General features: G+C 61.4%; 93 protein-coding genes (2 of these 93 cut by a window edge). 39 read left to right on the forward strand and 54 right to left on the reverse strand.

Annotation, left to right across the window (positions count from 1 at the left end):
• From urtC to urtA, 3 genes are all read right to left on the reverse strand, one after another.
• Nucleotides 1–765, reverse strand: partial view of an urea ABC transporter permease subunit UrtC gene (gene urtC / locus ASG55_RS14365; protein ID WP_056787639.1) — the 5' portion only. The gene continues 315 nt to the left of window position 1, outside the view; only the first 765 of its 1,080 coding nucleotides appear in the window; the start codon lies at nt 763–765; its stop codon lies beyond the left edge, outside the window.
• Nucleotides 765–2,267: an urea ABC transporter permease subunit UrtB gene (gene urtB / locus ASG55_RS14370; RefSeq protein ID WP_056787641.1), complete on the reverse strand. Its 1,503-nt coding sequence runs from the start codon at nt 2,265–2,267 to the stop codon at nt 765–767. The genes urtC and urtB overlap by 1 nt, the downstream gene beginning before the upstream one ends.
• 215 nt (nt 2,268–2,482) lie before the next feature.
• A complete protein-coding gene (gene urtA, locus ASG55_RS14375; RefSeq protein WP_056787644.1) occupies nt 2,483–3,748 on the reverse strand; it encodes an urea ABC transporter substrate-binding protein in 1,266 nt (421 codons plus the stop codon).
• Between the two features lie 300 nt (nt 3,749–4,048).
• On the opposite strand from urtA, the gene ASG55_RS14380 reads away from it, so the two are divergent.
• Nucleotides 4,049–8,917 (forward strand): DUF4329 domain-containing protein, encoded by a 4,869-nt coding sequence (locus tag ASG55_RS14380; protein ID WP_162245416.1) that lies wholly within the window; start codon nt 4,049–4,051, stop codon nt 8,915–8,917.
• A 51-nt stretch (nt 8,918–8,968) separates the two neighbouring features.
• Here ASG55_RS14380 and ASG55_RS14385 read toward each other — a convergent pair whose 3' ends face one another.
• From ASG55_RS14385 to ASG55_RS14420, 8 genes are all read right to left on the reverse strand, one after another.
• Complete coding sequence (locus ASG55_RS14385) at nt 8,969–10,342, reverse strand: PepSY-associated TM helix domain-containing protein (protein ID WP_056787649.1); 1,374 nt, start codon at nt 10,340–10,342, stop codon at nt 8,969–8,971.
• Between the two features lie 144 nt (nt 10,343–10,486).
• A complete protein-coding gene (locus tag ASG55_RS14390; protein WP_056787652.1) occupies nt 10,487–12,607 on the reverse strand; it encodes a TonB-dependent copper receptor in 2,121 nt (706 codons plus the stop codon).
• A gap of 84 nt (nt 12,608–12,691) precedes the next feature.
• Nucleotides 12,692–13,138, reverse strand: a complete 447-nt coding sequence (locus tag ASG55_RS14395; RefSeq protein WP_056787655.1) for a DUF2946 domain-containing protein — start codon at nt 13,136–13,138, stop codon at nt 12,692–12,694.
• Nucleotides 13,139–13,159: 21 nt separating this feature from the next.
• Nucleotides 13,160–13,639, reverse strand: a complete 480-nt coding sequence (locus tag ASG55_RS14400; RefSeq protein ID WP_056787657.1) for a copper chaperone PCu(A)C — start codon at nt 13,637–13,639, stop codon at nt 13,160–13,162.
• Nucleotides 13,640–13,687: 48 nt separating this feature from the next.
• Complete coding sequence (locus ASG55_RS14405; RefSeq protein ID WP_024011410.1) at nt 13,688–14,086, reverse strand: DUF2946 domain-containing protein; 399 nt, start codon at nt 14,084–14,086, stop codon at nt 13,688–13,690.
• A 317-nt stretch (nt 14,087–14,403) separates the two neighbouring features.
• Entirely contained in the window at nt 14,404–15,120 is a 717-nt protein-coding gene (locus ASG55_RS14410) for a cobalt-precorrin-6A reductase (RefSeq protein WP_056787660.1), read from the reverse strand.
• Nucleotides 15,117–16,214 (reverse strand): cobalt-precorrin-5B (C(1))-methyltransferase, encoded by a 1,098-nt coding sequence (locus ASG55_RS14415; protein WP_056787664.1) that lies wholly within the window; start codon nt 16,212–16,214, stop codon nt 15,117–15,119. The genes ASG55_RS14410 and ASG55_RS14415 overlap by 4 nt, the downstream gene beginning before the upstream one ends.
• Nucleotides 16,207–17,418, reverse strand: coding sequence for a bifunctional cobalt-precorrin-7 (C(5))-methyltransferase/cobalt-precorrin-6B (C(15))-methyltransferase (locus tag ASG55_RS14420; protein ID WP_056787666.1), 1,212 nt, complete (start codon nt 17,416–17,418; stop codon nt 16,207–16,209). Before ASG55_RS14420 ends, ASG55_RS14415 begins: the two co-directional genes overlap by 8 nt.
• Nucleotides 17,419–17,643: 225 nt before the next feature.
• Between ASG55_RS14420 and ASG55_RS14425 the strand changes: the two genes are divergently transcribed.
• The 8 genes from ASG55_RS14425 (at nt 17,644) to ASG55_RS14460 (ending at nt 31,988) form a co-directional block, all read left to right on the forward strand.
• Nucleotides 17,644–18,315, forward strand: coding sequence for a hypothetical protein (locus ASG55_RS14425; protein WP_056787668.1), 672 nt, complete (start codon nt 17,644–17,646; stop codon nt 18,313–18,315).
• Nucleotides 18,239–19,276, forward strand: coding sequence for a hypothetical protein (locus tag ASG55_RS14430; RefSeq protein WP_156388193.1), 1,038 nt, complete (start codon nt 18,239–18,241; stop codon nt 19,274–19,276). Before ASG55_RS14425 ends, ASG55_RS14430 begins: the two co-directional genes overlap by 77 nt.
• A gap of 52 nt (nt 19,277–19,328) precedes the next feature.
• Nucleotides 19,329–19,979: a hypothetical protein gene (locus ASG55_RS14435; protein WP_056787673.1), complete on the forward strand. Its 651-nt coding sequence runs from the start codon at nt 19,329–19,331 to the stop codon at nt 19,977–19,979.
• A gap of 156 nt (nt 19,980–20,135) precedes the next feature.
• A complete protein-coding gene (gene cobG, locus ASG55_RS14440) occupies nt 20,136–21,434 on the forward strand; it encodes a precorrin-3B synthase (RefSeq protein ID WP_056787676.1) in 1,299 nt (432 codons plus the stop codon).
• A complete protein-coding gene (locus ASG55_RS14445; protein WP_056787678.1) occupies nt 21,427–22,053 on the forward strand; it encodes a precorrin-8X methylmutase in 627 nt (208 codons plus the stop codon). Before cobG ends, ASG55_RS14445 begins: the two co-directional genes overlap by 8 nt.
• Nucleotides 22,050–22,784 (forward strand): precorrin-2 C(20)-methyltransferase, encoded by a 735-nt coding sequence (locus ASG55_RS14450; RefSeq protein WP_370695113.1) that lies wholly within the window; start codon nt 22,050–22,052, stop codon nt 22,782–22,784. Before ASG55_RS14445 ends, ASG55_RS14450 begins: the two co-directional genes overlap by 4 nt.
• Nucleotides 22,784–24,484: a precorrin-3B C(17)-methyltransferase gene (gene cobJ, locus ASG55_RS14455; RefSeq protein WP_056787681.1), complete on the forward strand. Its 1,701-nt coding sequence runs from the start codon at nt 22,784–22,786 to the stop codon at nt 24,482–24,484. The genes ASG55_RS14450 and cobJ overlap by 1 nt, the downstream gene beginning before the upstream one ends.
• Before the next feature lie 367 nt (nt 24,485–24,851).
• Complete coding sequence (locus ASG55_RS14460; RefSeq protein ID WP_056787685.1) at nt 24,852–31,988, forward strand: TcdA/TcdB pore-forming domain-containing protein; 7,137 nt, start codon at nt 24,852–24,854, stop codon at nt 31,986–31,988.
• A gap of 78 nt (nt 31,989–32,066) precedes the next feature.
• Here ASG55_RS14460 and ASG55_RS14465 read toward each other — a convergent pair whose 3' ends face one another.
• From ASG55_RS14465 to prmA, 8 genes are all read right to left on the reverse strand, one after another.
• On the reverse strand, nt 32,067–32,663 hold the full coding sequence (locus ASG55_RS14465; protein ID WP_016771870.1) for a MarC family protein: 597 nt from the start codon (nt 32,661–32,663) through the stop codon (nt 32,067–32,069).
• Between the two features lie 63 nt (nt 32,664–32,726).
• Nucleotides 32,727–35,504 (reverse strand): hybrid sensor histidine kinase/response regulator, encoded by a 2,778-nt coding sequence (locus ASG55_RS14470; protein ID WP_056787821.1) that lies wholly within the window; start codon nt 35,502–35,504, stop codon nt 32,727–32,729.
• A gap of 99 nt (nt 35,505–35,603) precedes the next feature.
• On the reverse strand, nt 35,604–36,899 hold the full coding sequence (gene purD, locus ASG55_RS14475; RefSeq protein ID WP_041480674.1) for a phosphoribosylamine--glycine ligase: 1,296 nt from the start codon (nt 36,897–36,899) through the stop codon (nt 35,604–35,606).
• Between the two features lie 147 nt (nt 36,900–37,046).
• A complete protein-coding gene (gene purH / locus ASG55_RS14480) occupies nt 37,047–38,654 on the reverse strand; it encodes a bifunctional phosphoribosylaminoimidazolecarboxamide formyltransferase/IMP cyclohydrolase (protein ID WP_041480673.1) in 1,608 nt (535 codons plus the stop codon).
• A gap of 83 nt (nt 38,655–38,737) precedes the next feature.
• Complete coding sequence (fis, locus tag ASG55_RS14485; RefSeq protein ID WP_002555375.1) at nt 38,738–39,058, reverse strand: DNA-binding transcriptional regulator Fis; 321 nt, start codon at nt 39,056–39,058, stop codon at nt 38,738–38,740.
• Nucleotides 39,055–40,065 carry a tRNA dihydrouridine synthase DusB gene (dusB, locus tag ASG55_RS14490; RefSeq protein WP_016771866.1) on the reverse strand — a complete coding sequence of 337 codons (1,011 nt, stop codon included), beginning with the start codon at nt 40,063–40,065 and terminating at the stop codon, nt 39,055–39,057. The genes fis and dusB overlap by 4 nt, the downstream gene beginning before the upstream one ends.
• A gap of 185 nt (nt 40,066–40,250) precedes the next feature.
• Complete coding sequence (locus ASG55_RS14495) at nt 40,251–41,510, reverse strand: DUF3426 domain-containing protein (RefSeq protein ID WP_056787688.1); 1,260 nt, start codon at nt 41,508–41,510, stop codon at nt 40,251–40,253.
• 30 nt (nt 41,511–41,540) lie between these two features.
• The gene (prmA, locus tag ASG55_RS14500; RefSeq protein WP_056787691.1) at nt 41,541–42,419 is read right to left on the reverse strand and encodes a 50S ribosomal protein L11 methyltransferase; all 879 of its coding nucleotides are present in this window, start codon (nt 42,417–42,419) and stop codon (nt 41,541–41,543) included.
• A 194-nt stretch (nt 42,420–42,613) separates the two neighbouring features.
• Between prmA and ASG55_RS14505 the strand changes: the two genes are divergently transcribed.
• Nucleotides 42,614–46,567: a type III effector 1 gene (locus ASG55_RS14505; RefSeq protein WP_156388194.1), complete on the forward strand. Its 3,954-nt coding sequence runs from the start codon at nt 42,614–42,616 to the stop codon at nt 46,565–46,567.
• A gap of 65 nt (nt 46,568–46,632) precedes the next feature.
• On the opposite strand, the gene accC is transcribed toward ASG55_RS14505, so the two are convergent.
• The 5 genes from accC to gcbA all read right to left on the reverse strand — a co-directional run bounded on the left by accC (nt 46,633) and on the right by gcbA (nt 52,854).
• The gene (gene accC / locus ASG55_RS14510; protein WP_024011424.1) at nt 46,633–47,988 is read right to left on the reverse strand and encodes an acetyl-CoA carboxylase biotin carboxylase subunit; all 1,356 of its coding nucleotides are present in this window, start codon (nt 47,986–47,988) and stop codon (nt 46,633–46,635) included.
• Between the two features lie 17 nt (nt 47,989–48,005).
• Nucleotides 48,006–48,464, reverse strand: coding sequence for an acetyl-CoA carboxylase biotin carboxyl carrier protein (gene accB / locus ASG55_RS14515; RefSeq protein WP_016771862.1), 459 nt, complete (start codon nt 48,462–48,464; stop codon nt 48,006–48,008).
• A gap of 24 nt (nt 48,465–48,488) precedes the next feature.
• Nucleotides 48,489–48,944 (reverse strand): type II 3-dehydroquinate dehydratase, encoded by a 456-nt coding sequence (gene aroQ / locus ASG55_RS14520; protein ID WP_016771861.1) that lies wholly within the window; start codon nt 48,942–48,944, stop codon nt 48,489–48,491.
• Between the two features lie 241 nt (nt 48,945–49,185).
• Nucleotides 49,186–51,132 carry a methyl-accepting chemotaxis protein gene (locus tag ASG55_RS14525; RefSeq protein ID WP_056787696.1) on the reverse strand — a complete coding sequence of 649 codons (1,947 nt, stop codon included), beginning with the start codon at nt 51,130–51,132 and terminating at the stop codon, nt 49,186–49,188.
• 51 nt (nt 51,133–51,183) lie between these two features.
• Nucleotides 51,184–52,854 (reverse strand): diguanylate cyclase GcbA, encoded by a 1,671-nt coding sequence (gene gcbA / locus ASG55_RS14530; RefSeq protein WP_016771860.1) that lies wholly within the window; start codon nt 52,852–52,854, stop codon nt 51,184–51,186.
• Between the two features lie 324 nt (nt 52,855–53,178).
• On the opposite strand from gcbA, the gene ASG55_RS14535 reads away from it, so the two are divergent.
• The 10 genes from ASG55_RS14535 to ASG55_RS14580 all read left to right on the forward strand — a co-directional run bounded on the left by ASG55_RS14535 (nt 53,179) and on the right by ASG55_RS14580 (nt 62,960).
• A complete protein-coding gene (locus ASG55_RS14535) occupies nt 53,179–54,327 on the forward strand; it encodes a DUF2515 family protein (RefSeq protein ID WP_056787698.1) in 1,149 nt (382 codons plus the stop codon).
• Nucleotides 54,327–55,049 (forward strand): hypothetical protein, encoded by a 723-nt coding sequence (locus ASG55_RS14540; RefSeq protein ID WP_056787700.1) that lies wholly within the window; start codon nt 54,327–54,329, stop codon nt 55,047–55,049. Before ASG55_RS14535 ends, ASG55_RS14540 begins: the two co-directional genes overlap by 1 nt.
• Nucleotides 55,028–55,534 carry an Hcp family type VI secretion system effector gene (locus ASG55_RS14545; RefSeq protein WP_056787703.1) on the forward strand — a complete coding sequence of 169 codons (507 nt, stop codon included), beginning with the start codon at nt 55,028–55,030 and terminating at the stop codon, nt 55,532–55,534. The genes ASG55_RS14540 and ASG55_RS14545 overlap by 22 nt, the downstream gene beginning before the upstream one ends.
• A complete protein-coding gene (locus ASG55_RS14550) occupies nt 55,531–56,007 on the forward strand; it encodes a hypothetical protein (protein ID WP_056787705.1) in 477 nt (158 codons plus the stop codon). The genes ASG55_RS14545 and ASG55_RS14550 overlap by 4 nt, the downstream gene beginning before the upstream one ends.
• Nucleotides 56,008–56,145: 138 nt before the next feature.
• Complete coding sequence (locus tag ASG55_RS14555; RefSeq protein ID WP_041480664.1) at nt 56,146–57,213, forward strand: DUF2333 family protein; 1,068 nt, start codon at nt 56,146–56,148, stop codon at nt 57,211–57,213.
• A gap of 3 nt (nt 57,214–57,216) precedes the next feature.
• Nucleotides 57,217–57,774 carry an NUDIX hydrolase gene (locus tag ASG55_RS14560; RefSeq protein WP_041480663.1) on the forward strand — a complete coding sequence of 186 codons (558 nt, stop codon included), beginning with the start codon at nt 57,217–57,219 and terminating at the stop codon, nt 57,772–57,774.
• 315 nt (nt 57,775–58,089) lie between these two features.
• Complete coding sequence (locus ASG55_RS14565; RefSeq protein WP_007914613.1) at nt 58,090–58,461, forward strand: translation initiation factor Sui1; 372 nt, start codon at nt 58,090–58,092, stop codon at nt 58,459–58,461.
• A gap of 220 nt (nt 58,462–58,681) precedes the next feature.
• Nucleotides 58,682–60,595 carry an arginine decarboxylase gene (gene speA / locus ASG55_RS14570; protein WP_016771856.1) on the forward strand — a complete coding sequence of 638 codons (1,914 nt, stop codon included), beginning with the start codon at nt 58,682–58,684 and terminating at the stop codon, nt 60,593–60,595.
• 233 nt (nt 60,596–60,828) lie between these two features.
• A complete protein-coding gene (locus tag ASG55_RS14575) occupies nt 60,829–62,175 on the forward strand; it encodes a type VI secretion system Vgr family protein (RefSeq protein ID WP_056787708.1) in 1,347 nt (448 codons plus the stop codon).
• On the forward strand, nt 62,172–62,960 hold the full coding sequence (locus ASG55_RS14580; RefSeq protein WP_056787711.1) for a DUF4123 domain-containing protein: 789 nt from the start codon (nt 62,172–62,174) through the stop codon (nt 62,958–62,960). The genes ASG55_RS14575 and ASG55_RS14580 overlap by 4 nt, the downstream gene beginning before the upstream one ends.
• Nucleotides 62,961–62,967: 7 nt before the next feature.
• On the opposite strand, the gene ASG55_RS14585 is transcribed toward ASG55_RS14580, so the two are convergent.
• Together ASG55_RS14585 and ASG55_RS14595 are read right to left on the reverse strand one after the other, a co-directional pair.
• Nucleotides 62,968–64,317 (reverse strand): MATE family efflux transporter, encoded by a 1,350-nt coding sequence (locus ASG55_RS14585; protein WP_056787713.1) that lies wholly within the window; start codon nt 64,315–64,317, stop codon nt 62,968–62,970.
• Nucleotides 64,318–64,625: 308 nt separating this feature from the next.
• Nucleotides 64,626–64,919 carry a hypothetical protein gene (locus ASG55_RS14595; protein WP_039757018.1) on the reverse strand — a complete coding sequence of 98 codons (294 nt, stop codon included), beginning with the start codon at nt 64,917–64,919 and terminating at the stop codon, nt 64,626–64,628.
• Nucleotides 64,920–65,164: 245 nt separating this feature from the next.
• On the opposite strand from ASG55_RS14595, the gene ASG55_RS14600 reads away from it, so the two are divergent.
• From ASG55_RS14600 to ASG55_RS14620, 5 genes are all read left to right on the forward strand, one after another.
• Entirely contained in the window at nt 65,165–65,467 is a 303-nt protein-coding gene (locus ASG55_RS14600) for a MazG-like family protein (protein ID WP_016771852.1), read from the forward strand.
• A complete protein-coding gene (locus ASG55_RS14605; RefSeq protein ID WP_024011431.1) occupies nt 65,467–66,216 on the forward strand; it encodes a methyltransferase in 750 nt (249 codons plus the stop codon). The genes ASG55_RS14600 and ASG55_RS14605 overlap by 1 nt, the downstream gene beginning before the upstream one ends.
• A gap of 12 nt (nt 66,217–66,228) precedes the next feature.
• Nucleotides 66,229–66,840, forward strand: coding sequence for a DUF4136 domain-containing protein (locus ASG55_RS14610; protein WP_056787719.1), 612 nt, complete (start codon nt 66,229–66,231; stop codon nt 66,838–66,840).
• Nucleotides 66,841–66,881: 41 nt separating this feature from the next.
• Nucleotides 66,882–67,439 carry a DUF4136 domain-containing protein gene (locus tag ASG55_RS14615; protein WP_056787721.1) on the forward strand — a complete coding sequence of 186 codons (558 nt, stop codon included), beginning with the start codon at nt 66,882–66,884 and terminating at the stop codon, nt 67,437–67,439.
• Nucleotides 67,440–67,658: 219 nt separating this feature from the next.
• A complete protein-coding gene (locus ASG55_RS14620) occupies nt 67,659–69,656 on the forward strand; it encodes a pilus assembly protein TadG-related protein (protein ID WP_056787724.1) in 1,998 nt (665 codons plus the stop codon).
• On the opposite strand, the gene ASG55_RS14625 is transcribed toward ASG55_RS14620, so the two are convergent.
• Together ASG55_RS14625 and ASG55_RS14630 are read right to left on the reverse strand one after the other, a co-directional pair.
• On the reverse strand, nt 69,641–72,403 hold the full coding sequence (locus ASG55_RS14625) for a PAS domain-containing sensor histidine kinase (RefSeq protein WP_056787726.1): 2,763 nt from the start codon (nt 72,401–72,403) through the stop codon (nt 69,641–69,643). The two genes, ASG55_RS14620 and ASG55_RS14625, sit on opposite strands and share 16 nt — an antisense overlap.
• Nucleotides 72,400–72,846, reverse strand: coding sequence for a TadE/TadG family type IV pilus assembly protein (locus tag ASG55_RS14630; RefSeq protein WP_024011435.1), 447 nt, complete (start codon nt 72,844–72,846; stop codon nt 72,400–72,402). Before ASG55_RS14630 ends, ASG55_RS14625 begins: the two co-directional genes overlap by 4 nt.
• 75 nt (nt 72,847–72,921) lie before the next feature.
• Between ASG55_RS14630 and ASG55_RS14635 the strand changes: the two genes are divergently transcribed.
• The 3 genes from ASG55_RS14635 (at nt 72,922) to ASG55_RS14645 (ending at nt 75,758) form a co-directional block, all read left to right on the forward strand.
• Nucleotides 72,922–73,392, forward strand: coding sequence for an A24 family peptidase (locus ASG55_RS14635; RefSeq protein ID WP_056787729.1), 471 nt, complete (start codon nt 72,922–72,924; stop codon nt 73,390–73,392).
• Nucleotides 73,393–73,498: 106 nt separating this feature from the next.
• Nucleotides 73,499–74,278: a response regulator gene (locus tag ASG55_RS14640; RefSeq protein WP_442101810.1), complete on the forward strand. Its 780-nt coding sequence runs from the start codon at nt 73,499–73,501 to the stop codon at nt 74,276–74,278.
• Nucleotides 74,279–75,395: 1,117 nt separating this feature from the next.
• Nucleotides 75,396–75,758: a DUF6124 family protein gene (locus ASG55_RS14645; RefSeq protein WP_024011438.1), complete on the forward strand. Its 363-nt coding sequence runs from the start codon at nt 75,396–75,398 to the stop codon at nt 75,756–75,758.
• A 105-nt stretch (nt 75,759–75,863) separates the two neighbouring features.
• Here ASG55_RS14645 and ASG55_RS14650 read toward each other — a convergent pair whose 3' ends face one another.
• From ASG55_RS14650 to cpaB, 8 genes are read right to left on the reverse strand one after another with little or no spacing between them, the layout of a single operon-like run.
• Entirely contained in the window at nt 75,864–76,136 is a 273-nt protein-coding gene (locus ASG55_RS14650; protein WP_041480652.1) for a DUF3613 domain-containing protein, read from the reverse strand.
• A 9-nt stretch (nt 76,137–76,145) separates the two neighbouring features.
• A complete protein-coding gene (locus ASG55_RS14655; protein WP_056787731.1) occupies nt 76,146–76,868 on the reverse strand; it encodes a tetratricopeptide repeat protein in 723 nt (240 codons plus the stop codon).
• A gap of 23 nt (nt 76,869–76,891) precedes the next feature.
• Complete coding sequence (locus tag ASG55_RS14660; RefSeq protein WP_056787734.1) at nt 76,892–77,776, reverse strand: type II secretion system F family protein; 885 nt, start codon at nt 77,774–77,776, stop codon at nt 76,892–76,894.
• 1 nt (nt 77,777) lies between these two features.
• On the reverse strand, nt 77,778–78,662 hold the full coding sequence (locus tag ASG55_RS14665) for a type II secretion system F family protein (protein WP_056787736.1): 885 nt from the start codon (nt 78,660–78,662) through the stop codon (nt 77,778–77,780).
• Between the two features lie 17 nt (nt 78,663–78,679).
• A complete protein-coding gene (locus tag ASG55_RS14670) occupies nt 78,680–79,948 on the reverse strand; it encodes a CpaF family protein (protein ID WP_041480648.1) in 1,269 nt (422 codons plus the stop codon).
• Nucleotides 79,945–81,135, reverse strand: a complete 1,191-nt coding sequence (locus ASG55_RS14675; RefSeq protein ID WP_056787738.1) for a pilus assembly protein — start codon at nt 81,133–81,135, stop codon at nt 79,945–79,947. Before ASG55_RS14675 ends, ASG55_RS14670 begins: the two co-directional genes overlap by 4 nt.
• Complete coding sequence (locus tag ASG55_RS14680) at nt 81,132–82,349, reverse strand: type II and III secretion system protein family protein (protein ID WP_039763726.1); 1,218 nt, start codon at nt 82,347–82,349, stop codon at nt 81,132–81,134. The genes ASG55_RS14675 and ASG55_RS14680 overlap by 4 nt, the downstream gene beginning before the upstream one ends.
• A 20-nt stretch (nt 82,350–82,369) precedes the next feature.
• Nucleotides 82,370–83,311 (reverse strand): Flp pilus assembly protein CpaB, encoded by a 942-nt coding sequence (gene cpaB, locus ASG55_RS14685; protein ID WP_056787741.1) that lies wholly within the window; start codon nt 83,309–83,311, stop codon nt 82,370–82,372.
• Nucleotides 83,312–83,640: 329 nt separating this feature from the next.
• On the opposite strand from cpaB, the gene ASG55_RS14690 reads away from it, so the two are divergent.
• Both ASG55_RS14690 and ASG55_RS14695 read left to right on the forward strand, forming a co-directional pair.
• Nucleotides 83,641–83,856 carry a Flp family type IVb pilin gene (locus tag ASG55_RS14690; RefSeq protein WP_370593582.1) on the forward strand — a complete coding sequence of 72 codons (216 nt, stop codon included), beginning with the start codon at nt 83,641–83,643 and terminating at the stop codon, nt 83,854–83,856.
• Nucleotides 83,857–83,926: 70 nt separating this feature from the next.
• Nucleotides 83,927–84,334, forward strand: a complete 408-nt coding sequence (locus ASG55_RS14695) for a response regulator (protein WP_041480644.1) — start codon at nt 83,927–83,929, stop codon at nt 84,332–84,334.
• Nucleotides 84,335–85,342: 1,008 nt separating this feature from the next.
• Here the strand turns inward: ASG55_RS14695 and ASG55_RS14700 are convergent.
• From ASG55_RS14700 to ASG55_RS14720, 5 genes are all read right to left on the reverse strand, one after another.
• On the reverse strand, nt 85,343–85,705 hold the full coding sequence (locus ASG55_RS14700) for a DUF6124 family protein (protein ID WP_041479635.1): 363 nt from the start codon (nt 85,703–85,705) through the stop codon (nt 85,343–85,345).
• A 520-nt stretch (nt 85,706–86,225) separates the two neighbouring features.
• Nucleotides 86,226–87,896: a ShlB/FhaC/HecB family hemolysin secretion/activation protein gene (locus ASG55_RS14705; RefSeq protein WP_056787743.1), complete on the reverse strand. Its 1,671-nt coding sequence runs from the start codon at nt 87,894–87,896 to the stop codon at nt 86,226–86,228.
• A 134-nt stretch (nt 87,897–88,030) separates the two neighbouring features.
• Nucleotides 88,031–89,620 (reverse strand): collagen-like triple helix repeat-containing protein, encoded by a 1,590-nt coding sequence (locus ASG55_RS14710; RefSeq protein WP_056787746.1) that lies wholly within the window; start codon nt 89,618–89,620, stop codon nt 88,031–88,033.
• A gap of 303 nt (nt 89,621–89,923) precedes the next feature.
• Complete coding sequence (locus ASG55_RS14715; RefSeq protein WP_056787748.1) at nt 89,924–90,778, reverse strand: MaoC family dehydratase; 855 nt, start codon at nt 90,776–90,778, stop codon at nt 89,924–89,926.
• Nucleotides 90,779–90,780: 2 nt separating this feature from the next.
• On the reverse strand, nt 90,781–92,133 hold the full coding sequence (locus ASG55_RS14720; protein WP_056787752.1) for a 3-oxoacyl-ACP reductase: 1,353 nt from the start codon (nt 92,131–92,133) through the stop codon (nt 90,781–90,783).
• Nucleotides 92,134–92,390: 257 nt separating this feature from the next.
• On the opposite strand from ASG55_RS14720, the gene ASG55_RS14725 reads away from it, so the two are divergent.
• The 3 genes from ASG55_RS14725 to ASG55_RS14735 all read left to right on the forward strand — a co-directional run bounded on the left by ASG55_RS14725 (nt 92,391) and on the right by ASG55_RS14735 (nt 96,632).
• Nucleotides 92,391–93,668 carry an acetyl-CoA C-acetyltransferase gene (locus tag ASG55_RS14725; protein ID WP_056787755.1) on the forward strand — a complete coding sequence of 426 codons (1,278 nt, stop codon included), beginning with the start codon at nt 92,391–92,393 and terminating at the stop codon, nt 93,666–93,668.
• Nucleotides 93,669–94,099: 431 nt separating this feature from the next.
• A complete protein-coding gene (locus ASG55_RS14730) occupies nt 94,100–94,996 on the forward strand; it encodes a PA4780 family RIO1-like protein kinase (protein ID WP_016771829.1) in 897 nt (298 codons plus the stop codon).
• 427 nt (nt 94,997–95,423) lie between these two features.
• Complete coding sequence (locus ASG55_RS14735; RefSeq protein WP_056787758.1) at nt 95,424–96,632, forward strand: MFS transporter; 1,209 nt, start codon at nt 95,424–95,426, stop codon at nt 96,630–96,632.
• Here the strand turns inward: ASG55_RS14735 and cueR are convergent.
• From cueR to ASG55_RS14750, 3 genes are all read right to left on the reverse strand, one after another.
• A complete protein-coding gene (cueR, locus tag ASG55_RS14740; RefSeq protein ID WP_016771827.1) occupies nt 96,586–96,999 on the reverse strand; it encodes a Cu(I)-responsive transcriptional regulator in 414 nt (137 codons plus the stop codon). The genes ASG55_RS14735 and cueR overlap by 47 nt on opposite strands.
• Nucleotides 96,996–99,389, reverse strand: a complete 2,394-nt coding sequence (gene cueA, locus ASG55_RS14745) for a copper resistance metal-translocating P1-type ATPase CueA (RefSeq protein WP_056787761.1) — start codon at nt 99,387–99,389, stop codon at nt 96,996–96,998. Before cueA ends, cueR begins: the two co-directional genes overlap by 4 nt.
• Nucleotides 99,390–99,564: 175 nt before the next feature.
• Entirely contained in the window at nt 99,565–99,948 is a 384-nt protein-coding gene (locus ASG55_RS14750) for a hypothetical protein (RefSeq protein ID WP_024011458.1), read from the reverse strand.
• Between the two features lie 148 nt (nt 99,949–100,096).
• Here ASG55_RS14750 and ASG55_RS14755 point away from each other — a divergent pair, with 148 nt between their 5' ends.
• On the forward strand, nt 100,097–100,294 hold the full coding sequence (locus ASG55_RS14755; protein WP_056787762.1) for a cation transporter: 198 nt from the start codon (nt 100,097–100,099) through the stop codon (nt 100,292–100,294).
• Between the two features lie 87 nt (nt 100,295–100,381).
• Nucleotides 100,382–101,578 (forward strand): multidrug effflux MFS transporter, encoded by a 1,197-nt coding sequence (locus ASG55_RS14760; protein WP_024011460.1) that lies wholly within the window; start codon nt 100,382–100,384, stop codon nt 101,576–101,578.
• A gap of 17 nt (nt 101,579–101,595) precedes the next feature.
• Here ASG55_RS14760 and ASG55_RS26990 read toward each other — a convergent pair whose 3' ends face one another.
• The 3 genes from ASG55_RS26990 to ASG55_RS14770 all read right to left on the reverse strand — a co-directional run bounded on the left by ASG55_RS26990 (nt 101,596) and on the right by ASG55_RS14770 (nt 103,261).
• Nucleotides 101,596–101,769: a hypothetical protein gene (locus ASG55_RS26990; RefSeq protein WP_024011461.1), complete on the reverse strand. Its 174-nt coding sequence runs from the start codon at nt 101,767–101,769 to the stop codon at nt 101,596–101,598.
• Nucleotides 101,770–101,921: 152 nt separating this feature from the next.
• The gene (locus ASG55_RS14765) at nt 101,922–102,935 is read right to left on the reverse strand and encodes a zinc-binding alcohol dehydrogenase family protein (RefSeq protein WP_056787765.1); all 1,014 of its coding nucleotides are present in this window, start codon (nt 102,933–102,935) and stop codon (nt 101,922–101,924) included.
• Nucleotides 102,936–102,967: 32 nt separating this feature from the next.
• On the reverse strand, nt 102,968–103,261 hold the full coding sequence (locus ASG55_RS14770; protein WP_056787767.1) for a putative quinol monooxygenase: 294 nt from the start codon (nt 103,259–103,261) through the stop codon (nt 102,968–102,970).
• A 119-nt stretch (nt 103,262–103,380) separates the two neighbouring features.
• On the opposite strand from ASG55_RS14770, the gene ASG55_RS14775 reads away from it, so the two are divergent.
• The 3 genes from ASG55_RS14775 to ASG55_RS14785 all read left to right on the forward strand — a co-directional run bounded on the left by ASG55_RS14775 (nt 103,381) and on the right by ASG55_RS14785 (nt 106,857).
• A complete protein-coding gene (locus ASG55_RS14775; RefSeq protein ID WP_056787769.1) occupies nt 103,381–104,310 on the forward strand; it encodes a LysR family transcriptional regulator in 930 nt (309 codons plus the stop codon).
• Nucleotides 104,311–104,627: 317 nt separating this feature from the next.
• On the forward strand, nt 104,628–105,362 hold the full coding sequence (locus tag ASG55_RS14780; RefSeq protein WP_016771819.1) for an ArsR/SmtB family transcription factor: 735 nt from the start codon (nt 104,628–104,630) through the stop codon (nt 105,360–105,362).
• Between the two features lie 127 nt (nt 105,363–105,489).
• Nucleotides 105,490–106,857: an MFS transporter gene (locus ASG55_RS14785; RefSeq protein ID WP_056787772.1), complete on the forward strand. Its 1,368-nt coding sequence runs from the start codon at nt 105,490–105,492 to the stop codon at nt 106,855–106,857.
• Nucleotides 106,858–106,978: 121 nt separating this feature from the next.
• Here ASG55_RS14785 and ASG55_RS14790 read toward each other — a convergent pair whose 3' ends face one another.
• The 3 genes from ASG55_RS14790 to ASG55_RS14800 form a co-directional block, all read right to left on the reverse strand.
• Complete coding sequence (locus ASG55_RS14790) at nt 106,979–107,932, reverse strand: adenosine deaminase (RefSeq protein ID WP_024011466.1); 954 nt, start codon at nt 107,930–107,932, stop codon at nt 106,979–106,981.
• An 80-nt stretch (nt 107,933–108,012) separates the two neighbouring features.
• Nucleotides 108,013–108,978, reverse strand: coding sequence for a 2-oxoglutarate and iron-dependent oxygenase domain-containing protein (locus ASG55_RS14795; protein WP_056787775.1), 966 nt, complete (start codon nt 108,976–108,978; stop codon nt 108,013–108,015).
• A 145-nt stretch (nt 108,979–109,123) separates the two neighbouring features.
• Nucleotides 109,124–110,197, reverse strand: a complete 1,074-nt coding sequence (locus ASG55_RS14800) for a BMP family ABC transporter substrate-binding protein (protein WP_016771815.1) — start codon at nt 110,195–110,197, stop codon at nt 109,124–109,126.
• 286 nt (nt 110,198–110,483) lie between these two features.
• On the opposite strand from ASG55_RS14800, the gene ASG55_RS14805 reads away from it, so the two are divergent.
• A complete protein-coding gene (locus ASG55_RS14805; protein WP_056787779.1) occupies nt 110,484–111,575 on the forward strand; it encodes a calcium:proton antiporter in 1,092 nt (363 codons plus the stop codon).
• 124 nt (nt 111,576–111,699) lie between these two features.
• On the opposite strand, the gene ASG55_RS14810 is transcribed toward ASG55_RS14805, so the two are convergent.
• From ASG55_RS14810 to ASG55_RS14825, 4 genes are all read right to left on the reverse strand, one after another.
• Nucleotides 111,700–113,058 carry an 8-oxoguanine deaminase gene (locus ASG55_RS14810; RefSeq protein WP_056787782.1) on the reverse strand — a complete coding sequence of 453 codons (1,359 nt, stop codon included), beginning with the start codon at nt 113,056–113,058 and terminating at the stop codon, nt 111,700–111,702.
• Nucleotides 113,059–113,315: 257 nt separating this feature from the next.
• Nucleotides 113,316–114,002 carry an SDR family oxidoreductase gene (locus tag ASG55_RS14815; RefSeq protein WP_016771812.1) on the reverse strand — a complete coding sequence of 229 codons (687 nt, stop codon included), beginning with the start codon at nt 114,000–114,002 and terminating at the stop codon, nt 113,316–113,318.
• Between the two features lie 276 nt (nt 114,003–114,278).
• A complete protein-coding gene (locus ASG55_RS14820) occupies nt 114,279–115,205 on the reverse strand; it encodes an ABC transporter permease (protein WP_041479652.1) in 927 nt (308 codons plus the stop codon).
• On the reverse strand, nt 115,205–115,343 hold the 3' end of the coding sequence (locus ASG55_RS14825) for an ABC transporter permease (RefSeq protein ID WP_056787784.1). The gene runs 968 nt beyond the window's last position; only the last 139 of its 1,107 coding nucleotides appear in the window; the start codon falls outside the window, past its right edge; it ends in the stop codon at nt 115,205–115,207. The genes ASG55_RS14820 and ASG55_RS14825 overlap by 1 nt, the downstream gene beginning before the upstream one ends.

A 115,343-nucleotide genomic window follows, 5' to 3' on the forward strand; every position in this document is an offset into this window, starting at 1 on the left:
CTTGAAACCGCGCGGGTCGTAGCCGCAGAACATCAAACGGTTTTCCGCATCACGCAACGCCGTCAGCACCCGACCGAACTTGCTTTGCGCCAGGCGCCAGCCGATGAACAGGCTCGCCACCAGCAACAACACCGTGGCCAGAAACAGCACCGCGCGGGTGCCCGGTTCGGTGATGCCGAAACCGAGAATCGTGCGGAAATTGGTGAAACCGTTGTTGCCGCCAAACCCGGTCTCGTTGCGGAAAAACAGAAGCATGCCGGCGAAGGTCAGGGCCTGGGTCATGATCGAGAAATACACGCCCTTGATCCGCGAACGGAAGGCGAAGAAGCCGAACACCAGCGCCAGCAACCCCGGCGCCAGCACCACCAGACACATGGCCCAGAGGAAGCTGCTGGTGCCGGTCCAGTACCACGGCAATTCGCTCCACGACAGGAAAGTCATGAACGCTGGCAAGCCATCGCCGGCCGCCTGCCGCATCAGGTACATGCCCATCGCGTACCCGCCGAGGGCGAAGAACAGACCGTGGCCCAGCGACAGCAGGCCGGCATAGCCCCAGACCAGATCCAGCGCCAGGGCGACGATGGCGTAGCAGAGGATTTTGCCGACCAGGGTCAGCGTGTAGGCCGAGACGTGCAGGGCATTGTCTGGCGACAACAATGAGAGCAGCGGCAGAACGATCAGCAGCGCGAGGATCACCCCGCCGACCGCGAGCGTGACTTTCGGCCCGGCCTTTTGTGTGGCCGTGACTAACAGAGGCTGGTTCATCAGTCGATCACCCGTCCTTTCAGTGCGAAGAGGCCTTGCGGACGTTTCTGAATGAACAGAATGATCAGCGCGAGGATCAGGATCTTGCCGAGCACCGCACCGATCTGCGGTTCGAGAATCTTGTTGGCGATGCCCAGGCCAAACGCCGCGAGCACGCTACCGGCCAGTTGGCCGACGCCGCCGAGCACCACCACCAGAAACGAGTCGATGATGTAGCTCTGGCCAAGGTCGGGACCGACGTTGCCGATCTGGCTCAGCGCCACGCCGCCCAAGCCGGCGATGCCCGAACCGAGGCCGAAGGCGAGCATGTCGACGCGCCCGGTCGGCACGCCGCAGCAGGCGGCCATGTTGCGGTTCTGAGTGACGGCGCGCACGTTGAGGCCGAGGCGGGTCTTGTTCAGCAGCAGCCAGGTCAGCACCACCACGAACAATGCGAAAGCGATGATGACGATGCGGTTGTACGGCAGCACCAGATTGGGCAGCACTTGAATGCCGCCGGACAGCCATGCCGGATTTGCTACTTCTACGTTCTGCGCGCCGAACACCAACCGTACGAGCTGGATCAGCATCAGGCTGATGCCCCAGGTCGCGAGCAGGGTTTCCAGTGGCCGACCGTAAAGGTGGCGGATGACTGTGCGCTCCAGGGCCATGCCGATGGCGGCGGTGACGAAAAACGCTACCGGCAGCGCGATCAGCGGATAAAACTCGATGGCTTGCGGCGCGTAACGCTGGAACATCAACTGCACCACGTAGGTCGAGTAGGCGCCGAGCATCAGCATCTCGCCGTGCGCCATGTTGATCACCCCGAGCAGGCCGAAGGTGATCGCCAGGCCGAGGGCCGCGAGCAGCAGAATCGAGCCCAGCGACATGCCGCTGAAGGCCTGGCCGAGCACTTCGCCGATCAGCAGCTTGCGCTTGACCTGAGCGAGGCTGGTTTCGGCGGCGGTGCGCACGCCGGCATCGCTTTCCACCCCGGGCTCGAGCAGGCCTTCGAGGCGTGTGCGTGCCAGCGGGTCGCCGGTTTCACCGAGCAGACGTACCGCCGCGAGGCGCACCGCCGGGTCGCTGTCGACCAGTTGCAGATTGGCCAGCGCCAGGCTCAAGGCGGCATGCACGCTTTGATCTTTTTCCCCAGCGAGTTGCCGGTCGAGAAATTTCAGCTGCGCGGGTTTCGCGCTTTTCTGCAATTGCTGCGCGGCGCCCAGACGGATCTTGCTGTCAGCGGCGAGCAATTGATGGCTGGCCATTGCGGTGTCGATCAGACCCCGCAGGCGATTGTTCAGGCGCAGGGTTTTCGCTTGGCCGTCGATCGTCAGTTCGCCTTGTTGCAGGGCGTTGAGCAATTCGATACGCGCCGGATCGGGCTGCGCGGCCCAGGCTTCCAGCAGTTTGGCCTGTTGCATCGGGTTAGCCGCGACAAAGTCTTCGGCGTCGCCGGCGTGGGCCAGGAGTGGCAGCAACAGTGCTATGGCGAGAAGTACGCGGTGTATGGCAGTGGGCATTAGTGGTGTCCTGTTCAACCGCCCCCTCACCCTAACCCTCTCCCGGAGGGAGAGGGGACTGACCGAGGTGTCTGGACGATGTGCTGCGACCTGCGAACTCGAGTCGAACTCAGGGTCTGAAGAGCATGAAGATCGGCTCCCTTTCCCCCTCTCCCTGAGGGAGAGGGCTGGGGTGAGGGGGAAGTCTCATGCTCGCCTCAAAAACTGAATTCGCCTCAGTTGCTCTTCACCGCATAATCCGGCTTCTTGTCGTTGCCCTGAATGAACGGGCTCCATGGTTGCGCGCGGATCGGGCCTTCGGTCTGCCACACGACGTTGAACTGCCCGTCGCTCTGGATTTCGCCGATCATCACGGGCTTGTGCAGGTGGTGATTGGTTTTGTCCATGGTCAACGTGTAACCGGACGGCGCAGCAAAGGTCTGCCCGGCCAGTGCTTCACGAACCTTGTCGACGTCAGTGGATTTGGCTTTCTCGACCGCCTGCGCCCACATGTGGATGCCGACGTAGGTGGCTTCCATCGGGTCGTTGGTCACGGCTTTATCGGCGCCAGGCAGATTGTGTTTCTTCGCATAGGCTTTCCAGTCCGCGACGAATTTCTTGTTCGCAGGATTTTCCACCGACTCGAAGTAGTTCCACGCCGCGAGGTTGCCCACCAGCGGTTTGGTGTCGATGCCGCGCAGTTCTTCTTCGCCGACCGAGAACGCCACCACCGGTACGTCGGTGGCTTTCAGGCCCTGGTTGGCCAGCTCTTTATAGAACGGCACGTTGGAGTCGCCGTTGACGGTGGAAATGACGGCAGTCTTGCCGCCGGCGGAGAATTTTTTGATGTTGGCAACGATGGTCTGGTAATCGCTGTGACCGAACGGCGTGTAGACCTCTTCGATGTCTTTGTCGGCCACGCCTTTGGAATGCAGGAACGCGCGCAGGATCTTGTTGGTGGTGCGCGGGTAGACGTAGTCGGTGCCGAGCAGGAAGTAGCGCTTGGCGCTGCCGCCTTCTTCGCTCATCAGGTATTCAACGGCGGGGATCGCTTGCTGGTTCGGCGCGGCGCCGGTGTAGAAGACGTTCGGCGACATCTCTTCGCCTTCGTACTGCACCGGGTAGAACAGCAGACCGTTGAGCTCTTCGAACACCGGCAGTACCGATTTGCGCGACACCGACGTCCAGCAACCGAACACCACCGCGACCTTGTCCTGGGTCAGCAGCTGTCGGCCCTTTTCAGCGAACAGCGGCCAGTTGGAAGCGGGGTCGACCACCACCGGCTCGAGCATCTTGCCGTTCACACCGCCCTTGGCGTTGATCTCGTCGATGGTCATCAGCGCCATGTCCTTGAGCGATGTTTCGGAGATCGCCATGGTCCCGGACAACGAATGCAGAATCCCGACCTTGATGGTCTCGGCGGCCTGGACAGTCCAGGTCATGCCCATCGCGGCAATGGATGCCGTGAGTGTGAAAGCCTTGATCAAACTGCGACGCTTCATTGTGCGATCTCCATGAACATTCGATTTTTTCTGGTTGGCAGATGCGGACGACTGAAGCTGTGTTTTGCAAAGGCTGTGCCCGGTCGCGTTCAGGCAAGAAAATGTCGTGCCAGAGCGCTTGCGTGCTGAATGCGTGCACCAGGAGGGGACGGCAGGCGGCCGATGGTGCGTCGAGTTGCGCCAGATTGGGGCGCCCGCTGGCACTCAGATGCGGATACAAAAGCGATAACCCTGTACCACAGCTCGAGAAAACCGACGGGCCACACTCAGTTGCTCATCCGATTCTCAGCGCAGGTTTTTATGAGTCATGTCTCAGGCCGATCCGGTCGTACCGCAAGTTCTTCAGCAACGTTCAAGCTGCCCCCACTGAGCCCGGCTTTTCTGACTGAAGAAGACGCCGCCTATTGGGTGCACACACGAATTCCACTCAACCCGGACAAAGAGTACGGCAGCGTGATCCTGCTGCGACCGGACGGGAAATTCCTCGCCACCTCTCCCATCGCAGGTGAAGCCACCCACTTCGACTTCGGCACGATTGTGCAGACCGATGCCCTTGGCGGCATGCTCCATCCGCTGGGCTACCGATGTATCGCCAGCGTACACAGCCATCCGCCGCTACATGACCAGTTCCGCAATGGCAATCGGCGTCAGGATGAAACCCTGCTCAGGCTGTTCATGAGCTTCTATTCAGGCGGCGATTTCATTGGCGATGTGTCGGCGCGGGATTTTTTCCGCAGCGCTTACCTTTCAGGCCCGGATGGCAGCTTGCTCAAATACGTCTCGAGCGGCTCGCCCGAGGAGCGCGACTACTTCCTCTGGCAGCAATCCGGCGGGCCGGCCGGGCATCCGGCGGGGGCCTATGACGTGATGGCGGTGATCAACAGGCTGGCGACCGTGGGTGAACTCAAAGTCATTGTTTCGAATGCCGACTGGGGCTACTCGGTGGGGCGTGTACCTGCGGACTGGAAGGTCGGCGCGTCGTTTTCAAAGGGTGCGGTCACCGACCTGCCGCTGATGACCCGGGTATGCGTCAATGCCGAACGCGCCGTGCTTGCCGCCTTGAAATCCAGAGGCGCACAGACGACGGGCCTGATATTGAAAAAATTGATTGGCGAGGAGTATGTCGCCACCCATGCGCGCCCGGCCGGACTGGCTGCATGGGATCCTGAGCGAATATTTCCGGTTGATGCCCAAGGGCAATTGCAGCTGCCGAGGGGTTATTTGCTGAAGGGTTTCTACTTCGCCTCGCGGCCCGACCCTGCGCAGTTTCCACCCGCTCAGCCGTGGCTCTACGAGAACTTCTTCACGCCCCGGGAGATCGCCGTCGCTATCGAAGCGAATGCCCGCAGCAAACATCTGGCGAAAGCGGGACATGCGTTGTCGCTGTACATGCGGGCGCAGGATCATGCGATGTTGAAGTACCGCTTCAGCGGCGATTCGATCGAAGCGGCACTGAGCGTTACGCAGTCGGACGGCACGGTCGGTGACAATGGAGTGCAGGCAAGGCTGTTGGCCGGCACACTGGATACCCGCGCATTTGTCTCGATGCTGGTACTGGCCGGGACCCTGGAGGTCGTGCGCGGCAGTGCGCTGTGGGCGCATCTGGGGCCGGTGGATCTGCAATGGCAACCCTTCGCGAACTTCCCCTGGCCGCGATTGAGCGACGCTTTTCTGTGCGCCGATGATGCCGCTCGTCATGCCCATGAACTCGCCGGCCTGCGCCGTGACAAACCGTACGCCGGGTATGTTTTTCAGCGCAGCGACAAGCGTTTCGTGGTGACCGAACCGTTGCCGGGAGATATCGACACGCTCAGTCAGGGCAGGCTTTATCCGATGGACAATCATGGGCGTCCGGTCTTTCCCGACGACCATGCGCTGCACGCCCGTTACGTCTCACACAAGGCGCTGTCACAACTGTTGCCGGTGGATACGGAGCTTTTTGGCTGGGCGTATCAGGAAGCGGCTGTGAGCTTGCAGATGTTGAGTGTGGCGGAGGTCAGGCAAGTCCTGCTCGACGAGATTGCCTTGTATGTCAGCGCGGCGCCGGACAGTCTCGTCAGGTATGAGGTCATCGGATCTGCGGGCTCCACGGAATTGGCTCGGCGCCTGGGCACGCGCCAGCATCCGGGCGCCCTGGCGCTGGAACTGGACAGCGGCCGTAAACGCCCGCAGGACTTCATACGTGAACAGGCAGCGGCCGGACGTTTAACGGTTCTGATCGATAATGAACTGTGGGGCTATCGCGGGCGGGTGCCGGCTACCTGGTCGCTGCGCACCACGCCCGCGCCTTTGCCCGTGCCGCAGTTGCCGGTGGTGCAACTGCCGCCGCTTCTGTATCCCCAGCCGGACAGAGACAAGCCGATCCTGCCCAAACCCACGCCACTCCCGCAGCCGCAAATACCGTTGCCGCCGCTGACGTTGCCGTTGCCCTGGAAGCGCCTGGAAGGTGTGGCATTCGGCGCGATTTTTCCCTCGGCGGATGAGGCAGCACGGGATCGATGCATGGGGGACTTTCGTCCACAGGGCGAAACGCGCGCGTACTTCGGCTTCATTCTCAGGCACAAGAGCCGGCCAGAGTATGTGGCTACCGAGCTGGTGCCCGTCAGTGATCAAGGCAAAAATCTGTTCAGGCTCGATTCGGTTTTCGCCGACCTGCCCTCAGAGCCCTGGCATGCGTTGCCCGAGGGCTTCGAACTGCACGGCAATTTCTACGCATCGCAACGTGCCGGTGATCCGACGAAAAGTCCGGATGACTGGCTGGCGCATTACTTCATCTCGCCGGACCACCTGACAGCCTCGATGTATTACGGCGGCCGGCGCCCGGTCATGGTGTCGGACGCTCCCGCAGCGCTTTATATCGCCGTGCGCGATGGTGCTTTGCTCAAATATGTGTGGAGCAAGTCCAGCAAACTATTTCATGACGCCTCGTCCCAGCGCACGCTTGAACAGATCAAAAGCGATCTGGCCGCTGGCAACCGTCTACCGACCGACTTTATCCATGAGGTCGCCAGCAGCGGCGAGCTCTCCGTCATGCGCACCGGTCTGTGCTGGGACCGGACGGGGCAGATCAATGTCACCTGGCAACCGTACGCAAATCTCGAACGGCGCAGGCTCGGTCCGGTTTTTCAGACAGCTGACGACGCGGCCGTCCACGCCAGGACACTCGTGCCTCTGGTGACCGACCGAGTGCATGGCGGGCTGATTCTGGAGACGGTCGACAAGCGCTACGTTGCCACAGTGCCTGTTGAAGTCAGCCATGAGGATTTCGATTTCACCGATATCTGCCCTGAGGAAAGTCGCGCCGCCGGATTGTTTCCTGCGGGTTGTCGCATCGTGGCGCGGTACCGCTCGCGCGTCGCCCAAGAGGTGTCGTTGGTCTTGGCGCCTGTGCAAAAGCAGGTGTACCAGAACGTGTTTTCGGTCGAGGTGCTGGAGTCGGCGTTCAACAAACGCGGCATCAAAGAGGAATACCGGGTGGCGGCGGACGGTTCGCTGGTTCGCTATACACCCGCCCCACGGGATGAGTACCTGTTCTGTCCGGATGGCGCGGTGATTGGCTATCGGCCGCAAGCCGAAATGCTTTCGCAGCTGCTTGATCAGGGCGAGCGGCTGTCCGTCGTCGATGCAAAAGCGATAAGACAGCGCTTGCGCGATCGGCAATTGAAACCCGTCGAATGGGTGAACGATCTGGCCAGGGCCGGACGTCTGTGGGTGGTCGCCGCAAGCGCGATCTGGGGGCAACCGCGCCAGATTATCCAGTGGGCACCATACTCCGGGGATCTGTTGCCGGCCGCCGATTATGATAAGGCGTTGAGCCGCCCGGTCGGCAGCCCGCTGTTCATCCAGGCAGACGCTGCCGTGCGGTACGCTCATCAATTCTCCTCGAGCAGAGATACGCAGACCTTCGGCTACGTTTTGAACGGCCCTGAAGACCTGTTGGTGTCCACTCTGCCAGTTGCGGTGCAGCGTTCGGGGTTGGCGCTGGATCGGGTTTTCGAACAGGGCAAGCTGCCGTCAGGTTTCAGTCTGAGCGCCATTTATTTGCGAGCAGCCCTGCCACCTCTGGGCGCGCGGCCGGACGATATGCGGCACTTTTTTCTGCTGCCCAACGATGTCCAGGCAGCCTGCGCATGGGCCAACACGCCCCAGGGGTACCGGCCGATCTACTTCTCCTGCGCCGATGGCGCGTTGTTGAAATTGCAACTGCATGCATTCGAGCCCGGCACTTTCTACGATGAGTTCGGGCAAGTGCAACTGCGCCCCAATGCCTTTGTGTCGAAGGTGGAAGCGGCGGTCGATGAGCGGGGCATTGCCAGCGGTACGTTCAGATTTGTCGACTATGTCCAACGGATGGCTCATGCCGGCCGACTTGAGGTAATTGAAACGAGTGAATACTGGTCGCGGCATGGTCAGGTGGATGAACACTGGCAGCCACGGCTGACCGAGGTGTCCAGTGAGCAACGCTGGCGCGAGCATCCGGCGCCAGCGCTGGGACCTGTCTTTCATCATCCCGATGATGCCGCCTGCCATGTTCATGGACGGGTAGCCGGCCAGGCGGTAATAGGCACCGGTTATGAGAGTGCGATTCTGGCGAACCCGTCCAGCCGTCGCTTCGTTCCGCTTGAGCCGATCGTGTATTTGGCCAACGAGGACAATCCGCTGTTGCGCATACTGCGTACCGTCGCGGATCCGGCTGTCAGTTGGCGCGATCCGGCGCCGCGTTATCCCGAGGGTTACTCGGTGATGGCCACCCATCAATTGCATGTCTCGGGCAACACCACGCTGGCGGCGGACGTGGATCAGGTCTATGCCAATTACGCTGCGCCTTCGCTGGTGCATGCGCACACCCATGCACCCACGGAAAAAGGCCTGCATATCCTGCACTACTACTATTCAACGCCGCACGATGTGCTGCTCAAGTACACACCTGTGTATTCAAGGGCGGAAAGAGATCTGTTGCTGACCCGCTCAGCCACTTTCGAGGGCGGACGCTGGATCAGCCGGCTGAGCCCTGGAGAGTTTCTTTCGCGGCTTATGGCGCTGGGTGAGTTTCGGGTGCTGATCGGCGGTTATTACTGGCGCCAGACCGGCCGCATGAACACTACCTGGCGAAGCCGTCGTCAGCAGACCCCGACACCCGGAACCGTGCGCTTGCGCGACGAGTTGTAAGTGAAATGAATGAACAGGCGTGGGCCGCCGCAACGGCCCGCGCCCGTCACATCAACGCTGCACCTGCGCGGAACGCTCGCCAAGTCGGGGCACGAGAAACCGGTCGAGCAACCAGACCACCACCAGCGACGCCCCCACCAGCGGAAACACCACCGCCAGCACCAGCATGATCGCCACGCCGGTTTTCCACTTCGGCAGGTCATGGCGCAGCGGCGGCACACCGAATTTGCCTTCAGGCCGACGCTTCCACCAGATCACCACGCCGCTGACGGCGCTGAGCAGAATCATCAGGCAGATCAGCAGCACGACAATCTGGTTGAAGGTGCCGAACATCTTGCCTTCGTGCAGCATCACGCCAATTTCCGTGGCGCGCGCGACGGTGCCGTAGTGCTCGAAGCGGACATCGGCGAGGACCTTGCCGGTGTACTGATCGACGTGCAGGGTGGCGTCGTTGCGTGGGTCATCGGCGAACACGGCAATGGTGAACACGCCGGTGGCGGTGGTCGGCAGGGTGATGCTGTAGCCCGGTTCAACCTTGCGTTCACTGGCGATGTTCTGCACGTCCTGCAGGCTGATCGCGGGTGCTGCGGGGCCGGCATGGGCATTGCCGTGATTCATGTGTTCGGCGTGGTCGCCGGACATCGGCATCGGCGTATTTTCCATCGCCCATGGCACGGTCTGGCGGGTGGCGCTGTTGAGGCTGCGTGCCTCGATGTCGGAGGTCGGTACGTTGTCCCACATCGCTGCCGGAAACACATTCCACACTTGCGCGTATTGCTTGCCCCAGAAACCGGTCCAGGTCATGCCACTGAGCAACATCACCAGCAACAATGTCGCGCCCCAGAAACCGGTGACCGCATGCAGGTCGCGCCACAACACCCGACCGCGACTGCTCAGGCGCGGCCACAGAATGCCCGCCGCCTGACCACGCGGCCACCACAGGAACAGCCCCGAGACCACCAGCACCACGCCCCAGCCAGCGGCCATTTCGATCAGGCGATCGCCGACTGTGCCGATCATCAATTCGCCGTGGATCGCACGGGCGATGGCTTGCAGGTTCTGCTTGGCATCCTGCTCGCCGAGGATGTCACCGTGGTACGGATCGACGAACACGTTGAGTTCATGACCGGCGTTCTTCACCACGAATTGCGCGCTGCGCTCAGCATTCAACGGCGGCAGATACTGAGTGACCTGGCCTTGTGGATAAGCGCTTTTCACCCGTTGCAGCAAGTCATCGGCCGGCACCGTGTGGTGCCCGGCCGGTACTTCGAGCAGGCTGCTGTACATCAGCGAATCGAGCTGCGGTTTGAACAGATAAATGATCCCGGTCAGGGCCAGCATCACCATGAACGGCGCGACGAACAGCCCGGCATAGAAATGCCAGCGCCAGGCCAGGTTGTAGAAATTGGATTGAGGCTTTTGCATCACGTGTGCTCCGCTTGGCTTGGTTCTTTTCGTTGTCTGTTTACATGTGGGAGCGAGCCTGCTCGCGAAGCGGTTGTTCAGTCGATATCAATGCCGACCGTGGCGCCGTCTTCGCGAGCAGGCTCGCTCCTACATGGGTGGGTGTCAGAAACTCATATCCACTTTGGTCCAGAGCGTGCGCCCCGGTTCATTGAGCGCTTGCGGGTCGTTGGCCGGATAGCCGAAGCCGGCATTGCCGGCCAGATTCAGGTGTTCGGCGTAGGCTTTGCCGAACAGGTTGTCGACGCCGCTGCTGACCTTCCAGTGCTGGTTGATGCGGTACGCGCCGTTGAGCGAGAACACGCCGAAGCCCGAGCTCTGGGCGTAATCCTTGCCGACCACGTTGCCCTTGTTCGCGTCGATGCGGTGCTGCGCGGCGACCACTCGCCACAATGCGCCGGCGCTCCACTTGGCCTCGCTGTAGGTCAGGCCGAAGCGCGCATCCAGCGGCGGCATCTGCGGTAATGCCGAGCCGTCGCTGCTGTTCTTGCCCCAGGCATAGGCCAGGGTCGCATCGGCTTTCCAGTTGTCGGTCAGGTTGTAGGCAGCTCCGAGTTCGCCACCCATGATCCGCGCGTCGATGTTCTCGGCGCGCGAGGTGCTCATGCCCATCATTCCCGGCGTGTAGTCGAACAGGATGTAATCGCGTACCACACCGATGTAACCCGAGGCCCAGGCTTCGAGGTCGGCGCTCTTGTAGTTCACGCCGAAGTCGAACTGCGTGGTCTTTTCCGGTTTGATCGAGTCGAACGCGTTGACCGATCCTGCCGGGCCGGACTTGGGCGAAAACAACTCCCAGTAATCCGGGAAGCGTTGCGCGTGGCCGAGGCCTGCATAAAGCGTGGTCGGGCTGTCGGCCAGATCGTGTTCATAGCGCACGAAGCCACTGGGCAACGTGTCGGCGCGGCTGTCGTCGGCGGTCGGGTTGGGGCGGGACATCATCCCCGACCCTGTGGTTTGCCGATAATCCTTCGCCGAGGCGCGATCGACCCGAGCGCCAGTGATCAAGCGATCACGCTCGGCGGCGTACCAGGTCATTTCGCTGAACACGCCGTAATTGTGGAAATCGGCGTCCTTGCTGTATGGCAGGTCCTTGTAGGTATCGATGCCCATTGAGCTGCGCTGACGGTGCTCGTTGGTCTGTGCGTCGAGGCCGGTGATCAGCTGAACATCAGCCCAGCGCCAGGTTGCTTTGATCCGTGCACCGAGGGTACGACGGTCGACGTTTGACGCCATCGGTCCCGCCATCATGCCGGTGCCGGACGGGGTGCGCAGGGTGTAGTTGTCCATCACATGGTCGGCGTAGTTGTAGTAGACCTGCGCTTCCAGTTTTTCCAGCACCTCGCTGATGTTGGATTTTTCCAAGCGCAGACCGAGGCTCTCGCGCAGGAATTGCGAACCGTCCATGCCGCGCCCGGCATACCGCGCCTCGCCATCGCCCTTGCCGGCGGTGAGTTCGATCAGGGTGTCGGCATCCGGCGTCCAGCCCAGTGCGACATCGCCGTTCCACTTGTCGTAGCGCGAGGCGACGATGTCGTTGTTGCCGTCGCGATAGTCATCGGAATGCGCAGTGTTGCCGATCACCCGCACGTAACCCAGAGGACCGCCGGCAGCGGCGTCGACAACCTTGTCGAAACGCCCATGCGAGCCGGCCAGGAGGCTGGCGTTGACGCGCGTGCCGAGTTCGCCGAAGTTCTCCGGCTCACGGTCGAACAGCACCGTACCGGCCGATGCGCCCGGACCCCACAGGACGGTTTGCGGGCCTTTGATCACCGTGAGGCTGTCGTAGGTTTCCGGCGAGATGTACGAGGTCGGCGCGTCCATCCGTCCAGGGCAAGCGCCGAGCATCATGCTGCCGTTGGTGAGGATGTTCAGCCGCGAACCGAACATGCCGCGCAGCACCGGATCGCCGTTGGTGCCGCCATTGCGCACCAGAGCGAAGCCGGGAATGGTCTTCAGGTAATCGCCGCCGTCACTGGCCGGCACCGGTTGGCGCGGATCCTTGGGGTTGGTGACGATCGTCAATGGTGAGCTTGGAGCGATGGCAGTGATCACCGTCGGGCTCAGTTCATGTTCATGGCCGGCGTGAGCGTCGGCCAGCGCCAGCGGTGTCAGCAGTACGCCGCAAAGGACGGCAATAGCGTGCCTGCAACGAATCGGCGATTCATTCAGGGCAAAGTGCGCGCGGGCAGATTCCGCGCAGGGGACAGCAGTAAACCTGGACATGACAATTTCCATCGAACAGTCGTAAACACCACGGTCGGCAGCCTGGAGCTGTCTTCTCAACCGTGTGCAATCAGAGGTGTGTGTTTACGCGGCGATGGGCGGGGCGCGGGTGCGGGCCCCGGGGAAGAAGGGTTGGCGGGCATGGCCCAGACGCGGGGAGGGTGGGGTGAAGGTGTTGGGTGGCGGGATGTTGAAAGCGACGAAATCGCCGCCGCCGGTCAGCGCCGGGCAATTGAACAGCAGGCTGCAATAGCCGCACTTTTCCCACAGCACGTGATGCGAAGATTGCGGCGGGCAATGCTCGGCAGCAGGCTGGGCGTCATGGCCGCTGTGATCCATGCCGGGCATGTCCATCGACATGTCCATGCTCATTGGCATCGACGTCGAGGCGTGCTGATCCATCGGCATCGACTGAGAAATCAGTGGACCGATGAAGATCATCAACATGGCGAACAGGGCGATCCAGCTGCCACGCGTCAGCGCTTGAGTCTGACGGTGATGCGGGACGGGCCTGGCGCGCAACGGACGCATGGGCGAAGTCAGCCGAAACAGTTACTGAGCGTGCACGTGGCCCTGGGCGGATTCCGGCGGTTTCTTCTGCACGGCAACTTCAACGCTGACGTCACCTGCTTTTTCGAAATGCAGGGTCATCGGGAAGCGCTTGCCGTCGCTGAGCAGACTGCGATCGCTCGGGTTGAGCAGCATCACGTGATAAGCCATCGGCGCGAAGGTCACGGTGCCGCCGGCGGGGATTTGCACGCTTGGCACCTGCTGCATCTTCATCAGATCGCCCTGCATGACGTGCTCATGCAACTGCGCTTGTGCAGCGATGGGCGAGTCGACGCTGAGCAGGCGATCGGCGCTTTTGCCGGTGTTGTGAATGATGAAATAGGCGGCGACGGTCGGCGCATTCGGCGGCAGTTCCTGCGACCACGGATGGGCGATTTCCAGCGCACCCACCTTGTATTCGTGGGCATGGGCAAAGCACGCCGGCAACAACAGCGCAGCGAGGACGAAGAGTTTCTTCAACATGGCAGTTCTCCAGAACGATTTGAAACGCGGATTCAGGGCGCGAACCAATCAGACCAGAGGGGAGGCACGGGGATTGAGACTCGGCCATTGCTGGCGCGGCGTCGGGGTTTGCAGGGAGACGGGCGCAACGCTGCGGTTGCTTTCAAATTGCGCGAAATACAGCTGCGGCGAATGCCCCGGCAGCGCCAGCAATGGCGCCCCACCTGAGCAACACCAGCAGTGCTGCATGTTCGAATGGTTGTCGTTCTGCGGGGCCTTCTGATCCGTGGCACCGATGTCGATCGCCACCATCTTCATGCCGCTGCCGGTGCAGAAACTGCTCCACAGTATCTGCTCGGCCGGTGAACTGGCCGCCTGCGCCATCGCCCCGCTCAGCGGCATGGCGAGCATGTTGAACAGCACTGCAAAGCAGGCGATCCAGGCAAATGCTAACCGGCGTCGGTTCATGGGACAGGTCCGTTGGGTGGGCGATCAGGCGCGGCCCATTTAGCCTGATCAGGGCCGATAAGTAAAAAAGCGTCGTGCGGTTTGGTGTCGCATTGAGCTGTTAAAGGAGTGTAGCTACTTGAATTTGCAGTGCCAGACCTGACGCCTTCGCGGGCAAGCCCGCTCCCACAAATTTTGTGAGTGTGCACAGATATCAGCAACATCCACGGTTCCTGTGGGAGCGAGCCTGCTCGCGAAAGCGATTTGTCAGGCACTGATGGGCTGCCGGTGCGGACGTCTTCGCGAGCAGGCTCGCTCCCACATAGGGCGGTGCCGATTCAGTGGGAAAGGGCAGCGAGGACTTCAGCGACTGATTCAAACTCCCGATCAACCCCCGGCAACCCCGGCCGCTTCAACACCAGCACCGGAACGCCACGCTCGCGCGCCACTTCAAGCTTCGGCTCGGTGGCGCTGCTGCCGCTGTTCTTGCTGATCAATACGTCGATCTGCCGGCGCTCGAACAGCGCGCGCTCGTCTTCCAGCAGAAACGGCCCACGGGCGCCGATCACTTCGCAGCGCGCGTTGCCGGGATAGACGTCGAGGGCGCGCAGGGTCCAGAACTGGTGGGCGGGGATTTCGTCGAGGTGTTGCAGCGGTTCACGGCCGAGGGTGAACAACGGGCGGTGGAACGGTTCCAGGGCGGCGATGAGTTCGGCCCAGTCACTGACCTCGCGCCAGTCATCGCCTGCTTGCGGTTGCCAGGCGGGCCGGCGCAAGGCCCAGCAGGGGATGCCGGCGAGCTGTGCCGCGCGGGCGGCGTTGGCGCTGATTTGTGCGGCGTACGGATGCGTGGCGTCGAGCAGCAGATCGACGCCTTCATCGGCGATGAACTGCGCCAGACCCTCAGCGCCGCCATAGCCGCCGACCCGAACCTGGCAGCGCAAATCGCTCGGCACCCGGCCAACGCCAGCGAGGCTGTAGATATGTTGTGGGCCGAGCGTGCGGGCAATCGCCAGCGCTTCAGTCACGCCGCCGAGCAACAAGATCCGCTTCATACAAAACCTCCGGCATGCCCGACAATCCCGCCCTGACGATCAATGGCAAACACCTCGACCTGGACCTGTGCCGGTACCACGCTGCGGGCGAAATTCAATGCGTGGCGACACACCTCATCCCCTAAAGCGATGCCCGCCGCACTGGCTATGGCCAAGGCTTGTTGGCTGGTATTGGCTTCGCGAATGCCCTGTTGCAATGCCGCATCCGCGCCAATCGCCGCCGCCCACTCGGCCAGTTGCGGCAAGTCGATGCTCGAATGCCGTGAGTGCAGATCCATATGCCCGGCGGCGAGTTTGCTGATTTTGCCGAAGCCGCCGCACAAGCTGAGTTTATCCACAGGTACTTTGCGCAGATGCTTGAGCACCGCGCCGACAAAGTCACCCATCTCGATCAGGGCGATTTCCGGCAGGTCATAGACCCGGCGCATGGTGTCTTCGCTGGCGTTGCCGGTGCACGCGGCGATGTGCAGATAACCATTGGTTTTCGCTACGTCGATGCCCTGATGAATCGAGGCGATGTAAGCGGCGCAGGAAAATGGCCGGACGATGCCGCTGGTGCCGAGAATCGACAGGCCGCCAAGAATGCCCAGCCGTGGATTCATGGTTTTCAGCGCCAGTTCTGCGCCGCCCTCGACATTGACTGTGACTTCGAAGCCGCCGCCGTAACCGGTTTCGGCGGCGAGCAAGGCCAAGTGATCGCTGATCATTTTGCGCGGCACCGGATTGATCGCCGGTTCGCCGACGGCCAATACCAGACCGGGTCGGGTCACCGTGCCGACGCCGACACCGGCGTTGAAGCGAATTCCCGGTTCGGCGGACAGTCGCACCTGTGAATAGAGCAGGGCGCCGTGAGTGACGTCAGGGTCATCGCCGGCATCCTTGATCGTACCGGCCTCGGCGCCGCCCTCGCTCAAGCGGCAGAACTCCAGGCGCATCTGCACCTGTTTGCCCTTGGGCAGCGTGATCTGCACCGCGTCGGCGCTGATGCCGGTGAGCAACAGGCGCGCGGCGGCGAGGCTGGTGGCGGTGGCGCAGCTGCCGGTGGTGAGGCCGCTGCGCAGGGGCGCGGGTTGTTCGGCGGTTTCGTCACGCATCGAGGGGTTTGACCAATTCCAGCAGGGTGATCGGCAATGCCTGACGCCAAGTGTCGAACTCGCCGAGCGGTTGCGCCTGGGCGACATGGATGCGCGTCAGCTCACCGCCGTATTGTTCGCGCCAATGCATCAGGGTGACTTCGCTTTGCAGGGTCACGGCGTTGGCCACCAGACGGCCGCCGGGCTTGAGCTGGTCCCAGCAGGTCTCGAATACACCCTCACGGGTGACGCCGCCGCCGATAAAAATCGCTTCCGGACGTTCAAGGCCATTGAGCGCTTGCGGCGCCTTGCCGCGAATCAGCTGCAAGCCGGGTACGCCCAGCGCATCGCGGTTGTGTTCGATCAATTGCTGACGGCCCTCGTCGGCCTCGACCGCCATGGCACGACAGCTCGGGTGCGCACGCATCCACTCGATGCCGATCGAGCCGCTGCCGGCACCGACATCCCAGAGCAGTTCGCCGGGCTTCGGCGCCAGGCGGGCGAGGGTGATGGCGCGCACGTCGCGCTTGGTCAGCTGGCCGTCGTGACGGAACGCCGAATCGGGCAGACCGGCGAGGCGTGACAGGCCGGTAACACCGGGTTCGGCCAGACACTCGACAGCGATAACGTTGAGATCGGCAATCGGCGCATTTTCCCAGTCACTGGCGCGGCGCTCGATACGCCGTTCGGCGTCGCCGCCCAAATGCTCCAGAACAGTCATGCGACTTGGGCCGAAACCACGTTCGCAGAGCAATTGCGCAACGGCGGCCGGGCTGCTGCCGTCATTGCTCAGCAACAACAGACGCACGCCGCTGAACAGATGCGCATTGAGCGCCGCCAACGGACGCGCCACCAGCGACACAATCGTCACCTCCTGCAACGGCCAGCCCAGGCGCGCCGCGGCCAGTGCGCAGGACGAAGGGGCGGGAATGATCGCCATCTCGGCGCTCGGCACATGACGCGCCAGGCTGGCACCGACGCCGTAGAACATCGGATCACCGCTGGCCAGCACGCAGACCGGCTCGCCACGCGACTCGAGCACCGGCGCGAGGGAAAACGGACTCGGCCACAATTGCCGCTCGCCGCCGATGCACGGCGGCAGCAGATCCAGCTGACGCTGGCCGCCGACGATCCGCGAGGCGCCCATCAGAGCACGCCGGGCGTTCTTGCCCAGGCCTTTGAAGCCGTCTTCACCAATACCCACAACGGTCAGCCAATCGCCCATTTCATACTCCAGATCCTGCGTCCAGCGAAGCGGGCGACATGATAGCGCGACAATCGATAACTGGCTGCTGTCCTTTTTTCAGGAGCGCCGACATTGAATGTTTACATTGTCTTTTGTGATTTTTCGAGTTCTTCGCAAGTATTGAATTGGCGTTCCGCTGGAAGTGCTTGTGGCTATCCGGAAGGTACTTTTTTAGTAAATTGAATAATCAAATGGATAATTGAAATGAACGATGTTTTGAACAGTATCTCAGCACTGCCCGACCAAGGCAGTGCGACGGTGATGGGGAATAATCTGTTGTCCTACTTTTCCGGGTTGACTGCGGAAGACAAACGATTCGTCAAAGACAGTATGCGCTGGGCAGAATACAGAGCCGATTTGCGTCATGACAGAAACAGTGAGCCAGCTGCTTGGTTCGAATATTATTCCGGGGTGCTCTGGTCTGTCGGCTGGAGCCTGGAGCAAGCTCCGGTAATCCATGTTGACAAGAACTTTACCGGCAATGCGCTGGACGTCTGGGCGCGATCCTTGTCGCAACAACTAAGTCGGGAGAAAGTCGCGCTAATGAAGGAAGCGTTCCATATGCTTGAGACACATTCGGACGCCATAGACGTATTTAGAGGCAGCGCTCGGGAATGGAGCGATTTTCGTTTTTCTCCTGCTCAGTACAATTTCAATAGGGAGTTGGAGATTGTCGTCAGTAATGTTCGCTTGCTTGATGCGAAGTGGTCCTCTACCTATTTGTTCTGGACTATTCAGCATACGGGTTCGGAGCTTGATATCCGCTCCAGGCGCTTTTTGATCAGGTCTGCCGCGATAAATGAAAATCGGCTTCAGTTGGCTGCTGCAGTGCTTGATATGCGCACGCGTGAAATTGAGTTGGCTCGGGGCGCTTGATATTAGTTGTACAGCTTTGTTTGATGGTTTGTATGACGGTCTGAAATTAAATGCATGGATTTTCGATTTGATTAACTCCGGTGCTGTGGTTAGTTTGTTTTCCACACCAAGTCGGTGTTTTAATCATGAAAGGAATTCATTTATGACTGAGCTGAATAAAGATGTAATCTCCGCTGTTGAGCGGTTTAGTTTGATTGCACAAACCAATGAGTTTATCGCTGCGCAGCCAGTGCTGCGCTCGCGTTCGGCAAGTGTTGGCAGTAGCTTGCCGGTTGATAAAGATGAACTGAATGCTGCAATCATGGGCTCGGGTATTGCAGGCTTTGATGCAAGCATGTCCAAGCGCAGCAAGCGAATCGTTAAAAACACCTACATGTACGCTGATCTGGTTGCCTTGCTCAAATATCCGGCGTCCAACCAAAAAGAACAGCGCTATAACGAGTTTATGCGATTGATGAAACTGGCTGGCTGGTTTGCTTTCAGCCAGCCTTATAATCGATATACCGCTACTTCGCAAAAATTGACCATGGATAATATTGTCCTGTCTGTTCTGCATACCGCTGTTGGTGCAGCAGTAGGACAGGGCCAGGCAGCCCTTAAAGTATTGTCCTCTGTGGCAGATGCGACCATGGATGCGCTGAAAAATGAACCACAGGCCCTGACGCTGTTCGAGAACAACTCGAAGAAAGCCGAAGGTGGCAACTTTTGCATGAGTGCGGCTTCGCAGGATGATGAGGGTGGTATCACCCTGGCAATCGCTGCTGTGCAATATCTGGCTTCGGCTCAACCTACCAAAGTACTGTTTGTAGAATGGGCAACATCTGCTGTGGAGATTTATAACGCCGGTGCCACGATGTATATGGATGAGGAAGACTATGCAATGGTAGAACCATTGATTGTCAAGGCTCTGACGGAGCAACGTGAGAAAGCGCTCAGCTACGAATTTGGCCAATCGGTCTGAAAGTGATTAATGCCAGAGGCGCAAGCCTCTGGTTTTTTTGTGGGAGATGCAAATGTTCGCGATTTCGAAGGTTTTCGTATGCGCAGGGGCATTAGTGCTGGTGAGTAAAGAGCTGACGGCATCTGACATTGACGACAGTCTCGATGCGCTGCTTTATTCACAAACGGTCGCCTCGCATAAAGTTCCCGATGCTGTTGAATACGAGGCATGGAATGATGCCAATAAAACGGCTTTGAAAGTCACCGGTGCTTTGTTTTTTGACGATCCGGTTATCAGCGCGCCTGTCACAACGCCCGATACTTTTACTTTGCTGGAGTTGACTCAAGAACTCTTGCAAGGTTGGGCGTCGGCAGTTTTGAACCAACAGGTAATTGCCAATCTGACCTCGCAACTGGAGAGCAACGGTGCTGCCCTTGAGTTGCTTCAGCGAAATATTCTGCAAGAGGGCAAGTCGATTCGCTTCATGCTTGGCAGCGTATCTGCGGAATCAACGATTACGATGGTCGTCATTTCGTTTGCCGTCAAAGAGCCTGTTCCGGGCAATGTGCTTGAGCGACGCTTCAATGCCGAGCAGATAGTGGGCAACCTTGCTGTTGATTGCTACAAGGCTCTTATAGATGCCGATGATTACTGTTTCTCGAGAGCCAGGATTATTGCGTTATTGGGTGAGCGGCGTGAAAAGCAGATTATCGCCCTGACCTGAGAGCGCGGCAGAGGCAACAACTGAAGCCTGCCTGCCCCACCGGTCGAGACAGAGGGCAGACTTTTCATACCGGTGGGCAAAGCAGGCATAATACTGCGCCTTCGCCCGCGAAGCGCTTCTGCCACACAACCGGTCAGCCCCTTGAACGAACGCCCGATGTCCACTGCCTTACGCCCCTCGGCCTGCCCGGGGTTGCTGCGTATCGTCCAGGCACTGGACGGCGGTATCTGTCGGATCAAGCTTGATGGCGGTTCGATCAGTGCCGATCAGGCCGATGCGGTGGCCGCTGCCGCCGAAGCGTTTGCGAGCGGTGCGATCGAAGCGACCAATCGCGGCAACCTGCAGATTCGCGGCATCGGTGCGCAATCGGCAGCGCTGATCCAGTGTTTGCTGGCCGCCGGCCTTGGGCCGAAGCACGCCGCCGGCGACGATGTGCGCAATCTGATGCTCAGCCCGGCCGCCGGCATCGATCGGCAGATGCGTATCGATACACGCCCGCTCGCCGGGCAAATCCTCGACACGCTGCAATGCCATCCACGTTTCCATGAGTTGAGCGCCAAGTTCGCCGTGCAACTCGATGGTGGCGAAGCGCTGGTGATGCTCGAACATCCGCATGATCTGTGGCTGTCGGCGTTCGAACGTGACGGCGAAATCCTCTGGGCATTCGGTCTGGTCGGTTGCCCGACCGATCGCCCGCTCGGCGCTGTGAGCCTGGACAATGCTCACGCACTGGTGGTCGCCGCGCTGGAGTTGTTCCTCGACCTGGCCCGGCCAGAGCAAACACGGATGCGCCATCTGCTCGACGAGTTGCCCAGGCTCGCGTTCCTTGAGTCGTTGCGCGAGCGCGTATCGCTCAAGGCGATCAGCAATTGGCAGCGCCCGACGTCGGCAGACGCGCTGCACATCGGCGCTCATCAGCAAAACACGCAAGGTCTCTGCTACGTCGGCGCGGTGCCGCCACTGGGCCGACTTGATCCGGCGATGCTGCGGGGCGCGGCACAACTGGCCCGTCAATTTGGCGATGGCAGTCTGCGCTTCACGCCGTGGCAGAGCCTGCTGCTGCCGAACGTGAAAGCCACTGATACCGACAACGTGCTTGAGCAGTTGCGGGCGTTGGGCCTGTTGACGACCGAGGCCGAGCCACTGGCTCGCCTGATCGCCTGCACCGGCGCCGATGGCTGCGGCAAAGGCCTTGCCGACACCAAACAGGATGCCCGGCAACTTGCACCTCTGCTGCCCGCAGGCCTCAGCGTGCACCTGTCGGGTTGCTCGCGCTCCTGCGCCGCCGCCCACTGCGCGCCAGCCACGCTGCTGGCCGTTGCCCCCGGTCATTACGACCTCTATTTTCGCGATGCAGCACAGCCCGGATTCGGCACGCTGCACGCCTGCAATCTTACTATTGAAGCGGCCGCGACCCTGCTCGACGCCCGCTCCCGGAGCCCCCTTGATGCTTGATTACATCCGCGACGGTCAGGAGATCTATCGCAACTCCTTCGCGATCATTCGCCGCGAGGCCAATCTGGCGCGCATTCCCGCCGATCTGGAAAAACTTGCGGTGCGAGTGATCCACGCCTGCGGCATGGTCGAGGCCATCGACGGTCTGCAATTCTCCGAGGGCGCGGGCAAGGCCGGGCGCGATGCACTGGCGGCCGGTGCGCCGATTCTCTGCGACGCGCGGATGGTCTCCGAAGGCGTGACCCGCACGCGCCTGCCGGCCAATAACCAAGTGATCTGCACTTTGCGCGACGACAGCGTGCCGGAGCTCGCCCGCGAGTTGGGCAACACCCGCTCGGCTGCCGCGCTGGAACTGTGGCGCCCGCACCTCGAAGGCAGTGTGGTGGTGATCGGCAACGCACCGACCGCGCTGTTCTACTTGCTGGAAATGCTCGACGCCGGCGCGCCGAAACCGGCACTGATCCTTGGCTTCCCGGTCGGCTTCGTCGGCGCTGCCGAATCGAAAGCGGCGCTGGCCGCCGACAGTCGCGGCGTGCCGTTCGTGATCATGCAAGGCCGGCTGGGCGGCAGCGCCATGGCCGCCGCCGCCGTCAATGCCCTCGCCACGGAGATCGAATGATGCAGGCCAAAGGACGTCTGATCGGCCTCGGTGTCGGCCCCGGTGATCCGGAACTGATCACTGTCAAAGCCTTGCGCCTGCTGCGCGAATCACCGGTGGTCGCGTATTTCGTGGCCAAGGGCAAGAAGGGCAATGCGTTCGGCATCATCGAGGCGCATCTGGTCGAGGCGCAGAACCTGCTGCCGCTGGTCTATCCGGTGACCACCGAGGCGTTGCCGGCGCCGCTGTCGTATGAGCAGGTCATCAGCGATTTCTACGACGAAGCCGCTGTGGCGGTCGCCGAGCATCTGGACGCCGGCCGCGACGTAGCGGTGATCTGCGAAGGCGACCCGTTCTTCTACGGCTCCTACATGTATTTGCATGATCGTCTCGCCAGCCGTTACGAGGCCGAAGTCGTGCCCGGCGTGTGCTCGATGCTCGGCGGCGCTTCGGTGCTCGGCGCGCCGCTGGTGTATCGCAATCAGAGCCTGTCGGTGCTTTCCGGCGTGCTGCCCCACGAAGAACTGAAACGGCGTCTGGCCGATGCCGATGCGGCGGTGATCATGAAACTGGGGCGCAACTTTCCCAAGGTCCGTCAGGTGCTGGAAGAACTCGGCCTCGCCGAGCGTGCGTTGTATGTCGAGCGCGCGACCATGGCCAACCAGAAGATCGTGCCGATGGATCAGGTCGAGCCGATGTCCTCGCCGTACTTCTCGCTGATCATCGTCCCGGGCGAACGGTGGCAAGGTTGATGAGCCAAACGACTCCCGCCATCGTCATTCTCGGCCAGGGCAGCCTCGCGACGGCGCGGCGCATTCAGCAGGTCTACCCGGCGGCGCAAATCTATGGCCTTGCCGGACGGGTTGAAGGCGCCGACAGCAGCTATCAGGAATTCGGCGCGACCCTGCGCGCGTTGTATCAACAGGACACGCCGATCATTGCCCTGTGCGCGGCGGGGATTGTCATTCGCACCTTGGCGCCGCTGTTGCTGGAGAAAGGCGCCGAACCGGCGGTGCTGGCGGTGGCCGAAGACGGCAGCGCGGTGGTGCCATTGCTGGGTGGACTCGGCGGGGTCAACGTCATGGCCCGGGAGATCGCGGCGGCGTTGCAAGTGGCGCCGGCGATCACCACCAGCGGCGAATTGCGCTTTGGTACCTGCCTGCTCAATCCGCCAAGCGGCTACGCACTGGCGGATCTGGAATCGGGCAAACGCTTCGTTTCCGACCTGCTCGCCGGGCACAGCGTGCGCATCGAAGGCGCGGCGCCATGGCTCGATCAGACGCAGTTGCCGCAGGATCCGCAGGCGCAGCGGTCGATTCATGTGAGCAGTGTGCAGCGGGTGGCCAGCGCCGATGAATTGCTGATTTACCCGCGCAGTGTGGCGGTGGCAGTGAGCGCTGACGTGGCAGATCTGCCGAACGCCGTTCGCGCTGCGTTGCAACAGGCCAGTGTCGCCGTGCCGGCACTGGCGTGTCTGGTGGCAGCAGAGGCTGAAATGGCCTCATCGAGTTTGCGCGAGGCTGCGCTCGAGTTGGGCGTGCCACTGCGCTTCGTGGCAGCACAAAGCGATCTTCAGACGTTGGCCCGTGTGGCAGTGCCTGCGGCGAAGGTGATCAGCGCAGAACATCTGGCGATCGCGATTGCCGAGCAACCGCTGGACGTCGCGCAGATCGGCCGCCCGCGCGGTCGCCTCGCGGTCATTGGTCTTGGCCCCGGCGCCGCCGAACTGATGGTGCCAGCGGTGAAAACCGAACTGGCCCGCGCCACCGATGTGCTGGGCTACGAAACCTACGTGCGCATGGCCGGCCCGTTCCGCGACGATCAGGTGCAGCACTGCACCGACAATCGTGAAGAAATGCAGCGTGCCCGCCATGCCTTCAGGCTCGCCGCTGAAGGCCGCTCGGTGATCGTGGTTTCCTCGGGCGACCCGGGCGTATTCGCCATGGCCGCTGCGGTGCTCGAAGCCCTGCACGAATCGGATGACTCGGCGTGGCACAGCGTTGATCTGGAAATCCTCCCCGGCGTCTCCGCCTCGCTGGCCACTGCGGCTCAGGCCGGTGCGCCGCTGGGCCACGACTTCTGTGTGATGTCGCTGTCGGACAACCTCAAGCCCTGGGCGATCATCGAGAAACGTCTGGATCTGGCCGCCCAAGCGGATCTGGCCCTGGCGTTCTACAACCCGATTTCCCGGGCGCGCCCGTGGCAACTGGGCCGGGCGCTGGAGATCGTTGCGCAGCACCGCTCGCCTGAAACACCGGTGGTGCTCGGCCGGGACATCGGCCGGCCGGGGCAGACGCTGCGCACCACGACCCTGGGCGCATTGACACCGGAACAGGTGGACATGCGCACCATGGTGCTGATCGGTTCTTCGACCACCTGCACCTTCGCCCGTGCCGGAGGCGGTGAGTGGGTTTACACGCCGCGTTGGTATGGTGAAAAACCGCTGTCCTGAAAAACCCTCCGCTCATTCAATATTCGGCTTTGGGAAAGTTTGAGCGGTTGTAAGTCCGATTGAAGTTTCAATTGTTTTCCACCAGCAATAAACAATGGTCATGCCCCACAGGGCAGGGCCATTTTTTTTGCCCGACGGTCGCGCCGGTCCGCTAATTATTTCGCAGCCGTTACAGCATAGTGCTTCGGTGTTATCAGATATTGCCGGGGACAAGCTTTGTATTCCTTGTTGTTTGTGTGGCGCGTATTCGCCCACTAGGGTGCTGTGTTCATAGCACTTGTCGAGTGTCGTTCAAATCAATTTACCGCTCTGCAGCGGCGCGAAAGTGCGCGCGTCAATGGGCCATTAAGTAAACAAGGAGTGTGTGATGGCTTTAAAAAACGATTACTCGTTCGGGCGAGCATTCATTTCTGCGCAAGAGTATTCCGTACTCTCAAAAGCATTGCGGGAGCTTTCTGCCACCCCCCAATATCAAGCGCTGAACGACTATTACCAGCAAGCCGGTCAAACGACCGACCCGGTGTCGTTGTTGACCCTGGCGAGCCTGTTTCAAGAGCAACTTGCAGTGCTGTTGAAACGCAAAAAAAACCCTGTTCCGGTGGTTGTCGATGACATTGCGCGAGGGCTGCAACGTTATCTGTCACGGCTTTCGACGACCGTGCAAATGTTGTCGGGGCCGACCCGGCCGGTGCCGAAAGTCATCCATTTCGTCTGGGTTGGCGGAAGCGAAGTCGGGGTCAATCAGCGCGATTACATGAATATCTGGCGCCAGGTGATGGCGGCGGAGGGTTACCGCTTCAACCTTTGGTACGACAGCGATGCGTTGCTGGCTTTCGAGATGAACCGGGTCATCCTCGACAGTGCCAGGGCTGATGTCATGACGACCGGTGGCGACCAGCTCAACCATGCCGCGCAATTGGCGACGATGATTGAAGAGCGTGCACGGGTGTTGAAACAGCAGATGTTCGACTACCTCAGCCAGCCGAGGTGGAAGGGGCGGACCGATGAAGCACGCATCGATCTGATGGTGCGTGCTTATGGCAAGGACCGCGCGTCGCTGCAGGCTTTTCGTCAGCGCTGCCTCGACAGCCATCTGGCGATGGTGGGGCCGGATCTGCAATTACGCGATGTCACTCACGCCTTTGCCGATGACTTGTTGGCGGACGTCTACCACCGCGAAGTGTCGATGCGCGGCAACTTCGCTGCAGCGAGCGATGTGGTGCGCTTGCAGGCGGAATTTCGTGAAGGCGGGCGTTATACCGACATGGATTATCTGCCGCCGCTGCTCGACAAGTTGGGCGGTGTCGATATCAGCGATTACAGCCAGACGCAGAAAATCGCAGTCCTGCAACTTCTGTTGAACAACAATCCGCAGTTGATGCCGGGGCGCGATCCGCAGCATTACCCCGACAGGACCGACAGTCTTCCAGAGCAACATAAACAACTTCTCGAGGATTTTGCTCGCAGCAAACCCGACGTCCTTGAACTGTTCATAGCGCCAAAAGTCGTGGAGGCTGCGGAGAACGGCTTTCGCATGGGGCTGCAAATCAATGAAGAAATGAACGCTCATTTCATCGCCCAGCCGGGCAGCGGCATGACGATGTCGATCATGCAAGTCATTCGGCTTAATTACGACGTGCTCGCTGAAGTTGAAAAGCGCATGGCCAACTCGGCATCTGGATGGGCCGACGGTGAAACCCTGACCACGGTCGCGGCGACAGTCATTGAAGAGATCTTGGTCAGGTCGAACTTCACCAGCTGGAATGAAGCTTATGCCTACCAATTGCTTAAAGCGGTTGTCACCTATTACCGGGACGGTATCCGCAATGACGCGGCGGGTACGGTAACGCTCACCGGCCCGGGCGCGGCACTCGCCGGATTACATGAATATATCGAAGCCAATTGCGATCCGTTTTTCACTCGTCAGGTGCTGGCGCAACAGCGTCTGCGCGAGGGCTACAACGTCAATACCGAAGAGGAAACCATTTCCGGCTGGATCGTCAGGGGCACGGAAAAAGACTGGCTGGAGAAGGAACACGCCCGCTGGGCCGAGGGCAAGCTCAAGTCCCGTTATGCCGGACGCTTGTCCAACCTGCTCAGCGATCGAAGCCTGACCTTCGAGCGCGGCTGGCCCGTTGTCGAGGGCAAACCGGTGCTGGTGACCGCGGTGCTGCAACGCTTGATGGATGATCTGGGCGAGCCGTTCATTCGAGCGATGCGAGACAAGTTGAGCGGGGAGGTCAATTTCGCTCAAGCCGTGGTCATCGACTTCGACGCCCGTCAGCAAGTGCTGGCGCAAGGACCTGTGGTTGTGCCGACCTCCCATGGTGCGGAATCGGTCAGCCATCTCAACGAACTGTTCAGCCGGATCGCCCACGGTACGCTGCCGCTGGAACAACTGAGCCCCGCGATGCGAGTCGTGCTCGGGGGGATTTTCGGCGCAACGAGCGTGGACGATGTCGGGTTCGCCGATACCTGGCAACAGGTGCGCGACCTGGCCATCGCCACCGACCGTGACGGCACTTTCGCGCGCTACGATGCGATTGAAAAAGCCGTGCGCCAGCGCCGCTCGGCGGCGTTCGAGAACGGGCTGGGACGCGACCTGCCGACGGCCACATCGACGACCCGCGAGCTCAAGGTTCAAGCCATGTCCGAGCCGCTGACGCTGCGCCAGTGGGGCGAACGTATCGGCCAGATCAAGCACAGCGCGCAGCGGGAGTTTCGCACGCAGATCCTGCAGCGCAGCGGACAAGTGCGTGACATCTTTTTCAAGGCCGGCGCGGTGTCGGTCAAGCAGTTGCCGCAGGATCTGTTGCAGCACAACGCGGGCGACCCGGGGCGCCGCTGTTATCCGCTGGCGCTGCTGATGGGCGCCGCAGTGGCAGCCGGCGAGCCGGCGGAACGGGCGTTGGTCGGGCATGTCGCCAGCGCCAGCGCGAGTCCCGACGAACTTGGATCGCGGGCGTTGCGCAGTGCGCTGGACGAACTGCGCGCCTTGCCCACCGGCGAGGTCGGCAGCGTTCGCGGCGTGCAACGCCTGGACAGCATCATCGCCGCGCTGGACGCCAGTGCGGCGCCTGCGGTGCTGCTGCTCGACACTGGCGACCACGCCCTGCTGCTGGCCAAAGTGCGAACCGGTGAGCACGCGGCCTATCGCTTCTACGATCCCAACTTCGCCCTCTACGGATTTGCCGATGGCGCGCAGTTGCAACGTGGCGTAGAGCGTTATCTGAGCGCGGACGATAACGCGCTGGCGAAGCTTTATGGTCTGGGTGAGATGGCCACGGCGCAGTTCACCGTCACTGAGCTGGACACTGCGCAGTTCACCGTCACTGAGCTGGACACTGCGGCGATCGCCGAACGCAGGCTGTCATCGGATCTGCGCGTGGACAGTTTTTTGCACAACGTTGCGCTGGCCGATCCGCAGGGAGCCTCGATCTGGCACAAGCAAGCGCTGGCCCGTACCCGATCTCTTGGGGAAAACGCTCGACTGGGCGTCGGTCTCGCGCAACTGGACGCACGCTACTGGGCCAGCGAGTTCGAGCAGGCGACCGAGCGTTTGCGCCGTGAGCACAACCTGGCGCGTGATTACGTGCCGTTGCTCGATACCCACAGCAAAAACGCCGACGGCGGCCACAGCATTACGCTGATGGATCTGCGCAATGCGCAAAATGCCCGGACGGTCAGCACCCGGGATTCGCGCTTTCAGAGAATCAGGCAATACGTCGAACGACTCGTGCAGGGCGGTGCGGCCAGGCCCGGTCAGACGGCTGATCACGACGGTGGCAGCCGACTCAGTTTCGCCTTTGCGATCCAGACGCTGATCAGTGAAATGCGCCAGCGCGAGTACCGCGCTGGCGATACAGCGCCGACACTGACCGTCGCCCTGCAACTTCAGGTGTACGTCAGTTATGCACAGCTGGGCTTTGGTGTGGCCAGCGATGCAGTGCAGGTCATCCAGTTGGTGCGCCATTTAGCGGTGGCCGAGCGGGCGTTGCAGCAGGCCTCGTTCTCCGCACGTCTGGCCGGGCAGGCCGCCACGGGTGTCGGGGTGGCATTTTCCGTGGCCAATATCGGTTTCGACATCTACAACCTGACGCAGGCAGAGAATCATGAGCAGCGGGCGCGGTTTTCCACGTCCCTGGCGTTCAACACAGCGGCGCTGGGTCTGGATATTGTCGCCCTGGCGGCGGGCGGAACGGTGGGCGCGTTCGCCGCAGCGCTGTCCGTGCCGCTACTGGGCGTCGGTATCGGGGTGACCGCGATTGCCAGCAATCTCGGGCAGATCATGGACAAGGCTGCGGCCATCGGCGAGCACCTCTCGCAGATTCACGACGCTTATCAGCAGTCTTACGAAAGCGTTGGTGCGGTCTTGCAGTTCCCCGCACTGGCAGTGATTACCGAGGTGGATCTGCACAGCAGAAGGGTGGCGTTCGAAGGGCAGAAGTTTTACCCCTGGAAGGGCAGTGCACTGGAATTGCCGCAATACGACGATGATCCGGCCAGGCGGCATGCTGCGATCAACATCCCCAGAGCCTTTCAACGGCCTGCTGTCGGCAGCGTCTGGGGTACTTTGCCCAGGATGGTGGTGCTGGGTTGTTCGCCAATCTGTTACTACGGCTATGAATATCAACTCGGCAGCGCCGGGACCGTGCCCTTTTCAACAACCCGCTACCCGCGGTTGCACGACCGCCTGGCACATCAGCTGGAATATGACGCGCTCGGTAACCGGGTGTTTTACCTGTTCAGTACGCCATTAGCGCCGCACATACTCTACAAGCTGCATCCGGTATTCATGGCTACGACGATCAAGCTGCAGTTGAGCGCAGAGGTCAGTCAGCTGTTGGTTCCGGACCTGCCGCCAGAGTGGCGCGAGAAGATTGCCTACCGGATCACCGCACCGCAGGGGCAATTCCGGATTCGGTTGGTGCCAGGCCTGCTGGCGGTGAATTTCGAACAAGCACAGGGCTGGGAACGGGTGACCTGGACGGTGCAAGCGTCCTGGGCCCGGGTCGAACAGGTCAGCTTTCGTGCAAAACCACGGGACAGCATCGACAGCGCACCTGACATGCTGGTCGATGGCCTCGTGTTGAATCGTTTTGACGGCGTCATCGAGCTGGCCGAGGGGCTGTTCCGGATCGACTGGACGGGCCGCAGCCTGCATCTGATCGGCGTTGTCCTCGACTACGAAAACAACGCTGCGACTCAACTGCGTAGCGCCAACATGACCGCCAGCGGCATCCCGGCGCCGGTGCAGCGCTATTTGCGCGCTCAGGTCGCAAGCGGGCAACTGACCGCAGCCTATTTGCCGTTGCGTAACTTCAGAGTGCCGTTCGATTCGCCGAACCGGCCAGTGGTGACTACCGGCTATTACGACACTGCGCGGGATCGGGTGCTGTTCGCGCGTAACCTGCCGCTGGAGGTGAACGAGGGTGTGGTTCTGGCAGGCGTCAACGCCGGCCATGCGTGGTTCTACCATCCCGATCATCCATCGGTATGGCGGGTCGATGTGCTGACCGGCACTGTCCAGCATCGCTACCGTCTGAAAAATCCGCGTACAGGTTCGACCATCATCGGCTGCCGACAACAAGCCGATGGAGCGCTGCGGATTGCGCAGAAGCTGACGGCAGAAGCGTTGCATGGCACCACCACGGTCGAGTACCGGATCAGCGGGCAGCATGTAGTACTGACCGCTTGCCAGATCGCTTTTGCCGCCGAGGACTATCGGTTCGAGCCGCGTGAAGCGCTTCGACAAACCGATGCCCCGGACATGGGCGTCTCGTCAGACATGGCCGCCAGCAGCAGTGATTGGTCTTGTGCACCGTTCATTGTTGTCGAGGGCTATGCCGGGTCGCAGTTGCGCGACAGGGCTTGGCTGAACAAGACGACGGGCAAGTGCATTGAGGCCAGGCAAGACCTGTCCTGGCCCGAAGACTTGTTGATGCTGATGCCGTCCAGCCCTGAAAACAACGCGGTGCTGTTCTATAGCCAGCAGGAGCGGACGATCAGCCGCGGCATCGAACCCCGTGTCGGTCATTGGCAGAATGTGGTGATCGAACACGATGTGGTCGAAATCAACCAGGCGGACCAGCGCTACCTTGCTACCAAGGACGACGGCCGTCTGTTCGAGGTCGATATCGTCGACGTGCCGGCAGCGGCAGCGATCGACGAGGTGATTGTGTTTCAGTACGGGGTACCTTCCCTTGCGCACAGAAGCGATGAGGCATGGCTCGATCAGGCCGATAAACCCTCGATTCTCCGGTTCGCCGGCGTTGGGCAGCGCTGGCTGCAGCGAAATCCCGATTGGTTGAGCGCATTGCCCTCGCTGGCCACGGTCGCAGCGTTGCTGCCGTTCCCGGTCTTCGGTTTACGAGATGGGGCAGGTCAGGCGTTCCTGACTGTGTGGTGTGTCGATGGCAAAGTCGCTGTGGCCGATATCGGTCAGGGCAAGGAGCTGGCGCTGCTCGGTCTGACCCCGGATCAAAGCGCTGTCTGGTTGCTTGAGGTCAGCGCCGGACAACTTTTCCGCCAGCCGCTGATGGCGATCGAAGCACTGCGGGGAGTGTTTGCCGCTGACCATCGTTTGCTGAAACCGGAGGTGCTCGACAGGCCTGAAAAGGTCTGGACGTCATGGACTTTTGCTGAGGTGCGGCGCCAGGGTGAAGGGCTGATTGCGCAGACCCTCGACGGGGTGCATCTGCAATTGCTGGATAACCAGCCGGCAATGATCGTTGGCGTGGAAAATCGCTGGTCTCATGTGCCGGGGCAGAGCGATGAACAGTTACGTGCACGCCTGCGAGCATTGTTGCAAGGGCATGCCCGCGCGCCTGTCATACAAGTGGCAAGTGCAACCGGACGCTATCTGTATTACCTACCGCAACTTGATCAGCTGTTCGATCTGGCCGGGCGCAGTGACGGACAGTGGTCGGCATTCCTCGGTACGCGCGGGTCGAAGCAGCCGATGCTGTTCGACCCGGTCGACCAACTGATTTTCAGCGCCGGCCCGAACGACGGCGTCTGGCTGCCCGACAGTTATGCCCATCGCGACGCCGAGGTCATGGTGCTTGAGGTAGGTGATGACATCACAGAGATCGAAACATTGTTGCCCGATGGCGTCACCAGGCTGCTGCTGACTTTCGGTGCGCAGACCTCGGGTTATCGGCTGGCGCAAGCGTCCTTCCAGCGGTTGGACTGCATCGTGGTCGATGGACGACAGGCTTCGGATGCTGAAACGGCAGAACCTTGCCTGCTGGATCTGGATCTGGACGAGTGCGGGCATTGGTGGATGTCACGGGTCGATGACGGTGTGGTACTGACCGATCCGGACTCCGGGCACAGTCTGATATTGCGTAATTTCGACGGACAGCGCCGACTGCTACTGATGCTGCCCATTGCCGGGCGGCCACACACGTTCACGCTGGCTCAAGGGCTGGAAGCGTTTGCCACTGTGCGCGGCGCAGAGGCCACGGTCAGCCTGACAGCGGTGATCGCAGCGCTGCGCTGATGTCTCTACGCACAGCAAAACGCCGCGAACGGTAACCGTACGCGGCGTTTCGTTGTGGCGGTTGCGCTGCAACAACACTCAAGGCACTAGATAGCCTTTCACACCGGTAAAGATGATTTGCGCCGCCAGTGCGCAAACAAACAATCCCATCAAGCGGCTGACAATCTGCAAGCCCTGATCGCCGAGAATCCGCTCGATGCGATTGGACAGATACAGCACCACTCCGACAGTAAAACTGGCCAGGGCGATACTCATGATTGCAGTGAGCTTGTCGTCCCAGTGCGGCTGGCTGACGCCCATCACCAGCAAGGCGCCGATGGTGCCGGGGCCGACCGTCAGCGGGATGGTCAGCGGCACGATGGTCACGTCCTGCTGCACATTATCAGCCTGCACCGCCGGTTTGCCCTGAGCCATGCCCAGCGCGGAAATGAACAACACGCTGCCGGCACCGATGCGAAAGGCGTCTACGGTGATGCCGAAGACATCGAAAATCACCCGCCCGAACAAATAGAGCAGCACACTGGAAATCAGTGTGGCGAGGGCGACCTTCCACGCCAGACGCCGCTGTTCCTTGCGCGAATAGCCACGGGTCAGGCTGATAAAGCACGACAACACGAAGAACGGGCTGTAGAGCACCAGCATCTTCAGATAAACGCTGAACAACACATGGAGCATGATGCAAGCTCACTGGCGATGGAGTCGGGGGGGAGTCTATCAGGCACCGCAGATTCTGTCGGTTTACGACGGCTGAGTCGTGGCCCGGTTCTGCTGATCGCGTTGGGCAACCCAGTGTTCGATCAACTCGCGCAACTGGGAGAGCTCGACCGGTTTGGACATGTGCCCGTCCATGCCGGCCTGCCGGGCGCGCTCCTTGTGTTCGGCAAGAATGTGCGCGGTGAGGGCTACAACCGGTGTGCGGATGCGCTGATTGCTGACTTCCCAGGCGCGCAGTTGCTGAGTGGCGGAGAAGCCATCAAGGATCGGCATTTCACAATCCATCAGCACCAGGTCGTAACGCTGGGCCTTCATCGCTTGCAGCGCTTCTTCGCCATTGCTCGCGGTGTCCGGTTGCAGGTTGAGCTTGCCGAGCATGCCACGGATCACTTTGGTCGAGATGGTGTTGTCTTCGGCGACGAGGATGCGGAAGTCGCTCGGCACTTTGGCCGCTGTGGCCGCCGTAACGACCTGCGGCTGGAACGCGACCTGGCCCTTGTTGCGTTGATTGAGCTCGTCAGCCAGCGTGGTCTTGAGCGTATAGCCGGCCACCGGTTTGGCCAGTATTCGTTTGATCCCCGAATTGCGCGCAATGATCTTGCTCGGCGCGTTGCTGATGCCGGTGAGCATGATCAGCAGAATGTCGTGGTTCAGGCTCGGGTCTTCCTTGATCTTCGCTGCCAGTTGCATGCCGGTCATGCCGGGCATGTTCTGGTCGAGCAGGACCACGTCGAAGTAATCGCGCAGATGCGCCTTGGTGCGCAGCAGCGCCAGCGCCTCCTTGCCCGACGGCACGGCGCTGACATTCAGGCCCCAGGCGCTGCACTGCTGCACCAGCACTTTGCGGCAAGTGTCGTTGTCGTCGACCACCAATACCCGCGCGCCTTGCAGCGGGCTGTCCAGATCGGAGGTCGGATGTTCGAGGCGATCCGGGTCCAGTGGCAAGGTCAGCCACAAAGTGCTGCCCTGGGTGGCGCCGCTCTTGATGCCGAACTCGCCTTGCATCAGACGGATCAGTTGGCGCGCAATCACCAGGCCGAGATTGCCGCCCAGGCGATTGGCCGAGAGGAAGTGCTTGCTGTGCAATTCGGCGTGCAACAGTGCTTCGCGCTCTTCCGGCTCCATCGGCACGCCGCTGTCCTGCACGGCAATGCGCAGGCGCGGCTTGCTGCTGCGCTCATCCAGTGCAACGACGATCAGCACTTCGCCTTCTTCGGTTTTCTTCAGGGCATTTTCCAGCAGGCTCAGCAAGGTCTGGCGCAGGCGCGTCGGATCGCCGCTGATTACCCGTGGCACTTGCGGCTGGATGAAGCTGATCAGCTCGACGTTCTGTTGCTCGGCCTTGGCCCGGTAGATGCTCAGGCAATCATCGATCAGGGCGTTGAGGTCGAACTGCACGTCATCGAGTTCGATCTGCCCGGATTCGAGCTTGGAGATGTCGAGGATCTCGTTGATCAGCGTCAGCAGTTCGTTGCCGGCGCTGTGGATGGTTTGCACGTAATCGCGTTGCTTGACCGACAGCGGCGTGCCCAGCAGCAGCTCGGTCATGCCCAGTACGCCGTTCATCGGTGTGCGGATTTCGTGGCTGATCTTGGCGAGGAATTCGGCTTTGGCGTTGATTTCGGCGTTGCTTGCCGCCAGGTCGCGGCTGATGCTGAAACGACTTTCAGTGATGCTGCGCTGTCGCTCGCCCAAGGCGACGCTCATCAGCAGACCGCTGATGCAGATGAACACCATCAGCGTCATGATCAGGCCTTGCGGCGTGACCAGTGTCAGCCCCAGTAGCGCCGGCAGGATAACCAGGGTGCCGATGTTGAACACGATCATGGCGGCGACGAACAGACGCGCCGGGCGATAGCCCTTCTGCCAGTGATAGAAACCCACCAGCAACATGCTCAGACCGGCCAATGCGACCAATGCGTAGGTGATGATGTTCAGCGGCAAGGTGTTGACGAACAGCAGCAACAGGCTGCACGTGACGATCAACAGAATGTCGCCCCACAGCAGTTTGTTCAGCGGATGCTGGCCCAGTGGTGCAAAGAAGCGCAGGGCGTACATCAATCCGGCTGGAGCCGTCAGCAGCAATGCCAGATAAGCGCCCGGCGTCTGAATGGCTTGCCAGTTCGGCAACCACGGACCGGCGAGATTGAGCAACAGGAACAGACTCAGTCCGAGCAGGCCCTCACAGATCGCCAGCCACAGACTGCTGCGCGAGCGCGAGTAGGCGTAGCGCACCAGGTTGTGCAGCAGGAGCATGGCGAGGCAGCCGAACAGCAGGCCGAAAATCAGCGTCTGCTTCTGATCGGCTGCGCCTTCGACCGCCGCTTGCAGGGTGATGTGCGGGCGCAACTGATGGCCGGAGACCATGCGCACGTAGACGTCCAGCGGCTTGTCGGCCTGGGGCAGGGGCAGCATGAAATCGCTGCTTGGCAAAGGATGTTCGGCCTGCGGCCGTTCGTTGCCGGTATTGCGTTGCTCGATCAGCCGGTCGCCGTCGAGCACGTAGAGATTGAGTTGGGACAGGTCGGGGGCAAAGATGCGCAGCACTTGTTCGTGCTTGCCCGGCGCCAGTTTGAAGCGCAGCCACAGGGCGCCCTCGGGTTCGGCCGCGGTCAGACGGTCAAGCTCGATGGGGCTGAATTGATTGGTGTAGCGAGCGGAGCGGATGTCGCTCAGTTGCAGGATGCCCTGATCGTCAAGCAATACCGACCAGCCACTGCCTTGCGCGGCCTGGGCCGGGAGCATGCAGAGCAAGGTCATCAGCGTGACGGTGAAGCTTATGGCAATCCTGAGCCAGCGCACGGCGAAATCCCTTCGTAGGTTGATGCCAGAATATAACGATGCGCGACGACCGAACAGCCCGGCGAGGAATGGCATCCCGCGCCGGGCCTGATGGATCGCTTACTCCTGGGTTTCGCCGCGTTCACGGGCAATGGCGCGGTAGCCGATGTCCTTGCGGTAGAAGCAGCCTTCCCAGTCGATGGCAGCGGCCAGTTTGTAGGCCTGCTGCTGAGCTTCACCCACGGTGGCGCCCATGGCAGTGGCACACAGTACACGACCACCGGCAGTAACGACCTGACCGTCCTTTAACGCGGTGCCGGCGTGGAAGACTTTGCCTTCCAGACCTGACGCTGCGTCCAGACCGTTGATCGCTGCGCCTTTGGCGTAGTCGCCCGGGTAGCCGCCAGCAGCCAGAACGATGCCAACGCTCGGACGCGGATCCCACTGTGCTTCGATCTTGTCCAGCGCTTGCGCCAATGCGGCTTCAACCAGCAGCACCAGGCTCGATTGCAGACGCAGCATCACCGGTTGGGTTTCCGGATCGCCGAAGCGGCAGTTGAACTCGATGACTTTCGGGTTACCGGCCTTGTCGATCATCAGACCGGCATAAAGGAAGCCAGTGTAGACGTTGCCTTCCTCGGCCATGCCGCGCACGGTCGGCCAGATCACCTGATCCATCACGCGCTGGTGCACGTCGGCGGTGACCACCGGGGCAGGGGAATAAGCACCCATGCCGCCAGTGTTCGGGCCGCTGTCGCCGTCGCCGACGCGTTTGTGATCCTGGCTGGTGGCCATCGGCAGCACGTTCTTGCCGTCGACCATGACGATGAACGAAGCTTCTTCGCCGTCGAGGAATTCTTCGATCACCACGCGTGAACCGGCGTCGCCAAACGAGTTGCCAGCGAGCATGTCACGCACGGCGTCTTCGGCTTCGGCCAGGGTCATGGCGACGATCACGCCTTTGCCGGCAGCCAGGCCATCGGCCTTGATCACGATCGGCGCGCCTTTCTCACGCAGATAAGCCAGGGCCGGCTCGATCTCGGTGAAATTCTGGTAATCGGCGGTCGGGATCTTGTGGCGGGCGAGGAAATCCTTGGTGAACGCTTTCGAGCCTTCCAGTTGCGCAGCACCGGCGGTCGGACCGAAGCAGTCCAGGCCACGGGAGCGGAACAGATCGACCACGCCAGCCACCAGCGGCACTTCCGGGCCGACGATGGTCAGGGAAACGTTCTTTTCCGCGAAGTCAGCCAGTTGCTCCAGCGCCAACACGTCGATGGCGACGTTTTCACATTTAGCTTCAATGGCGGTGCCAGCGTTGCCCGGTGCAACGAAAACCTTCTGCACACGCGGATCCTGAGCCACTTTCCAGGCCAGAGCGTGTTCACGGCCACCGCTGCCAATGATCAAAACATTCATTTCAAAAACCTCAAAAATCTGTCAGGCGCTGCTGGAGCGCTTTATGTGGGAGCGAGCCTGCTCGCGAAAGCGGTGTGTCAGTCAACGTCAACGTCGCTGGCAGATTGCATTCGCGAGCAGGCTCGCTCCCACATTTGAATCGGTGTATCAGTGACGGAAGTGGCGCATGCCGGTGAATACCATTGCGATACCGGCTTCGTCGGCAGCGGCAATCACTTCAGCATCACGCATCGAGCCGCCCGGCTGGATCACCGCAGTGATGCCGACCTTGGCCGCGTTGTCCAGACCGTCGCGGAACGGGAAGAATGCATCGGACGCCATGACCGAACCGGCCACCTGCAAACCGGCGTGCTCAGCCTTGATCGCGGCGATGCGTGCCGAGTTGACGCGGCTCATCTGGCCGGCGCCGACACCGATGGTCTGGCGGTTCTTGGCGTAAACGATGGCGTTGGATTTGACGTACTTGGCGACTTTCCAAGCGAAGATCAGGTCGTGGATTTCCTGTTCGGTCGGCGCGCGCTTGGTCACCACTTTCAGGTCATCGGCGCTGATCATGCCGATATCACGGCTCTGCACCAGCAGGCCACCGTTGACGCGCTTGTAATCCCACGCAGCGGCGCGCTCAGCCGACCACTCGCCGCAGGCCAGCAGGCGTACGTTGGCTTTGGCCGCGACGATGGCGCGGGCTTCTTCGCTGACCGATGGGGCGATGATCACTTCAACGAACTGGCGCTCGACGATCGCTTTGGCGGTCTCGGCATCCAGTTCACGGTTGAAGGCGATGATGCCGCCGAACGCCGACTCGGTGTCGGTGGCGTAGGCCAGTTCGTAAGCCTGGCGGATGCCGCCTTCGGCATCCGGGCTGACCGCCACGCCGCACGGGTTGGCGTGCTTGACGATCACGCAGGCTGGCTTGACGAAGCTCTTCACGCATTCCAGCGCGGCATCGGTGTCAGCGACGTTGTTGTACGACAGTTCCTTGCCTTGCAACTGGGTGGCGGTGGCGATGCCGACTTCGGCCGGCCTGGCTTCCACGTAGAACGCCGCGCTCTGGTGCGGGTTCTCGCCGTAGCGCATTTCCTGAGCCTTGATGAACTGGCTGTTGAAAGTGCGCGGGAATTCGCTGCGACCTTCAGTGCTCAAGGTTTCAGCGCCCTGGTTCACGGTGCCCATGTAGTTGGCGATCATGCCGTCGTAGGCGGCGGTGTGTTCGAAGGCCTTGAGCATCAGGTCAAAACGCTGAGCGTAGGTCAGGCCGCCGGCCTTGAGGTTTTCCAGGACGTTGGCGTAATCGCTGGCATTCACCACGATGGCCACGTCTTTATGGTTTTTCGCTGCCGAACGGACCATGGTCGGCCCGCCGATATCGATGTTCTCGATGGCGGTCGGCAGGTCGCAGCCTGGCTTGTTGATGGTCGCTTCGAACGGGTACAGGTTGACCGCTACCAGATCGATCGGCTTGATGCCGTGCTCGTTCATGATCGCGTCGTCAGTACCGCGACGACCGAGGATGCCGCCGTGGATTTTCGGGTGCAGGGTTTTCACCCGACCGTCCATCATCTCGGCGAAACCGGTGTAGTCCGCGACTTCCACTGCTGCAACGCCGTTGTCGCGCAGCAGCTTGAACGTTCCGCCGGTGGAGAGGATCTCGACGCCCAGAGCTTCAAGCTCCTTGGCGAATTCGAGGATCCCGGTCTTGTCGGAAACGCTGATCAAGGCGCGGCGGATCGGCAGGCGGGTAGTCTGGTCGGTCATCTCAATTTCCATCAAAAGCAAAGGAAGTCAGCAAAAAAGGCGACCGTTTTTTACGCGGGCGCCTTTCTGGTTTGATTGAATGCTTACAGCAGATCGTACTGCTTGAGTTTCTTGCGCAGCGTGCCGCGGTTCAGTCCCAGCAGCTCACTGGCCTTGGTCTGGTTGCCCTTGACGTAGTTCATCACGCTTTCGAGCAGGGGCGCCTCGACTTCGGACAGCACCAGGTTGTACACATCCGTGACGGACGCGCCCTCAAGGTGGGCGAAATAATTGTGCAGCGCCTTCTCGACACTCCCGCGAAGGGTCTGGCCTTCTTCGCTCGGCGTGTTGAGGTGCTGTTTCAAATTCACGTTGTCGCTCACGGGTGTTGTTCCACTCACTAAAGTCTCGGTCATCATCGTCATGCGGCCACCCCTTCTTCGTCCCCTGTCAGGCTCTTGTAACGCTCGGCGAAGAACTCCCGAACGTCGGCGCATTGTGTTTCCGTACCATCCAAACGATTGAAACGGGCGCGAAACTCCCTGGCGCCCGGCAAGGTTGCGAGATACCAGCCCACATGCTTGCGGGCAATGCGCACGCCCATCACGTCACCATAAAAGGCGTGAAGGGCAGCCAGATGCTCCAGCAGGATGCGTTCCACTTCGCTCAGTTCCGGCGCCGGCAATTTCTCGCCGGTACGCAGGAAATGATCGATCTCGCGAAAAATCCATGGCCGCCCTTGAGCGGCCCGGCCTATCAGCAGGCCATCGGCACCGGTCGCATCAAGCACGTATCGGGCCTTTTCCGGCGAATCGATATCGCCGTTGGCAAACACCGGGATCGACACGGCCTGCTTGATCGCGGCAATCGTGTCGTACTCGGCTTCCCCTGTGTACAGATCGGCGCGGGTGCGGCCATGCACGGCCAGCGCTGTGATCCCGGCCTGTTCGGCGATCTTCGCCACGTTCAGACCGTTCTTGTTTTCGCGATCCCAGCCGGTGCGGATCTTCAGGGTGACCGGCACATCAACCGCGGCCACTACGGCCTGCAGGATCTCGGTCACCAGTGCTTCGTCTTTCAGCAACGCGGAGCCGGCGGCCTTGTTGCAGACCTTTTTGGCCGGACAGCCCATGTTGATATCGATAATCTGTGCGCCCAGTTCGACGTTGGCCCGTGCCGCATCGGCCAGCATCTGCGCGTCGCCACCGGCGATCTGCACCGAGCGCGGCTCGGGATCGCCTTCGTGGATCATGCGCATGCGCGACTTGCGGGTATTCCACAGGCTCATGTCACTGGTGACCATTTCCGAGACTACAAGCCCTGCGCCCAGACGCTTGCACAGCTGACGAAAAGGCTGGTCGGTGACGCCCGCCATCGGGGCGAGAATCAAACCGTTCTGCAATGTATATGGGCCGATGCGTACCGCCGACATAGGACTTCCCTGAAGTGGGGCCGGATCATGAGAGTTCGAAAAAGGGTGGGCATGATACCCGCTCTCGATGACTGGTTAAAGGCTGAATTGAACAAAATCTGAACAGTTATTCTGTTATCGCCAACGGTTTGGTTGGCCGCGATCCAGTCAGAAAAATGCCGTCAATCGAGAAACGCTGAAGCGGTTCACTCCGGTGAGTGGAAGTTCAGGCTGTAATTCACCGCTTTCGGCCCCGGATCGAGAATATCCAGGGCGATGTGGATCGGCGTCTGCGGCGGCATTTCCGCGAGGCCTTCGAGATCGCCGCTCAGATACTCGCCGGGTTTGAAGCGACGACTGGCGATCAGATGACCGTTGAGGTCGGCGAAGCGCAGTTCGAGCAAAGGGAACGGCTGGGAAAACGTCGCCCGGTTGTAAATGATCGCGTCGACCACCAGCGCCCCGCTGAAATCGGGATGGCTGCGCACCACCAGATTGCTGCTCTTGATTTTGCCGATATCGACTTTCGACGGCACGGTGCAGCCGATCTGCGGGCAGATCTGCTGGAACCACGGTCGGTATTGATCCTGCCGCGCCAGTTCCTCGAAGTGATAGGCGATGTACTGGGCGGCAAGGCCGCCGGCCGCCAACACCACCAGCACCAGCCAGAGCAGGCGCCGGCCCCAGGGCGAGCGGCGCTGCTGCCAGTCCAGTTGCAGCGGGTCGTCGGTCAGATCCTGCAGGACCTCGGCGCGCACCCCGGGCTCGGCCCGTTCGCGTTTTTTGCGCGGCGAAGTGATCAATGGCAGATCGTCGTCATCGTTATCGTCGCTAGCCGACAGTCGTTCGCGGCGGGCGTTGGGGTCGATCGGGTCATGCAGGCGCAATTGCGGAATCGGCGGCTCGTCATCCAGATCCACCGGCTCCAGCGACAGCGAAGGTTCGGTGCGCTCGGGTTCGAGGGTTTCGATGCCGTCGATATCCGGCTCGATATCCGGCGCTACGCTGCGCTCATCCGCAGGCTCGCTGAACAGGCTGTCGGGCCATGTGCCTTCGTCCGGCTCCGGGCTGTCGCGTCGGGCGCTCAAGGATTCTTCGCGGGTACGGCCGAATTCGGCGGCCGGCTGGATTTCGCGCTGTTCGAGGCGGGCGAGTTCTTCGTCCAGATCGAGGCTGTCCAGATCCAGTTCCGACGCGCTCCATTGCTTCTGGCTGATGGCGCGCGGTGCGGGGATCTGTTCGACGACCGCAGAATCGCTGACAGGCGCGGGCGCTTCAGGCAGCGCTGGTGCGGCCGGCGTCACCGTGTCCTTGCCGGAATGTTGTTCGAGCAGCTGCTTGGCGGCATTGAACACTTGCAGGCAGGAGCCGCAACGAACCACCCCGCGCGCCACGCTCAATTGAGCATGGTTGACGCGGAAACTGGTCTGGCAATGCGGGCATTGGGTGACGAAACTGTCGGTCATGCGGCGATCCGGTTCAGGCAAGCGGTCATTTTAGCGCCGACGCCCGGTGATGCGCACCCAGCCGTCGCGATTGGCGATCGGGTCGAGCTCGAAGTCCTGCGCATAAGCTGCCGCTACTTCTTCGCCCTGCTCGGCGAGAATGCCCGACAACGCCAGGCGCCCACCGCTCTTGACCAGGCTGGACAGCTGCGGCGCCAGCGACACCAGCGGGCCGGCGAGAATGTTGGCGACCAGCACGTCGGCCTGAACCTGCGGCAGATCCTCGGGCAGGTACAGCGGGAACAGCTCATCGGCAATATTGTTGCGCCCAGCGTTGTCGCGCGAGGCTTCCAGTGCCTGTACGTCGATGTCGGTGCCCACAGCTTGTTTGGCGCCGAGCAGCAGGGCGGCAATCGCCAGAATCCCCGAGCCACAGCCGAAGTCGAGCACGTGGCAGCCTTTCAGATCCTGACCGTCGAGCCATTCCAGGCACAGTGCGGTGGTCGGGTGGGTGCCGGTGCCGAACGCCAGGCCCGGGTCCAGCAGCAGGTTGACCGCATCAGGCTCGGGCGCGGCGTGCCAGCTCGGCACGATCCACAGACGCTGGCCGAAACGCATCGGCTCGAAACCGTCCATCCAGCTGCGTTCCCAGTCCTGGTCCTCGATCACTTCGCTGTGATGTTCGGGCAACGGGCTGCCGGTCAGCAATTCCAGATGGGCCAGAACCGGCTCCGGTTCGGTACCGCCTTCGAACAGCGCCAGCAAGTGGGTGTGCGACCACAGCGGCGTGGTGTTGAGTTCCGGTTCGAAGATCGGCTGGTCTTCGGCGTCCATGAAAGTCACCGACACGGCGCCGACTTCGAGGAATGCGTCCTCGTAGGTTTCGGCTTGTTCCGGGGTGATGGCGAGACGGACTTGCAGCCAAGGCATGGCGGGCACCTTTGAAAATCTGTGGGGCAGCCCGAAGCTGCAAAAGCGCGCAGTTTACGCCAGGTCGCCGGCAAAGTGGACACACCGCTTGGCTGTTACACATTCGCGGCCGCGATATACATATGTATGGCCTGAGCACTTTTGTCGGCAAATAGAGTGAGCGCTCATCTCTACGCAACAAAAGGCTGGACGACATGGCGGATCAACAAGGAACTGTAGAAGAAAAACCACCGATAGCCGCTGCGTCTACGGGGTCGGTGCAGGAGATCCTGCTGCGCATCACGCGCTGGCAGGTGATGATCGACAAGCGCTTGAACGGCCAGATGACGTTGCTCGAGGCGCTGGAGCATTTCGCTTTGACTGAACTGCGCAGGCATTACCCGGACGGCCATTTCGCCCCGGGCTTTGTGGTTGCGCTGCTTGACGCCATTCTGCAAAAGCTTATCGACGGCCGGCCAGTCATGTTCCTGGCGCTCCAGGACGCGCCATTTCGCTGGCCTGGGGGCGCTGACCCCGGTTTACCGTCCAGCCGTCATGAGCATGTGATCCGGACGGTGGATAGCGTTTCGCTGCACTTCCTCGACCAGTACAAAAAATACCTGCGAGAACATTGGACGACAAAAGGGCAGGAAGCGCTGTTTGATCGCCTGATCAAGCGCAAGCTGCGGCGCTATATCAAGGATATCGAGTTACTGTTGCGCCGTGACCAACTGGCGGGCCTGACACTGGATCAATTGCGCAGCAAAATCGACCGGGTTCACGCCCGCAGCACGCGTCGGTACCGGTTGACTGCCCTGGCAACCGGCGCAGAGAAAAAGATTCTCGAGGCGCATTCATTCGCGCAACTGCCGTCATGGATCAAAGCGCTGAAAGAGCCGGATCGCGCCTTGTTGCGCGATTATCAGGAGCAGACGTCACTGGCGCAGGCAGCACTCGATGACCTGCTGCAGGGCCACGGCTCGTTGCGCGCCTTTGCCCGCCAGCAGGCCATCGAATATATTCAGCTCAAGCTCGACATGGCGGTTGAACCAGACCGGATCGACGTGCGGCTCAGATGGCGCTCGGCGGTCGGTGAGCCGACCCACAATCGCAGCCTCAGTGACCTGCTGGCATGCGGGCCGATCGGGCAGGACTTCGCAGCGGTCCTGGAGATCAGCAGTCCTGCGCCATTGCGCAACCAGTCACTCAAGCCGGCATTCATTGCCGACATGCTGGCGGAACAGGATTATCCGGCGGACTACCTGCGAGCCCTCGCCGAGCAGTACCAGCGCACCGACGTGCAAAAGGCACTCATCGACTGGTTCACCGTACGGCTCAGGCAGAGCGCATTCGTCGCGCGCTGCGCAGCTCATCTGGCGGATTCCGACCATGAGCGTCTGGAGCAGATGTGGTCTGGGCAAGCGGCAATGAAACCGTTGCAAGTGGCCGCATTGACGCTGCCCAACGGCATGCAATGCGCCGATCTTCTGGTGTTCTACCAGGCAGAGACTGAGCAAGCGGTGAATAACCTGGTGCTGTACGCGCCCAACAAACCCGACGGTCAGGAGTGGGTCCGGTTGCCTTCGATTGCGGCGTTGACCGGCGAAGTATGGAGCTGGACGCAGAGCGAATCCGGTCGCGAGTATCTGTTGCAGCAGCTTTCGCCGACGGCACATCACCCGGCACGTGATTATCTTGTGGCTGCGGCGGCCAGTCCTGCTCTCTGGGGCATGCAGAGTGACCTTCGACGAACGCCCTTGCCGTTCGACGAATGCGTCGAAGCCGCTGCAAAAATGGCCCTGGTAAACAACCTGCAGCGGGTCGAGCAGGACAACTCGCTGCGCTGGTACACGACGCTCGCGCTCGAGGCTCGCCGGCGCATCAGCAGTCTGAATCAGGAACTGATCGTTCATCAGCAGGTTTTCAACGAGCTGCTGGGCGGTTTCGAGGTTTTTGTCGATTTCGCCAGGCGCTCGGTTGCCGCAGCGATCACGCCCTATATGCGCAGCAAGAACGTGCTGGAACCGGTCGATCCGGCCACTGTGTTGATCGACTACAACCCCGGCGTTGCCGACCGCAGGAAGCAGCAGGTGGCCACGCTGCTCGACCTGGCCATTCACGGCTACGATGACAACTCCGGCATCGAACATCCGAAAAAAGGCGTGCGATCGTCGGTTGGCCAGGATCTGAGCCAGGTGCGCAGCGCCGATCTGGCGCTGTATCTGCGCCGGGCCTGGCTGGGTGAAAAATACGCCAGCGAGATTCGTGGCAAATATCTCGACCCGCGTGATGCTGCCTACGAACCGCGTCGCTTTGCCTACCGCAACGTGCTGCTGTCAAAGATGGACCGTGATTTACGCGTGGCCAGAAGTCAGGCGCGATTGAGCGACGCGGTGTATTCGGCACTGGTCCGTCAGGTCTCTCTGTTGAGCCAGGTGCCAGCGCCGGGTACGCATTTTCCGGGCGCGAGCATGGTTGAAAGTGACGGCGTGTTCAGGTTCACCGTGCGCCATCACGTCGTGCTCGGGGTGTATGTGCTGACCTCGTTCGACCCCGAGCCGTCCTGGTGGCTGTACACGCCTGATGCCCCCGACGGCATTGTGGTACGTGCATATCAGTCACTGTTCGGCGACATCGCCGGCGCTTTGCATGACTACTTGATGGCGCGTACGCCGGTTGCTGCGCGCAGCATCGTGTCGCGCACCCTGTATGCGATTGCGGCAAAAAAACAACGCGTCGATACGCTGCACGAAGCGCAGCGCCTGATTGACGCGCGCATCGAGTTCAATGCGTACATCGAGCGCGCGGTCACGGATGTGCAGGACATCACCACCAGCCGCGCGCAAATGATCGAACGCCAAGTGGTCAAGGGGCTGATGTTTGCAGCCGCACCGTTTTGCATGGTGTTCCCTCCGTTTGCCTTGCTGCTCGATGTCGTGTTCATTGCCGTCAGCGCTGGTCAGGCGGTCGCGGCGCATCTGGAGGGCGACATCGATGGCGCTCTCGGCCACTGGCTGGAGGCGTCGTGGGGGGCGCTGTTTGCCATGGTCGGCGCAGGCAGTGCGATCAAGTGGCTGGGCGGTGCGGCCAGAAGTCTGAAGCACACCATGAGGCCTGTCTCGTTGTTGTCAGAGCGTCTGAATACCGTGGCTCCGCTACGCAGGGACGCGCTGCCGGCGATCCGGGAAGTACGCTTTCATGCCAGGCAGGCCGTCAGCAAGACGCCCGAACATTTGCAAAGGGTGAGCGAAGAAGGCGTCTTTTTCGGCACCTGGCGCAGCCCGTCCAGCGCTGCACAGCCGCAACCGGCCTATTACATTCGCAACAGAGGCAAGTACTTTCTGGTCAGGGAAAATCCGCATTTCGGTGGCCTGAGCCTGGTCGATGCCCGTCGCCCGAGCGCCATCTATCAGCAACCGATTCAGCTTGCTCCGGGGGGCAAGTGGACACATGCCAGGGTCGGACTCACAGGAGGCGACGTGCGCAACCTTGGGCGCGTGAACAATTTGAATGATGCTTTTCCTGGAGGTGTCGAGCCCGTGCTGAACCGCGGCGCGCTGCAGGGCGAGGCCGTGGTGGCGCATTTTCGTCCGGGATCGCCAGATAACTACCTGTTTTCCCTGAATGCGCAGAGTTGCGTCATCGCCTCGCTGTATAACCCGACGACGAGAGTGGGGGCGGTCATTCATTTTGATCACAATATTCGCCCGCTGATCGAGCGAAGTGTCACGCAGGTGCTGGAGCGTCTGGGGGGAACACCGCAGAACATTCGCGCCACGCTGGTGGGTGGCGACTGGCTGTCGGCGGGCGCCGACATCGGCGGTCCGGTCAGGCGCGTGTTGCGCGAACAGGGCCTGCAGCCGACCTGGGATTACTGGTCATACTCGTCCTGCCTGGGCAACAGCTATGGCGTGGTGCTGAATCTGAACAATGGAGTCTCGAGAGTGTTCAAGCATTCCTCTGGTCAGATTGGCAGGTTGTACAACCCGCTTATCGCCAGATCGAGCTATGCCACGGACGGGCTCTCGATACGTGCCCGAAACTTTACGAGGCGGTTCACCCGCAGACCGTTACATGAAAACGCAGCAGGAGCGGTGGTCGATGAGGCTGGCCTGGGGGCATCTGCCACAATGGTCGAGCAGCAGGCGTTCTCCACGGTAATGGTCTGATCTGCTTGTTGCAGGCATAAAAAAACCCGATCCGCAGGGATCGGGTTTTTCATGCCGCTTCAGCCTTACGACTGTTTGGCCAGCTTGTGCTCGAGGTAGTGAATGTTCACACCGCCTTTGCAGAAGCCTTCGTCACGAACCAGATCACGGTGCAGCGGGATGTTGGTCTTGATCCCGTCGACCACGATTTCGTCCAGGGCATTGCGCATGCGTGCCATGGCTTCGTCGCGGGTTGCGCCGTAAGTGATCAGCTTGCCGATCAGCGAGTCGTAGTTCGGTGGCACGGCATAACCGCTGTACAGGTGCGAGTCGACGCGAACGCCGTTGCCGCCTGGGGCGTGGAAATGCTTGACCGTGCCCGGGCTCGGCATGAAGGTCTTCGGATCTTCAGCGTTGATCCGGCACTCCAGCGAGTGACCGCGGATGACCACGTCATCCTGAGTGAACGACAGCTTGTTGCCAGCGGCGATGCTGAGCATCTCCTTGACGATGTCGATACCGGTGACCATCTCCGAAACCGGGTGCTCCACCTGAACACGGGTGTTCATTTCGATGAAGTAGAAACGGCCGTTCTCGTAGAGGAACTCGAAAGTACCGGCGCCACGGTAGCCGATGTCGATGCATGCCTTGACGCAGCGAGCCAATACTTCCTGGCGCGCTTTCTCGTCGATGCCCGGTGCCGGCGCTTCTTCGAGAACCTTCTGGTGACGACGCTGCAGCGAGCAGTCGCGGTCGCCCAGGTGGATGGCGTGGCCCTGGCCGTCGGACAGAACCTGCACTTCGACGTGGCGCGGGTTGGTGAGGAATTTTTCCAGATAGACCATCGGGTTGCCGAACGCCGCGCCTGCTTCGGAGCGGGTCAGTTTCGCCGAGGCGATCAGGTCTTCTTCCTTGTGCACCACGCGCATGCCGCGACCACCACCGCCACCGGCGGCCTTGATGATCACCGGGTAGCCGACTTCACGACCGATGCGCAGCGCCGTTTCTTCGTCTTCCGGCAGCGGGCCGTCAGAGCCAGGAACGGTCGGTACGCCGGCTTCGATCATCGCGTGCTTGGCCGATACCTTGTCGCCCATCAGGCGGATGGTGTCGGCTTTCGGGCCGATGAAGGCGAAGCCGGAGTTCTCGACCTGCTCGGCAAAATCGGCGTTTTCCGCGAGGAAACCGTAGCCTGGGTGAATGGCGGTAGCGCCGGTCACTTCAGCGGCAGCGATGATGGCCGGAATGTGCAGGTAAGACTGAGCGGCGGACGCCGGACCGATGCAGACGGATTCGTCTGCCAGACCCAGGTGCATCAGCTCTTTGTCGGCCTTGGAGTAAACGGCGACGGTCTTGATGCCCATCTCTTTGCAGGCACGCAGAATCCGCAGGGCGATCTCACCGCGGTTAGCGATCAGAACTTTTTCCAACTTCGCAGTCATCAAAGGCTCTCCGCGGTTCAAACGATGGTGAACAGCGGTTGGTCGTACTCAACCGGCTGGCCGTCTTCGACGAGGATGGATTCGATCACACCGCTGGTTTCAGCTTCGATGTGGTTCATCATCTTCATGGCTTCGACGATGCACAGGGTGTCGCCTTTCTTCACGGTCTGGCCGACTTCAACGAAGGCAGGCGAGGTTGGCGAAGATTTGCGGTAGAAGGTGCCGACCATCGGCGAACGGGCCACGGTGCCGTTCAGCGCGGGTGCAGCAGCGGCAGCCGGAGCAGCGGCAGCGACTGGCGCGGCAGCAGGGGCAGCGGCCGGAGCCTGCATCGGGGCTGGCGCGTAGTACTGCTGCGCCGGGGTCTTGCTGTGGCGGCTGATGCGTACGGACTCTTCGCCTTCCTTGATCTCGAGCTCGTCGATGCCGGACTCTTCCAGCAATTCGATCAGTTTCTTAACTTTACGGATATCCATGAATCATCAACTCCCAAGGGTCGGTCAGGGGCGTATAGCTTGGTGTTCAAGCTGCTCTAGTGCGGCCTCCAGGGCCAGTCGGTAACCGCTGGCGCCAAGGCCGCAGATCACTCCTACCGCTACATCGGAGAAGTAGGAGTGATGGCGGAAAGGTTCGCGCTTGTGCACGTTGGACAAATGCACTTCGATGAATGGGATGCTCACTCCCAGCAGCGCGTCACGTAATGCGACACTTGTGTGCGTAAAAGCCGCCGGATTGATCAGAATGAAGTCCACGCCTTCACCGCGTGCAGCGTGGATGCGATCGATCAATTCGTACTCGGCGTTGCTTTGCAGGTGCAGCAGATGATGGCCGGCTTCACGGGCGCGCCGCTCCAGATCCTGATTGATCTGCGCCAGGGTCGTCGACCCGTAGGTCCCCGGTTCCCGGGTGCCGAGCAGGTTCAGGTTGGGGCCGTGCAGCACCAGTAGCGTCGCCATCTGCGTTGTCCTTGTTATCAATGAGCAGTCGTCAGAACCCGGCGACTATGCCGCAAAGCCTTTGTGACTGTCCAGTTCCATGCAATAGGCGGCACGATGGGCGATGTTTGCGCGAAATTTGTGACCGAGGATCAGGATCCGGTCATTTGTAGTGACTGGGCTGGCGCCTTCGCGAGCAGGCTCGCTCCCACAGGGGTATGCATTCCAATGTGGGAGCGAGCCTGCTCGCGAAGATGGTATGTCAGACGCGGAAGGCCTGAACGGCCGTATGCAATTGGCCGCCGAGAACCAACAGGTTCTCGCCCTGTTCGCGGCCTTGGCCGATGCGCAGCAGGTTATCCCCACCCAATTGATGAATGCGCTCGCTGTGATCGCGGATCTCGCTGACCGCGCCACTTTGCTGCGCGGTGACATCGGCGATGCGCACGGCGGTGTCGGCGATGGTCTGGATCGCGCCAACGATTTTGTCCAGTGCACCGTCCGCCGCTTGCGCCTGACTGGCCGTGGCTTCGGCGTGTTCGACCTGCGCGCGCATGCCTTCGACCGATTGTCGCGCGGCGGTCTGCAGGCCGGCGATCAGTGTCTGGATTTCCGCCGTGGCCCCGGCGGTGCGTTGTGCCAGCGAGCGCACTTCCTCGGCGACCACGGCAAAACCACGGCCCATCTCTCCAGCGCGGGCCGCCTCGATCGCGGCGTTCAGGGCGAGCAGATTGGTCTGGTCAGCAATCGAACGAATCACTGTCAGCACGCCGCCGATGGTTGCTGATTCTTCTGCCAGATGTTCGATCATCTGCGCATTGCCTTGAACCTCACCGACCAGCGCATGCAGTCCGGTCAGGCTCTGGCCGATTACAGCCTGCCCATGCTCGACGGCGAGACCGGCATGACGACTGGCGTCGGCAGCCTGACGGGCATCGCCGGCCACTTGCTGAATGGTCGCCTCAAGTTCCCCCAGCGAATCGCGAATCAGCGCGGTATCGCCGGCCTGATGTTCGGCGCCGCTGTGCAGGTCATTGCTCAGTTCGGCGAGGGTGCGGCTGCTGCCCGCGACCTGCTCGGCGTTGCCGCGAATGGTGCCGACCAGATCCACCAGATAGGCGCGCAAGCGGTTGAGCGACGCTTCGATGTCATGCAATTCGCGATTGGTCTTGCCCAGTTGGATGTCGCGACTGAAATCGCCCTCGGCCCAGGTCGACAGCGCTGGGGCGAGGTTGGTCAGGGTGCGGGCCAGGCGCCGCTGCAAGGTATCGATGAGGAGGGCGATCAGCAGAATCAGGCCTATCATCACGCCTTGCATCAGCCGCACTTCGCCCTGGATCTGCCCATGTTGCGCGCGTACCACCGGTTCGAGGCCGGCGATGGCGTGTTGCACGCTGGCGATTTTTTCGTGAGTCGCGGCGCTGAGCTCGGCGCGTTTCTGGATCTGCTCGCGGGTGCGCGTCAGTTCCGCCGGATAGCGGCCGAGCAAGCTGTTCAGTTCGCGTTTGAGGCCGACACCGGCATCTTCGGCGGCGGCTTTATCAGTGGTTTCGATGCCCATCAGCGCGGCGAAATCGTCACTGCTCGATTCGTTGCTGGCGACCACACCGAGCAAGGGCAGGGCATCGATGGCCTCGGCCTGGGCGCGCATGTTGCTCACTTCACGCTCGACATCGGCGGCCAGCTCACTGCGCCCGCTGCTGACCAGTTTGTCCCGCGCCAGCGACAGTTTGCCCAGATGCTGAGATGCGGCGAGCAGTGGCGCGAGGTAGGCGGCGTTGCCATTGGCGTAGGTGTTGAACTGGTCGAGGCTGGCGCTGAGTTCGCGTTCGGCCTGCAACAGCAGCGCCTGCGGATCGCCAGCCAGTTTGCCGGCGGCGAGCAGGTCGGTTTTGCTGAATTCATCGAGGCTCGACAGGCTTGGCCGTACCGTGTCGGCCAGCGCCGGGGGCAAGTCACCCAGTTGCTTTTGCACGCTGTCGATAGCCTGGGCGGCACTGCTCAGGCGCAGCGCGTCACCGCTGGCCAGATAATCCTCGACGTTGCGCGCCACTTCATTCTGAAATTGTTGCGACAGCCCCAGGTAACGCTCCATCAACAGATAGGGGCGTTCGAGGGCTTTTTGCGACCACCACAGCGTGGCGCCAAGGGCCACGCAGACGGCGACCAGCAGCAGAGTGTTGAGATTGGTGAGCAACTTCAGGCGCATGACGGCTACCAACGGCAGGAATGGTAAGCGCCTGAATTTATTGCGGTTCTATTACAAGGTTATGACCGAATCAGTGGATTCCGATGAAAAAGTGGCACTTTGCTTTGACTGGCGCGCGGTCTGCACCCGATTGCGTCCTGCACCCTTGGCGCGATACAGCGCCTCATCGGCCTGGCTGGCCATCATCAGGCTGTCGGAGTCATCGCACATTTCTACTACGCCGGCGCTGAACGTGCACCAGAGGTCCTGCGGCTGCGCCGGGTAATGAATCTCGGCGAAGCGCTGGCGAATCTCGTCGAGGACTTTGTGCGCCGCGTCGATATCGGTGTCGGGCATGACGATGGCGAACTCTTCGCCGCCGTATCGGCCAATGAAATCGGTCTTGCGCAAACGCTGCTTGAGAAACAGCGCGAGGCTCTTGATCACCCGGTCACCCATCGGGTGGCCATGGCTGTCGTTGACCCGCTTGAAGTGATCGATGTCGAGCATGGCAAAACTCAGCGGCTTGTTCTCGCGGCGGGCGCGGAACGAGCAGTCTTCGAGCAATTGCAGAATATGCGTGTGGTTGTACAGGCCGGTGAGGCTGTCGCGGACCATCCGTGCTTTGAGGTTGCGCGCGCGGGCGGCGCGGTTGCGCACAGTGGTGATCAGGTGCCGCGGTTTGATCGGCTTGGTCAGGAAGTCATCGCCGCCCTCGCTCATGGCGTCGAGCTGCTTGTCCAGATCGTCCTCGGCCGACAGGTAAATGATCGGCACGCTGACGTAGCGGTCGTTGTGGCGGATGACCTTGGCCAGCTCGGTGCCGGTGCAGGCCGGCATGTACATGTCGAGGATGATCAGGTCCGGCTGGAAATCCGCCAGCTCGGCCATTGCCTGAATCGGTTCGATCAGGGTGCGGGTGACAATCCCGGCGCTGTTGAGCAGGCGCTCGGTGTGCAGGGCTTGGGCGCGCGAGTCGTCGATGATCAGCACTTTATAAGGCTCGTACTGGGCGACGCAGGTCAGCACTTCGATTTTTTCCAGCAGGCTCGATGCTTCAAGGGTGCCGGTGAGGAATTCCTGGCCACCGGCGCGCACGGCGGCTAGGCGGGTCGGGGTGTCGGTTTCGTGCAGGCTGAAGAACAGCAGCGGCAGCGGTTCTTCGAGGCCGACCTGAGCTTCGGCGGCGAGTTTCAGGCCGATGCCGGGGCCACTGAAATCCACGTCCATGACAATCGCTGCGGGCAAGCGCTCGACCATCGACGAGCGAAACGCCGCGACACTGTCCAGTGCCTGTGCGCTGAGGCCAAAGAATTCGAGCTGCTTGGCCAGGCGTTCGGCGCGGTCGTGATCCTGCAACATTACGTAGATCGGCTTGCGCAGCGGCGGCAGGAACGTCTGGTCGAGCTGATCACCATGGCGCAGGCCGGTACGCGACAGGCGCTGCATCAAACGATTGAGATCGGTGATCAGGCCGCTGCTGAGGCGCCCACGGTTGGCATCCACCGCTTGCAGCGACTGGCTGATGTGATGCGCCAACTGAGTGTGTTCCGGCTGTTCGAAGCGCTCGGCAAAACGCAGCAGACGCAGATTCGCCTCGCTCAGTTCGGCAAGATCGACGGTGGACCACTCACTGCGTTGCAGGCGCTGCCATATCTCAAGAATCTGACGTGCCTGATGAATTACCCGCTGGGCAAAGTGGTGCTTGAGACGCTCACGGCTGGGGTCTTCTGGCTCGGTCATATCCTGACTACTAGTTAGGGTGCATGCTGAGATCGACTGGTGGCTCTATGCTAGCACCTCTTTTCCCTTAGACGAGTGTCGTACGTCAATAATCTGCTGGACGACACGATTCAGTTTCTGACCGGGTGGTTTTGTTTTTACCTCTGATTTTGACCAAGTGCCCGCATGCTGGGGCTTAGCGAGCAATCCTGCCAGCGCTGTCGACATTTCAGCGGCCTTGATAGGCGGCGTCTGACAGCGCTTTCTGATTTTTCTTCTACGCGCTTTCACCGGCCCGGTTGGCTGTTACGGTTCAGGGATTCCCCTAGCTGCCGTCCATCCGCCATGAGCCAATGTTTCACCGAACTCGCCAGTGATGCCCAGCGCCTCAATCACAACATCAGGCCCTTCGATGACTGCGCTTGCGACGAAGAGTTGTTGTACGGCGAGCGGGTGCAGGTGACAGAGGTGCCAGTGCTGACCTGCCAATGCCTCTGGCGGCGCTATCAGCGCGCCGCCGAGGCAATTGTCGCCCCGAACGGCGTGCTGATTGCCGATCCGGTCGCGCGCAACCGGGCGATCAACGCGGCTTATGCCCGGTTGTGGTTGCACGACTCACGTTTTCAATGGGCGGGCCTGGCGGCGTTTGCCTCCAAGCAGGTCGGCTGTGGCTTGCTGCATGCGGCACAGAGTATCGAACGCATCCGCGAGGAATACGAAGCGCGGCAGCGGCTGCGAGACAGCCGACGCGAATCCGGATTGCTCACGCCGGAAAAAATGCCGGGACAGGCCGAAGACCTGCGTGAATATCAACAGGCTCAGGCGCGTAATCCGCTGTCTGTCATGGATGCCCGGGTGCCAGGTGAAGAGCTGTCGGTGGCCGAGCAACAGTTCCGGCATGTCTACGAGATGATGGCAATGGGCAATACCACGCTGTTTCTGGATGTTTATCCGTTGCATCAGTTCTATGCGGTGCGGGGATTGGCGGAGTTGAAGAAATGTCTTCGCGACCGGGAGAAGATTCAAGGGCATGCGAAGTGGCCGGTGCTTTGGCCGGTCGGGCAAGACACCCTCAGGTTCGGGGATGCATATCCCGAGATAGAGGTGGCCTTTGAAGCAATAGAGGCTGGGAAAATCGCCGAAAGCGTGAAGCATTTGGCGTGGCACGAGCAGCAAAATATTCTCCAGCCGACCATTTACGAAAACAGCCACCTGGTTGCGCTTTTGCGCGGCAATCATTTTTCTTATGTCACCAACTTCCCTTCCGGCGTCGCTCAGGCCATCGAGCTGACGCTGACCAGCCAATGCCAGCGTGTCGATGATGGCCGGACCATTGATTTTGATAGCAGCCCGCTGGCGGATTTGTCCGATATCGACCAGCGAATGAAGTTTGTGCTGCGGGCGGCAAGTCGTTTTGATCTGTTGCTCAACGACAGCAACAAGGCGTTGTTGGCGCAGTCAATCCGCGAGATTGCGCTCAGGGAGGAGGGCTGATGAGCTTGCGCCTTCGGCAAATCAGCCGACGTCGCTGGGTGTGGATGATTGTTTGTGTGGCTGCTGCACTGGCCGCCTTGCGGCAATTGATGCAGCCGCTATGGAATGATCCAGTCATTACCTTGAGGATCGGCGAAACCTACGAGTACATGGAGGCACATTCAACCGCTCCGTTCAGTGTGTGGGATCGCGGCAGCAAGACTGTTTCCGGTGGCATTCCGAAGACGGATGCACGTCTGCGCTTCGTTGATCCGCAGTACGGGTTCGAGACGCCGCTGGCTCGGTTTTTCACCGTGACGTTCGTCAATAATCTGACCGTGAGCATCCGCATGTCTCCGCAAATCGAACCTCTGCTGATTGAGGACGCCATGAAGGTTGTTACCGATCTGCAGAGCCAATGGTGCGCAAAAGGCTGGAAACCGATGGGTACGCAGGGCGACCCGACAATTACGGACACCCCCGAATGGCGCGCATACGTCAGACAAGGAGTGCTTTCTGGGCGGTCATTTTGGCAGGCCGGCGACAAATACCAGGCAATGCTGATTCTAGGACGCTTCAGAGATTCCAGACATCTCGATCAGGAGCGCTACCTCATCACTCTCGCCGTGGCGAAACCCTGGATTCCTTTCGACGAAGTCGAAGATCGCCGCCTCGAATCCCATCACTTCCTCCCACCCCTACCCGAAAAAGGAGCCATTCCATGCCCATCCCAGCCTTCATGACCATCCACGGCAGCCGCCAGGGCCTGATCACCGCCGGCGCTTTCACCGAGGCGTCGGTCGGTAACGGCTACCAGAGCGGGCGCGAAGACAAGATCATGGTTCAGGCCCTCAGCCATGGCATGTACATACCCAAGGATCAGGGCGCCGGGCGGCGGATGCACAGGCCATTGATCATCACCAAAACCCTCGACAAGGCTTCGCCCCTGCTGAATATGGCGCTGTCCAGCGGCGAGTTGCTGAGCGAATGCCGCGTGGAGTTTTATCGCACTTCGGCCAGCGGCGTGCAGGAGCACTTCTACACGGTGGAACTGGAGGATGCGTTGGTCGTCGGCAGCGAACTATTGATGCCGCACTGTCTCGACAGCGGCACGTCGCACCTTACGCAACTGGAGAAAGTCCACTTCAGCTACCGGCGCATCTACTGGCGCCACGAAATCAGCCGGACGATGGGTTCGGACGAGTGGCAAGGCGAGGGACTTCGATGAGGCTGGTCCGTGAGCTGAGCCTGACCGACCACGAGCGCCAGCATGTCTGTTGCGTGGAAGAGGCGCTGGAGCACGTCAGCAGTCTGTTGAGCATGCGCCAACCGCTCGAAGGTCTGGATCAACTGCGGGCCGGTTTGATGATCAATCTGGACAGCGAAGTCCTGGCGCAGATCAAACAGGGTGAATGGTGCCTGATCAAAGCCGAAGCCGACTATGGCTACTGGCAGGGCGCTGAAGCGGTGTTTGAACAGGCCGTACTCGATCTGATGAACAACCCGCCCGAGCAGCCCACCCGCACCGCACGAATCTTTCGTCTGGTCGACAGCGTGACCGGTGAGCCGTTGCCCGCGCAGGCCTACATCGCCACGATCGATGGAATACCCAGTCAGCAACGAACTGACGCCCAAGGCATTGCACATCTGTTTACCGACGACCAAGTGCGGCAGCTTTCGCTGCGCATCTTCAACGTCTGAAATCTGCGTCTATCCTTTCGTTCGCGACGTCCTTCGCTTGTTTTGCGCCAGTGCCGCGATAGCGGGTGCTAGGCCTTGGCACGTTGTTGTATGGTTGTGGTCGAACCGTTGAACCCAAGTGATTGAAAGGATATCGCCATGCTGGACTGGAAAAACCGCGCGGGCAGCGCGCCTGAACGTGCCGCCGAGCCCAAGTCGGCCACCCGCAGCTATGTCGGCGGGCTGCTGTTCAGCCGGGCGCTGGCCACAGTGATCGGTCTGTATTTGCTGGTCACCATCGCGCTGGGCTGGTACTGGAGCCAGGAGCCGGAACTGTTTCCGGTGGCGCAGAACGCCCAGGTCGCTGCCGAGAAAGAAGGCAAGCAAATGGTGGTCGGCTACACCACGGTCGAAACCCTGAAGACCGTTGCCGGCACCTTGCTCAACAAGCCGGGCGGTTACATTTCCAATGACCGTTTCCCGCCGGGCCTGTGGATGGACAACACGCCGAGCTGGGAATACGGCGTGCTGGTGCAGGTGCGTGACCTGACCCGCGCCCTGCGCAAGGATTTTGCCCGTTCGCAATCGCAGTCGGCCGAAGACGCCGATCTGGCCAAGGCCGAACCGCGCTTCAACTTCGACAACAAGAGCTGGGTGCTGCCGTCCAGCGAGTCGGAATACCAGGAAGGCATCAACTCCCTGAGCCGCTATCAGTCGCGCTTGTCTGATCCGAACCAGAAAAACGCGCTGTTCTACGCGCGCGCCGACAACCTCAACAACTGGCTGGGCGATGTCGGTACCCGTCTCGGTTCGCTGTCGCAACGCCTGTCGGCCAGTGTCGGCCGGGTCAAGCTCAACACTGCGCTGAAGACCGAAGTTCCGGCAGTCGGCGAAGTGCCGCAGGTTGACGAAGAAGTCGTGGAAACCCCGTGGATGCAGATCGACAACGTGTTCTACGAAGCACGCGGCCAGGCCTGGGCGCTGTCGCATCTGCTGCGCGCCATCGAAGTCGATTTCGCCGACGTGCTGGCGAAGAAGAACGCCACCGTCAGCGTGCGCCAGATCATCCGTGAGCTGGAGGCTTCGCAAGAGCCGGTGTGGAGCCCGATGATTCTCAACGGCAGCGGTTTCGGCGTGTTGGCCAACCACTCGCTGGTCATGGCCAACTATATTTCCCGGGCCAACGCTGCGGTGATCGATTTGCGTCAACTGCTCAATCAGGGCTGATACGTGAGCCAGACTACAAGAGAGGCGGCCCATCGCGCCGCCTCGGACGCCGAACAGATCGCTTGGGTCGACGAACAGGACAACCTGCTCGGCGCTCTGGTGCGCTCCGATTTGCGTGAGCGCGGGCTGATTGGCCGTGGCACTTACATCATGCTGTTCAACTCCGCCGGTGAGCTGTGCGTGCACCGCCGTACGTTGAGCAAGGCGATTTATCCTGGTTACTGGGATGTTGCCGCAGGCGGCATGGTCCAGGCCGACGAAAGTTATGCCGAGTCGGCGGCGCGCGAGCTGGAAGAAGAGCTGGGCGTCAGCGGCGTCGAACTCACCGCTCACGATCACTTCTATTTCGAAGACACCGGCAACCGTCTGTGGTGTTCGGCATTTTCCGCTGTATGGGACGGGCCGCTGAAACTGCAGCCGGAAGAAGTCCTCGAAGCGCGATTCATCCCTGTCGAACAGGTCATGCGCGAAATCAGCGAAAAGCCTTATTGCCCGGACTCTCTGGCCGCGTTAAGGCGCTATCTCAAGGCGCAGCAAAGCAACGTCGCAAAGAACACATGAATTGGCGCCGATTGGCACTTAGCAATCGCGATTTTTGCCGTTACACTGCGCGACCTTTTCAAGCTGCACCGGATAGCTTGAGGTTGGCCTGCAGATTTACCGTAGGAGCTGCCGAAGGCTGCGATCTTTTGATCTTGCCGTTAAAGATCAGGATCAAAAGATCGCAGCCTCGTTGCACTCGTCAGCTCCTACAGATTCAGTCCAGCGTCCAAAGTTTTCCGATGCAGTAGCGCTGCCCCTGCCTGAGTGGGGCTTCGCGGTCGCTGACCTTGCCCAAGGTTGCGATCAGTCTTTGTCCTCCCGAGAGGATTGCCGGTGGCCAAGAAAGCCGCATCCTTCGCCGCCCTGGGCGGCCTGGTATTTTCCACCGACGCAGGTCGTCATTGCCCGGAATGCAGCAAGCCGGTGGACGCCTGTATCTGCAAACAAACCGTGATCCCGGCCGGTGACGGCATTGCCCGCGTGCGTCGCGAAAGCAAAGGGCGTGGCGGCAAGACGGTGACCACCATCACCGGCGTGCCCCTGGCCGAAGACGCGCTCAAGGAGCTGGCGACGACGTTGAAGAAACGTTGTGGCACCGGCGGGGCGTTGAAGGACGGCATCATCGAAATCCAGGGCGATCACGTCGAGCTACTCTTGGCAGAGCTGATCAAGCACGGTTTCAAAGCGAAGAAGTCCGGCGGCTAGCAGCCTCTGTGAAACCCTCCGGCGGCTTGATCCGGCTTCGAGTGTTCTCGGATCCGGCGTCGTCGCCATGGTTTTCACAGAGCCTGTTCATGACCGGTTTCTAAACTCCACGCAGTCAGTGCGGTCTACCGCCGCACTGACGAACCGTCATTTTCATTCTTTAGACTGCGCCGGCCTGAACGTCAGGCGACGCACTCTGACTTCTTTATAGGGGACTTCGATGTCCGTACGACGCACACGTAAAGACGATGGCAGCCAATGGACAGTTGCGGACAGCCGCAGCGTTTACGGGATTCGCCATTGGGGGGCCGGGTATTTCGCGATCAATGAAGCCGGTCGCGTCGAAGTACGTCCGAACGGCCCGAGCAGCTCGCCTATCGATCTGTTCGAGCAAGTCGACCAACTGCGCAAGAGCGGTTTGTCCTTGCCGCTGCTGGTGCGGTTCCCCGACATCCTGCAAGACCGTGTCCGTCAGTTGACCGGTGCTTTCGATTCGAACATCGAGCGCCTGGAATACCAGAGCAAATACACTGCGCTGTACCCGATCAAGGTCAACCAGCAGGAAGCGGTGATCGAGAACATCATCGCCACCCAGAACGTTTCCATCGGTCTGGAAGCCGGCTCCAAGCCTGAACTGCTGGCCGTGCTGGCGCTGGCGCCGAAGGGCGGCACCATCGTCTGCAACGGTTACAAGGACCGCGAGTTTATCCGTCTGGCGCTGATGGGCCAGAAGCTCGGCCACAACGTGTTCATCGTCATCGAGAAAGAATCCGAAGTCGGCCTGGTGATCGAAGAAGCCGCCTCGCTGAAGGTCAAGCCGCAGGTGGGTCTGCGCGTGCGCCTGTCGTCGCTGGCCTCGTCGAAATGGGCGGACACCGGTGGCGAAAAATCCAAATTCGGTCTGTCGGCGGCGCAACTGCTGTCGGTGGTCGAGCGCTTCCGTGGCGCCGGTCTGGATCAGGGCATCCGCCTGCTGCACTTCCACATGGGTTCGCAGATTGCCAACCTCGCTGACTATCAGCACGGCTTCAAGGAAGCGATCCGTTATTACGGCGAATTGCGCAACCTCGGTCTGCCGGTCGATCACATCGACGTCGGCGGCGGCCTCGGTGTCGACTACGACGGCACGCATTCGCGCAACGCCAGTTCGATCAACTACGACATGGACGATTACGCCGGTGTCGTGGTCGGCATGCTCAAGGAATTCTGCGACGCGCAGAGCCTGCCGCATCCGCACATCTTCTCAGAGAGTGGCCGTTCGCTGACCGCGCACCACGCAATGCTGGTGGTGCAGGTCACCGACGTCGAGAAACACAACGACGAAATCCCGCTGATCGAAAACAAGGAAAGCCTGCCGGAAACCGTGCAGTGGCTGGTCGATCTGCTCGGCCCGACCGACATCGAAATGGTCACCGAAACCTACTGGCGCGCCACCCACTACATGAGCGACGTGGCCGCGCAGTATGCCGACGGCAAGCTGACCCTGGCGGAAAAAGCCCTCGCCGAGCAGTGCTACTTCGCCGTGTGCCGTCGCCTGCACAACTCGCTGAAAGCGCGTCAGCGTTCGCACCGCCAGGTGCTCGACGAACTCAACGACAAGCTGGCCGACAAGTACATCTGCAACTTCTCGGTGTTCCAGAGCCTGCCGGACACCTGGGCGATCGATCAGGTGTTGCCGATCATCCCGCTGCATCGCCTCGACGAAGAGCCGCTGCGCCGCGCGGTGCTGCAGGATCTGACCTGCGACTCCGATGGCAAGATCAACCAGTACGTCGACGAGCAGAGCATCGAAACCAGCCTGCCGGTGCACGCGTTGAATGAAGGCGAAGATTACCTGCTGGGCGTGTTCCTGGTCGGCGCCTATCAGGAAATCCTCGGCGACATGCATAACCTGTTCGGTGACACCGACTCGGTGAACATCTACCAGAACGCCGATGGCAGCGTGTACCACGCCGGTATCGAGACCCACGACACCATCGAAGACATGCTGCGTTACGTGCACTTGTCGCCGGAAGAACTGATGACCCACTACCGCGACAAATGCGCCAGTGCCCGCATCAGTGCCAGCGAGCGCACGCAGTTCCTCGATGCCTTGCGTCTGGGCCTGACGCGCTCCTCCTATCTGTCTTCCTGAGACCCGATAGCGTTCCGCCCGGGTTGTCCGATTTTTTTCCGCAAGCTGTGGAAAATTCGGATAACCCGGTGGGACATCTCCTGATTTTTTCACGAAAACCTGTGCGATCACGGTCAGCAAACTCATCTGGTCTGCTTTTCGCGTAGGTCATTTCCTAAGTTGTACTTCGCCTCTCTACTCGGCCATGGCTCTCGGCGAGAATCCCCGGCCGCCCCTCCTGTAGAGATCCGCCCATGTTCGATCCAGTCAACGAGCCGTCGTTTCGTCTCGATGTAGCGGGCCTGTCCGACCCCTTCGAAGTTCTCGCCTTTACCGGAAGGGAAGCGCTCAGCGAACCCTTTGCCTTCGAGATCGATGTGGTGATCGACGATCCGCATCTGGATCTTGCCAGCCTGCTGCATCGTTCTGCGTTCCTGTGCTTCGGCTCGCCCGGCCAGGGTGTGCACGGCCAGTTGCACAGCCTTGTCCAGCACGAGCATGGCCATGGCTTGCGTTTGTGTCGAGTGCGTCTCGGGCCGAGGCTCGACTGCCTCGACCTGCGTTTGAGCCAGCGCATTTTCAGTGGCCGCTGCGTGCCGCAGATCATCGAACAGGTTCTGCGCGAGCATGGCATCGTCGGCTTGCAACGACGTTTCGACCTGCATAGCGACTACCCGACCCGCACCTTCTGCACGCAATACCGCGAATCCGATCTGCAACTGCTCCAGCGCCTGTGCGCAGAGGCGCGCATTCACTATTACTTCGAGCATCACCGCGACAGGCACTGCCTGGTGTTCGGCGACGATCCGACGCGAATGCCCCATGCAGACGTCGCGCCCTATCAGGGCCAGCATGACCAGCGTGGCGTCGCTCCAGCCGTCCGCCAATGGCAACTGCACGAAGACTCGCAGGCCAGCCAGCGAGGCCCCAGTGCCGAAGGCCACAGCGATCTGCCCGCCTTGCGCAGCGGTCAGTGGTTGCCCCTGGACGACCATCCTTTCATCGAATGCAACCGCCCATGGTTGCTGACCCGCATCGAGCACCGTGCCGATCAGTCTCTCGAACCGCCCTATTGCAATCGCCTGTTCGCGGCCGCGCGGGCACCCGTCTGTGCGCCCGCCGCTGCGCAGTCCAAGCAGCGCATGCACAGCCTGCAGCGAGCCTGGGTGGTCACCGTCGATGAGCCGCAGCCGGATTGCTCGCGGCCGGTGGCGGTGCAATTCGACTGGCTCTATCAGGGCGAAGGGGCTTCGCCGAGTCATTGCTGGCTGCCCCTCGCGCCTGACCTGAACGAGCTGCCCTCGGCGGCACTCGCTGATGGTGTGGAAGTGGTGGTGAGTTTTCTTGAGGGCGACCCCGATCAGCCGGTGGTCAGTGGTGTGCTCCAGCCCTCAGTGTTGCCAGAGGCTGCGGTCGAGGACGATGAACCGGTATCGCTCCCAGAACTGCTGGTGAGCGATGGGTTGCAGCAACTGTTGCAGTCTGGCGAGCCGTTGCTGCTGCTGTGCCTGATGCCGGGCGGTGGCAGCTTCAACCACTGCGCCGAGTCCGTGTGCAGTTGCCGGCTGCTCACCGCGCTCGATCAGAGCAGCGCACGATGAGCGGCGCGGCGCTTGAGCCCATGGCGCAATGGCTGTTGCTCGACACCCCGGACGCGGCACGCGCCCTGCTGACCTTGCGCCAGGGCTTTGCCGATGTGCAGCGGCACCGCTTGTTCGACGGCACCGAATTTCAGCCGGTCAGTGAGCACGGTCCGATTCTCGTCGATTTGCGCGAGAGTCCGGCATTGACCGCCTTGTGCCTGCGCGATCCGGACACCTGGCGTGGCCTGTTGCTGAGCTGCGAGATACCGGCGCAGCAGCTGCTCAGCCACTTGCAGCGCATGCTTACCGTCTCGTTCGGTTTGAATCACCGGGCCTTGCTCAGCTATTACAACCGTCAGACCGCCAGCTACTTCTTCGACGCCTGCGACGCCGCGCAACTGAGTCGCTGGCTCGGGCCAATCCGCCAGTTGCGCTGGTTTGGCGGCACCTGGGCCGACCGCGCCATCGGCAGTCAGGGATGGCAACAGCTGCGCAATCCCGGCCTGCTCGTCGAACCTTTGGGCATCGAAGAAAGCCTGACCCGGCGCCAGCGCGAACGCTTGCAAACCTGTCTGCTGGAGCAGCACATCTGGCGCTGGTGCCAGTCTCTGAGCGTTGATTACCAGACGATCGCTGTGCATGTGCAACAAGGTCTGGCGCTGGGTTTCAGCGATCGTGCTGTGCTCGATGGCTGGCTGTGGCTGCGCCTGCTCAATCCGCGCGCCGTGCTGGTTGTGCCGCCGGCCGGATTGACGCAGCCGGAACGGCTCGACTTTCTGCGTCGGCAGTGGGGCGCAGGCTGACTGTCCGTCAGTGAGCCTTGCCGCTGAACCAGCCATCGTGGCGCTTCAGCCACAGGGCTTGCGCGCCAAGGGTCACGCTGCGCAAGACCATGAACAGCAGAAAAGATATCCACAGGCCGTGATTGCCCAAGGCCTGCAAATACCAGGCGAACGGCAGCAACAGCAGCACCGTCAGCAGCATGCCGTTGCGCATTTCCCGCGCACGGGTGGCGCCGATGAACAGGCCGTCGAGCAGGTAACTCCACACCGCAATCAGCGGCAGCACGGCGAGGTAGGGCAGGTAGATGAATGCGGTGTCGCGCACGCTCTGAATATCGGTCTGCATCTCGATGAACAGGTGCCCGGCCAGCAGAAACAGCACGGCAAACCCGAGGCTGGCGATCAGCGACCAGCCGCCGGCCACCACCAGCGATCGACGCAATGCCAGGCGATCCCGTGCGCCAATGGCATGGCCGCACAAGGCTTCGACCGCGTGGGCCAGGCCATCCAGTGCGTGGGCCGTCAGAAGCAGGCCGTTGAGCAGCAGCGCGTTGGCCGCTACGGTCGCATCGCCGAGCCGTGCGCCCTGCACGGTGATCAGGAAGAACACCGATTGCAGGGCGAGGCTGCGGATGAAAATGTCACGGTTGACCGCCAGCAGCGGCCGCCAGCTCTGCCAGACTCTCAGTGCCGACCAGATGATCTGCCCCGGATAGGCGCGCAATGCCGTGCGCGTCAGCCACAGGCCGAGCAGGGCGCCGCTCCATTCGGCGATTACCGAAGCCCGCGCCGAGCCGACCACGCCCCAGTCCAGGCCAATCACAAACCACAGGTTGAGCACGATGTTGATCAGGTTGGTGCTCAGCAGAATCGCCAGCGGCGCTCGGGCGTTCTGCGTGCCGAGGAACCAGCCGACCAGCGCATACGTCGCCAGCGCGGCGGGCAGGCCAAACAGGCGCGTGTGGAAAAACTCCCGGGTCAGTTGCTCCAGCTCCGCCGACGGCTGCATGAAGTGCAGAGCGACGCCGCTGAGCGGCACGCCGAGGCCGCCGAGCACGACGGCCAAGCCCAGTGCCAGCAACAGACCCTGCAAGAGAATCTGCCGCAACGCCGCGCCATCGCTGCGCCCGGCAGCCTGGGCGGCAAATCCGGTGGTGCCCATGCGCAGAAAACCCATCGCCCAGGCAAGAAACGTGTACAGACTGGCGCCGACCGCCACCGCGCCCAATTGATGGGCATGGGGCAAGTGACCGATGACAGTGCTGTCGACCAGCGCCACCAGCGGCACGGAAATATTGGAAAGAATCATCGGCGCGGCGAGCGCCCAGACCTTGCGGTGAGTCGGGCGGTCGCGCCAGTCGGTAATCAGTGAGGACATGCAGGCTCCTTGGGGGAGCGGGGATTGTAGCGGCAGAAACACCCTCACCCCAGCCCTCTCCCAGAGGGAGAGGGGGCCGATCTTCGTCGCTCTCAAGCGTGAGTTCGACTCGATATTGCAGGTCGGTGGAGAATTTCAAAGCAACGCGGTCAGCTCCCCCTCTCTCCGGGAATGGGAGAGGGAGCCGATCTTCGTCGCTCTCAAGCGTGAGTTCGACTCGATATTGCAGGTCGGTGGAGAATTTCAAAGCAACGCGGTCAGCTCCCTCTCCCTCTGGGAGAGGGCTGGGGTGAGGGGCTTTTGAAGCGCTAGTGAATAATCCAGCTCAACAACCACAACCCCAGCAGCAACCAGATGATCCCGGCAATGATCGACGCGTTCATGAACGCCCGGATCGCCGACCACAGCAGCATCAGGCCAACGATCAGGGCGATGATGCTGATGATCGAGGTGTCCATCCCCAGCGTTTGCGCCAGGCCGTCGACAAAGTTGCCGCCGGCATTGCTGAGCATATTGAACAGGCCGCTGAGGCCATCGACGATAAAGCGGATGACCGAACCGAGTGCCTGGCCTAGCCATTCGAAAAAGCTTTCTACACGCATGTGTGCATCCCTGATGAAAGAGCTGAGCCTTGGGCCACGCCGAGGGCGGCCGAGTTCCCTGCATGATAGAAGGTTTGCCCGGATCATGTGTGGGAGCGAGCCTGCTCGCGAAGGGGGCGTGTCAGGCAAATCCGGTCTGGATGATCCATCGCTTTCGCGAGCAGGCTCGCTCCCGCAATAGATCATCTGCGCTGCTTGCCTTCAGCCCGCATCCCCCCGAAGCTATGCGTCTTCAGGAGAGCCCGATGAACCTTGTTGAACTGACCGAACGCCTGCATGCCATTCGCGACCGCAATGACTGGCGGCAATTTCACAGCCCGAAAAACCTCGCCATGGCCGCCAGCGTGGAAATGGCCGAGCTGGTGGAAATCTTCCAGTGGCTGACAGAAGACCAGTCGCGCCAGTTGCCGGCGGACAAGCTCGCCCACGCCGGGCAGGAAGTCGGCGATATCGTCCTGTATCTGTTGCTGCTGTGCAGCGAACTGGGTCTGGACATGAATGAAGTGGTGCGCGCCAAGCTCGCCGACAGCGAACGGCGGTTCAGCTGATGAGCGACCGTCATTTCGACCAGTTGGCCACGCGCTTCGCCGAAAAAATCTACGGCGGCGCCAAAGGCGCGATTCGCCTCGCCGTGTTGCAGGCCGATCTGACCGAGGCCTTGCCGGATCGGCCGCTGCGCGTGCTGGATATCGGCGGGGGCCTGGGGCATATGTCGCTGTGGCTGGCCGAGCGCGGCCATGACGTCACCTTCACCGAGCCGGCTGAACCGATGCTCGAGGGTGCGCGCCAGCGTTTTGCCGAGGCCGGACACACCGCGACATTCATTCAGGCGCCGTGGCAGGAACTGCCCGGTCAGCTCACCGAGCCCTACGATCTGGTGATCTGCCACGCCGTGCTGGAATGGCTCGCCGAACCCCACGCGATCCTGCCGGTGCTGCATCAGTTGACCAAGCCTGGCGGCTGGCTGTCGCTGGCGTTCTACAACCGTGATGCGCTGATTTATCGCAATCTGCTCAAGGGCCATTTCAAGAAAATGCGCAAGAACGTCATGGCCGGCGAGAAGCAGAGCCTGACCCCGCAACAGCCCCTCGACCCAAGGGAATTGGCAACGCAACTCGCCGGTATGTGGCAGGTCGAAAGTCAGAGCGGCGTACGGGTATTTCACGATTACATGCCGGTGGAATTCCAGGCCCGCGCCGAACTGGCGGACTTGCTGGAAATGGAACTCGCGCACCGTCGTCACCCAGGCTTCGCCGGGCTTGGGCGTTACTTGCACTGGATCTGCCGGCCGATCTGAGCGGAGCGCGACATGAAAGCTCGATGCGGGTTATTGCTGATAAGTCTGGGGTTGGCCGCTTGCCAGGGCAGCAACCCCTACGTGGCCCAGTCACGGCCGTTGCCGCCGGCACCGCCGCAAGCCGCCACCACCTTCGACCGCAGCGCCTACCCGGCGCCGCCGCGTGATTACGGGCGCTACCGCAACTGGGCCTGGCGCAACGGGCAGTTGCCGCCGGGCACGGCGTGGGCCGACTCGGCGCAGGTGGCCGAGGCGGTCAGCAACGCCCTCGACCAGCGCGGCTTGCGGCCGATGCGCGACAACCGCCCGGCGGACCTGCTGGTCAGCGCCGATCTGCGTCTGGAGACCCGTTTGCGTCAGGTGCGCGATGATTACGGCTACTACGGTGGATACGGCGGCTATGATCGTTATGGTCGTGGTTACGGCATGTACAACAGCGTGCCGATCGTGCGCACCTATCAAGAGCAGGTCGTAGTGGTGCGGGTCGATCTGTTCGATGCCGGCAATGGTCAGCCAGTGTGGAGCGCCAGCGCCGAGACCGGCACCCAAGGCAATCAGATCGAACGCGCCGATGCGATCCGCGAGGCTGTGGAAAAAGCCATGGCGGCGTATCCTCCCAGCTGACGTCGTGTCAGCAGGTTCATGTCTTCACCCGGAGAAAAATCATGTTCCGCCGTCTCGCTCTATTCGCTGTTGCTGCGCTGCTCAGTGCCTGCGCCGCCAATCAGGTCAATCACGATTTCGACGCCAGCCGCGACTTTGCCGCGTATCGCAGCTGGAGTTGGAAAGACCCGGCCCTGCAATATCGCCCCGATGATCCGCGCATCAAAAGTGACCTGACCGAACAGCGCATCCGCCAGGCGGTGTCCGATCAACTCGATCAGCGCGGTTTGCGCCCGGCCGCTGGCGGTGGCAAGGGTGATCTGAGCGTGCAGACCTACCTGATCGTCGAGGACCGGCAGCAGCAAGTGACGACCAATTACGGCGGCGGTTGGGGCGGCCCGTGGAACGGCTACTGGGGCGCGCCGATGTACAACGAAACGCGCAACATCACCTACAAGGTCGCGACCATTCAGATCGACCTGCTCGACGGCAAGGACGGCAAACTGGTCTGGCGTGGCAGCGATGAGCAAATGCTCAGCAACCGCCCGAATCCGGCTGACCGCAGCAATGCCATTCGCGAGACCGTCGCACGGATTCTGGCCAACTATCCACCGCGTTGAACCGCTCTGAACCGTCCCTGTGGGAGCGAGCCTGCTCGCGAAGGCGGTGTGTCATTCAGCATTGAATCCTCTGGCACGACGCTTTCGCGAGCAGGCTCGCTCCCACCGTGGCGGTGGTGACAGGAATGGCGCCACGCCAGCACTCTCGACCGACCGCGTCTACACTCATTTTCACCAACGGAGGTAGCGCTCGGCACTGCGCCGGCAAAGGAGTGCGCCATGTCGCGAGGATCGCAAGGCAACGGCCCGGCCCGGCAACGCGGGGCGATCGGCTTGATGGCAGCCGCCACCCTGAGTCTGGCGCTGGTGATGATGTTGCTGGTGGTCGACAGCGGTCGCTTGTACATGGAACAGCGCAAATTGCAGCGGGTGGTCGATACCGCCGCCCTCGAAGCGGTCAGTCGCGGCGGCAATTGCCTGCCCGGGCTGAGCGCCGCCAGTTATGCCGGGCAAAGTGCGCTGCGCAATGGTTACGTGGTGGACGCCGCCAATACGCTCGTCACCACTTGCGGCACGCTGGCCACCGCTGCCAGCGGTTTGCGCAGTTTCACCGTCGATGCCACGCAATCAAGCGCAGTCAAAGTCGCCGCCAGTCGTACGGTCACCAGCAGTTTTGCTGGTGGTGTGCAGGCGCTGTTCAGCGCCACGCCGGTCAGCCTCAATACCACCCTCAATGCATCGGCAGTCGCGGCCAAACCGCAGCCGACCATCGCCCAACTGAATATCCGCAGCACCCTCGCCAGCATCGACACGGCGCAGTCGAACATCCTCAATCCGCTGTTTTCCGGGTTGCTCGGCGGCAACGTCAACCTCACGGCGTTGGGCTGGGACGGTTTGCTGCACACCGATATCAACCTGCTCAAATACCTCGATCAACTGGCGATCGACCTCAACGTCGGCGCCGGCAATTACACGCAGTTGCTCAATACCCAAGCGACCGTGACGCAACTGATTCAGGCAGCGGCGACGGTGGTGCAGCTCAACGGCGCAACCGCGCAAGTGGTCACCGCGCTGGGCCAGTTGCAGGTCGCCGCGATCAATGCGGCGCCGGTCAGACTCGGCGAGATCCTGCAACTGCAGACCGGCACTACGGCGGCGGGGCTGGATGCCAATCTGCAATTGCTGCAACTGGTGCAGGGCGTGGTGCAACTGGCCAACAGTAAGAGCGCGGTGGCGGCGACCTTGCCGGTCAACGTGCTGGGGCTGGCCGGTGTCACGGTGCGGGTGAAGGTGATCGAGCCGCCGCAGTTCTCGGCGATTGGCGACCCTGCGCGGGCCAAGGCCGATCCGTTGGGGCCGGACCGGATTTATGTGCGCACGGCGCAGGTGCGCACGTTGTTGTCGGTGAATCTGCCGGTGCTCTCGGGGGTGACGGGGCTGACCAATGCGGTGCTGGGCCTCGTCGGTACGCTGACGCCGACGCTCAATGCGCTGTTGAGCCTGAATCTGGTGGACACGCTCAATTCAGTGTTCTGCCTGTTGGGTGCCGGCTGCCAACAGCTCGATCCGAAGCTGCTGCCCTCACCGCAGATCGACATCGCGCTGGATGCCGGCGGGGCGAAAAGCTATGTCACCGATTACCGCTGCCCGACCGGCGATACCGACAGCAAAAGCCTGACTGCCGCCACCACGACTTCTCTGGCTGATCTCAAACTCGGCAAGATCGATCCCGTCGCCGCGTTCTCTTCAGTCGCCGAACCAACCGTGACGCCGTTGCCGCTGGTCGATCTCGGCATCATCACCTGCCACAAGATTCTCGGCATCGGCAGTTGCGATGCCGCCTCCCGGGTCCAGTACGGCGCGGGCGGCATCGCCCTCAAACTCGACACCAGCGTCGCGCAGACCACGCAGAATCTGCTGTTTTCCAGCACCACTCCCTTCGCCACCCCGGCCAATCTGAAACTGCCGCCGAGCCTGCTGCCGGCCGCGCCGACCAGCAACATCGTCGGCAGCCTGGCAAACACGCTGTCCGGCATCAACCTGATCGTCTACAAACCCGTGGGCAGCAATCCGCTGGGCGCCATCGTCACCGGTGTGGCTTCACTGATCAGCGATGTCAGCAACCGCTTGTTGCCGGTGGTCACCGGTTTGATCAGCCCATTGCTTGATCCGCTGTTGAACAATCTGCTCAAGGGTCTGGGCATCAATCTGATGAACACCGAGGTGGGCGCCAACATGACCTGCGGGCAGACCGGCAAGGCCTATCTGGTGATCTGATCGTCGCTGGCGATCGGCAATTCGATGCAGAACCGTGCGCCCTCCGTGGAGTTGCGCACGCTCAACTGGCCGCCCATGTTGGCGATGATGCCGTAGCTCACCGACAGGCCCAGGCCGGTGCCGACGCCAATCGGCTTGGTGGTGAAGAACGGCTCGAAGATCCGCTCCAGCAAACGCGGATCGATGCCGCCGCCATTGTCCTCGACCCACAAGCGCACGCTTTCCTCGTCACGTTCGGCGTAGATTGAAATCCACGGTTTGAATGCCGGGTCGTGCTCGCGCTTGCCGAGCAGGGCGTCACGGGCGTTGACCATCAGGTTGATCAGCACCTGCTCCAGTTGATCGACGTAGCCGCGCACCTGCGCCTCGAAGCCGGTCTCGCTGATGCGCAGATCGACACCTTTGCCGCGCATGCCCTCGGCCAGCAGTGACAAGGTGCCTTCGATGGCTTGGGCCGGATTGAACAACTGTTGTTCGATTTCCGAGCGGCGACCGAACACACGCATGTGGTCGACCACCTTCGCTGCGCGTTGAACCTGAGCGTCGATACGGTTGAGTTTGTCGGTCAGGTAATCGACCTGCACATCACCGTTGCCGAGGCGTTTGAGCACGTTGACGATGGCCATGCGCATCACGTTCAGCGGCTGATTGATTTCGTGGGCGAGGCCGGTGGCCATTTCGCCGAGGGTGGCCATTTTCGCGCTTTGGGTGAGTTGCTGTTGCGAGCGGCGCACCTCGGTGTTGTCGCGGCCCACCGCTTGCACTTCGATCAACTGCCCATGCTCATCGAACACGCCGCGATCCGACCAGACCCACCAGGCGTGTTCGCGTCCGGGCAATTGCAGGCTGATTTCGGCGGTGCTCACTGGCTGTTGGGGCGTCAGTTGGCTCAAGCGCTGAACGAACGCTGCGCGCTGTTCTTCGGACATCCAGCCACCCAGATCAACGCCGGGCAGTTGTTCCGGGGTGCATTCCAGATAAGTCGCCAAGGGTCGGTTGCCAAAGATCAGCGTCAGGTCCGGGCGATAACGGCAGATCATCGCCGGCGAATCCTCTACCAGAATCCGGTAGCGCTCCTCGCTCTGCCGCACCTGCTCGGCGGCAAGCGTCGCGTCGGTGACATCCAGCCACAGGCCCACCGCCTCGACCGGCAGCCCGAGATCATTGCGCAGCAGTTTTGCCTCATCGAGCAGCCAGTGGTACTCGCCACGGTTGTCGCGCAGGCGATAACGCGCGCGCACCGAGCCTTCGCGCAACAATTGGCGGTTGCGCTGGAAATACAGTTCACGGTCGTCGGGATGGACGCGCTCGGCCAGTGTTGCTGCATCGCAATCTTCCAGCGTCCAGCCCAGCAAGGGTTGCAGGCTGGCGCTGAAAAACGCCGGGATCAGCGCGCCTTCTGCATAGCGCTGCACGTAGATCACCGCCGGTGAACTGGCAATCAGATTATCCAGCCGCGCATGGGCGGCAGCGGCGCGCTGTTGTTGATTCTGGATGTCGCTGATGTCGAGCATGAACCCGACCAGACGCCGATGCTCACCGGTGCCGCTGACCTGGCCCTGAATCCGATACCACGTCGCTGCTGCGCCGGCCTCCGTGCGGTGCAGACGCACGCTCAGGGTCAGCGCTTCTCCTTGCAGTTGCAGGGTGCGCAAACGGCTGCGCAACTCGTCGCGGTCGGCGGGGTGAAACAGAGACAGCCAGTCTTCTACCGGCAGCAGGCGATCGCTGAGATTCAGTGCCGAGGCCAGTGTCGGCGCCAGCGCAATCTGCTCTTCGGCAGTGATTTCCCACCAGCCAGTGCCGAGCAGGTTTTGCAGCGAGTCCAGGCGCTCCATCGATTGCACATGGCGTCGCTCGCGCAAGCGGCTGAGCAGCGGTCCGGCCAGCGCGCCGGCCAGGGTCAGCCAGTCGCGATCGGTCAGCCATGGCGCCACGTTGTCGACCGTATAAAACCCACAGAGCAGCCACGCGACCACGCCCTGGTCATTGCTGTAGGGCACGGCGAAACCGTTGGCGTTGCCGAACGTGGCCTGCAATCGCGAATGTTCATAGCGGCCCTGCGGGCCGGCGAGGCGTTGCGGCGCGCTGCCGTTGAGGCTGTCCAGCGGCGTGCCCAATGGCTGGCCGTCCTCCCACAATTGTGGAGCGTCATGGCCACGAAACTGTTGATGAATCTGCCAGCCCTGGGCCTGTTCATCGAGCAGCGCCACGGCGAGGCAGGGGATGTGCCAGCGCTGGGCGATGGCCTGCAATTGTTCGCCGAGCACCATCGGCAAACGCGTCAGGCTGCAGGTGCGCAGGCGATCGCTGACTTGCGCGGCGAGGGCCTGGCAGGCGTCGCGGTCGCGCGCTTGCTGACGTTCGAGCAACAGGTCGGCGATGTCGAGCATCTGCAGTTGCCAGCCATCGTTTAGTGGCTGCACCCAGCCGCGAAGGTGCAGGGGCTGACCATTGAGCCCGGAAAAGTCGAGATCGAGGAGTTGCCCCTGCCAGTCTCTGGGCTGACCTTCGATGGTCAGCAGACTGTGCGGCAGCAGGTAGGCGCTGAGCGGCAGCGGCTGACCCTGAGGTTTGTGCTGGGCGAGCAAATGCCGCAGCGGGCCGGCGATCTGCAACACATCGCCGTTGCCATCCAGATAAAAATGCAGGCCGATGGGCGGCGCGCCGAGATGGTCCGGCAAGTCGTGAGCTGCGGTGGGGGCGCGCATGAGCAAGCGCCCGAAAAACTTATCGCCGGCGGTCAAAATTGCAGGCTCGAGCGGGCGGTCAGGTGCGTCGGCAGATTGGGCACCGTGCCGATCCCGGGCAGCACCAGAAACGGCATGATCTGATTGAGCTTGCTCACCGGGTAATTGACGCTGACGGTCAGGGTGCCGGTCCCCGCGTCGTAAGCCGCACTGGTGTCGGTCCCGACCACCAGATTCAAGGCCGAGGGCAGCCATTGCAGTTGTTGGGTCAGCGCAGCATTGGCGGTGTTGACCACTACCGTCGAATAGTTCGGCGTGGTCGGGTCCACCGCAACGCTGCGGCGCACCGCCTCAGCGGTGGCCTGGTTGAACGATTGCATCATCACGAAGGGCAGGCCGTAGCTGACCAGCCCGTAAAACACTGCGAAAAAGATGATGAACACCAAGGCGAATTCGATCGCCACCGCACCTTTTTGCGACCTGCGAAAGCCGTTTTTCATGCGTGCGTCTACCCTGACAGTCACTGCGTAGTATCAGCATAGAATCAATCAGGCAAAACGGACGGCTTTCAGCGCATGCAGATTTCCCTTGTTCTGATCTGGCTGGCGATCTGCGCCGCGCAAGATGCCCGGCAGCGGCGAATTTCCAACGCATTGACGTTAGGCGTGGGCGCGCTGGCGCTGGTCTGGTTGCTGGCGACCGGCAGCACCTGGCTGGGTGCCGACGCGGGGCAGGGCGGCTGGGCCTGCCTGATCGCTTTGCTGCTGACGCTGCCCGGTTATTTCATGGGCCGCATGGGCGCTGGTGATGTGAAATTAATGACAGCCCTGGGTCTTGCGACGAACGGCATATTCGTTCTTGGCGCGTTTATCGGCGCTGGCCTGGCCAGCGTGCTGTGGCTGCTGCTCGCGCCAAAAGTCTGGCCTCATATGGCTCAAGGGCTTAGAGCGCATCTGCGTCATCTGGCCCCGGACAAGTCAAAAAAGCTGCCATTTGCGCCGTTCGTGTGGGTAGGGGTAGTGCTTTCGCTGTACTGGATCACCTGATCGCGGGGTGCCACTAGTCCTATGTACATAGTCGGAAAGTGGGTCTACTTTCAATTCAGGCGAATACGCCACCAAAGTGCAGGAATCGTCAGCGTTGGCCGAGCAAATGGAGTGGTTCGTGAACAAGCCTAATTCGGTAAAAATCCTCGTGGTCGATGATCAGCCGCTGATCGTCGAAGAACTCTGTGAGTTTCTCGAGAGCAGTGGCTACCGTTGCGTGCCGTGCGACTCAAGTCTTGAAGCCATCGAGCTGTTCAGGGCGGACCCGGACATCGGTCTGGTGCTGAGTGATTTGCACATGCCGGACATGGACGGCATCGAGTTGATCCAGGCTTTGCAGCGGCTGGCCGGCAAGCAGCGGGTGTTCGAGGCGATCATGCTCACCGGGCGCGCTGACAAGCAGGATGTGATCAAGGCATTGCGTGCGGGGATTGCCGATTACTATCAGAAGCCGATTGATCTGGCAGAGTTGCTCGAGGGTGTGCAGCGCCAGGAACTGGCTTTGCAGGAGCGGCAGAAGAATCTGCATCTGGGGCATTTGAATCAGAAATTGCAGTTTTTGTCCGAGTCGATTGATGACCTTTATCAGGATCTGGACAAGGTGCGGCGCTCGCCCGTGCCGGTGGTGAGTGATGGTGAGCCTGAGTCTGTGGAGATGCCGGCGGTGTTTAATCAGTTGTCGCCCCGGCAGTTGGATGTGGCGCGGTTGGTGGGCAAGGGGCAGACCAATTATCAGATTGCCTGTGAGTTGGGGATTACCGAGAACACGGTGAAGTTGTATGTGTCGCAGGTGTTGCGGTTGACGCATATGCATAATCGGACGCAGTTGGCTTTGGCCCTTTCGCCCGTTGGATCTGCTGGGCGGCAGCGGGTTACTGCGCATTGACTTGGCGGCCTTTGGGCCGACCATGCTTTGGGTGGTTGGGGTGAATGTCCGTTTTTTTGGTGTCGCTGATTACGGTTCCGCCCTTACGGCGGGTCACTTTTGGCAAACGCCCCAAAAGTAACCAAAAGGTCTTCGCCCTGACGTTCGGCCCGCTCGCTGGGGCTCGGGGTTCCTTCGCTCCGGGATCGATCTTGGCGCAGCGGCTCCGGTTTGCTCCGCTGCACCTACACTCGCTGTGTACGACTGCGTCGTACGGTCGCTGCGCTCCCACGCCCGGATCAATCCCTCCACTCAGCCTGCCGACGGGCTCCCAGATCAAGATCAAAAGCTACTCGAGCTTGCGCTCATTGTTTTGAGTGGTGAAAAGCATGCGGTGTCTGGCTTTTGTTTTGCGCTGGATTCGCCCCTCACCCCAGCCCTCTCCCGAGGGAGAGGGAGCCGATTTGTGGGTTGTTCAAAATTTGTGTTCGACTCGGTTTTTCAGGTCGGTGTACTTCGCCCAAACAACTCGGTCGGTCCCCTCTCCCTCTGGGAGAGGGCTAGGGTGAGGGTGCTTTTGATCTGCTTCAGAATCTGTGTTCGACCCGGTATTTCAGGTCGGTGTACTTCGCCCAAACAACTCGGTCTGTCACCTCTCCCTCTGGGAGAGGGCTAGGGTGAGGGTGCTTTTGATCTGCTTCAAAATCTGTGTTCGACTCGGTATTTCAGGTCGGTGTACTTCGCCCAAACAACTCGGTCGGTCCCCTCTCCCTCTGGGAGAGGGCTAGGGTGAGGGTGCTTTTGGTTTTGATTGTTTAAATCTGTGTGTGATTTGCCAGAACCTTCCCACAAGGTTTTCAGGTTGTCCGTCGGACGTCGGGTCACTAGTCTCTGGCTGTCGTCGAATCTTCGGCGATCGGGTGTGAGAACCCTGCTACTTATGGTCATCCAGTATCTGTGCACGCATAATCGCCGCCAGCTTGTCCGCTGTCTGCAATGTGTCATGGCGGCTGTGTGCGGGCAGACTTCGGTCTGGCCGGGTGTCCATAACCGGTATTCTCACCCCGCATACAGTTGCCACCTTTTGCCCCGTGAGAATGGCATTGGGTCGCACCGCAGATTTTGGAGAGCCGTTTTAATGGACAAACTGATCCCAGACCCACCCCCATCCCCCACCACCCCGCTCGAAGACGCCATGCGCGCCGACGATCTTGTGAAAAACCGCGAAGCGATAAAACGCGCGCTCGATTTCTATCTCTGCCCCGAACCCGCAAAACCGCACCCGCCCAGCACGCTGTTCATGGTGGTGCCCAATGTCGATACCGAAAGCCTGTTGGCGCATGCCTGTGAGTCGCTGGCGTCAGCGAGTGCGATGGCGAGTAATTTCGCTGGTGAGTTGAGCGGGTTTCAGCGCAGCACGGCGTTGGCGATTCAGCAGATTGTCATGCTGGCCGAGCTGGCCGTGAATCGGGCGCTGGATCGGGTGGATCCGCAGAGCTGAAACCGCGTTATCGTTCTTCGCGAGCAGGCTCGCTCCCACCGAAAGCACGCGGTCGACTGTGGGAGCGAGCCTGCTCGCGAAGGGGCCTTCAAGGGCACCACCAAACTAATTCTTGCTCTCGATCTTCCCGCCCGCATCCGGATCATAAAAATCCGGGATCTCGTACTGGTATTTCTTCAGCCAGCGCTGCATCGCCAGTTCGCGTTCGGTGGCGGTGGCGCTTTGGGGTTTGGGGGAGGCGGCTTTGTTGCGGCTTTGCAGGACCAGCCAGCCTTCGGTTTCCTGCTGCTGCGCAGAAGCAGGGCCGGCGTCGATGGCTTGGGCGCTGAGGGGCAGGGTGAGCAGGGTCAGGTAGCACAGGCCTTTGCGGATGGTCATGGCTGTCTCCTATTCGAGCGTCGGCGGTAGCGGGTCGATGAAGGCGGCGACGCGGTCGCCAGGTGTGGCTTTGGTGTTGGTCGGGGCTTTGAGTTTTTCTGCGCGTTGCTGCGCTTCGGTGAATTGCTCCGGGGTCAGTTTCGAGCGGCTGACGATTTCCGCGGCTTGCGGCCAGTCGTTCTGGTAGAGCAGCAGGGTGACCATGTTCAGCGTCGCCAGTTGATTGTTCTGGCTCAGTTCGATGGCGGTGAGGAATTCGAATTTCGCTTCGTTGAGGCGCAGTTGGTTGAGGTAGACCACGCCGAGATCATTGCGGATTTTTTCGTCGGTGGGCGCCAGGCGTGCGGCGCGTTGCAGGTGGGCCTGGGCCTGGCCGTTGTCGCCACGGGCGGCGTAGACCTGGCCCAGGCCATGTTCGGCCTGGGCGGTGAGGCAGCCGCCGAGCAGGCTGCGGTAAAGCGGCTCGGCTTCGCTGCGGCCGAGCAGGCGATAAACCTTGGCTTTGCGCAGGCGCACTTCGCTGAGGTTGTCCGGCAGGCTTTGCAGGTTGGCGAGGCTGGCGTGGAGCTTGCCGTCGCTGGCCAAGTCATCGGCGAGGTTCAGCGACAGTTCCTGCTCCGAGGTCAGTTTGCTGCAGCTGGACGGCGACAGCAGCGAGGTCCACGGCGCCTGGCCGTCCGTGGCGCAGCCGCTGATCAGCAACAGACTTGCCATGACTATCAGTACTTTCATCAAACGCTCTCCATGAGCCAAGGTCAGTTTGCGAACGCGCGGGCAATGGCGGTGAAGCCCGGGCCGGCCAGTACGATCAGCAGGGCAGGAAACAGAAACAGCATCATCACCACCGACATCTTCGCGGACATTTTCGAGATGTACTCCTGCAGCCGGGTCAGGCGTCGGTCATCGAGTAATTGCTTGAGCGCCAGCAGCGATTTCATCGCACCGCCGCCCTGGTGGATCAGTTGCTGGAGGATCACGCAGGTGTCGGTGAATTCGTCCACCGCGAGCATCACTGCGGTCTTGTTCAGCTCCTGCCCCAGCTCCAGACCGGAGTCGACGCGGCTGAGGATCAGGCGCAGTTCGCTGGTCAGTTCCGGCAGCAGTTTCTGCGCTTCGACGCTGAGCACGCGCAACGCTTGTTCCACCGCCATGCCGGATTCGAAGAGGATGCGCAGCAGCGGAATGAATGTGGAAATTTCCACGGCGATGGTTTTCTGCCGGCGGGCGGCGGCGTAGGCGAGCAGGCGTTTGGGCAAGAGATAGCCGCCGCCCGCAGCGAACATCGGCGCCATCCAGCGGTGGCTGGTCTGCGGGAAAAACACTTCCTGCAAAAAGATCGCCAGCCCCAGAGCGAGCAGCGGCGTGCCGATCTGGCAGGCGGCGAAGAGCGCGCGTTCGTTGGCGCGGCGCCAGCCGAGGCGGCCGAGCAGGGTCTGGGTTTCGCTGTCGATGCTCACCGAGCCCCGGCCGAAACGGCTGTTGCCCAGCGCGCGCAGCCAGTGGCCGAAACGGTTCTCCCGGACCAATTGACCGTGCAAGCGCTGATGCACCTGACGCACGCGGCGGCGCTCGGTGAGCAGGTGATTGCCCACCAATAACAGCGAACCGAGGAGCAACAGCAACGCCGCGAGCCAGACCATCTCAAACGCTCCGCAACATGCGCCACAGCGCCAGACTGCCCAGCACCTGCAACACGGCGGCGCTGAGCAGCATGGTCTGGCCGCTTTCGTCGTGCCACATGCCGAGCATGTAGCCGGGGTTGGTCAGCATGAAATAGCTCACCAGAATCAGCGGCAGCAAACCCAAAACCCAAGCAGTCATGCGAGTTTCCCCGGTCAGCGCGCGCAACTGCCGCGCGCCCTGGTCGCGCTCGCGGATCAGTTTGATCAGGTTCTCCAGCAGCTCACTGGCGTTGCCGCCGTAGCGGTGGTTGACCTTCAGGCCGAGGGCGAACATACGCAGTTCGTCCTGCTCGTAGAGTTCGGCAAAATCGCTGACGGCGTCAGGCAAGTTCACCCCCAGTTGCACGTTGCGCTGTACCCGGCCCATGGCCGCTTTCAAAGGGTCTTCACTGGCTTCGATGGCGCCCAGGACTGCATCGCTGAGGGTGCGGCCGGATTTGAGGCTGCGCACGGTGTGGTCGAGCAGTTGCGGCAGTTGTTCGATCATGCGACGGATCCGTTGCCGGTAGCGAATGGCGATGTACAACCGCAACGCCACGGGCGGGACGAGCAACATGATCAGCAAACCAACCCAGCTGGCGAGCAGAAATCCCAGGCCCATTGCCGCTGCCCACAGGCTCAGCCACAGACCGAAACGCTCGCTCGGCCGACCCAGTCCAGCACGTAAAAACATCCGTTCCAGTCCCACCCACCTGGCCTGCTCGACGGCCAGCTGCGGTTGTCCGGCGGCGAGTCGATTGAGGACTTTTTCCTTCGCGGTCTTGCGCAGCCCTTGCAGGAACAGATAGATCGACAGCCCCAGCAGCATCAGGCAAATGGCGATGAGAATGATCGGTCCCAGCATCTGCGTGCTCCTCGCCGTCAGCCCAGGTGAGCGTCGTGGCGCAGCTTGTCGCCGGCCGGGTTGACCGCTTCGCGCACAAAACCGAACCCCGTGCGGCGGTCGAGGCGGAACAGGGTGTTGGTGACGTAGACGTCCTCGCGAATGCCGACCACTTCCACCACTTCACTGACGCAGCGCCGGCCATCGGGCATGCGTGTCAGTTGAATGATCACGTCGAGGGCGGCGCAGATCATCTGACGCAAGGTGCGTTCGGCAATCGAGCGTCCGGTCAGGCCGACCAGAGTCTCCAGGCGCAGCAACGCGTCCTGGGCGTTGTTGGCGTGCACGGTGCTCATCGAACCGTCGTGACCGGTGTTCATCGCGGTGAGCACGTCGACCACTTCGACGCCTCGGATCTCGCCGAGGATGATCCGGTCAGGACGCATGCGCAGGGCGTTGCGAATCAGGTCGCTGGCCTTGACCTCGCCATGCCCCTCAGCGTTGGGCGGACGGGTTTCCAGACGCACCACATGCGGATGGCCGAGTTGCAGTTCGGCGACGTCTTCGATGGTCACCAGCCGTTCGTGCGGGTTGATCAACTGGCTGAGGATGTTCAGCAGCGTGGTCTTGCCGGTGCCGGTGCCGCCGCTGATCAGGATGTTGCAGCGCTTGCCCACGGCGTTCTGCAGGAATTCGAAAATCGCCAGATCGATGGTCTGCATCGCCATCAGGTCGGTGCTCTTGAGCATGTCCTTGCGGAACTTGCGGATCGACAGGCACGGGCCGTCGAGGGCAATCGGCGGGATGATCGCGTTGACCCGGCTGCCGTCCGGCAGGCGCGCATCGACCATCGGCGAGGACTCATCGAGGCGGCGCCCGAGCGGCGCAAGGATGCGTTGCATGACCCGCTCGACGTGATGCGCATCGATAAAACGCAGATCGCTTTGATGCAATACGCCGTCGCGCTCGATGAACACCCGGTGCGGGCCGTTGACCAGAATTTCCGTCACCGACGGGTCACGCAGCAGGACTTCCAGTGGGCCGAATCCGGTGAGTTCGTCGACGATTTCTTCGCCGAGGCGCTCCATTTCGTAGCGCGAGATCGCCAAGTGCAAACGCGCGATGTATTCGGCGACCTTGTCGGTGACGAACTGCGCCAGTTGCTGGCGCGAACCTTCCAGCAGGTTTTTCCCCGACTCCTCGATGGCGTCGATGATGTAGCGGTGCAGGACCAGTTTCAGGCCTTCGTGGTCGCTGTTGCCGATCGCTCCGTGCGACGTTGCGCCAAAGAGTTTTTCTGCGCTCATGAGTGGCCTCGCAGACGGTCGAACCAGGTGACTTTCGGTTTGCTCAGGCCTTCGGAGCGTTTCGCCAAGCGCTCGCCGAGGGTGCGCAGGCTCTGGGTGAGTTTCTCCCTGGGCGCCAGTTCGAACAGGCTGACGCCCTGGTTTTTCGCGTTCAGGCGCACGTCGGGACTGAACGCCAGCACGGCGATGACTTCCAGATTGAAGGTCTTGCCCAAGGTCTCGGCATCCGGCGCGACGTTGCTCAGGTAGCGATCGATCAGCAAGCGCCCATGCTCGAGTTTCATGCCTTTCTCGCGCCACTGGTTAAGCACGGCGAGGTTGCGTCGGCAGTTGAGTACGTTCTGGTCGGTGTACCACAGCAGTTTGTCGCAATGGCTGACGAAGGTGCGCAATGCCTCACTGTCGGCCTGCCCGGTGAGGTTCACGACAATGTGCTGAAAGTGCTGGCGCAGGGCGCTGAGGAGCATGTACAGCTCGGCGGCACTGGTGGTTTCCAGCGGCTCGTCAGTGTTGGCGTAGGCAAGAATGCGCAGGCCGTGGTCGGCGCTGGTGAAAGCGCTGTCGATCAGCGTAGCGTCGAGCCGGCGCAGATGGCGCAGGGCGTCGCCGAAGTGAAACGAGCTCTCCAGCCCCAACAGCGCGAGGCTGTCGCCACGGGGCAGGCCAAGGTCTAGCAGCAAGGTTTGCTGGCCGCTCTTCTGCACCACCATGGCCATGTGATTGGCGAGCAAGGCACCGTCGGAACTGCTCTGCACGCCGTACATCACGGTAAGCCCGCCCAGCTGCGTGTTGGGAGTGACGGCGGGCAGGCGTTTGCCCAAGCGCCGCACCAGCCCGGCGACTTCGCTTGAACGTGAGCCATAGGCGACGAAATCCCGCGCGCCGGCGCGCATCGCATTGAGTACGAGCTGATTGTCCATGCCGTCGCCGAGGGCGACGATTGCCAGCATCGGCTTGGCTTCCAGCGCACCTTCGATCAGCGCACTTTGCGCCACGACATGCTCGCGATCGAGACCGACGAAGACCAGATTGGCGAACGTCACATCGACCAGTGCGAGCAGTTCGTCGAGGCTGCCGGCACCGGCGCTGACCACCTGGCCCAGTGGCGCGAGTGCGCTTTGCAGCCATTCCAGATCGGTGCTGTTGCGGGTGATGGCGAGGAAGGTCTGACTGAGATTCTGGCTCATTGCGACAACCCGCTGCGCTTGTCGAAGTTACCGTTCTCGAGGAAGAACATGCGATAGAAATTCGGGTCGTAATTGCGCAGTTTCTCCCCCGGCAATGACGGCAGTCGCGCGTCCGCCGCCAATGGCTGGACCAGATGCGGGGTGACGATCATCAGCAGTTCGCGCTCTTCGCGTTTGATTTGCGAACCCTTGAAAAACGCGCCGAGGATGGGAATGTCGCCCAGGCCTGGAAACTTGTTCACTTGCGAGCTGTTGGTGGTGCTGATCAAACCGCTGATGACGAAACTTTCGCCATCACCCAGCGACACGCTGGTGTCGGTGCGGCGGATGGTCAGCGCCGGAACGGTCGTGCCGGCGATGTTCACCGCGTTGGCAAAATCCAGTTCGCTGACCTCCGGGGCGACCTTCAGCGCGATGCGGTCGCGGCCGATGATGGTTGGCGTCAGGGTCAGGCGGATGCCGAATTCCTTGTACTCGATCGACACGCTGTCGCTGCCGGAACTGGGCACCGGAATCGGGATTTCTCCGCCGGCCAGGAAGCTCGCACTCTGCCCGTTCAACGCCACCAGACTCGGCCGCGCCAGGGTGTAGGCGAAGCCGCTGGTTTCCAGGGCGTTGATGATCGCCATGGTTTTGCCGCCGACCCAGGAGAAATTGAACAGCGAGTTATCCACCGGCAGGCGCGGCTGCGGCACGCCGTCGATCGGTGGCAGCGTGCCGGGCGAACCGAACAGGAAATTGCCGCGCGTGCCGATCAGCGACGCCGTGGCTTCCTTGAGTTTGGTGCGGCTGACTTCGACGAAGCGGATGTCGGTCTGCACTTGCGACGGCAGGGTCGGATCGTCCGACGGCACGCTGCTGGTCAGCGCCGTGGTCGCCGCGCCCTGGACGAAGACCATGGCTTGCTGCGGCTGCGCCGAGCAGGCCGTCCAGACCATCAGGCTGGTCGCGCCGGGGCCGACACCCGTGAGCAGAAAGGACGAACCGCCATTGGCATGCACGTCGGCAATTTTCGGATCGCCCACTGCCAGCCGAGTGATTGCCACCGGTGACTGCATATCCTGCTGGAAGCCTTCACCGATCTCGATCACCGAGGGCAGGCGCGGCAGTGCCGAGCAATTGCCCACCGCCGCGAGGGCGCTGTCCATCGTCAATCCCAACAACAGCAAGGCCCGGAGCGCCGGTTTTAATGTCGGTCTGAGTCGACTCTGCATGCACGTGAATCCTTGCGCAGTCATGGGGTTTGTTGGCTGATCTGGTTGCCGCGAATGATTTCCACCGCAGGCCTGGGGGCCGCGCCGACACTGGCGGTTGAAGGTGCTCGTTGAGCGCCACCCAAAGCGAGTTGAGTGAACTGGAAAAGCTGACTGTTGGCGCGATCCAGATGCGCGGGCGATTGCGTTTCGCCGGCCCAATATCTGGCCAACCGTTGTTCTTCGCTGCTGCGCACCGCGAGACGCAACGTGCCGACCTGGGTCGCGAGCATCAGACGGCTGAGCAATTGTTCCGGCACCGCCAGCACCACGGTGCGCGCGGCGATGCGGCGCTGGTCCTGTTTGATTTTTTCTTCGGCGCTGAGGCTGGGCGATGCCGGTTGGCCGTCGTTGGTCAGGCCGTACTGATCGCCGACCCCGAGCACGCGCAAGGCCGGAACGGCGATCTGCGCTGACTGCTGCAGATTGCTCGCGTCTTCGCGCAAGTACAGCAGCACATCGACATAATCCCCCGGCAGCAATTGCCCGGCGCCACCGATCACTTCGTCGACGGCCACGGTCAGCGCGCGCTCGTCGCGGCGAATCATCCGCGCCAGCGCGCCGCCGGCCTGGAAGCTTTCTTCATTGAGCCAGGTGCCGGCGCTGAGGCGGCGCCAAGGCGTGCGGCCGACTGCTTGTTCGATGCTGGTCAGGCTGCCGGCCGGTGCGCTGCGCAGTTTTTCCACGGTTACATCGGCGGCGGTCAGCGGCGTGAACGGCGCTACATCGTGGAGCAGCACCACCACTGGTTGGCGGGTCTGGTCTTCGGCAATCGCGACAGTCTGTTCAATGCTGACCGCTGGGGCGACGGGCGCCTCGGCGACCGGGGCCGGCTGACGACTGAGCACCAGCCCCCAGTAACCGACAACAACCGCGCCGAGCAACAGCAACGCGGCTAGGCCCATGGTGACGCGACTGTTCATGACGGCTCTCCCTTTCCTGCTGCACAACCGACTGCATTTGCTTGCGAAAGGCGGACTGAATCGGCAGCTATGAACATGCAACTATTTCGCTATTTCCAAGCTAGCTGATCCAAGCAAAAGCGCCATTAGTGACAGGCAAAATAACCGTACCAAAGTGTGAGTCTGGCCGGTTAACAGCGGGAAATGGCCGAGACACGTTGGGATTAATGCTTTGTGATTAATGCGTTCTTACAGTTGTTGGGCGGGGGTTTGTTGACAATGCTCAGGTGGCACGGTGGAACCTTGCCGCGGTGGTGATGTCGGCGCCAGAGGCGCGAAGGAGTGGAGCTATGTTTCGTATGACTTTTGATTATGTGATCGCCAAGGCTCGCGCGTTTGCCCGCAGTGAAGAGGGTGCTTCGGCGATCGAGTATGCGATTGTGGTGGCGATGGTGGCTGTGGTGGTTGTGGCGTTCGTCACTCCGCTTGGAGACAGGGTATTGGCGATCTTCAACAATATTCTGACCTCGCTCGATGGTACGGCTGTGACTCGGCCAACGCCCTGATCTTGTGAACACTGCACCTGGCTGATATCGCACTACACTGGATTTACCTTTCAGTATTCAGGTATTGCCTATGAACGCGTCTTCGTCGCCCCGCCAACAACTGCTTCTGGTTGATGATGAAGAAGACGCGTTGCTGGAGTTGGCGGAGTTGCTGGAGGGGGAGGGGTTTGTCTGTCATACCGCGACGTCGGTGAAGCTCGCGCTGCATCATCTGACCCGGCATCCGGATATTGCTTTGGTGATTACTGATCTGCGTATGCCGGAGGAGTCGGGCATGTCGCTGATCAGGCGGTTGCGTGAGCATACGTCGCGGGCGCATTTGCCGGTGATTGTGATGTCGGGGCATGCGGATATGGAGGATGTCAGCGATATGTTGCGGTTGCAGGTGCTGGATCTGTTTCGCAAGCCGATTTATCACGTCAGGTTGTTGGAGACTCTCGATAATCTTTTTCCCAAGCCTAAGGTTCAGGGTGGGTGAACTCGGCGGCCTTTGGGCCGACCGTGTTGGTGGGGTTTTGGGTGAATATCCGTTGCTTCGGGTGCTGCGGCTGGCGGTTTCGCCTGACGGCGACTTACTTTTTTACAAGCGCCTAAAAAAGTAAGCAAAAAACGCTAGCTCCTGCGTTCGGCCCTCGCAGGCTCGGGGCTCAGCCTTCCGACGTCGCCGGTGGATCAAGATCAAGAGCACTCGAGCTTGCGCTCATTGTTGAGTGGGGCGGCTTCGCCGCGGGCAGCTGCGCTGCTTTGCTTTTGCTTTTGCTTTTGTGGGAGCGAGCCTGCTCGCGAAGGCGGCCTGGCAGCCGACCCATTTCTTCCTGATTTACATCAATCCTGTGGGAGCTGGCTTGCCAGCGAAGGCGGTCTGCCTGCCGACCTGTTTCTCACTGATGTACTCGATTCAAACTGTGGGAGCGAGCCTGCTCGCGAAGGCGGCCTGGGAGCCGACCCATTTCTTCCTGATTTACATCAATCCTATGGGAGCTGGCTTGCCAGCGAAGGCGGTCTGCCTGCCGACCTGTTTCTCGCTGATGTACTCGATTCAAACTGTGGGAGCGAGCCTGCTCGCGAAGGCGGCCTGCCAGCCGACCAATTTCTTCCTGATGTACATCAATCCTGTGGGAGCGAGCCTGCTCGCGAAAGCGCCCTGCCAGCCGACCTGTTTCTCACTGAACACCCACGATCAAAACTGTAGGAGTGAGCCTGCTCGCGATTGCGCCCTGCTAGCCGACCATTTTCTTCCTGATGTACATCAATCCTGTGGGAGCTGGCTTGCCAGCGAAGGCGGTCTGCCTGCCGACCTGTTTCTCGCAGATGTACTCGATTCAAACTGTGGGAGTGAGCCTGCTCGCGATAGCGCCCTGCCAGCCAACCCATTCCTGCCTGATGTACATGAATCCTGTGGGAGCTGGCTTGCCAGCGATGGCGGCCAGTCAGCCAACAACGCTCTGCCTGTCTCACCACCTTCGCAACCAGCCTCTTGCTCTTGTCACTCCGGCACGAGCCTGTCCAGTACGCGGTTGACCGCCAGTTCGCCCAGCATGATCACCTGTTGTATCCCCAGCAGGGAGCTGCGCTGCGGTCCATCGATAAATCCGGCGAGGTCGCTGGCCATGATGCTCGCCGAGGCCAGTGATTCGCAGGCATGGACCAACAGGGTTTCGTTGTCCGCAGCCGGGTCGACGATGAACAGGGTGCTGGGTTTGCGCGGTGCGGCGGGGTCTTTGATGAGGCGGGGGTTGAGGTAGTAATCGATGGCGCGGTCGGCGGCTTCCTTGAGTTTTTGCGCTTCGACGAGCGGGTCGGCGAAGGTTGGATCGGCAAGGGGTGGATCGGGCGTTATCTTCTTCACGGGCTCAGTCTCCTGATGGAGTAGGGCCGCAACCGGTTCGCGACTAAACGAAAGGGAGGCAGCTGCACGCAGGTTAGTCGACCGATGAGCCACGAAATCGGCGCGCCCGAAGGCGCCCTGCGCACAGCCACCATCAAGTGCAGGTATGCAATACCTGGCTGACAGGAACCTGTGCGTCGTGGACAAGCGGGCGACTAAACCCGACCACTGATGAGCAGTGGCAGGCAAACGATAGAACCCGCGCCCCAGGCGCACAAGCCGGCGGATTCTGGCGTAGCCGTAGGCAACGGCGCAAGGATTTGTGGGCTGTTGCGAGGTAACGGGGCGTGTGTTTAAACGGCTGGTTTAAGCGCTGCGATAAATCGGTTGAATAGCCGAACGCTTTCGCGAGCAGGCTCGTTCACACAGGGACGGCGGTTGTACTCAGCAACCATGAACACCGCCGAATCTGTGGGAGCGAGCCTGCTCGCGAAGGCGGTGCGTCAGTCAAAAAAATCCTGACTGACACATCGCTCGACCATCACAACTGATAACTGAAACTGATGCTGTACCGAGGCTTGCGATTGAACGTATCCAGTGCTTCATCCGACATCGCCTTCGCCACTTCCAGCGCCACGTTGTAATACTTGGCATCACCAAAGCGCAGCCCGACGGCGGTCGATGACAGGTTGTTGGCCTGCACCGGCAGTTGGTTGAACCAGCTGCGCGAGCGGTCGACAACTACGTAGGGTTGCAGGATGCGCACCCAGTTGCCGTCGCGGTTGAAGCTGTAGTTGACCTCGTAGGCCACGCCCCAACCCTTGTCGCCCGAGGCCTGGTCGTCGGGGTAGCCACGGCCGAAGTTCTGCCCGCCGAACACGGCGCGTTCGCTGTCGGGCAAGGTGTCGTCGCTCCAGTACAGCGCCGCCGAGAGCACGCCTTGCCAGTTGTCGAGGAACTTGTCGCTCTGCACGCCGGACAAGCGCACGCGGAAAAAATCCAGGTCGATGTCGTCGTAGTTGGTGTGTGCGCCGAGGCTGTCGAAGCCCTGGTAGACGCCGGCACTGAGGATGCGCAGTTGGCGGGCGTCGGCCTTGCGCCAGTCGCCTTCGAAAGCCAGGGCGCGGACATCGGTGCGCAGTTCGGTGCTGAAGGGAAAGTTGATGCCGTCGTAGCGCGTCTTGTCATCGACCGCATACAGACGTGAGCCGGCCGTCAGCAGCTCGTTGGCGGAGGCGATCAGGGGCGTGCTGAAGCCGATCGAGTAGCGATCGTTCTCGCGGTGGGTACTCAGGCGTCCGCCACCGCCGACCAGCACTTCGGTGTCCGGGTCGGCGCGGTAACGCGAGGCCGAGACGTTGAGTTGCGTGCCCTCGGTATCGAGGAACTGGCTGTAGTCGAGACGGTAGTAATGCTCTTTGTCGTCACCCGGCGGGAACAGGCCGCTGAGGCTCAACTGTTCGCCCATCGAAGTCTGCGAATTGCTGCTGACACCGAGCAACGCCTGCGGGCCGTTACGGTTGTCTTCTGTGGTGCTCAGGGTGCTGGTGAACGGTTTGCGACTGGCCTGGGCAACCAGGGTGGTCGCGCCATCGGTGGTGCCCGGTGGCGGCACTTGCGCTTGGATGGTCACGCCAGGAATACGGCTCATCAGCGTGGTGTAGCGCTCGAAGGTCTTGCGCGTCAGCGGGCGTTCGGCCTGGATTTTCGCGGCGAGTTTATCGAGCAGGCCTTTGACCCGACCGATGTCGCCCTGCATCTGGATATCGCGCACATAGCCCTCGACCAGCACCACGCGGGCCACGCCGTCATCGAAGTTCTGTTGCGGCAGGAACGCGTAGGACAACAGATAGCCGTCCTGCTGATAGCGACGGGTGATGTTGCGCGTGGCTTCGATCAGTTCGGCAAGGCTGGCCTGACGGCCGATCAGGGGCTTGTAGATTTCCGCGAGTTCGTTGAGCGGGTAGATCGTGCCGCCTTCGATCTGCACGGTCTTCAGGTTCACCTTGGTTTCCATCAGCAGTGGCTGCGCGGCGGTCGCACCCGGGTCCGGCACTTGCAGCGGCGCCGCGCTCGGGCGATAGGCGTCGGCGGGCAGGTTGGGAACGGGCAGGTTGCGGATGGTTTCGTTGCTGTTGAGAAAGCTGGGCAAGGTGTCGGCGAGGGCAGCGGAACTGAGGCTCAGGCACAGCAGGGATGCCAGTACGCGCATAGGACACTCCATGGTCAGAACACAGCACAGGGCAGATTTTTCCGTAGAAAAAAGGCGGAAGACTCGTGGGAATCTTCCGCCCTCAACCAAGCGTAGGCGCTGTAGGTAAGGCCGTCGAATCGGCCAGGTGCAATTCAGCGTTGAGTGCCGCTCAACGCGCCGGTCAGGCCACCGAGTACCCCGCCCAGACCACCGGTTGCCGTGCCGCCACCAGTGGCAGTGCCGCTGTTGACCAGACCACCGACCGCTGCCACGGTGCCGCCGACGTTGGTAACCAGACCGCCGACAGCAGTGGTGACCGGGTTGTTGGTGGCGGCAATCGCTCCGCCGAGATTGCCGACTGCGGCGCCCACCTGATTTGTAAGACCAGCGACCGGAGTGCCGAGACCGGTAGCGGCGCCGACCTGTTGAGTGACAGTGGTGACCGCGCTGGTGACCGGATTGAGTCCCGCACCGACAGCGGCGCCGACGCTGGCCAGCGGCGAGGTGGATGCAGTAATCGGTGTGCCCGAACCACCGAGTACGGTGTTGATCGAAGCAATCGTGTTGCCCAGCCCGCCGGCGGTGACGCCGCCGGCACTGACCACGCCGCTGGTGCTGCCGGCATTCAGACCGCTGCCGACGTTGACCACCGCACCACCGACAGTTTGCAGCAGACCGGTGCCGCCCAGCCCGCCACCGATGCCGCCACTGCCCGAGCCAGTGCCATTGGACACCAGACCACCCGCTTTGCCGACCGCCGTGCCGGTGTTGCTCAGGGCGCCGCCGAGGGTGTTGGTCAGGGCATTGCCACTGCCTGCGTCGGTAACTTTGCCGCCAAGACTGTTCACCGTGCCGCCCACTTTCGAGATCACCCCTTTGAGCGGATCACCCAGACCGGTGGCATCGCCGAGTTTGTCGGTGGTGCTTTCGACCATGGCGATCACCGGTACCAGGCCGCTGCCGACCTTGTCGGTCAACTGGCTGGTCGGGCCGCTGGTCATTGAGGTGTTGAGGGTGTCGCCAAGCATGGTGACTTTTTCGCCGATGCCATCGACCAGCGGCGCCACACGGGTGACTACACCGCCAACGACAGGAACGCTACGGGTCGCTGTGTTGAGTTTGACGCTGAGGTCTGACACGCCGCCGCCAACATCGGAAACCACGCCGCCAACCGAGGCGACGGTGGTGGTCAGGCCATTGGGGTCAGTGGCCAGTTTGCCGATGCCATCAGTGACGCCATCGCCCAAGGTGCTGACCACGTTGCCGGTGGTGTTGGCCAGGCTTTGGACGATGCCGCCAGCGACCGGAACAGTGCTCAGCGAATCGCCGATCTGGCCGACGCCATCGCCGACACCGCTGACGGTTTTGCCGACATCCTGAACAAGTGTTGTGGTCACCAGCGAAGGTGCAGCGGGATTGGTCGGGTTGGTGGGATCGGTCGGGTCTGTCGGATTGGTCGGATCGGTGCCGCCGCCGGTTCCGCCAGTACCGCCAGTGCTACCGGTTCCACCAGTGCCTGCGGTATCGCCGCCGGTGCCACCTGTGCCACCAGTGCCGGCAGTATCGCCGCCGGTTCCGCCGCCCGCGCCACCGCTGCCATCGGTACCCGCCGTGCCGTCCGCCGTCGAGCTGCCCGAACTGCTGCGATGACCGCCACCGCCGCTGCTGCAGCCGACGAGGCCGACCGAAAGAATCAGTGCCAGCGCGATTGCCGATTTGGACCACATCACTTGAGTTTTCATGATTGAGATTCCTGCACCTGTCACAACGTTACGTTGCCTTCGATGGCTCGCCGATCTGTCGTCGGCGATGCCTCGTCCGTGGCTGTAATCTCTGTCGAGGGCAGGTTTTTCACCATTCTCAAGTTGGTATTAACCCCTTTATATAGAGGGCTCGGCGCTATGCCGAAGGACTAATACCCAGGTAATAAACGGGCAAAAAAAAGCCTTGAAATTCAAGGCTCGGTTTTTTGCAAAGCAGCGGGCAGGGCGCGGAAAAACTTAAGTGATATATACACAATTAACGGGTTTTTCCGCCCCGCCAGATCAGGCGATCGGTTGCCACTGACCGACCATATGTTCCAGGTCGCCGGCGCCGATCAGACGCAACTCACCGCTGGAGCCCGCGGCACTGGCCAGCAATGTCACTTCACTGGGCAGGCGCACCGGTTTGCGAAAGTGCACGGCGATTTCCAGGTTGGCTTTGGGCAGGTGATCAGAGAGTGCCGCCAGTGTGCGTGCCTTGTTCCACAGTCCGTGCGCGATCGCGGTGGGAAACCCGAACAGTTTGGCGCTCGCCGCACTGAGGTGAATCGGGTTGTAGTCGCCGGAGACTTTTGCATACTGGCGACCGATATCAGCAGGTGCAGTCCAGCGCGTCACCTCAAGCAAATCCTGCGACGGCTGCCAGTCCTGTGCCAGCGCTTCGCCCTCGAGTTTCACCCCGCGACAGAGCATCTGGCTTTCGGCTTCCCACAGCGGCCCAAGCTGATCGTCGAGGGTGGTGAGCAGATCGAACGTCGCGCCTTTGGCGTGCGGTTGCAGATTGTGCACACGCACGCTGACTTGCCCGCGACTGATCGCGCCCATTGGCCGCAACACGCGGATGCGGTTGCTCAGGTGAATCAGCCCCAGCAGCGGGAAGGGAAAATCCCTGGCCGTGAGCAATTGCATCTGCAAGGCAAAGGCGAGGATGTGTGGATAGGTCGGCGGCAGCAGGCCGTCATCGACGAAACCGCAGACCCTGCGATAGGCCGCCAGCCGTTTGCTGTCGATATCGACCCAGCAGCGCAGGCCGCTGTTGGGCAGTTGCGTACCGGTCATTTTGCGTCGCGTCGCCGCCCGCGAGTACAGCGCGGGCAGACTCGGTGCGCGATCCAGCGTGTGCCATTCGATGCTCATCTTTATGCCCCCAGAACACTTTGCCCACAGACCCGCAGCGCTTGGCCGGTGAACGCGCCCGTGCCCGGTTGCGCCAGCCACGCCACGGCTTCGGCGACGTCCTGCGGCAAGCCACCCTGGCCCAGCGAACTCATGCGCCGCCCGGCCTCGCGCAGGCCGAACGGAATGTGCGCGGTCATCTGGGTTTCGATAAAACCGGGGGCCACGGCGTTGATGCTGATGCCGCGTTCCAGCAGCGTTGGCGCCCATGCCTGGGCCAGACCGATCAGGCCAGCCTTGCTCGCCGCGTAATTGGTTTGCCCGCGATTGCCGGCGATGCCGCTGATCGAGGCGAGCAGGACCACCCGTGCGTTGTCGCGCAGGGTGCCGCTGTCGAGCAGCGCCTTGGTCAGCACTTGCGGGGCATTGAGGTTGACGGCCAGCACCGCGTCCCAGAATTCCGGGGTCATGTTGGCCAGGGTTTTGTCGCGGGTGATGCCGGCGTTGTGCACGAGGATGTCGAGCCCGTCGGGCAGCTGTTCGATCAAGTGCGCGGCGGCGTCATCGGCGCAGATATCGAGGGTGATCGCCCGGCCGCCGAGGCGCGCGGCGAGGGCCTCGAGGTCGGTCTTGGCCGGCGGTACGTCGAGGAGGATCACCTCAGCGCCATCACGGGCCAGGGTTTCGGCAATCGACGCGCCGATGCCGCGCGCAGCACCGGTGACCAGCGCCTTGCGCCCGGCCAGCGGTCGGGTCCAGTCGGTCACTGGCGTGGCGCACGCGGTCAGGCGAATCACCTGGCCGGAAACGAATGCACTTTTCGGCGAGAGGAAAAATCGCAGCGGGCCTTCCAATTGATCCTCGGCACCTTCGCCGACGTAGATCAACTGCAAGGTGCCACCGCCGCGCAGCTCTTTGGCCAGCGAGCGCGAGAAGCCTTCAAGTGCTCGCTGCGCGCTGGAGGCGAACGGATCACCCAAGGTTTCCGGCGCGCGGCCGAGAATCACCAGGTGCGCGCTATGGTCGAGGTTCTTCATCAATGGCTGGAAGAACTCGCGCAACTGCTTGAGCTGGTCGGTGTGTTGCAGATCGCTGGCGTCGAACACCACCGCTTTGAGTTTCGGCCCGTGGCCGGGGATCCATGCAGTGGCCAGCGAGGGCTCGGTGCCGTAGCTGTAGATCGCGTCGGTCAAGCGATTGGCAAACACGCTGATCCGTTCGGCCAGCGGCCCGCCACCGATCAACAGGGCTCCCTCTATCGGCCGCAGACGCCCCGCCTGCCAGCGTTCCAGCCGCACCGGCGACGGCAGGCCCAAGGCCCCGACCAGACGATGGCCGAAGGATGAGTTGGCGAAGTCGATATAGCGGTCAGACATGGAACGCTCTCCAGAAGTTGGGGTTCAAAGTGTGGACTGTCTACGGTAATCAATCGTTCGATCGGCGCAATAAGGCCTACGCTTGAACACTCAGGTTTAGCAGGTCTTGCAGATAAATGCGGTTCATGTGGGAGCGAGCCTGCTCGCGAAGGCGCTGTATCAGGCGCTGAAGAGGCTGAATGTGCCGGCCTCTTCGCGAGCAGGCTCGCTCCCACAGGGATTGGGCAAATTTCGACCATTTGGAACAGGAGCTTTTCATGACCCAGCTGCGCCGCGTCGCGATCATCGGCGGTAACCGCATCCCTTTCGCCCGCTCCAACGGGCCGTACGCCTCGGCCAGCAATCAGGCGATGCTCACCGCCGCGCTGGAAGGCCTGATCGAGCGCTACAACCTGCACGGCCAGCGCATCGGCGAGGTGGTGGCAGGCGCGGTGCTTAAATTGTCACGGGATATGAACCTGACTCGCGAATGCGTGCTCGGCTCGCGCTTGTCTCCGACGACACCGGCATATGACATTCAGCAAGCCTGCGGCACCGGTCTGGAGGCGGCGTTGCTGGTGGCGAACAAGATCGCCCTCGGCCAGATCGACTGCGGCATTGCCGGCGGCGTCGACACCACCTCCGACGCGCCGATCAGCGTCAGCGAAGGCCTGCGCAGGATTCTTCTGCACGCCAACCGCGCCAAGAGTACCGGCGACAAACTGAAAACCCTTTTGCAGTTGCGCCCCCAGCACCTGATCCCCGAATTCCCGCGCAACGGCGAGCCACGCACTGGCCTGTCGATGGGCGAGCACTGCGAACTGATGGCGCAGACCTGGAATATTCCCCGTGAAGAACAGGATCAACTGGCCCTCGAAAGCCACCACAAGCTCGCCGCTTCCTACGGCGAAGGCTGGCACAACGATCTGATGACGCCATTCCTCGGCCTGACCCGCGATAACAATCTGCGCCCGGACCTGACCCTGGAAAAACTCGCCGCGCTGAAACCGGCCTTCGAGAAAAGCGCCAAGGGCACGCTGACGGCGGGCAATTCCACGCCGCTCACCGATGGCGCTTCGGTGGTGTTGCTCGGCAGTGAAGAATGGGCCAGAGAGCGCGGTTTGCCGATTCTTGCCTACTTGCGCGACGGTGAAGCGGCGGCGGTGGATTTCGTCAACGGTGCCGAGGGCCTGCTGATGGCGCCGGTGTACGCCGTGCCACGCTTGCTGGCGCGCAATGGGCTGACGTTGCAGGATTTTGATTACTACGAAATTCACGAAGCCTTCGCCGCGCAAGTGCTGTGCACGCTCAAGGCCTGGGAAGATCCCGAATATTGCCAAACCCGCCTGGGACTCGACGCACCGCTGGGTTCGATTGATCGCAGTCGGCTTAATGTGAAAGGCAGTTCGCTGGCGGCGGGGCATCCGTTCGCCGCAACGGGCGGGCGGATTGTCGCGAATTTGGCCAAGCTGCTGGATGCGGCGGGCAAGGGGCGAGGGTTGATTTCGATCTGTGCGGCGGGCGGGCAGGGTGTCACCGCGATCATTGAACGCTGAAAAAGCCCCTCACCCTAACCCTCTCCCCAAAGGGAGAGGAGACTGATTGGGGGATGCTTGAAATCGACGCCGACCTGAGCGCCCTTCACCGAATCCAGAGATGCGATTCAAACCATAAGCGCTGCGGTCTCTCAGGTCGATGTATTACGGGAGACACCTCGGTCGGCCCCCTCTCCCTCTGGGAGAGGGCTGGGGTGAGGGCAACTGAAGTTCACCGACCATGTCAGATTCTGTCGCAAATGCCCTTGCCGACCGATACCAATCAATGCCACGGTCTCGGCTATGATTTGCCCGGGTCGCTGCGATTGATCCGGCACAGTGTGTGCATCCTCAAGGTTCACAGGTCGGCAACCCCTCCCCGTCGGGCGAGGATTGCCGTATAACGAGTGACATTCGCGTGTTTGGTAATAAAGGACCCACAATAAAAGCTGATGAAGACTCCAAAACGCATTGAACCCCTGATCGAGGACGGTCTGGTCGACGAAGTGCTGCGTCCACTGATGAGTGGCAAAGAGGCAGCTGTTTATGTAGTGCGCTGCGGCAATCAGTTACGTTGCGCCAAGGTCTACAAGGAGGCGAATAAACGCAGTTTCCGCCAGGCGGCCGAGTATCAGGAAGGCCGCAAGGTTCGTAACAGTCGTCAGGCGCGGGCCATGGCGAAGGGGTCCAAGTTCGGTCGCAAAGAGACCGAAGACGCCTGGCAGAACGCCGAAGTGGCGGCGCTGTTCCGTCTGGCCGGCGCCGGTGTGCGAGTGCCCAAACCCTATGACTTCCTCGACGGCGTGCTGTTGATGGAGCTGGTGGCTGACGAATTCGGCGACGCTGCGCCGCGTCTGAACGACGTGGTACTGGAGCCGGATCAGGCGCGCGAGTATCACGCCTTCCTGATTTCGCAGATCGTGCTGATGTTGTGTACCGGTCTGGTGCACGGTGACCTCTCCGAGTTCAACGTGCTGCTGACACCTACCGGCCCGGTCATCATCGACTTGCCCCAGGCAGTCGACGCTGCGGGCAACAACCACGCGTTCAGCATGCTCGAGCGTGACGTTGGCAACATGGCTTCGTACTTCGGTCGCTTCGCGCCGGAATTGAAGAAGACCAAATATGCCAAGGAAATGTGGGCGTTGTACGAAGCCGGCACCTTGCACCCGAACAGTGTGCTGACCGGCGAGTTCGACGATCCGGAGGACCTGGCGGATGTCGGCGGGGTGCTGCGCGAAATCGAAGCGGCGCGCCTCGACGAGGAACGCAAGCAGGCCATTCGCGCGGCGGACGACGCGCCGAAAGGCAAACCCGAAGAACCGCCTCCACCGCCGTGGATGCAGTGATCGCGTGATGAAAAACCCGGCTTCGGCCGGGTTTTTTGTTTGAGTCAAAAAGCACCCTCACCCCAGCCCTCTCCCGGAGGGAGAGGGGGCCGACCGAGGTGTCTTTAGCCATACATCGACCTGAAAAAACCGAGTCGATTATGGATTCAACGGAAAACGTTCAGGTCGGTGTATTTCCCAAATATCCCCCAATCGGTCCCTCTCCCGGAGGGAGAGGGGGCCGACCGAGGTGTCTTTAGCCATACATCGACCTGAAAAAACCGAGTCGATTATGGATTCAAAGAAAAACGTTCAGGTCGGTGTATCTCCCAAATATCCCCCAATCGGTCCCCTCTCCCTTTGGGAGAGGGCTAGGGTGAGGGGGCTTTCGGATCCTGGCTTATTCGCGTCTACTGTCCAGCGCTCCAACCACACTCAAGGACTGAATGTGACCACCCTACGCAACACCCACCTGATCGTAACCGCCCGGCTGATCTCCGATTTCGGCGCCTTCCTCAACATGGTCGCGCTGGCCACTTACGTTTATTTGCTGAGCAACAGCGCCATGAGCGTCGGCATCTTCCTCGCCAGCCGTGTCAGTGGCGGAATTTTCGCCAGCCTGATCGGCACACGCTTCTACCGACGCTGGCAGGGCCGCGCGCCGCTGATTGCGTTCGATCTGTTGCGTGCGGCAGTGCTGGGGCTGCTGTTGATCACACCGGCGAGTCAGCAGGCATGGCTGTTGCCGTTGATTGCCTTCGGCCTCGGCCTGGGCAATTCGATGTTCGCCATCGGCCTCAACAGCCAGTTGCCGCGTTTGATCGCGCCGGCGCAATTGCTCAGGGCCAATGCCTGGATCACTTCAGCTTCTTCTGCGGCGATGGTCGGCGGCAGTCTGGTGTCGGGGTTGCTGGTGGCTGCTTTTGGTTTCGAAACGGTCTTCGCCCTCAACGCGCTGACCTATTTGCTTGCGGCGCTGCTGATCGTGCCGCTGCGTTTCGAAAAAACCGATGTCAGCGAACAGCCGGAGCGCGGTGAATGGTTTGCGCTGCGGCAGGGCCTGCGTTCGGCGCCAGTGGTCGCGGCCATGCTCGCGGTGACCATGGCCGACACCTTGGGCAGCGCTGCGCATAACGTCGGCTTCCCGATCATTTCGAAACTGCTCACGCCGGAGGCGGCGAGTACGACCTTGGGCCTGGCGCTTGCGGTATGGGCCAGCGGCAAACTGCTCGGCGCACGCATCGCCAGTCACCTCAAGGGCTCGGAGAACAGCCACCTCGAAAGAAGATTTTTCTGCGGCGTGGCGCTGATGTCGTGCGGTTTCATTCTGATGTTCCAGCAGCATAGCCTCTACGGTCTGCTGCTGTTCGCCTTGCCGGCGGGGCTTGGCGACGGGGTTTCCGAAGTCAGCCTGATGTCACGTTTGCAACGGGAACCTGCGGCGTTGCGCCTGCCGATTTTCAGCGTGCTGACCTTGCTGCAGATGAGCGGTTTCGGTATCGGCATGCTGGTCGCTGCGCCGTTCTATGCGTGGTGGACGCCGGGGGCCGTGGTCATGCTGTTCCACGGCATTCCCCTGGGTACGTTGTGCGTGGTGACGCTGTTGCGGATCAGGCGCGGGCGGGTTGCGCGCAGCAGCCCGACGCCAGTTCCTTGAGGATCGGGCAGTCCGGGCGATGGTCGCCGCTGCAATGCTCGACCAGATCCTGCAGGGTGTCGCGCAACTCGCCGAGCTCGCGGATCTTCTGGTTCAGCTCGTCGATGTGCTGGCGCGCCAGTGCTTTCACATCGGCGCTGGCGCGCTGGCGATCCTGCCAGAGGGTCAGCAGCTTGCCGACCTCTTCCAGGGAAAAGCCCAGATCCCGCGAGCGCTTGATGAACGCCAGCGTGTGCAGGTCATCGCTGCCGTACACGCGGTAACCGCTGTCGGTGCGATTGGCCGCTTTGAGCAGACCGATCGATTCGTAATAGCGGATCATTTTTGCACTCAGGCCACTCTGCCGGGCTGCTTGGCCGATGTTCATCGGTGTTCCTCCAGGTCCTTGGGTTTCCAAGTTTTCAACAGTAGCGCATTGCTCACCACGCTGACGCTCGACAGCGCCATCGCCGCGCCGGCCAGCACCGGATTGAGGAAGCCGAACACCGCCAGCGGAATGCCGATCAGGTTGTAGACAAAGGCCCAGAACAGGTTCTGGCGAATCTTCGCGTAGGTCTTGCGGCTGATCTCCAGCGCTGCCGGCACCAGTCGCGGATCGCCGCGCATCAACGTGATGCCGGCCGCGTGCATGGCGACGTCGGTGCCGCCGCCCATGGCGATGCCGATGTCTGCGGCGGCGAGGGCCGGGGCATCGTTGATACCATCGCCGACCATGGCAACCACGCCGGTTTTCTTCAGCTCGGCCACCGTCGCGGCTTTGTCGGCCGGCAGCACTTCGGCGTGGACATTTTGGATGCCCAGAGCCTCGGCCACCACCCGTGCGCTGCCACGATTGTCGCCGGTCAGCAGGTGGCTCTGGATATCCCGTGCGGCGAGTTGTTGCACCGCTTGCAGAGCGCCGGGTTTCAGCGTGTCACCGAAGGCGAACAGACCAAGCACCTTCGGCTCGGGACTTTGCTCAATCAACCACGACAATGTGCGGCCTTCACTTTCCCAAGCCTCGGCGGATGAGCTCAATTCACCGGCACCCAACCCGCTTTCGTCGAGCATCCGCCGATTGCCCAGCGCCAGGCGCCGGCCATCCAGCGTGCCAGCGATGCCGCGCCCGGCCAGCGACTGGCTGTCGCTGACATCGGGCACGTTCAAGCCGCGTTCGGCGGCTGCATCCAGCACGGCTTTGGCCAACGGATGCTCGCTGCCGCGCTGCAAGGCACCGGCCAGTGTCAGCAGATTGTTTTCGTCACCATCGACCGCGCTGAAGTGCGCGATACGCGGCGTACCCGAGGTCAGCGTGCCGGTCTTGTCGAACACCACACTGCTGACTTCATGGGCGCGCTCCAGTGCTTCGGCGTCCTTGATCAGAATGCCGTGGCGTGCGGCGACGCCGGTGCCGGCCATGATCGCCGTCGGGGTGGCGAGGCCGAGGGCGCACGGGCAGGCAATCACCAGCACGGCGACGGCATTGATCACCGCGGTTTCCAGCGGTGCGCCGTACAGCCACCAGCCGACCAGCGTAGCCAGGGCGATCAGCAACACGGTCGGCACGAAGATCTGGCTGACCTTGTCCACCAATTTCTGGATCGGCGCTTTCGCCGCTTGCGCGTCTTCGACCAGACGAATGATCCGCGCCAGCACGGTTTCCGCGCCGAGCGCCTGGGTGCGCACCAGCAAACGACCTTCGCCATTGATCGCGCCGCCGGTGACCTTGTCGCCCGGTTGTTTCGGCACTGGCAGGCTTTCGCCACTGATCAGCGCTTCGTCGGCGTGGCTCTGGCCTTCAACGACTTCGCCATCCACCGGGAAGCGTTCGCCGGGTTTGACCAGCACCAGATCGTCGAGGCGCAGGGCGCTGATCGCAACTTCCTGCTCACGCCCGTCGATGACTTGAATCGCCCGCTCCGGCCGCAACGCTTCAAGAGCGCGGATGGCGCTGGCGGTCTGGCGTTTGGCGCGGCTTTCGAGATATTTGCCGAGCAACACCAAAGCGATGACCACCGCCGAGGCCTCGAAATACAGATGCGGCATGCGTCCGGCGGCGCTGGCCCATTCATAGACACTCAGGCCATAACCGGCGCTGGTGCCGAGGGCGACGAGCAGGTCCATGTTGCCGGCACCGGCGCGCACGGCTTTCCACGCCGCAACATAAAAGCGTGCGCCGAAGATGAATTGCACCGGTGTGGCGAGGGCGAATTGCGCCCAGGCCGGGAGCATCCAATGAATGCCGAACGGCTGCAGCAACATCGGCAGCACCAGCGGCAGAGCGAGGGCGATCGCACAGATCAATGCCCAGCGCTCACGGTGCAGGCGTTTTTGCTGGTCATCGGACTGTGGCCGTTCAGCTTGCCAGACACTGGCCGAGTAACCGGCCTTGCTCACCGCGTCGAGCAGGGTTTGCGTATCGACCTGGCCGAGCAATTCGATGTGCGCACGTTCGTTGGCCAGATTGACGCTGACGCTGCTCACGCCTGGGACTTTGCTCAGGGCGCGTTCGACGCGACCGACGCAGGACGCGCAGGTCATGCCGTCGATGCTCAATTCGACGGTTTGCCGGGGCACGCTGTAACCGGCGCGCTCCACGGCTTGCATCAGCGCCGGCAGGCTGTCGCCGGGCGCCTGTACCCGCGCCTGTTCGGTGGCGAGGTTGACACTGACGGCACTGGCGCCGCTGACCTTGCGCAGCGCTCGCTCGACACGCCCGGCGCAACTGGCACAGGTCATGCCGGCAATCGGCAGATCGAAAGTGGTGGATTCGGACATCGGTCGCGCTCCCTGTAGTGGATGTCTACAGGATCAACCTTGCCATGCGGGCAAGGTCAAGCACCATTCTTGTGGGAGCGAGCCTGCTCGCGAATGCGGTGCATCATTCAGCAATCATGTTGGCTGACCCGGCGCTTTCGCGAGCAGGCTCGCTCCCACAGGTCGAGGCGGTTGCTCAGTAACCGAGGCCAGCCGGCTTGAGGTACACGCCTTCGGCATTCATTGCCAGGCGGAACTTCAGCACATCCCCGGCGTGCAGCACGACTTCCTGCGAACCCGGTGCGAGCATGCCGGGATTGCAACCCGGCGCCTGTCCCGGCAGCAGTTTCAGGCGCAGCGAAACCTTGCCCGGTGGCAGGTTGAACGAAGTGCTCTGCTCCTGGAACAGGCGCGCCGAGAGCTGGTCCTGGATGTACACGCCGATTTCGCACGAGGTCGCCACTTCGAGGCGCTCGCGGGAAATGATCAGTACCGCGTAATCCTCGCCGGCGGCTTGCACCTGCGGGACGGCGGCGAAAAGGCTGAGCAAGCCAAACAGGCCCAAAGCTGACCAGCGCATGGCTGAATCTCCTGAATTCCAGTCATTGATACACGCAGCTTGGCCGAGCGCAGCGCCGATTGCCAGCCCGGCAGTTTTTCGCAGAACTTGACCTTGCCATCGTGGCAAGCTCGAGACTGCCGGCAACCCCACTCAAAGGAGTCTTCCCATGCAAGTGTTCAACGTTCAAGGCATGTCCTGCGGTCATTGCGTCAAAGCCATCACCACTGCGGTACAGGCGCTGGATCCGGCAGCCAGCGTGCGGGTCGATCTGGCGGCCAAGGAAGTCGGCGTCGAAAGTGCGCTGAGTGCCGATCAGGTCATCGAAGCGATCCGCGAAGAGGGTTATGAGGTGAAGCTCGTCTGAAATTGATCGTTAGCGAGCTATCGGAATGTTCAAGGCGTCCGGGCGCGGCTAGACTGTCGGGCTGCGACTTGCCCACCTGGATGCCTGATGAATTTCCGCACGATTTTGATACTCGGCGCCTTGAGCGCTTTCGGTCCTTTGGCGATCGACTTCTATTTACCTGCGTTCCCGGCCATGGCGCTGGCGTTCGGCACCGATGAGCAGCACGTTCAACTGACGCTGGCGGCATACTTCCTCGGTCTGTCTCTGGGACAACTGGCTTACGGACCGATTTCCGATCGTTTCGGCCGGCGGCTTCCGCTGCTCAGCGGCGTTGCTCTGTTCACCCTGGCGTCATTGGCCTGCGCCTACGCGCCTAGCCTGGAATGGCTGATCGGCGCGCGTTTCGTCCAGGCACTCGGTGGCTGTGCGGGGATGGTGATTTCCCGTGCGGTGGTTGCCGACAAATGCGATGCGGTTGGCTCGGCGAAGGTGTTTTCCCAGTTGATGCTGGTGATGGGCCTGGCGCCGATTCTGGCGCCGATGCTCGGTGGGCTGCTGGTCAACACTACGGGTTGGCAGTCGATCTTTCTGGTCCTCACCGGGTTCAGTGCGGCGGCGGGTCTGGCGGTGGCATTGGGGCTGCCGGAAAGCATGCCGGCCCACGTGCCGCGCCAGCCGTTGTCCGGTGCGTTGCGCCAGTACGCGCGACTGGTCAAGGACTCGGTCTATCTGGGCCATGCCCTGACCGGTGGCATCGCGATCGCCGGCATGTTCGCCTACATCGCTGGCTCCCCGTTTGTGTTCATCAAGCTCTACGGTGTACCCGCCGAGCATTTTGGCTGGCTGTTCGGCACCAACGCGGCGGGGTTCATTCTGGTGGCGCAGGTCAATGCGCGTTTGCTGGCCAAGCGTGGTCCGGCATTTTTGCTGGTACGCGCGGTGTGGGTGTACTTCCTCGCCGGGCTGACGCTGCTGGCGGTCAGCGCGATGCGTCCAGAGGCGTTGTGGCCGTTGCTGATTCCGCTGTTCATCTGCATTGCCAGCCTCGGCTGCATCATTCCCAACGCCTCAGCTTGCGCAATGAACGGTCAGGGCGCCCGTGCCGGCAGTGCATCGGCAATGCTCGGTTGCCTGCAATTCAGCATCGCCGCCGGTGCCGCCGCGTTGGTGGGGGTGTTGCACGATGGCAGCGCCGTGCCGATGGCGATGGTCATCAGCCTGTGCGGTTTGCTGGTGGTGAGCGTCGCGCTGCTCACCCGGCGTTTGCAGAATGCCCGGGCGCTGGCGCAAGCCCAGGTCTGAACGCTCGACTTTGGAGCTCAGCCGGCGGCGCGCTGCTGGCTGGGTTCGGGGATTCGGTGGGGCGCGCAGAGTCGCGCTTCGAGGGTGCGAGTGAAGGCCAGAGCCTCGGCTTCACTGCGAAAGGTTACGACGTGCTGGTCCAGGCGCACCTGCCATTTGGACTTTGCCACTTCTTTTATCAGGATCTTCATTGCTGACCTCCCTTGCGTAAAAGATGTATCGCAGAGGCTTCGATTGTAGACCTCGATACCCGCGTAATTGTGACAAGGGTCAAGCAACCGACTGACGGCAAAAAGCCCCGCAACCGCTCTGGCATCACGAGCGGTTGCGGGGCTTTATTTTTTTAGAAACCTTCTAAAACAATTTTCCCCTTGGCCTTGCCGCTTTCCAGCAGCTCATGGGCGCGGCGCAGGTTGGCTGCATTGATCACGCCGAAGTGCTCGCCCAAAGTTGTCTTCAAAGTGCCGGCGTCGATCAGTTCGGCGACGCGGTTGAGCAGCTTGTGCTGTTCGATCATGTCCGGCGTTTCGAACAGCGAGCGGGTGTACATGAACTCCCAGTGCAGCGACAGGCTCTTGCGCTTGAGCAGACTGATGTCGAGTGACTTCGGATCGTCGATCAGCGCCAGCTTGCCTTGCGGCGCGAGGACTTCGACCAGTTGCGCCAGATGCTGATCGGTCTGGGTCAGGCTGGCGACGTGGGTCACGCTGGCGATGCCGGCGCGCTTCAATTCTTCGCTCAGTGGCTGGCTGTGATCGATGACCAGATCGGCACCGAGTTCACTGACCCAGTCACTGGTCTGTGGGCGCGAAGCGGTGCCGATCACTTTCAGGCCGGTCAACTGCTTGGCCAATTGGGTAAGGATCGAGCCCACGCCGCCCGCCGCACCAACGATCAGCAGGCTCTGGCCTTCATCGCTGCTGCCCTCGCTGATTTGCAGGCGCTCGAAGAGCAATTCCCACGCAGTGATGGCGGTCAGCGGTAGCGCGGCGGCTTCGGCAAAACCGAGGGACTTGGGCATGTGACCGACGATGCGCTCATCGACCACGTGCAACTCGCTGTTGCCACCGGCCCGGGCGATCGAACCGGCGTAGAACACCTTGTCGCCCGCCTTGAACAGGGTGACTTCGCTGCCGACCGCCTTGACCACACCGGCAACGTCCCAGCCCAGCACTTTCGCCGCGCCGTTTTCCGGCGCCATGTTCTGCCGCACTTTGGTGTCGACCGGGTTGACCGAAATGGCTTTGACCTCCACCAAGAGGTCGCGCGGGCCGGCGACCGGCTCTGGCAGTTCAATGTCCTGCAGGGACTTGGTGTCGCTGATCGGCAGGGAAGCGTAATAGGCAATGGCTTTCATAAATGGCTCCGTACAGTTGATAGAAGAAGGATTCAGGCAATCTTGCCGAGGCGTTTGAGCTGGAAGTGTTCGATGGTGTGGCCGGCGCTGGCCTGAAACTTCTGAAAATGCGCGCTGGCGTTGTGCTCCTCAAGAATCTCGTCACTGGCCCACTGTTCGATGACATAAAAAACCTGCGGATCGGCAAGGTCGCGGTGCAGGTCGTACTGACCACACCCGGGCTCGGCGCGGCTCGGTTCGACGAGGGCACGCAGGGCCTGTTCGAGAACGTCCTGCTGGCCGGATTTAGCGGTCAGGGTGGCGATAGCGGTAAAGGGCTGGGACATGCGTGGACTCCAGAATCGGGGTGAATTCGATGGAGGTCATCATTGGCTATTTCTCTGCGTGATAAAACCGGCTAAAAGAGCAGTCTCTTTCAATATTTTTTTGATAATCGAGGCTGCGCATGCTGCGTTTTGATGACTTGCAGTTGTTTGTTCGCGCGGCGGATCTGGGCAGCCTGTCGGCGGCGGCACGGGTGATGGACATGTCCGCGGCGGTGGCCAGCGCGGCGTTGAAGCGCATCGAGCAGCAACTCGGTGCGCGGCTGCTGGCGCGTTCGACCCGCAGCCTGCGCCTCACCGCCGAGGGCGAAGGCTTCCTTGAGTATGCCCGCGCCGCCCTGAGCAATCTCGACGAAGGGCGTCGCCTGCTCGCCAGCGGTCAGGATCAGGTCAGCGGGATTTTGCAGCTTTCGGCGCCCTCGGACTTCGGTCGCAATCTGCTGCTGCCGTGGCTCGACGCGTTCCAGCGTGAACACCCGAAATTGACGGTGCGCCTGCTGCTTGGCGACCGCATCGCCGACCTGTTCCGGCAACCGGTGGACATCGCCCTGCGCTACGGCGAGCCGGAGGATTCCAGCCTGATCGCCTTGCCCATCGCCCCACACAATCGCCGGGTGTTGTGCGCATCCCCCGATTACCTGGCCCGGCAGGGCGAGCCGCGCCATCTCGAGCAATTGGCCCAGCACAATTGCCTTTTGTACATGCTCGGCAGCCGCGTCCACGACCACTGGAGTTTTCACGATGGCAAGCGCGAAGTCGGCCTGACCGTCAGCGGCGACCGCTTCAGCGATGACGCCGACGTCGTGCGGCTATGGGCGTTGGCCGGTGCCGGTATTGCCTACAAATCCTGGCTCGACGTCGGCGCCGATGTGCTCGCCGGACGCCTCAAAGTGCTGATGCCGGAACTGCTCTGTGAGCGCGCACCGCTGAATCTGTTGTGCGCCCATCGCGCACAGTTGAGTAAGCCGGTGAACCTTCTGAGAGAGATGCTCGCCAGCCGATGCGCCGAATTGAGTAGCCAATTTCCCGGTTTCCTCAAAGTTGATCATTAGTCGCAGGCAATTAGAGAAATTTCTGTCAGGAACAATCGCCACCTGCCCAGGCCCAGGCGCAGGACGTCTGGCTTAACCCGCTTATACTAGCGCCCGCCTCATGCCTGCACTGACACCCGGCGCGCAGACCCCGTAACGCGTTGCCGGCTTTTGGTGACGGTTGCTACTTCTGCTGCCAGGTTGTGTGCCGGAGCAGCTGGTGTCGATGGCATCCCTTGCCACCGATCCCGGGCGATTTTCGCGTGTTGGCCGATGCCCCATAACCGGCCAGGATGTCTCCGAGCGGTAGACGATACGATTCAACAGGGAGTGAACATATGGAACATGCACCGTGCATCAGCCAGATCGCGACATTGCTGGCCGACCCCAAGCGCAGCGCGATGATGTGGGCGTTGATGGATGGCTCGGCCCGGCAAGCCGAAGAGCTGGCGCTGCTGGCCGGGCTCTCGCCGTCGTCGGCCAGTGCGCATCTGGGACGCCTGTCCGCAGGGGGGCTGTTGAACATCGAAATGCGTGGGCGCAAACGCTTCTTTCGCCTGGCGGCACCGGAAATCGGCGCGGCGATCGAAGCACTGGCCAGCGCCACCATTGCCAGCGCGCCACGGCAAATCCCTGATGCGCTGAAACGCACGGCTCCCATGGTCAGGCCGCAGGCGGCGCCGTCTTCGCTGTTGCGCGCGCGGTTCTGCGACGATCATCTGGGCGGTACTTTGGCGGCCGATCTGTATCAGCGCCTGCTCGATGCCGGCTGGATCGAGCAGCTTGAGCAGCGGGTGGTGGTGACGCACAAGGGCTCCACCCGACTGGCGCAGCGCGGAGTGTTCATCCAGGCCCTGGCCCACCGCAACGTGCAGGTCGCCTGCGCGTGCCCGGACTGGAGCGAGCGCCGTCCGCACATGGGCGGCTCACTGGGCGCGGCGCTGTTGCAGTTGTTCATGCAGTCCGGCTGGCTGACCTTGCCCAACGATTCCCGCGCCTTGCAGTTGACCGCGACGGGCCAGCGCGAAATCCATCGCTTTGCCAAGGAAACCGAGCTGGAAACAGCGTTCTAGAGCGTTGCTCGGCGATGAGCTGAAGGCTGACGTCGTCCACGGCTGTGAACAGGTCGCATCCAGTACGACCTCTGTATGACCATCGCGCACACTCGATCCGGGGATTTTCCGGATGGGGGAGCACAACATGAATACACAACGCTTTAGTGCGGCTGAACGCCTGGAACGGCTGCCGCTCAGCGGCTATCACCGCGTCATTTTCATCATCATCGCCTTGGCGTTTTTCTTCGATTCCATGGATCTGGCGATGATGACTTTCCTGCTCGGCTCGATCAAAGCCGAGTTCGGCCTGAGCAGTGCACAGGCAGGGTTGCTGGCCAGCTCAAGCTTTTTCGGCATGGTGCTCGGGGCGTCGTTGTCAGGGATGCTCGCCGACCGCTTCGGGCGCAAACCGGTGTTTCAGTGGAGCATCGTGTTGTGGGGCGTGGCCAGTTACCTGTGTTCGACGGCGCAGACGGTGGAGACGCTGACGCTGTTTCGCATCCTGCTCGGAATTGGCATGGGCATGGAGTTTCCCATCGCACAGTCGATGCTCTCGGAGCTGATTCCGGCACAACGACGCGGGCGCTACATCGCCCTGATGGACGGCTTCTGGCCGCTGGGGTTTGTCGCAGCGGGCGTGCTCTCGTACTTCCTGCTGCCGCTGATTGGCTGGCGCGATATCTTCCTGGTACTGGCGGTGCCGGCGGTGTTCGTTCTGGCGATCCGCTTTTTCATCCCTGAGTCGCCGCGCTGGCTGGAACAGGCCGGGCGCGACGTCGACGCGGACAAGGTGTTGAACGGTATCGAAGCGCGAGTGCGTGCTTCGCTCTGCGGTGCAGCCTTGCCGGAACCGGTTCGTTTGCCACGCACGGTGACGCCACCGGGTAATTTCTTCTCGGCACTCAAGCAGATCTGGTCGCCGCAATATCGCCAGCGTACAACGATGATCTGGAGTCTGTGGTTCTTCGCATTGCTGGGTTTCTACGGGCTGACTTCCTGGCTCAGTGCATTGCTGCAGCAGTCGGGTTTCGCCGTGACGCAGTCGGTGTACTACACGGTGCTGATCTCGCTCGGCGGGATTCCCGGCTTCCTCATGGCGGCGTGGCTGGTCGAGCGTTGGGGGCGTAAACCGGTGTGCATCGTCACCCTGCTCGGCGGCGGGGTGATGGCGTTTCTGTATGGGCAGAGTGCGGTGTTCGGCGGCAACGTGGCGCTGCTGATCGGCACTGGGCTGTTGATGCAGTTTTTCCTGTTCGGCATGTGGGCGGTGCTCTACACCTACACGCCGGAGCTGTACCCGACGTCCGCACGGGCAACCGGCTCGGGATTCGCCTCGGCCATCGGCCGCGTCGGCTCTCTGCTCGGGCCATTGGTGACCGGGCTGGTGTTCCCGATTACCGGGCAGGGCGGGGTGTTCGCGCTCGGCGCGGCGTGCTTCGCGATTGCGGCGGGCGTGGTGTGGCTGTTCGGGATGGAGACGCGGGGCAAGACCCTGGAAGAGCTTACCGAGTGAACATCGATATGAATGTGGGAGCGAGCCTGCTCGCGAAAGCGGTGTGTCATTCAACGTAAATGTTGACTGACTCTCCCTCTTCGCGAGCAGGCTCGCTCCCACATTGGTTTTGCGGTGTTGCTTACGGTTTTACCAACCGCGCATCCAGGCTGTTCTGCGCCAGACGCTTGGCCTGATCCTGGGTCATTCCCAGATGCTCGTGCAGCGCATGGAAGTTCTCGGTCACGTAACCGCCGAAATACGCCGGGTCATCGGAGTTGACCGTGACCTTCACGCCGCGCTCGAGCATGTCGAGGATGTTGTGCTGCGACATGTGATCGAACACGCAGAGCTTGGTGTTCGACAGCGGGCATACGGTCAGCGGAATCTGCTCGTCGATGATCCGCTGCATCAGGCGCTCGTCTTCGATGGCGCGCACGCCATGGTCGATGCGCTGGATTTTCAGCAGGTCGATGGCTTCCCAGATGTACTCCGGCGGGCCTTCTTCACCGGCGTGGGCGACGGTGAGGAAGCCTTCGTCGCGGGCGCGATCGAAGACGCGTTTGAATTTGCTCGGCGGGTGGCCCATCTCGGAACTGTCGAGCCCGACCGCGACAAACGCATCACGGAACGGCAGCGCCTGATCGAGGGTTTTCTGCGCTTCGTCTTCGCTGAGGTGGCGCAGGAAACTGAGGATCAAACCGCTGCTGATGCCCAGTTGCGTCTCGCCATCCTTGAGCGCGGCGGCGATGCCGTTGAGCACCACTTCGAACGGGATGCCCCGGTCGGTGTGGGTCTGCGGGTCGAAGAACGGTTCGGTGTGAATCACGTTCTGTGCTTTGCAGCGCAGCAGGTAGGCCCAGGTCAGGTCGTAGAAATCCTGCGAGGTGCGCAGCACATCGGCGCCCTGGTAATACAGGTCGAGAAATTCCTGCAGGTTGTTGAAGGCGTAGGCCTTGCGCAGGGTTTCGACGTCGCTCCACGGCAGGGCGATCTTGTTGCGTTCGGCCAGGGCGAACAGCAGTTCAGGCTCCAGCGAACCTTCCAGATGCAGGTGCAGTTCGGCTTTGGGCAGGGCGTTGAGCCAGTCGTACATAGTCTTTTCTCATCAGGTGCAATGCCGGCATTCTACAGAGGCTGGCCGCAACAATTGGCAAAACCTGACCAGGTGATCGATCAAACCGCCTCTTGTTCACGGCGATAGGCGTAGGTATCGGCGAAGCGCGACAGCAGGAATTGTGCGCAGGTGGTGGTCGGATATTTCGCCGGGTGCTGTGCGTCCTGGCAACCGGGCAGGCATTCGATGCGCGTGTCCGGGTGCGGTTCGGCGAAGAACGGCATCGAATAGCGATCCACGCCCAGCGGGCTGATCACCCGGTGCGGCGTCGAGCGATAACGGTCGTTGCTCCAGCGCGCCATCATGTCGCCGAGGTTGACCACGAACGTGCCGTCAATCGGTGGCGCGTCGATCCATTCACCTTTGACGTTCTTCACCTGCAAACCGCCGGCGCTGTCCTGATAGAGCAGGGTGATGCAGCCGTAATCGGTATGGGCGCCGGCACCTTGTTGCTCGGCGGAGCTGGCGGTGTGACGCGGTGGGTAATGGATCATGCGCAACACGCTGACCGGGTCGACAAAACGCGTATCGAAGAAGTCGCGCTCGATGCCCAGCGCAACGGTCATCGCTCGAAGCAGGGTTTGCGCCAGCGCCTGCATGTCGAGGTAATGCTGCTCCATCAGCGTTTCCCAGCCGGGTTGCGCCGGGTGCCGATTGGGGCCGCGCAAGGGTTTTTCCGCGAGCACCTCGGGATGCTCGTCCGGCAGGTGCAGGCCCATGTCGAAGGTTTCTTTGAGGTCACTGGGTTTGTCCGGGTCCAGTTGCTCGGTGGCAATTGCGCCGTAGCCGCGATGATGGCGGGTCTGGGTAATGTCGATCTTGAGTTTTTCTGCGGCTGGCAGGGCAAAGAAGCGCTGGGCGTGATCGAGCAGGGCGTCGATACGTTGCGCCGAGATCGGATGGCCCTTGATATAGAAAAAGCCCCACTCGCGGCAGGCTTGGTCGATTTGTTCGGCCACCGCAGGCCAGGCGTTTTCGTCGTCGCTATAGAGCGGGCTGATATCAATGATCGGAAGCTGATCCATACACAATCCTTGAATACGCTGTGTTTCCAATGTGGGAGCGAGCCTGCTCGCGAAGAGGGAGTGTCAGACAACATTTTTGTTTAATGACACACCGCTTTCGCGAGCAGGCTCGCTCCCACAGGGTTTTGTGTGGTGAATCGGGGGACTACTTCGGCATCTCGGCCTTCATGCCCTCAACGTAGTAATTCATCGAAGCCAGTTCCGCATTGGTCGCGCTCACGCCCGCCGGGATTTTTTCTACACCGGCCTGATCCTTGATCGGCCCGGTAAACGGCTGCAATGCGCCGCTCTTGATGTCGGCGATCAACTGCTCGGCCTCGGCTTTCACCGGCGCTGGCACCAGGTCGCTGATCGGCAGTTCCACCGTACCTTCCTTCAACCCGCCCCAGTAATCCTGGGATTTCCAGGTGTGATCGATCACGCTCTGCGTCGCCTGAATGTAGTGCGGCGCCCAGTCGTTGACGATAGAGGTCAGCACCGCTTTCGGGCCGAAGTGGGCCATGTCCGAGGCGTAGCCCACGGCATACACGCCGCGCCGTTCGGCAGCCTGGATCGGCGCCGGGCTGTCGGTGTGCTGGAACACCACGTCGACGCCCTGATCGATCAGCGCGTTGGCGGCGTCGGCTTCCTTGCCCGGATCGAACCAGGAGTTGACCCACACCACTTTGATTTCGGTGCCAGGGTTGTACTTGTTCAGGGCCAGCTGGATGGCGTTGATGTCGCGGATCACTTCCGGAATCGGGAACGAGGCGACGTAGCCGATCTTCTTGGTCTTGGTCATCTTCGCCGCGAGGAAACCGCCGACGTAACGGCCCTCGTAAGTGCGCGCCAGGTAGGTGCCGAGGTTCTTGTCCTGCTTGTAACCGGTGGCGTGTTCGAACGTCACCTTGGGAAATTGCTTGGCGACTTTCACTGTCGGGTTCATGTAGCCGAAAGACGTGGTGAAGATCAGGTCATATTTGTCCTTGGCCATGTTGCGGATCACCCGCTCGGCGTCGGCGCCCTCGGCGACGTTTTCCACGTAGTTGGTGGTGATCTGCGTGCCGAGTTTTTCCGCCAGGGCCTTGCGCCCCTGTTCGTGCTGATACGTCCAGCCGTGGTCACCGATCGGGCCGATGTAGACGAAACCGACCTTCAGCGGATCGGCAGCGCTGGCGCTCAGGCTGATTCCCAGACCGATGGCGGCGTACAGCAGTTTGTGCAGCGGACGTATTGGCATGAACCCGAACTCCATTTTGTTGTGTGTGCTCAGGGCCAATGCAAATTGCTGACCAACAGGACAACAAACTCATTTGAAAACGCGGTGCGGCCTTCGCGAGCAGGCTCGCTCCCACAGGGACGCATTTCAATGTGGGAGCGAGCCTGCTCGCGAAGAGGCCGGCAAGGCCAATAAAAGTGCATGCCTGAATCCAGCTGCCATCGCGTGGTGCGTAAAGATGTAACGAAACGTTAGCGGCGCGCGGCAGTCAGTAGCTTCATCAGCTCTTTTCGGCAAAAGGCCCGTCATGCTCTCGATCCTCAAACAAGAAAGCTTCCTGCTGCTGGCAGTCCTTGCCGCGTGCGTCGCTTATCCACTGGAACACTGGCTGCTGCACAGCGGCCAGATCGTCGCGCTGGGCGGCGGTCTGCTGCTGATTGCCTTCATCGTCGCCGCGTCAATGCGCGTCGCTCATCACGCCGAACTGCTGGCGGAAAAAGTCGGTGATCCCTACGGCACGATGATCCTCACACTCTCGGCAGTGCTGGTCGAAGTGGTGATCCTGGCGATCATGATGAGCAACGAAGCCTCGGCAACACTGGTGCGCGACACGATTTATTCAGCGGTGATGCTCGACATCAACGGCATCCTCGGCCTCGCCGCTTTGATGGGCGGGATCAAACACGGCGAACAGTCCTACAACGACGATTCGGCGCGCAGCTACAGCGTCATGATCCTCACCGCGATGGGGGTGTCGATGGTGGTCCCGGAGTTCATTCCCGAGGCCAACTGGAAGATGTATTCGGCGTTCACCATCGGCGCAATGATGGTGCTCTACGCGCTGTTCCTGCGCATGCAGGTCGGCCCGCACAGTTACTTTTTCAGCTACAGCTACCCGGACAAACGTCGCAAGAAAGAGCCGGTCGAGCAGGAGCCGAAACCGGTCAGCCTGGCGCTGTCGATCGGCATTCTGGTGTCGGGGGTGGTGATCATCGGCGCACTGGCCGAGGTGATGTCCAAGACCCTCGATCTGGGCCTGGAAGGCACGGGCGCGCCGCCGGTAATCACGGCGATTCTGGTGGCAGCGATTTCCGCCGCGCCGGAGATTCTCACCGCATTACGAGCGGCGCTGGCCAATCGCATGCAGTCGGTGGTCAACATTGCGATGGGGGCGTCACTGTCGACGGTGATTCTGACCGTACCGGTGATGGAAGCGATGGCGCTGTACACCGGCCAGCCGTTTCAAATGGCGATGACCCCGGTGCAAACGGTGATGATCTTCATCACCCTGATCGTCAGCGCAATCAACCTCAATGACGGCGAGACCAACGCCATTGAGGGCATGACGCACTTTGTGCTGTTTGCCACATTCATCATGCTGTCCCTACTGGGCCTTTAGGGCTGGCTGATACCCATGTGGGAGCGAGCCTGCTCGCGAAAGCGGTGTGTCATCCAACAAACATGTTGTCTGACACTCCCTCTTCGCGAGCAGGCTCGCTCCCACAGTTTTGAACGGCGGTGACTCAGGTGCCGGCAATCAACTGCCGAGCCGCCTGGCTGTGATCGGCAATCAAACCTTTCAGATCCAACCCTACAACCTGCCCATCAACCACACGCCACTTGCCGCCAATCATCACCCGATCTGCCCGATCGGCGCCGCACAGCAGCAACGCCGAAATCGGATCATGGCTACCGGAGAAGCGCAGTTCATCGAGCTTGAACAACGCGAGATCCGCCTGTTTGCCCACGGCGATTTCGCCGATGTCAGTGCGACCGAGCAGGCTCGCCGAACCTTTGGTCGCCCAGCCCAGCACGCGCTCCGGGGTGATCTTTTCGGCGCCGTAGCGCAGGCGCTGGATGTACAGCGCCTGACGCGCTTCGAGGATCATGTTCGAGGCATCGTTGGACGCCGAGCCGTCGACGCCTAGACCGAACAGCGCGCCAGCGTCGGTCAGCTCGATGCTCGGGCAGATGCCGGACGCCAGGCGCATGTTCGAGCTTGGGCAGTGGCAGATGCCTGTGCCGGCCTGGCCGAGGCGGGCGATTTCGTCGGGGTTGAAATGGATGCCGTGGGCCAGCCAGGTTCGCGGGCCGAGCCAGCCGACGCTGTCCAGATAATCGACTGTGCGCAGACCGAAACGCTGCAGGCAGAAGTCTTCTTCATCGAGGGTTTCAGCGAGGTGGGTGTGCAGACGCACATCGAGTTTGTTCGCCAGATCAGCGCTGGCCGACATGATTTCCGGGGTCACGGAAAATGGCGAACATGGCGCCAGGGCGATCTGGATCTGCGCGCCGTCGCCACGCTCGTGATACTCGTGAATCAGCCGCTGGCTGTCATCGAGAATCACCTGACCTTCCTGCACCGTTTGTTGCGGAGGCAGGCCGCCGTCCTTCTCGCCAAGGCTCATCGAGCCGCGCGTGAGCATGGCGCGCATGCCCAGTTCACGCACCGTATCGACCTGCACGTCGATGGCGTTTTCCAGACCGTCCGGGAACAGATAGTGATGGTCGGCAGCGGTGGTGCAACCCGAGAGCAGCAATTCGGCCAGCGCCACTTTGGTGGCGAGGGCGAGTTTTTCCGGGGTCAGCCGCGCCCATACCGGGTACAGGGTTTTCAGCCACGGAAACAGCGGCTGATTGACCACCGGCGCCCAGGCGCGGGTCAGGGTTTGATAGAAGTGATGGTGAGTGTTGATCAGGCCCGGCAGGATCACATGCTCGCGGGCATCGAACACTTCATTGCACGGCGCCGACGGCTGCTGACCGGCAGCGAGGACTTCGACGATGACACCGTCTTGCACGACAAGACCGCCACGGGCATCAAGCTCGTTGGAGGTGAAAATGGCGAGGGGATTTTTTAACCAGGTACGGGTCGCAGGCATTGTGGCCGGCTCCTCTGAAAGTTGGGTTCAGGGTTGCCAGCTCAGTGTTGCCCTGTCTGCTGATCCAGGGTCGCCGCGAAGGACGAGGCGCGCAGTTTCAAACAAATCGCCCCATCGGGCAAGCGCCACCCGACCATTCACCATCATCCCCCTGTGGGAGCGAGCCTGCTCGCGAAGGCGTCATGTCAGTCGATACAGATTTACCTGACAGATCGTATTCGCGAGCAGGCTCGCTCCCACATCGGGATTATCAGTGCTTACCAGGGAATGGTTTCACCCTTGTAATTGACGAAGTGATGCCCGCCCTTGCCGGTAAACGCATTGACCTGATCGATCAGCCCGCGGGTGCTGGTCTCGACGTCGAGATCGGCGCCTTCGCCGCCCATGTCGGTCTTCACCCAGCCCGGGTGCAGCGAAAGTACGGTGAGTTTCTGCTCGCCCAGTTGCGTGACAAAACTGTTGGTCATCGAATTCAGCGCCGCCTTGCTCGCCTTGTACAGCGCCAGTTCCGGCGCGTCGGGCATGGTCACGCTGCCGAGTACCGAACTCATGAACGCCAGCACGCCGCTGCCGTCGCGAATCTGCCCGACGAAACGCTGGGCCAGATTGATCGGCGCCACCGCGTTGGTGAAAAACAGCTGCCCGACCTCGGCCAGGGTCGCGCCGCCCGGCGTCTGCACGTCCGGGCCTTTGACCCCGGCGTTGACGAACAACAGATCGAAGGTTTCGCCCTTGAGCTTCTGGCTCAGAGCGATCACCGCTTGCTGATCGTCCATGTCGAGCTTCTCGATGCGCACGTCACCCAGCGCTTGCAGCGCCTCGGCCTTCTGCGGATTGCGCACCGTCGCGGTGACTTGCCAGCCATCGCCCAGCAGGGTCTTCACCAGACCGAGGCCCAAGCCCCGGGAGGCGCCGATGATCAGTGCGTTTTTTGCCTGAGACATGATGGGTTTCCTTGAAAGTCAGCATTCAGGATTCAATGGACACGCCTGACCGAGCCACAGTTGCAGCGCTTGGCGAAAACAGGCTTTGATCCCGGAGCATACTCCAGGCTTCTTGAGTTTCTCGAGGGTGTTTGATCAGAAACAATCATGAGGCGTGGTTCAAGTGTTGCCTGTGCGGACGCTTTCGCGAGCAGGCTCGCTCCCACATATGCCCGCGTTCACTCAGATCCCCTGTGGGAGCGAGCCTGCTCGCGAAGAGGCCCGCTCTGACATCAACTAATGTCCCGATTGCCACGGCTGCCCCAACGAAACCGGCGCATACAACCGAGTGCGCACGGCATCGCGGGACAGCAACACCAGCACCAAAATCGTCGCCACATACGGCAGCATCGCCAGCAGGCTCGAAGGTATCGCCAGTCCCAATCCCTGTGCCACCAAATGCAGGATGCTGGCGAGGCCAAACAGATACGCCCCGAGCAACAACCGCCACACCCGCCAACTGGCAAACACCACCAGCGCCAGGGCAATCCAGCCGCGCCCGGCGGTCATGTTTTCCGCCCACATCGGCGTGTAGGCCAGCGACAGATAGGCCCCGGCCAGCCCGGCCATTGCTCCGCCGAACAACACCGCCAAGGTACGCACGGTCAGCACTGGCAAGCCCATCGCGCTGGCCGCATCCGGGTTTTCACCGACCGCTTGAATGATCAGGCCGACACGACTTTTGATGATTACCCACGCCACCAGCGCAAACAGTGCGAACGACAGATACACCAGCAGATCCTGGGCAAACAGCATCCGCCCGATCAGCGGGATCTCACTCAGATACGGAATCGCCAGAGGCTCGAAACCTGCCAGCGGCTTACCCACCCAGGCCGCGCCGACAAATGTCGACAGCCCGACACCAAAGATCGTCAGCGCCAACCCGGTGGCCACCTGATTGGCGTTGAACACCAGCGCGACCAGGGCAAACAGTGACGACAACAACATCCCGGCCAGCATCGCCAGCAGCACACCCAGCCACAGGTTGCCGCTGTTCAGCGCGACGATAAAACCGATCACCGCACCGAACAGCATCATGCCTTCCTGGCCGAGGTTGAGGACGCCGCTTTTCTCGCAGATCAACTCACCCAATGCCACCAGCAACAGCGGCGTGCCGCAGCGGACCATGGCATAGAAAATATTGCTCAACAGATCGATATCCATCACAGCGCTCCGGCGGTTACGGCAGGGGTCGAGGCGCGCCGGCTCCAGCGCAGTTTCAGGCGTGGCCGATAGAGAATCAGCACGTCACAGGCGAGCAGGAAAAACAGCATCATGCCCTGGAACAATTGGGTGATCGCT

It is taken from the genome of Pseudomonas sp. Leaf434 (assembly GCF_001425545.1).
In the GTDB taxonomy this organism is placed as follows: domain Bacteria; phylum Pseudomonadota; class Gammaproteobacteria; order Pseudomonadales; family Pseudomonadaceae; genus Aquipseudomonas; species Aquipseudomonas siliginis.

What these genes read in the sequence shown, in the direction of transcription:
- ASG55_RS14670 (WP_041480648.1), bottom strand. Translation starts at nt 79,948, where the DNA reads ATGAGCGCAGAAAAACTCTTTGGCGCAACGTCGCACGGAGCGATCGGC.
- ASG55_RS14610 (WP_056787719.1), top strand. Translation starts at nt 66,229, where the DNA reads ATGAAAGCTCGATGCGGGTTATTGCTGATAAGTCTGGGGTTGGCCGCT.
- ASG55_RS14785 (WP_056787772.1), top strand. Translation starts at nt 105,490, where the DNA reads ATGAATACACAACGCTTTAGTGCGGCTGAACGCCTGGAACGGCTGCCG.
- ASG55_RS14395 (WP_056787655.1), bottom strand. Translation starts at nt 13,138, where the DNA reads ATGCGTCCGTTGCGCGCCAGGCCCGTCCCGCATCACCGTCAGACTCAA.
- ASG55_RS14805 (WP_056787779.1), top strand. Translation starts at nt 110,484, where the DNA reads ATGCTCTCGATCCTCAAACAAGAAAGCTTCCTGCTGCTGGCAGTCCTT.
- aroQ (WP_016771861.1), bottom strand. Translation starts at nt 48,944, where the DNA reads ATGGCGACGCTACTGGTGCTGCACGGCCCCAACCTGAACCTGCTCGGC.
- ASG55_RS14445 (WP_056787678.1), top strand. Translation starts at nt 21,427, where the DNA reads ATGCTTGATTACATCCGCGACGGTCAGGAGATCTATCGCAACTCCTTC.
- ASG55_RS14605 (WP_024011431.1), top strand. Translation starts at nt 65,467, where the DNA reads ATGAGCGACCGTCATTTCGACCAGTTGGCCACGCGCTTCGCCGAAAAA.
- ASG55_RS14755 (WP_056787762.1), top strand. Translation starts at nt 100,097, where the DNA reads ATGCAAGTGTTCAACGTTCAAGGCATGTCCTGCGGTCATTGCGTCAAA.
- ASG55_RS14810 (WP_056787782.1), bottom strand. Translation starts at nt 113,058, where the DNA reads ATGCCTGCGACCCGTACCTGGTTAAAAAATCCCCTCGCCATTTTCACC.
- ASG55_RS14795 (WP_056787775.1), bottom strand. Translation starts at nt 108,978, where the DNA reads ATGGATCAGCTTCCGATCATTGATATCAGCCCGCTCTATAGCGACGAC.
- ASG55_RS14380 (WP_162245416.1), top strand. Translation starts at nt 4,049, where the DNA reads ATGAGTCATGTCTCAGGCCGATCCGGTCGTACCGCAAGTTCTTCAGCA.
- ASG55_RS14595 (WP_039757018.1), bottom strand. Translation starts at nt 64,919, where the DNA reads ATGCGTGTAGAAAGCTTTTTCGAATGGCTAGGCCAGGCACTCGGTTCG.
- ASG55_RS14425 (WP_056787668.1), top strand. Translation starts at nt 17,644, where the DNA reads ATGAACGATGTTTTGAACAGTATCTCAGCACTGCCCGACCAAGGCAGT.
- ASG55_RS14750 (WP_024011458.1), bottom strand. Translation starts at nt 99,948, where the DNA reads ATGCGCTGGTCAGCTTTGGGCCTGTTTGGCTTGCTCAGCCTTTTCGCC.
- ASG55_RS14545 (WP_056787703.1), top strand. Translation starts at nt 55,028, where the DNA reads ATGCCCATCCCAGCCTTCATGACCATCCACGGCAGCCGCCAGGGCCTG.
- ASG55_RS14715 (WP_056787748.1), bottom strand. Translation starts at nt 90,778, where the DNA reads ATGAGCATCGAATGGCACACGCTGGATCGCGCACCGAGTCTGCCCGCG.
- ASG55_RS14535 (WP_056787698.1), top strand. Translation starts at nt 53,179, where the DNA reads ATGAGCCAATGTTTCACCGAACTCGCCAGTGATGCCCAGCGCCTCAAT.
- ASG55_RS26990 (WP_024011461.1), bottom strand. Translation starts at nt 101,769, where the DNA reads ATGAAGATCCTGATAAAAGAAGTGGCAAAGTCCAAATGGCAGGTGCGC.
- ASG55_RS14460 (WP_056787685.1), top strand. Translation starts at nt 24,852, where the DNA reads ATGGCTTTAAAAAACGATTACTCGTTCGGGCGAGCATTCATTTCTGCG.
- urtA (WP_056787644.1), bottom strand. Translation starts at nt 3,748, where the DNA reads ATGAAGCGTCGCAGTTTGATCAAGGCTTTCACACTCACGGCATCCATT.
- ASG55_RS14635 (WP_056787729.1), top strand. Translation starts at nt 72,922, where the DNA reads ATGCAGATTTCCCTTGTTCTGATCTGGCTGGCGATCTGCGCCGCGCAA.
- accC (WP_024011424.1), bottom strand. Translation starts at nt 47,988, where the DNA reads ATGACTGCGAAGTTGGAAAAAGTTCTGATCGCTAACCGCGGTGAGATC.
- ASG55_RS14585 (WP_056787713.1), bottom strand. Translation starts at nt 64,317, where the DNA reads ATGTCCTCACTGATTACCGACTGGCGCGACCGCCCGACTCACCGCAAG.
- ASG55_RS14555 (WP_041480664.1), top strand. Translation starts at nt 56,146, where the DNA reads ATGCTGGACTGGAAAAACCGCGCGGGCAGCGCGCCTGAACGTGCCGCC.
- ASG55_RS14710 (WP_056787746.1), bottom strand. Translation starts at nt 89,620, where the DNA reads ATGAAAACTCAAGTGATGTGGTCCAAATCGGCAATCGCGCTGGCACTG.
- ASG55_RS14575 (WP_056787708.1), top strand. Translation starts at nt 60,829, where the DNA reads ATGTTCGATCCAGTCAACGAGCCGTCGTTTCGTCTCGATGTAGCGGGC.
- ASG55_RS14450 (WP_370695113.1), top strand. Translation starts at nt 22,050, where the DNA reads ATGATGCAGGCCAAAGGACGTCTGATCGGCCTCGGTGTCGGCCCCGGT.
- ASG55_RS14420 (WP_056787666.1), bottom strand. Translation starts at nt 17,418, where the DNA reads ATGGGCGATTGGCTGACCGTTGTGGGTATTGGTGAAGACGGCTTCAAA.
- ASG55_RS14675 (WP_056787738.1), bottom strand. Translation starts at nt 81,135, where the DNA reads ATGAGCCAGAATCTCAGTCAGACCTTCCTCGCCATCACCCGCAACAGC.
- cobJ (WP_056787681.1), top strand. Translation starts at nt 22,784, where the DNA reads ATGAGCCAAACGACTCCCGCCATCGTCATTCTCGGCCAGGGCAGCCTC.
- cueA (WP_056787761.1), bottom strand. Translation starts at nt 99,389, where the DNA reads ATGTCCGAATCCACCACTTTCGATCTGCCGATTGCCGGCATGACCTGT.
- ASG55_RS14505 (WP_156388194.1), top strand. Translation starts at nt 42,614, where the DNA reads ATGGCGGATCAACAAGGAACTGTAGAAGAAAAACCACCGATAGCCGCT.
- ASG55_RS14600 (WP_016771852.1), top strand. Translation starts at nt 65,165, where the DNA reads ATGAACCTTGTTGAACTGACCGAACGCCTGCATGCCATTCGCGACCGC.
- ASG55_RS14640 (WP_442101810.1), top strand. Translation starts at nt 73,499, where the DNA reads ATGGAGTGGTTCGTGAACAAGCCTAATTCGGTAAAAATCCTCGTGGTC.
- ASG55_RS14390 (WP_056787652.1), bottom strand. Translation starts at nt 12,607, where the DNA reads ATGTCCAGGTTTACTGCTGTCCCCTGCGCGGAATCTGCCCGCGCGCAC.
- ASG55_RS14730 (WP_016771829.1), top strand. Translation starts at nt 94,100, where the DNA reads ATGAAGACTCCAAAACGCATTGAACCCCTGATCGAGGACGGTCTGGTC.
- fis (WP_002555375.1), bottom strand. Translation starts at nt 39,058, where the DNA reads ATGACGATGATGACCGAGACTTTAGTGAGTGGAACAACACCCGTGAGC.
- ASG55_RS14620 (WP_056787724.1), top strand. Translation starts at nt 67,659, where the DNA reads ATGTCGCGAGGATCGCAAGGCAACGGCCCGGCCCGGCAACGCGGGGCG.
- ASG55_RS14405 (WP_024011410.1), bottom strand. Translation starts at nt 14,086, where the DNA reads ATGAACCGACGCCGGTTAGCATTTGCCTGGATCGCCTGCTTTGCAGTG.
- ASG55_RS14695 (WP_041480644.1), top strand. Translation starts at nt 83,927, where the DNA reads ATGAACGCGTCTTCGTCGCCCCGCCAACAACTGCTTCTGGTTGATGAT.
- ASG55_RS14615 (WP_056787721.1), top strand. Translation starts at nt 66,882, where the DNA reads ATGTTCCGCCGTCTCGCTCTATTCGCTGTTGCTGCGCTGCTCAGTGCC.
- speA (WP_016771856.1), top strand. Translation starts at nt 58,682, where the DNA reads ATGTCCGTACGACGCACACGTAAAGACGATGGCAGCCAATGGACAGTT.
- ASG55_RS14435 (WP_056787673.1), top strand. Translation starts at nt 19,329, where the DNA reads ATGTTCGCGATTTCGAAGGTTTTCGTATGCGCAGGGGCATTAGTGCTG.
- ASG55_RS14765 (WP_056787765.1), bottom strand. Translation starts at nt 102,935, where the DNA reads ATGAAAGCCATTGCCTATTACGCTTCCCTGCCGATCAGCGACACCAAG.
- accB (WP_016771862.1), bottom strand. Translation starts at nt 48,464, where the DNA reads ATGGATATCCGTAAAGTTAAGAAACTGATCGAATTGCTGGAAGAGTCC.
- ASG55_RS14495 (WP_056787688.1), bottom strand. Translation starts at nt 41,510, where the DNA reads ATGACCGACAGTTTCGTCACCCAATGCCCGCATTGCCAGACCAGTTTC.
- ASG55_RS14580 (WP_056787711.1), top strand. Translation starts at nt 62,172, where the DNA reads ATGAGCGGCGCGGCGCTTGAGCCCATGGCGCAATGGCTGTTGCTCGAC.
- cueR (WP_016771827.1), bottom strand. Translation starts at nt 96,999, where the DNA reads ATGAACATCGGCCAAGCAGCCCGGCAGAGTGGCCTGAGTGCAAAAATG.
- prmA (WP_056787691.1), bottom strand. Translation starts at nt 42,419, where the DNA reads ATGCCTTGGCTGCAAGTCCGTCTCGCCATCACCCCGGAACAAGCCGAA.
- ASG55_RS14705 (WP_056787743.1), bottom strand. Translation starts at nt 87,896, where the DNA reads ATGCGCGTACTGGCATCCCTGCTGTGCCTGAGCCTCAGTTCCGCTGCC.
- ASG55_RS14410 (WP_056787660.1), bottom strand. Translation starts at nt 15,120, where the DNA reads ATGAAGCGGATCTTGTTGCTCGGCGGCGTGACTGAAGCGCTGGCGATT.
- ASG55_RS14400 (WP_056787657.1), bottom strand. Translation starts at nt 13,639, where the DNA reads ATGTTGAAGAAACTCTTCGTCCTCGCTGCGCTGTTGTTGCCGGCGTGC.
- cpaB (WP_056787741.1), bottom strand. Translation starts at nt 83,311, where the DNA reads ATGAACAGTCGCGTCACCATGGGCCTAGCCGCGTTGCTGTTGCTCGGC.
- ASG55_RS14680 (WP_039763726.1), bottom strand. Translation starts at nt 82,349, where the DNA reads ATGCAGAGTCGACTCAGACCGACATTAAAACCGGCGCTCCGGGCCTTG.
- ASG55_RS14385 (WP_056787649.1), bottom strand. Translation starts at nt 10,342, where the DNA reads ATGCAAAAGCCTCAATCCAATTTCTACAACCTGGCCTGGCGCTGGCAT.
- ASG55_RS14820 (WP_041479652.1), bottom strand. Translation starts at nt 115,205, where the DNA reads ATGGATATCGATCTGTTGAGCAATATTTTCTATGCCATGGTCCGCTGC.
- ASG55_RS14800 (WP_016771815.1), bottom strand. Translation starts at nt 110,197, where the DNA reads ATGCCAATACGTCCGCTGCACAAACTGCTGTACGCCGCCATCGGTCTG.
- ASG55_RS14630 (WP_024011435.1), bottom strand. Translation starts at nt 72,846, where the DNA reads ATGAAAAACGGCTTTCGCAGGTCGCAAAAAGGTGCGGTGGCGATCGAA.
- ASG55_RS14415 (WP_056787664.1), bottom strand. Translation starts at nt 16,214, where the DNA reads ATGCGTGACGAAACCGCCGAACAACCCGCGCCCCTGCGCAGCGGCCTC.
- ASG55_RS14775 (WP_056787769.1), top strand. Translation starts at nt 103,381, where the DNA reads ATGCTGCGTTTTGATGACTTGCAGTTGTTTGTTCGCGCGGCGGATCTG.
- ASG55_RS14665 (WP_056787736.1), bottom strand. Translation starts at nt 78,662, where the DNA reads ATGCTGGGACCGATCATTCTCATCGCCATTTGCCTGATGCTGCTGGGG.
- ASG55_RS14690 (WP_370593582.1), top strand. Translation starts at nt 83,641, where the DNA reads ATGTTTCGTATGACTTTTGATTATGTGATCGCCAAGGCTCGCGCGTTT.
- ASG55_RS14660 (WP_056787734.1), bottom strand. Translation starts at nt 77,776, where the DNA reads ATGGTCTGGCTCGCGGCGTTGCTGTTGCTCCTCGGTTCGCTGTTATTG.
- cobG (WP_056787676.1), top strand. Translation starts at nt 20,136, where the DNA reads ATGTCCACTGCCTTACGCCCCTCGGCCTGCCCGGGGTTGCTGCGTATC.
- purD (WP_041480674.1), bottom strand. Translation starts at nt 36,899, where the DNA reads ATGAATGTTTTGATCATTGGCAGCGGTGGCCGTGAACACGCTCTGGCC.
- ASG55_RS14760 (WP_024011460.1), top strand. Translation starts at nt 100,382, where the DNA reads ATGAATTTCCGCACGATTTTGATACTCGGCGCCTTGAGCGCTTTCGGT.
- purH (WP_041480673.1), bottom strand. Translation starts at nt 38,654, where the DNA reads ATGACCGACCAGACTACCCGCCTGCCGATCCGCCGCGCCTTGATCAGC.
- ASG55_RS14645 (WP_024011438.1), top strand. Translation starts at nt 75,396, where the DNA reads ATGGACAAACTGATCCCAGACCCACCCCCATCCCCCACCACCCCGCTC.
- ASG55_RS14655 (WP_056787731.1), bottom strand. Translation starts at nt 76,868, where the DNA reads ATGAAAGTACTGATAGTCATGGCAAGTCTGTTGCTGATCAGCGGCTGC.
- ASG55_RS14725 (WP_056787755.1), top strand. Translation starts at nt 92,391, where the DNA reads ATGACCCAGCTGCGCCGCGTCGCGATCATCGGCGGTAACCGCATCCCT.
- urtB (WP_056787641.1), bottom strand. Translation starts at nt 2,267, where the DNA reads ATGCCCACTGCCATACACCGCGTACTTCTCGCCATAGCACTGTTGCTG.
- ASG55_RS14815 (WP_016771812.1), bottom strand. Translation starts at nt 114,002, where the DNA reads ATGTCTCAGGCAAAAAACGCACTGATCATCGGCGCCTCCCGGGGCTTG.
- ASG55_RS14550 (WP_056787705.1), top strand. Translation starts at nt 55,531, where the DNA reads ATGAGGCTGGTCCGTGAGCTGAGCCTGACCGACCACGAGCGCCAGCAT.
- ASG55_RS14525 (WP_056787696.1), bottom strand. Translation starts at nt 51,132, where the DNA reads ATGCGCCTGAAGTTGCTCACCAATCTCAACACTCTGCTGCTGGTCGCC.
- ASG55_RS14720 (WP_056787752.1), bottom strand. Translation starts at nt 92,133, where the DNA reads ATGTCTGACCGCTATATCGACTTCGCCAACTCATCCTTCGGCCATCGT.
- ASG55_RS14465 (WP_016771870.1), bottom strand. Translation starts at nt 32,663, where the DNA reads ATGCTCCATGTGTTGTTCAGCGTTTATCTGAAGATGCTGGTGCTCTAC.
- ASG55_RS14540 (WP_056787700.1), top strand. Translation starts at nt 54,327, where the DNA reads ATGAGCTTGCGCCTTCGGCAAATCAGCCGACGTCGCTGGGTGTGGATG.
- ASG55_RS14780 (WP_016771819.1), top strand. Translation starts at nt 104,628, where the DNA reads ATGGAACATGCACCGTGCATCAGCCAGATCGCGACATTGCTGGCCGAC.
- dusB (WP_016771866.1), bottom strand. Translation starts at nt 40,065, where the DNA reads ATGTCGGCGGTACGCATCGGCCCATATACATTGCAGAACGGTTTGATT.
- ASG55_RS14770 (WP_056787767.1), bottom strand. Translation starts at nt 103,261, where the DNA reads ATGTCCCAGCCCTTTACCGCTATCGCCACCCTGACCGCTAAATCCGGC.
- gcbA (WP_016771860.1), bottom strand. Translation starts at nt 52,854, where the DNA reads ATGACCGAGCCAGAAGACCCCAGCCGTGAGCGTCTCAAGCACCACTTT.
- ASG55_RS14650 (WP_041480652.1), bottom strand. Translation starts at nt 76,136, where the DNA reads ATGACCATCCGCAAAGGCCTGTGCTACCTGACCCTGCTCACCCTGCCC.
- ASG55_RS14430 (WP_156388193.1), top strand. Translation starts at nt 18,239, where the DNA reads ATGAAAATCGGCTTCAGTTGGCTGCTGCAGTGCTTGATATGCGCACGC.
- ASG55_RS14790 (WP_024011466.1), bottom strand. Translation starts at nt 107,932, where the DNA reads ATGTACGACTGGCTCAACGCCCTGCCCAAAGCCGAACTGCACCTGCAT.